Raw genomic sequence first — 104289 nt, 5'->3', positions numbered from 1 at the left:
GTTCCCATCAGCCATCGCATCAAGAAATGCGCCTGGAACGACGACTATCTCATCAATGCCATCACTCATATGCGATAGCCCTGCCACGAGTGGGGAGATCGGCAGTTCGCGCTCCGGCCGTTAAACTTTCCCGACCTCGAAAATTGGCGAAAGCGGCGGTGACATCCAATCTCCCTCCTTGTGGGGGAGATGGCCGGCAGGCCAGAGGGGGCGCGCAGGAACGCGACGTGCGATACGTAGCGTCTATGCCGCCGCACTCCCCTGCCCGGCCCCGTCCCGAAACCACCCGAGCCCGGCTTCCGTTCCGCCCTTCGGCTTGTACTCCGCCCCGACCCAGCCGGGGTACCCGATCCTGTCGATGTGCTTGTATAAAAAAGGAAAATTGATCTCGCCCGTCCCCGGCTCATGACGGCCAGGATTGTCCGCAAGCTGGATATGCGCGATGCGGTTGAGGTTTGCCTCGATGGTACGGGCGAGATCCCCCTCCATGATCTGCATGTGATAGATGTCGTATTGCAGGAACAGGTTCTTCGAGCCGACGCGGTCGATCAGCGCCAGCGCCTGGTCCGAGTAATTCAGGAAGAAGCCCGGGATATCGCGGGTGTTGATCGGCTCGATCAGCAGCCGGATGCCGGCCTGCTCCAGCTTTTCCGCCGCGAAAGCCAGATTTTCGGCGAAGACGTCTTCCAGCACGGAGCGATCGACGCCCTGCGGCGCGATGCCGGCGAGGCAATTGACCTGCTCGCAACCCAGCGCGTGCGCGTAGGTGACGACCTTGGCAATGCCTTGCCGGAACTCCGGGATGCGGTCCGGCAGGATCGCGATGCCGCGCTCGCCCTTGGCCCAGTCACCGGCAGGCAGGTTGAACAGGACCTGCGTCAACCCGTTCTGCTTCAACCTTGCCGCAACGACATCCGGCGCATGGTCATAGGGACCGATATACTCGACACCCCTAAAGCCCGCTCGGGCGGCGGCATCGAAGCGGTCGAGGAAGTCGTGCTCGCCAAAGAGCATCGAAAGATTGGCTGAAAACCGTGGCATGGCAGTAATTCCTCATAAAACAGCTAGTCGAGCATGACGATCGCCGTCGGCGCGTCTTCGTGATGCTCGGCAAGCTCCTCGAACTCGGTGATCTTGTCGATTTCGGTGCCCATCGAAACGTTGGTGACGCGCTCGAGGATGAATTCGAGCACAACCGGAACCTGGTGCTCGTTCATCAGGCGCTGCGCCTCCTCGAAGGCACCGGCGAATTCCTCCGGCTTGCGCACCCTGACGGCCTTGCAGCCCATCGCCTCGGCGACAGCGACGTGGTCGACGCCGTAGCCAGCTTCGGCATCGCCCTGTCGATTGACGTTCTCGAAGGCCAGGCTGACTTCGAAATCCATCGAAAACCCGCGCTGCGCCTGGCGGATCAGGCCGAGATAGGCATTGTTCACGACGACATGGATGTAGGGCAGTCTGTGCTGCGCGCCGGCTGCCAGTTCCTCGATCATGAACTGGAAATCATAATCGCCGGAAAGTGCGACAATGGTACGGTCCGGATCGGCGGCGCGAACGCCGAGCGCCGCCGGCAATGTCCAGCCGAGCGGCCCGGCCTGGCCGCAATTGATCCAGTTGCGCGGCTTGTAGACATGCAGGAACTGCGCCCCGGCGATCTGCGACAGGCCGATCGTGGTGACGTAGGTGGTGTCGCGGCCGAACGCCTTGTTCATCTCCTCGTAGATGCGCTGCGGCTTCAGCGGCACCTGGTCGAAATGCGTCTTGCGCTTCATCGTCTTCTTGCGCTGCCGGCATTCGCCGGCCCAGCCCGACCAGTCGCGCAATTTCCCGGCCGTCCTCCATTCGGTGGCGACGTCGAGCAGCATTTTAAGCGCCGCACCGGCGTCCGAGACGACGCCAAGGTCCGGCGCGAAGACGCGGCCGATCTGCGTCGGTTCGATATCGACGTGGATGAATTTCTTGCCCTTGGTGTAGACGTCGACCGAACCGGTGTGGCGGTTGGCCCAGCGGTTGCCGATGCCTAATACGAAATCGGCTTCGAGCATCGTCGCATTGCCGTAGCGGTGCGAGGTCTGCAGCCCGCACATGCCAGCCATCAGGCGGTGGTCGTCGGGGATCGCGCCCCAGCCCATCAGCGTCGGAATGACAGGCACGCCGGTGACTTCGGCGAATTCGATCAACAGGTCCGACGCATCGGCGTTGATGATGCCGCCACCGGCGACGATCAGCGGCTTGTCGGCCGCATTGAGCATTTTCAGGGCCTTCTCCGCCTGAGCGCGCGACATTGCCGGCTTGAACGGCACCAGCGGCTCATAAGCATCGATGTCGAACTCGATCTCAGCCAGTTGCACATCGACCGGCAGATCAACGAGAACCGGCCCCGGCCGCGACGAGCGCATCAGATGGAACGCCTTCTGCAACGCCATCGGCACCAGATAGGGTTCCATGACGGTAACAGCCCATTTGGCGACGGGCGCGGCGATGGCGGCGATGTCGACAGCCTGGAAATCCTCTTTGTTGAGGCGAGCCCGCGGCGCCTGCCCGGTGATGCAGAGGATCGGGATGGAATCGGCAGCGGCCGAATAGAGGCCGGTGATCATGTCGGTGCCGGCGGGACCCGAAGTGCCGATGCACAGACCGATATTGCCCGATCTGGCGCGGGTAAATCCTTCGGCCATATGCGAAGCCGCCTCGACGTGCCGCGCAAGGATGTGGCGGATACTGCCCCTCGCCTTCAGCGCCGAATAAAGCGGGTTGATCGCAGCACCCGGCACGCCGAAGGCACAGGAAATGCCTTCTTTTTCGAGGACGAGAACCGCTGCGTCGACTGCGCGCATCTTGGCCATGTCAGCCTCCACGGAATTGTTGATGGCCGATGATGCCAGTGCGCCGACTATTTTTCAATTTTTTCAGAATATTTTTTCATTTCTAGAGAGCGGCTCTTGTGAATTGAATTGATTGGCCTTTCTGTTTTCCATGAATTCGCTTCGCAAATCGATGAAAAACTTTTTCATTGCTTGCTTGGGCGAACAGGGGAAGAATGGATCCATGGAAACCACCGAAAAACGCCAGCGCGGCCGGCCGCGCGCCTTCAACGGACCGTCCGAGGCCGCTTCGGTGCAGTCGCTGGACCGGGCGCTTCGCATCCTGGCAATCGTGGCCGACGGCAGTGGCCTGTCGCTGAGCGAGATCGCCGCCAGCTCCAGTCTGCCGGCATCCACCGCCTACCGCATGCTGACGACGCTGGAGAACCATGGCATGGTCGAGTTCGACGGCACCGACCAGCTGTGGTCGATCGGCGTCGAGACCTATCGCATGGGCGCGGCGTTCCTGCGCCGCCGCAAGCTGGTCGATCGCGCCCGCATCGTCATGCAGGAATTGATGGAGAAGACCGGCGAGACCGCCAATCTCGGTGTCGCCGAGGACGATTGCGTCGTCTTCGTCAGCCAGGTCGAGACGCACCAGGCGATCCGCGCCTTCTTCCGGCCGGGCACGCGCAGTTCTTTCCACGCCTCGGGCATCGGCAAGGCGGTGCTGGCGCATCTCGAGCCGGAGCGCGTCGCCACTATCCTGCGCCGGGCCGGGCTGGAGCGCTTCACTGAAAACACGCTGTCCGACATCTCGGCTCTCGCCCGCGACCTGGTGACGATCAAGCTGCGCGGCTGGTCAGTAGACGACGAGGAGCGGCATCCGGGCATGCGCTGCGTTGCCGCCGCCATCTTCAACGAGTTCGGCGAGCCGATTGGCGGCGTTTCAGTCTCCGGGCCGACGGTGCGGGTCACGCCGGAACGGCTGGCCGAGATCGGCCCGTTGGTGCGCGATGCAGCTGCGGAGGTGACGAGGATGATCGGCGGCCTGCCGACACCTCCCGGCCTTGGCAGCGAACCGAGCGCATGGCAGCGCTGACCAGCGCCGAATGGTGCGACATCTGCCAGGATGGCCAGAGCTAGGCCCCGGGCACCGCGCTCTTGGTCGATAGGTCGTAGAAATCAAGCAGCATCGCCAGCCCAACTCCGCAGGCGGTGAAGATGAGGCCGGCAATGAAGATGCGATTGGCGCGTTCATAAACGCGCCGTTGTAGACACGTTATGTCGAGCAGCAACCGCAGCGCTCGTATCTGCAGGGCAATGCCGATCAAAATCGGCACGACGGCGGCCAGGTGATAGATTTCCCATGGTATCGGGTTGGCGGCCCAATGCGTGATGAAGCCCAGCGAGAACGCCAGCAGGATGCCGACGGTGGTGATTGTGCCGTTGCGGAAAATCGTCTCGATCGGCTCTTCGTTCGGATCGTGCTCGCCCAAGCGCCCTCTCCCTGTTTCGGCTCGGCAGTAGATTGCTGTTCGGCTTGTAGATTAGGCTGCTGGGAAACCCCTGTACATCGGCAAGAGCCGAACGGCGGGATAAGGCAGTTTTCAGTGTTGGCGATTGGCGAAAGCCGTGCGGCAATCCAATCTCCCCCCTTGCGGGGGAGATGTCCGGCAGGACAGAGGGGGGTGCGAAGGATCGCAAATTTTCGATTTAGCCCATTCCGAACGTCTTGAGGGGGAGGCTCCGATTGCCTGGCAAGTAGTGCGGGGCAGCACCCCCCTCTGCCCTGCCGGGCATCTCCCCCGCAAGGGGGGAGATTGGCAGTTTCGTCGACGGCGCCCAATTCAAAAATGATGAGCTATGCCGACATTGGCAGTCGACCATTCGAATAGGAACTCAGACATACAGAAAAAGGGGCGGTGGGATGCCCCTTCTTCCGGTTGCCTGAAACGGTCACCTCCTCTCAAAACGGGCGGTAGTGGCTCTCAAAGGTGGCAGCGATGGCGATAACCGTCGTACCCGACATAGGTGTCCGAGTACGGGTCGTAGCTCTGGTAGCGATTGAGGCAGCGCCGGACATGCCAGGAGCCGCCGTCTTCCTCGATATAGACGGTGCGCGGCTGGGCGAGCGCGCTGCCGAGCAGGAAGCCGCCGACACCTGCAGCAATGCCGATGCCGGGTGCTTGTTGTAGTGCTTGTGATGGGCGGCCGAAGGCTGAACCGTACCAACCAGCATGGCGGCGGCGACGGTGGTGGCGACGAGGCCGGAAACGATGGTGCGTTTGAACATGACGATCTCCTTGTTGTGAGAGGCGACCCACCGCCTCTTGACCGTCAGTCGTCGCAACAAGGAAAAAGGTTCGAAGATCTTTTTGGATTTTTTCTCGAAGGGAGAAATCGCCCGGCCTGATGCGTCGGCCGCGACCACGAACAGTCGCCGGTCGACAGTTCACCGGAACAATCGGCAGACCTCAGCCCATGCCGGTGATATGGCGAAGCCAGAAGGCGAGCGCGATGAAGCCGATGATGGTGGTGACGCCGGTCCAGTCGATATTGGCGCGCTTCAGATCCCTGACGAGCTTCACCAGGAGAACCCAGGCCACGACGACGAGCGGGAGAATGATGACAAACCTGATCATGCGACAGCCTCGCTGATGCGATTGCACCTTCGGTCAATATAGGAAGCGAATTGGCCGTTTTCAGGACGCCCTGGCGGCAGAACCGGCGCGGTCGCGGCAGCCGAAAACGGAGTTTTGTCTTTACTGGCGCAGCAAATATGCTAACCCGAGCGCCGTGCCCTTGTAGCTCAGCTGGTAGAGCAGCGGTTTTGTAAACCGAAGGTCGGCGGTTCGATTCCGTCCGGGGGCACCAGTGCGGTCTTGAGACCTCGGGGGCGCTTGATATCTGCTCGTCCCCGATATCCACAGGCCGGGGCCGTCAGATCGGTAGCACATCAGCTTCAACGCATATATTCCCTAGCGGAAACCATAGTTCCCTAGCGGAAAACCTAGGAGTCTTCGTTGGAGCAGAAACGCACGACCGCCCCCTTCATCAACGGTATGTTTGGCGGCCTTATCGTCTTCGCCTTCGCGCTTGGTTTCCGTTTCCTGATAAGTCCCGATCCCGATCCAGCATCAAGAGCAACGACAAGCCTTTCCGTACTGGCCTTTGCGATTTGTTTCGGCGCGGCTTTCCTCCGCGAGCATCGACGCCAGATTGCCGCCGCCAGAGAATATCTAAGCCGCCCAAGATCGTATTAGGGCGTAAGTGTCGGGACCGTCCTCGTCGGGTCACCAGAAACTTCCGTGAAATCGCTGGCAAAATCTATCGCCAGACAACGAGTTAGCATCTCGTATCTGGAGACGCTGAGCTCGGGCGTGTCGCCGCCGTTGCAGAGCCGTCGTTTCGGCCCGCTCTCCCGGCCTCGGCCATCTCGTACCATTCGATTAAATTGCCCCTGTGTATATTAGCACTCGCTCAATTAAGCGCGCCGACAATGTCGGTGCGGCGGGCCAAAAACCAAAGGGTGTTGTCATGCGAAGCGATTTCGCCGCGGCGCGCGAGCTTTTGGAGTGCGCACAAAACCGCCTCTGCGGCGCGGATGAAACGAGCCGACGCGTCAACGAGGCCCTCGACGCGCTGATTGAAGAAATAGCCATCGCGGAATTCCGCAAGGCGCCACTGACGGTCGTGCCGTTTCCGCGAGCGCGGCCACCTAAGCATATTCGGTAGAGCGTCGTGCCTGTGTTAACGAGGCCGGCGCTCGCGATCGCCTGTAACCGTTGAAGCACCAGGCCTTCAACGTATAGTTGGCGGCACTGATGCTATGAAACCACGAGCTGATCCATGTCACGCTGTGGAGATGTCTACGAGAACAAGGTGACCGGCGAATATGCCGTCATCCTGCGTGGCACAGAAGACCGCGGCCAGGGACCTGGCATCGCCCATCTGACCGCTCGGCCGGGGGCCGCAGTGGTGGGCGAGCACTTCCACCCGAACCTGACGGAACGGTTTACCGTCCTCGGCGGCCGGCTCGACGCTTGCATCGCCGGAAAGACTTTGTCTCTGGGGCCTGGCCAATCCGCCGCGATCGAAGCAGGCGTCGCACATGATTGGTGGAACAGCAGCAAAACCGAAGAAGCGCATGTCCTGGTCGAAGTCGACCGGGCACCAGGTGCGGATGATATCGACCCGAACCGTTTCGAGCTGCTGATTGGCATGCTCTTCGGCCTGGCCAATGCCGGCAAGGTGGACAAAAAAGGCAGGCCTTCGCCGCTTCAGGCGGTGGTCATCGCCAGGGAATTTGCCGACGTTATCGTCTTCACGCACCCGCCACCTGCGATTCAGCGAGTGGCGCTGGGGATCCTGGCGCCACTCGGCCATCTGCTCGGCTATCGCGCGATCGACCCCGGCTATTGCAAGCCGCACGGGCACGTCACGCCGGCGCCCGAAGCCCTCGCTCGGGCAGGTCTTTCGGCTGGGTGACTGCAGTCAAACCCCAATCGCCGCCACCAATATCCTATTCTGCCGCCGTATCGCAGTGCGCAGTTCGGCCATCCTCGCCTCCTCGCGCTTCACGAACTCGATGAACATCATGTTCATGTTGTTGAACACCAGTTCGCCGAGCGCCGTCCCGTCGATGTCGCGGCGCACCAGGCCGAGCGCCTGCAGGCGGGCGATCAGCGCACGGATCTGCTCGGTCAGTGCCCGGTCGAGCGCGGTATAGGCCTGGCCGAACGGGCTGTCGGGCAGTTGCGTCGAGATCGCCATCGCCTGTCGCCACATCTCCTTGCTGAGATAATGCAGCGAATGCTCGATATAGATGCCGAGCAGTGTGTCCAGCGCGTCGCCGACATTGGCCGGCGGGTTGGCCACCACGCCGCGCCCGGCATTGAGCACTTCGTTGACCTCCATCGAAACGATGGCGCCGAGGATGTCGCCCTTGTTCTGGTAATAATTGTAGATCGTGCCGACCGAGACTTCAGCCTGCGCGGCAATCGTCTCGATCTTGGCGCCTTCATAACCGGCATCGCGGAAAAGCGCCGCCGCCGCCTCGATGATGCGGCGGTGCCGATCCGCCTTCTGCCTTGCCCGCAATCCGCTCATAGCGGCTGTTTGCCACAAAAACAGAATTGACTCAATTTTAGAATTGGTTCAATTTTTTGCCACAAGCCAAAAAAGGCAAGGGAGAACACTCGATGTCCATCAATCCAAAGACCCCCAATCCAACTACCAGGAATACAATTTCGGTTCTGAAGAGCCATCTCCACAGCGCATGTGCCGCGGCGGCACTGCTGCTGGCGACGGGCAGCCTCGCTCAGGCGCAGGACCTCAACGCGCTGATCTGGTGCGATCACGCCGATCCGGCGCTGTTGCAGCCTTTCGAGGAGGCCAACGGCGTCAGGGTCAATGTCAAGGAGTTCGAAGGCACCGGCGCTGGCCTGGCGATCGTCGAACAATCGCAGCCCGGCGATTGGGACGTGATGGTGATCGACAGCATCGACATACCGCGCGGCGTCGAAAAAGGCCTGTTCGAGCCACTGCCGGAAGACAAGCTGCCGCTGGCCGACCTGTTTCCGCAGGTGAAGATGGATAGCTCCACCGTGGTCGACGGCAAGCGCTACGGCATCACCGAAAAGTTCGGGTACAACACGATCGGCTACAACAAGACCAAAGTCGACCCGGCCGACATGCAGTCGATGGCGGCGCTGACCGGCGATAAATACAAAGGCAAGATCGCCATCTACGACTATTACCTGCCGGTCATCGGCATGGCCGCCCTGGCGATCGGCAAGAAGACGGCGGAACTGACCGAAGCCGACCTTCCCGCCATCAAGGAACAGCTGCTCAAAATGAAGGCCAATGCCAAGCTGGTCGGCGAAGTGACCGCCAGCCAGACAGCGCTGGCGACCGGCGATGTCGACATACTGGTCGGAGGTGGCGAATGGGTGACGGCGGGGCTGGCCAAGGAAAACCCGGCGCTCGACTTCTCGATCCCGAAGGAAGGCGCCGTGCTGTGGTCGCAGTCGCTGGCAATGTTCAAGGATTCCAAGAACAAGAACCTGGCACTTAAATTCATCCAGTACATTATGAGCCCCGAAGGCCAGGCGCGGCTCGCCACCTCGTCCTGCTATTGGGGCATGCCGGCCAACACCAAAGCGGCGCTGAGCGACGAGCAGAAGAAGATCCTGCGCTTCGACGAGCAGCCGGAATTCCTCGCCCGCGCGCAATCCTATCCGGCGCCGAATGCCGATCTCGACAAGAAAATGCAGGACGTCTGGACCGAAATGCTGCAGGCGCAATGACCGGCTGCCGGTCGTGAACTCCGCCAACAGCGGGCGTGCCCTACCCTGGGCGCTGGTCACGCCGGCGCTCGGCTGGACGCTGCTGTTCTTCGTGCTGCCCTTCGTCGCTATGGCGGTATCCAGCCTGACGGCGCATGAAGGCGGCGGCTTCACGCTGTCCAACTACAGCCAGTTCTTTGCCAATCCGTCCTACTGGCAGGCGATGGTGAATTCGCTGCAGGTCACGGCCATCGTCACCGTGATCTCGGTGCTGCTTGCCTATCCCTTCGCCTGGATCCTGGCCGAGCAGGTGCCGGAGCGCTGGCAGCGGCTGGCGTTAATGCTGGCGGTGCTGCCGTTCTGGACCTCCTATGTCGTGCGCTCCTATTCGTGGCTGCTGGTGCTGGCGCAGAACGGCGTCGTCAACCATGCGTTGACCGGCTCCGGCCTGTTCAGCGAACCGCTGCAGCTCGCCAATACGCGGCTAGCGACCGTCACCGGCTTCGTGCATTTCTTCGTCATGCTGTTGACGCTGACGATCTTCGCCAATCTGAAGCAGCTCAGCCCCAGCTACCGCAAGGCCGCAGCCGACCTCGGCGCCGGGCCGATCCGGACATTCCTGCATGTCGTTCTGCCGCTGACGCTGCCTGGCATCATGGTCGGCGCCTTCCTCACCTTTGTGCTGTGCATCGGCGACTACATCACACCGCAGATCCTCGGCGGCAACAATGAGCTGTTGATGCCGCAGCTGGTCATGATGCAGATCGGCCGGCGCGGCGACTTTCCGCTCGCCTCGGCGCTGTCGATCATCCTGATGGCGGTCGTCACCGTTGCCTATCTCGCCTGCGCCCGCTGGCTGAAGATCGAGCGGGCTTGACCATGCGCGCTCTCATCCGCCTCGTCTCCGGCCTTTACGCCATCGCCATCTACGGCTTCATCTTCCTGCCGGTGGTTGTGCTGATACTGTTTTCGCTGCAGGCGACGTCGTTTCCGATCCCGCCCTTCACCGGGCCGTCGCTGCGCTGGTACGAGGCCGTGCTCGCCGATACGCGGCTCACCTCGGCGCTGGTCAACTCGCTGCTGGTTGCCGTCCTCTCTTCGGCTGTCGCCGTCACGCTCGGCTTTCTCTCGGCCTGGGGTTTTGCACGCTTCGCCTTGCCGGGCTCGGGCCTGATGCGTGGACTGATCACGCTGCCACTGACCGTCAGCTATCTCATCATCGGCATGGGGCTGCTGGTGCTGTTCAACTGGGCCGGCGTGCCGAAGTCGCTTCTTGCCGCCGGCATCGGCCATGTCGTGATCAACCTGCCGCTGTGCTTTGCCATCGTCTACAGTCAGATGGGCGACCACCAGATCAATATCGAGCGCGCCGCGCGCGACCTCGGCGCGCCCGAATGGAAGGTGCTGCTGCTGATCACCGTGCCTGTGATGGCGCCGGCGATCTTCGCCGGTTTCTTCCTGTCGATGACCTTCTCCTGGGACGAATTCGTCATCTCGTTCCTGTTGACGCGCTTCGACACGACGCTGCCTGTCGAGATCTGGAACCTGCTGCGCTCCGGTCTCAATCCCAAGACCAACGCCGTCGGCTCGCTGGTCTTCGCCGTCTCCATCGTGTTGGTGGTATTGTTCGAGCTGATGCTGTTGCGGAGGAAGCCGGCATGACGGCGCCACTGGTCGATATAAGCTCTGTCTCGCATCGCTTCGGCCAGCACATTGTGCTGAAGAACGTCTCGCTGACGATCGAGCCGGGCAGCTACACGATCCTGCTTGGGCCGTCCGGCTCCGGCAAGACGACGCTTTTGTCCATTCTCGGCGGCTTCGTCATGCCGAGCGAAGGCAAGGTGCTGATCCGCGGCGAGGACTGCACCGCAGTACCACCGGCGAAGCGGCCGACGACGACCGTGTTCCAGGACTATGCGCTGTTCCCACATATGAGCGTCGGCAGCAATGTCGGCTTCGGGCTGCGCATGCAGGGTGTCAATGGCGCAACCCGGGCAGCAAGGGCGCACGAGGCGCTGGCGCTGGTTGGCCTCGCCACCGCCTTCGACAAGAAGCCGCACCAGCTTTCCGGCGGGCAGCGGCAGCGCGTGGCACTGGCGCGCGCCCTGGTGGTCGAGCCGGCGGTGCTCCTGCTCGACGAGCCGCTCGGTGCGCTCGACCTCAAATTGCGCCGGCAGATGCAGGACGAGTTGAAGGCGATCCAGAAGCGTGTCGGCACCGCCTTCATCCACGTCACCCACGACCAGGAAGAGGCGATGGCGCTGGCCGACCATTGCGTGGTGATGAATGACGGGCGCATCGAGGATGAAGGACCGCCCGAGCGCGTCTATGCACGGCCGGCGACGCGCTTTTCCGCGACCTTCATGGGCGAAAGCACGCTGATTTCCGGAACAGTGACCGAGGCGAAGAGCGGCAAAATCACCGTCACCACGAAGCTTGGGTCGCTCTCGCTGGCTGGCACATTGCCGGCCGGCTCGACGGTTGCGCTGGCCGTCCGGCCTGAGCATCTTGTCCTCGGCGCTGCCAGCGGCCCTGTAGCGCTTGGCATGGCCAAGGTCAGCGACGTCGTCTTCCAGGGTAGCTTCAAGCGCGTGCTGGGAACCTCCACGACCGACCCGGCGCTGCACTTCATCGCCAAGGTCCCCTCCGCATCGACCGTCCAGCCGGGCGACGTTGTCGCCGTATCGTGCGATGCTGGCGACGTCATCCTGCTTGCGGACTGAACATGAGCACGCTTCCAATCATCGACGCCGGCCACTGGTACGAAAGCATCCGCATGGGCGATGGCGTGACGCTGATCCACGAGCCGTGGATCAAGCCGTTCTTCCGCTGCAACATCTGGCATGTGCGCGGCCGCGACCGCGACCTGCTGTTCGACACCGGCCTCGGCCATTTCAGCCTGCGCCGCCACGTGCCGCTGGTCACGGAACGCAAGCTCACCTGCGTGGCCAGCCACACGCATTTCGACCATATCGGCTGCCATCACGAATTTCCCGACCGCTGCGTGCACTCGGCCGAGGCCGGGATCCTCGCCGACCCACGCAATGAATGGACGGTTGCCGACCGCTATGCCACCGAGGAGATGTTCGACGGCATGCCGCAAGGCTGGGATACGAAGCGCTACCGGATCCTGCCCGCACCAGCCGGCCGGTTGCTCGAACAAGGCGACATCGTCGATCTTGGCGACCGTACCTTCGAGGTCATCCACACGCCCGGCCATTCACCCGGCGGCATTGCGCTCTACGAAAACAGGACGGGCATCCTGTTTTCCGGCGACATCATCTATGACGGCCCGCTGATCGACGATGTCTATCACTCCGATATCGACGACTATGTCGAAACGCTGCTGCGCATGCGCGGTCTCGATGTCTCGGTCGTGCATGGCGGGCATTTCCCGAGCTTCGGCAAAGTCCGCTATCGCCAGCTTGTCGACGAGTATCTCGCGCAAAAGCGCCAGGCCGGCTGCCATCTGCTCGCCCGATAAGGACTACGCTATAGCGTCAAAGCGCCCTTTGCGGGCAGGGTGTGCCCGCCGCGTCGCCGCAGCGTGAGGCCGTGGGCTCGGGTCTAAAACTCTTTTCCTCCGACTGGCGCACCAGTTCCGCGAAAGCCAGGGCAAAACTTGCCAGCATCAGGAAGACGATAATCAAGCGTGCCAGCGGCAATAGATCGGCCTCGACTGGTTAGCCCCACGCCGCCCATCCACTGCCGGCTAACATGATCGATCCGGCTTTACGAGAGTTTAAGGCAGGTCTTAACCATCACATCATTTTGTCCCCCGACATGATGCGCGAGTGCGCCCTGTTTGGCCGCCATCTCAAGACACCTCCCTCCCTTTGCAGAAATGCCCGCCCATGCTAACCCGGCGCTGGCGCGACCCCGCAACCGGTCGCCACCAATCGGTCGTTGCCAATCGGTTGTCGTTGAGAGCCATGAGCAAAACCGCCAGCCGTTTCGCCTTCGTCTCATCCGGTACAGCCGACGCCAATGCAGCGCTGGAAAGCCTTTCGGCACGCTACGGCCAGGCATCCGTCGAGGATGCCGGGATCGTCGTGGCGCTCGGTGGCGACGGCTTTCTGCTACAGACCCTGCGCGAGACGATGAGCACTGGAAAGAAGGTCTACGGCATGAACCGTGGCACCATCGGTTTCCTGATGAACGAATACCGCGCCAGCGGCTTGACCGGGCGCATCGCAGCTGCGGTCGCCGAAACGATCCGTCCGCTGGAGATGCAGGCGGTGACGGCGGAGGGTGAGACGATTTCGGCGCTGGCGATCAACGAGGTCGCGCTCTGGCGCCAGTCCTACCAGACCGCCAAGATCCGCATCACCGTGGATGGGCAAGAGCGGCTGGAGGAATTGCACTGCGACGGCGTTATGATTGCGACGCCGGCCGGCTCGACCGCGTATAATCTGTCGGCGCACGGGCCGATCCTGCCGCTCGACGCTCCGCTGCTGGCGCTGACCCCGGTCAGCCCGTTTCGTCCGCGCCGCTGGCGCGGCGCGCTGCTGTCCAACAAGGCGATCGTGCGTTTCGACATTCTGGAGCCGGAAAAGCGGCCGGTGAATGCCGCCGCCGACCACACCGAGGTCAAGGCGGTGACGACGGTCACGGTGAGGGAATCGCCGACGGCGACGGCGACGCTGCTGTTCGATCCCAACCATTCGTGGAACGAGCGCATTCTCGCCGAACAGTTCCGCTACTGAGCCGGCGCAGCAGCCACTGCGCAAATTAAGCATCGCGATTAAGGTTACGACTTCACAATCGCGCCAATGCCGCCCGTTTGTGTTGACAAATCGTAGGCTTGCGCCTACCTGCAATACCAATCTTGCAGGCGCGCGGCGCTTGCCGCGACTGCTTATGTTGCGCCCCCGAACCAGCCAAAGACAGCCAAACTTGTCCTCAGACACCCAGATCGCTCAAGAAGCGTTGACCTTCGCAGACCTCGGCCTGTCACCGAAGGTCCTTTCCGCAGTTACCGATGCCGGCTACACCGAGCCGACGCCGATCCAGGCTGGTGCTATCCCGCACGCCTTGCTCGGCAAGGACGTGCTGGGCATTGCCCAGACCGGCACCGGCAAGACGGCGTCCTTCGTCCTGCCGATGCTCACCCGGCTGGAAAAGGGCCGCGCCCGCGCCCGCATGCCGCGTACGCTGATCCTCGAGCCGACGCGCGAGCTTGCCGCACAGGTCGAGGAAAACTTCGTCAAATACGGCAAGAACCACAAGCTCAACATCGCGCTGCTGATCGGCGGCGTGTCCTTCGACGAGCAGGACAAGAAGCTCGAGCGCGGCGCCGACGTGCTGATCGCGACTCCCGGCCGCCTGCTCGACCATCGCGAGCGCGGCAAGCTCCTGCTCAATGGCGTCGAGATCCTCGTCATCGACGAGGCCGACCGCATGCTCGACATGGGCTTCATCCCCGACATCGAGCGCATCTGCGAGATGATCCCGTTCACCAGGCAGACGCTGTTCTTCTCAGCGACGATGCCGCCGGAGATCACCAAGCTCACCGAGAAGTTCCTGCACGCGCCGGTGCGCGTCGAAGTGTCGAAGGCTGCATCGGCCGCCACCAACATCATCCAGCGGCTGGTGAAATCCGGGCCAAAGCCTTGGGACAAGCGCGAGACGCTGCGCAATCTGATGAAGGCCGAGGATGCCGAGCTGAAGAACGCCATCATCTTCTGCAACCGCAAGGTCGAGGTGTCGGAGCTGTTCCGCTCGCTGCTGAAATATGATTTCGACGCCGGCGCCCTGCACGGCGACATGGACCAGCGCGCGCGCATGCAGATGCTGGCCAATTTCCGTGACGGCAAGCTGCGCTATCTCGTTGCTTCGGACGTCGCGGCGCGCGGCCTCGACATTCCCGACGTCAGCCATGTCTTCAACTACGACGTGCCGATCCACGCCGAGGATTATGTCCACCGCATCGGCCGTACCGGCCGCGCCGGACGCTCCGGCAAATCCTTCACCATCGCGACCAAATCGGACACCAAATACATCGACGCCATCGAACGGCTGATCGGCACCAAGATCGAGTGGCATGACGGCGACCTGTCGACGGTCGTCGTTAGCGAAGGCGGCGAGGATGAGGCCCCCCGCCGTGGCCGTGGTGCGCCACGCCGCGCCGGGCGCAAGGACGACGCCAAGGACAGGGGCGAGCGCAAGCCGCGTGAACGCCACGCCAAACGTGGCGAGGAAACGGCGCCGGAAGCGGTGAGCGAGGAACAGCCGGTCGTGGCCGAAGCCGCGGTCGCCGACATCGGCGAGCGGCGTACCCGCAAAGAGGCGATCCGCTCGGAAAACAGCGAGCGCCAAGCTTCACCTGAACGGAAGGCTTCGCCCGATCGCAGCGAGCGGCGCGCGCCGGAACGCGGCGATACCAGGCCACAGCGCGAGCGCCCTGCCCGTCAGCGCCAGGAAGACAATGACGCGACCGTGGGCTTCGGCGACGACATGCCGGCCTTCATGCGGATCGTCGCCAAGGTCTGATACCACAGCGCTCGCGCGTCCCGCCGACGCGCGAAGCACGAAGCTGGCATAAGACGGCCTCGCCTCACGCTGAGATGGCGTTAGTCCGGCAGGCCCGCCTTGCGAAGGCCTTCGATGTACCTGCTGCGATCGTCCGGTCGATAAAACGGCGGCAGCACCTCGGCAAGATTCGAAAGCCGCAGCGAGGGATCGAGCTCGCAGACCCGGGCCATCATCTGCTGCGCTTCCGACAGGCGCCCCGCAAGGGCATGACTCGCCGCCACTACACGCATCGCGCTCACGTAGTTCGGTTGGTATCGCAGCGACTTTCCCGCCCAAGTGGCGGCGTCATCGTAGTGGCCGGCACAAAAATGAGCGAGCCCGGTGTTGAATTGCCAAGCGAACAGGCGTGGATCCAATGGGCTTAGGCGCATGGCAAGCGCGGCGTGCTCGACGGCCTTGCCTGGCTCGCCAAAGCAAGCCCTGACCCAGCTGCTTAGGCCCCACGCGGCCGCTAGATTCGGGTTGAGAACGAGCGCGCGATCGATGCAAGCCGCACTGTCGTCAAGGTCGCCACCTACGTAGCCGAGCACGTATCCACCGAAGGAAAGCGCAATCGCATCGTCCCTTCCGAGTTCGACCGCTCTCCTGGCCAGTCGAGTAGCCTCGGCATTCTCTTTCGCGCGGTCGACCATCCAGCCGTTGCTTTTTCGGGTAGCGTAGCACCGCGCCGCCCGCGCATAGGCTGCGGCAAACTCGGGGTCACCGTCGATCGCCTTCATGAAGAGGCGCAAGGCATCGTCAATGGCCGACCTACTAGTGATCGTCCGGTCAAAGGCCGCCAGCCCGCGGAGATAGTAGTCATAGGCGTCGAGGCTTTCAGTCGGTTTGCGTTTGGCACGCTCGATCTCAGCCTCCTCCATTTTCGGTGTGATTGCGCCGACAATGCTCGAGGCGACCTGGTCCTGCAGATCGAAGACTTCGGCGAGCGCTCCGTCAAAACGGTCGGCCCAGAGATAGGCCCCTGTCGAGGTGTCGATGAGCTGCCCGGCGATGCGCAGGCGGTCGCCAGCCCGGCGAACACTTCCCTCGACCACATAGCGCACGCCCAGCTCACGCCCGACCTGCTCTATGTCTACGGACCGTCCCCTGTAGGTGAAGCTCGAATTCCGTGCGACTACGAACAGGTGACGAAAGTGAGCCAAGGCCGTGACAATGTCTTCCACCATACCGTCGGCAAAATATTCCTGCTCCATATCACCGCTTAGATTCTGAAACGGCAGCACCGCTATCGATGGGTGGTCGTCGCGCCTCGTCGGGGCCGCCAGAACCTGCGCCAGTGATGCGACGCCGGAGCTTGGCTCCGGCCGCGGACGTTCAGGTCGTTCACGGGACTGCAGAGAAGCCGCCAGCGAGCTTGTCCGCTCCTCAGGCTCTGCATCCAGATGTTTTTTCAAAGCTGCCCGACACAGCTCGAACTGGCGTAAGGCGGCGTTTTCGTGACCTCGATGAGCGTGGATGCGGATCAGCGCCCGATGGGCCGCCTCCGCCGTCGGATCCGGGGCGAGCAATCTCTCCGCGAGCCCTTCGCAGGCCGTCTCTTCCGCTGAGCCGGGTGCGGGCAGCGCCAGGCTCAGCCGATCGACCAACTGCAGCGCTTTGCGCTGATACTTGCTCAGATAAGGTCTGAACCACTCGTCCAGTTCGTCAGGAATGGCTTGCCCGGCAAGCAGCTCACCGCGGTACAGATCGGCGGCGAAGGCGAGATCAGTGGTCCGGCCCTCCTCCAGCTTCCGGTCGAAGATCGAGATGTCCGCCTCATCCGGACCGGCAATAAGCGCGACGGTTTCCTGATCCCCATCGATGTAGACGGTGGCATCCGAGCTGGCGGGGAACGTGCGCCTGATGTCGACCAGCGCCTGACGCAAACTATTGCGGGCCTGCCCATTGCTTCGCCCCGGCCAAAAGGCTTCGGAAAGCTGCTCGCGACGATGGCCGCGGCGGCCTGCGAGAACCAGAGCAGCAAAAAGAAGCGAAGTCTTGCGTGTGGCGAACCGGACGGGCCGGCGCTCCGGGGAAGTAACCTCCAGGCCACCAAGCAACCGGATGCGCACAAATCGTCTCCAGACTTTGACCGCGGCGACAGAATAGCATCTCGGTGGATCGATTTAACACCGATTTAACGGCGGATCATCGGACTCCTCCCAATTGTTCACACACAGCCGAACAGCCCGAAAACACCTGCGTGGCACGCTCCCATCCGCAAACTCGAAATGGGAGACAAAACAATGGCTCACACGGAAACTCGCGCCGCCCGCGGCATGTCCAAACGCTTGCTTGGGTCTGGCTTGAAAAGCGCAGCAATGATGATCGCTGCATTCACGAGATGGCGGCGGACCGCCGCAAGACGCAGGGCACTGGCAGATTTGACGATCGATCAGCTGAACGACATCGGTCATTTGGAGGTCCATCAACCAGCACCCGACGCCGTCAAGGCAGTTCTGATCACGAACTTGATATCGATGAGGTAAGATCGGCGCTCAGTTTGGTTTGGGCCCTAAAGGTTCCTGAGCTCCAGGCGAGATGCCAACAGGTCCAGAAAAGCGCGTACTTTGGCCGAGGACGACCTGCCTTCCGGCCACACGGCGTGTATCGGCACCGGCACCGGCTCGAATTCGGTCAGAACCAGTTCCAGGCGGCCATCGTCCACCAGGTGTTTTACCTGCCAAAGCGGGGAGTAGCCCAGACCCAAGCCGTGAACCGCGGCTGCATAGATCGATATCATCAAATTGGACCGGAAGGTGCCCGCGACCTTCACCGGCCGGGGCTTGCCTTCAATCTGAAACATCCATTCGCCCGGGCGGCCGTCAACAGTTCGTACGATGCATTCATGCTCACGCAATTCAAGCGGATGGGCCGGTCGGCCGCGTTGTCGAAAGTAGGCAGGTGCGCCGAACACGACGCGCCGCAACGCCCCCAGCCGCTTCGCCCGTAGACTGGAATCCGGCAAATCGCCGATCCGGACCGCCAGATCGAGACCCACGGCATCCAGATCGACAAATTCATCGGAAAGCTGGAGGTCAACCTCAACCTGGGGATATGTCCGCATATAGTCGGCGATGACCGGCATCAGGAAATCCGGGCCGAACAGAACCGGGGCACTCACACGCAGGATGCCGGACGGCTCGGATCGTCGGTTGGCCGCCTGAAGCCTGGCTTCGTTTATTTCCTCGATGGCGGGCTTGATGCGTTGGAAAAAGGCCGCACCGGCTTCGCTCGGCGTCGAGCGGCGCGTCGTCCTGTGCAGAAGCTCGACCCCGATGGATTCCTCCAATGTCGCCAAAGACCGACTGACCGACTGCAGTGAGCGGTTCAGCCGGCGTGCGGCAGCCGTCAGGCTGCCATGCTCGACAATGGCAATGAAGGCTTCGAAATCATCTATCCGGCTCATCGCGTATTTCTCCCGAAAATCGGGATAAACTATCGCCACATCGATCAATTGTAACGCAGTTCGCTAGATTTTATCTTCCCTGCACAGGCCGAAAGGCAGACTCGAGGGAAGGAGATCGTCATGCGAACACCCAGTCCAACCGTCCTGGTCGTAGGCGCCGCAGGCCGCGTTGCCGGTTTGGTGGTGCCTGAACTCGTCCGCCGCAATGCCAGGGTTAGAGCGCTTGTTCGTGACGCCGCGGCTGCCGAAAAAGCCCGGAAAGCCGGGGCATCCGAGATCGCGATCGGTGATCTGCGCAACCATCAAAGCCTTGAACAGGCCGTCGAAGGTGTCGACGGTGTCTTCCACATCGGGCCGGCCTTTGCTCCCGACGAAGCCGCCATGGGGGTTGCCATGGTTGAGGCAGCGGCGCGAGCAGGCGTTCGGAAATTCGTCTTCTCATCTGTGATCCAGCCCACCAATACGAGGCTGGAAAACCATGCAAGCAAGGTACCGGTCGAAGCTGCCCTCTATTCGACGAACATGGAATACACCATTCTGCACCCGGCCAATTTCATGCAAAATATCGCGGCGGCCTGGCCGTCCGTCGTCGAGCATGGCGTTTTCGCCGAGCCGTTTCCAAAGACGGCGAAGCTGGCCCGCGTCGACTATCGCGACGTGGCTGAAGTGGCAGCGATCGCACTGACCGAAACGCGTTTGTCCTATGCGACCCTCGAGCTGTGCGCCGACGGTATGCACAGCCGCGAAGAGGTCGTTGCCATGATCAGCGAGGCGCTTGGCCGGCCGGTTTCAGCAGGCGAGCCGACATTTCAGGACTGGGCGGCGAAAGCCCGCCTTCCCTATACCGACCGGCAGTTGCAGATGCTGGCCAAAGTACACAGCCACTACGCCAAATACGGCCTCGGCGGGAACAGCCTGGCGTTGCGCGCCGCGCTTGGCCGCGAGCCGCGTTCGCTGCGAAGCTTCATTCGGGAATTGGCGCTGCCGGTGGCACATGCCGCCTGATCGTCCTCACAATAACGCTTACGCACACTTTCTGATTAGGAGATTTCGATGCAAGCATCACCGGACCGAGCCTTCAAATTGAGAAAGCTGCCGCCCTCCTACGGCGCGGTGGTGATGCCGTTGGTTCTTTCGATTCTGATGTCCTCGATTGTCTCGGCGGTTTCGACGGCAATCGGCGCAGGCTGGACGGACGGGTTTATTGCGGCCTGGAGCTATGCATGGGGCGCTTCATGGCTTGTTGCGTTTCCCAGCCTGCTGATTGTGCTTCCGATCGTGCGCCGGATCGTTGCCGCGATTGTCGATCAGCCGGCCCGGTCCTGATATCACAAACGCAGCGCGCCGGCGGCCGGCGGTCCGGCATAACCATTAGAGCGGCCCCGTACGGAGCCGCTCTCGGTTCATGCGCTTGCCTCAGGTGAGCGGCGACAGCTGGATCTCGACGCGGCGGTTCTGAGCCCGGCCGGCAGCGGTCGCGTTGGAGGCGATCGGACGCGTCTTGCCGAAGCCGGTGACGGCGAAGCGGCGGGAATCGACGCCCTGCCCGGACAGATAGTTGGCGACCGCCAGGGCGCGGCGCTGCGACAGGTCGAAATTGTGCTCGTCGCCGCCGGTCGAGTCGGTGTGGCCGAACACGTCGACGGTGGTCTGCCGGAACTTTTTCAGCACAAGGGCAACCGAATTCAGCACCGGATAGAACCCAGCCTTCACCGCATCCTGGTCGACGTTGAAAGTGATGTCGGACGGCATGTTGAGGATGATCTGGTCGCCGGTGCGGGTGACGCTGACGCCGGTGCCCTCAAGCTGCCGGCGCAGTTCGGCCTCGTTCTGGTCCATGGTGGCGCCGATGGCGCCGCCGGCAAGCGCACCGATGCCGGCGCCGATCAGCGCGTTGCGGCGGTCGTTGCCGCCGGCAAGCATACCGAGCCCGGCACCCGCCAGCGCTCCCAGACCGGCGCCGGCAGCGGTGTTGGAAACCTTCTGCTCCCCGGTGTAGGGATCGGTGGTGCATGCGCTCACAAGCACAGCCGTCGCCACGACGGCGAGCACAATCTTTTTCATATGGTGGTCCCTCTCCATTCCACGGCCGCGCAACGGCGCACCGCATCAGCCCTTCCAGCGACTTGTAACATGAAATGCGGCGAAAAGCGGACCAGCAAAAGCCGCTGCCGCGGCTTTCCCCGGCTCAATTCCATACCCCTGCAGCGGCTCGCGCGACCACCGCAATTCGACCGGCTACCAGAGATTCTTGCCGTCGATGACCACCACTTCGACCTTGTCGAGATCGAAATCGTCGAACAGCCGCGAATTCACACTGATCTTCGGATTGTCGAAATTCGGCTCGCCTGTCGACCAGTCCGGCGTCTCGGTGAAGGTGCCGCAGCCGCAGGTGGCGCAAAAACTGTGTTTTATGGTTTTCGATCCCCACTGGTAGAACGAAACATTCTCCGGCGGGCTGGTAAGCCTGAATTGCGATGGCGTGTAATAGGCCCACAACGAACCGCGTTTCGAACAGAAGGAACAGGTGCATCGCGTCACAGTCTGCGGCGCTTGCGAAACCTCGAACGTGGTCGCCTTGCAGTGGCAGCTTGCCTTGATGGTCATGGATTAGTCCCTCACAATGCCCGCCGCCCCTACGGCAAGGCACCATAAAGAAACGCTCCTGACAACTCTCCGTCAGCAGATCTGTCGTCTGCAATGCGCAGTTTCAAAAGTGTTGTAACCCAATCGAGGGCGTGTCGATCCCAAAAACCCTGCACACCCTCGGGTCAAGCCCAAGGGCAAGCTTTTGGGGGCGACATGCATCAATAGGACGATGGCGGCACGAACAGACAGATGGTCTTTCCGTCATTGGCGCCGGCGACCGAGCACCAGTGATATGCGCCGTCGGGCGAATTCTTGATGCGCTTGTCGCTATAGGCCACGACTTCGCCTGTCCCCTTGATGACATAGCCTTCGGGGCGCTCGCCGATAGATATCGGCGCAACCTCGCGGCAGTCATAGCCCGAGCAGCAGGAGAACGGATAGCTCCAGCCTTGCGGCATCGCCGCGGTCGGCTTGGCATCATGCGCCAGAGCAGGCGCCGCGAATGGCATCGCGGCAGCTATCAAAACCACTGCCGCGACAAGGGAATTCAGAAATCGGCGCGCCGTGTGAACGGCATGGGCCGGTCTGGTTGTAAGAGCAGGCATGGGCGCAGTTCCTATCAACGGTTGTCAAGCATCTCGCTTGCCCGTTCCCGGAACGTGTCTTCCCAGTGGCCGGATCGTCAGGTCGCAGATACGCCGCGCCCGGCCATAAATGCTTTTTTCCTCCCCAGCGCTTGGATGCTGGGCTGATTCCTTGGTCGGCGCAAGGAATTGCTGTCGCAAACCGAACGCCGACCTCTGCGGCCGGAACCAGCCTGCCGGCCGGGTTGACGAGACTGGTACGATCACCCCCGGCAGCGAGGGTTGCCAATAACGGAATTCGGCTCGCAGTGGTTCCGGGCTCGGCACCGGCAGGCTCGAAGCATTCGCGTCAAAAGCGGAAATCGATTTTGGAAATTCCGATGAAAAACAAAGTTGTAGAACGACAGGTAAGTTCAAGTTGAGAACTCGTCACTCTCGCGCCGTGGCCGTAACTCTCGCGTGATGGACTGAAATTGCCGGGTTGGTGCCCGCCTTCAGTCGATGTCGGCCACCGTTTCTCCGGCGCCACCCTCGATGCGCTGCGATAGCGAGGCCTCCATGAAATCGTCGAGGTCGCCGTCGAGCACGCTCGACGGGCTGGTGCTCTCGACGCCGGTGCGCAGATCTTTCACCAGCTGATAGGGCTGCAGCACGTAGGACCGTATCTGGTGGCCCCAGCCAATATCGCTCTTCGACGCTTCGGTGGCGTTCGCCACCGCTTCGCGTTTCTTCAGCTCTTCCTCGTAAAGCCGCGAGCGCAGCATTTCCCAGGCCTTGGCCTTGTTCTTGTGCTGGGAGCGCTCCGCCTGGCAGGCAACCGCGATGCCGGTGGCGAGATGGGTGATGCGGACCGCCGAATCGGTGGTGTTGACATGCTGGCCGCCCGATCCCGAAGAACGATACGTGTCGATACGGACGTCAGATTCGGAAACGTCGATGTCGATCGTATCGTCGATGACGGGATAGACCCAGACGCTGGCGAAGGAGGTGTGGCGGCGCGCATTGCTGTCATAGGGCGAAATACGCACGAGACGATGCACGCCGGATTCCGTCTTCAGCCAGCCATAGGCGTTGTGGCCCTTGATCAGCAGCGTGGCTGACTTGATGCCGGCCTCTTCGCCGTCATGCACTTCCAGCACCTCGACCTTGAAGCGGCGGCGCTCGGCCCAGCGCGTATACATGCGCAGAAGCATCGAGGCCCAGTCCTGGCTTTCGGTGCCGCCGGCGCCGGCATGGACTTCCAGATAGCTATCGTTGGCGTCCGCCTCGCCCGACAGCAGCGTTTCGATCTGGCGCGCCTTGGCCTCGCCGCGCATCGAGCGGATCGCCGCCTCGGCCTCCGCGACGACGCCCTCGTCGCCCTCTTCCTCGCCAAGCTCGATCAGGCCGATATTGTCTTCCAGAGCCTGGGTGACGCCTTTGACCGCGGCAATGCCTTCCTCGAGGCCCTGACGCTCGCGCATCAGCTTTTGCGCTTCCAACGGCTCGTTCCAGAGGCTCGAATCCTCGGCGCGGACATTCAGGTACTCAAGCCGCTTTATGGCCTGGTCCCAGTCAAAGATGCCTCCTCAGCAGGGTGATCGCCTGCCTGATCTCGTCGACAATATTTTGCGTTTCCGCGCGCATGGCTGGCTGTTCTGTCCTGTTGCTGAATGGCGGTTTGGTGGCGCGATACATAGGGACGGCAATGTCCCCTGTAAAGCACCGGCCCCTGTAAAGCGGGATGGGCCGGCTCGACCATGATCGTCAAGCCGGCCCGACCGGATGTAACGATTGTCAGTAGAGCCCGCCGCCGCCCGACTGGATAGCCTGGTTGGCCTGCGGCGACAGCGCCCCGCCGGTGGCGTTGGAGCCGTCCGCACCCATGCCGATCACCCAATAGCTGTCGGCGGGACCGGTACCCGGCTTGAAGGCTTCGATGATGGTTCCGGCGTCACCCTCGTTGGCCCGCATGCCGGTCTTGCGATTGATCGCAATCAGCTTCATGCCTTCGGGAACCTTGAAGTCGACATTGGGCGTGCCGTCCAGCGCTACGCGCATGAAATCCTTGAAGATCGGCGCAGCAAGGCCGCCGCCGGTCGCGCCCTTGCCAAGACCTTTCGGCTGATCGTAGCCCATATAAAGGCCGACAACGAGGTTCGGCGTATAGCCGATGAACCAGGCGTCCTTTTCGTCATTGGTCGTTCCGGTCTTGCCGGCGATGTGACGGCTGAGTTCGTTGATGGTGGCGCCGGTACCGCGTTGAACGACGCCCTCCATCATCGATGTGATCTGGTAGGCGGTCATCGGATCGAGCACCTGCTCGGAATTGTCGACCAACTCCGGCTCTGGCTGGTTCTGCCATTCTGCGGCGTTGCAGTTTGAGCAGCCGCGTTCGTCCTGCCTAAAGACGGTCTTGCCGTAGCGGTCCTGGATGCGGTCGATCAGCGACGGCTTGATCGACTTGCCGCCATTGGCCATGATCGAATAGGCCGATACCATGCGCATCACCGTCGTCTCGCCGGAACCCAGCGCCATCGGCAGATACGGCGCGAGATGGTCGTAGACGCCGAAACGCTCGGCATACTCCACGACCAGTTTCATGCCCATGTCGTTGGCAAGCCGCACCGTCATCAGATTGCGCGATTTCTCGATGCCGGAGCGCAAGGTCGCCGGACCGGCCACCGTTCCGTCGTAATTCTTGGGCGTCCAGGTCGTGTTGCCGCTCTGGATGGTGATCGGCCCGTCCATGATCACAGAGGCGGGCGTATAGCCATTGTCGAGGGCGGCCGAATAGACGATCGGCTTGAACGACGACCCCGGCTGGCGCATGGCCTGCGTCGCCCGGTTGAACTCCGACTGCGCATAGGAGAAACCGCCGACCATGGCCAGGACGCGTCCGGTATGCGGATCCATGGCGATCAGGCCGCCTTCCACTTCGGGAACCTGGCGCAAGCTGTAGCTGTTGTCCGAGCCGTCGTTCCTCTGCACGAAAATCACGTCGCCCGGCTTCAGCACGTCGGCCGGCGACTTCGCCTTGACGGTTTTGCCGTCGACCACGTGGCGCATGGCGAAGCTCATGTCTTCCTTGCTGACGGTGCCTTCGAGGCGGTCCTTGACGATTTCGCCGGAGATCTGGCGCGTCGGCTGCAGGCCGATGGACAGGCCGGTGGCCGAGCTATCGAGCACGACGGCAAGCGACCATTCCGGCACGTCCTCCAGTCGCTTGACGTTGCCCAGCGGCACGCCCCAGTCGCCGGAAACATCGATGCTCGTGACCGGCCCGCGGTAGCCGCGCAGCGTATCGAACTTCATGAGACCGTTCTGCATGGCCTTGCGGGCAATCAACTGCATCTTCGGATCGAGCGTGGTACGGACGGAAAGGCCGCCCTCGTAGAGCGCATTCTCGCCGTAGCGCGCGATGATCTGGCGACGCACTTCCTCGGTGAAATATTCCCCGGCGAAGAGATAGTTGCCGGTGCGGCGCGGCGTGACGCCGAGCGGCTCGGCCTTGGCCTTCTCGCCTTCTTCATGGGTGACGTAACCGTTCTCGACCATCTGGTCGATGACCCAGTTGCGGCGCTCCAAGGCGCGATCGGCATGCTTGAAGGGATGATAGTTGTTCGGCCCCTTCGGCAGAGAGGCAAGATAGGCAGCCTCGGCCACGGTGAGCTCGTTCACCGATTTGTCGAAATAGGTGAGCGCAGCACCGGCGACGCCATAGGCACCGAAACCGAAGAAAATCTCGTTGAGATAGAGCTCGAGAATGCGATCCTTCGAATAGGCCTGCTCGATGCGGAAGGCGAGGATCATCTCCTTGATCTTGCGCTCGTAGGTCTGGTCTGAAGACAACAGGAAGTTCTTCGCCACCTGCTGGGTGATGGTCGAGGCGCCGACCTGGCGCTTTCCCGAGCCAAGATTCTGCAGGTTGACGACAATGGCGCGGCCAAGGCCGGTCACGTCGATGCCGGGATGATTGTAAAAGTTCTTGTCCTCGGCCGACAGGAAGGCCGCCTTGACTCGATCCGGGATCGCCTGAATCGGCAGATAAAGCCGCCGCTCACGCGCATATTCGGCCATCAGCGCGCCATCCGACGCGTGGATGCGGGTCGTCACCGGCGGCTCGTATTTGGCCAGCACCTCGTAATCGGGCAGGTCCTTCGACAAATGGCCGATATAGATCGCCACGCCCGCCGCGACCAAAAGGGCCAGCGTCGTGCCGATGCCGAAGAAATAGCCAATGAGACGAATCATACCCGCTCCAGTCCTTGGTTCGGGAATTTCCTAAACGAAGCCGCCCTTCGCGCAAGCTTTCGGGACGATCCCAACCCGTAATCGCAAAAGCCATGTCGCGACCATGTGGGCAAAATACGGCAGCGTGGAATTTCGGTTTCGAATGCCGGAAATAAAAGCACAGGGTGTTGTCGCCGTGCAACGCTGCCTCAGGTTGTGGGCGCCGGCGGCATTTCAGCCTCCGGCCCCCGTTCCGCTCTTGGCCGAAGCAAACAGTGCAACGGCGTTGGTTATGCTTTGGGTCGCCTTGTTGCGCCAATCGGCGCTGAGCAACTGCGCTTCGTCCTTGGCGTTCGACAGATAGCCGAGTTCGACCAGCACGGACGGAACGTCCGGCGCCTTCAGCACCTTGAAGCCGGCAGAACGCTGCGGGTTGTTGATCAGGCCGACGCTGGTGGAAAGCTGGCCGACAAGAGTGTGCGCGAAGCTCATCGAAAAATTATGCGTCTCGCGGCGGATCAGGTCGATCAGGATATCGGTCACTTCCTTGCTGTCGTCCTTGATCTCCATGCCGGCGAACTGGTCGGAAAGATTTTCACGGTCGGCAAGCGCCTGTGCCTCGGGATCGGAAGCCTTGTCGGACACGGTGTAGACGGTTGCGCCGCGAATGCCCTTGAGGCTGATCGTGTCGGCATGGATCGAGATGAGCAGGTCGGCCTCATGCTGGCGAGCAATGCGCACGCGATCGTCGAGCCGCAGGAACTCGTCCGTTTCGCGCGTCAGGAACACGTCATATTTGCCGCTGGCGGTGAGCTTGTCGCGCAGTTCCATGGCAAAGGCGAGCGTCACGTTCTTCTCGACAGTGCCGTTCAGGCCCTCGGCACCACCGTCGATGCCGCCGTGGCCGGGATCGACGACGACGGTGAAACGATGGCCCGGATTGGAGACCGGCCCGGTACCGACCCTGCCAGCCTTGTCGGCAGAGACTGTCGAGCCGGTGGTCAGCGCCTGATTGGCGAGCGCTGCATCGAATTCCCGCTGCGACGCCGCCGACATGTCGATGGCGATGCGGTAGCCACTGCCGTCATCGTTCTTCAGCACGTCGAGATTGTCGACGGCGAACGGTCCCTTGCCGGTGAGAATCAGCCGCGATTTTCCCTCGCCGAGTCCGCCGTAACGCACGGCGCGGACAAGGCCGCGCGGCTTCACATCCTTGGCATTTAGGGCGAATCTCGTGGCCGGCAGATCGATGACCAGACGATTGGGGCCGCGCAGCAGGAACCATTTGATGTCGGGATCGCGGTCGAAATTGATGACGATGCGCATCTTGGTGGCATCGCCGGCCATCTTGTAGCTTGTGGCGCCGATCGGTACGTCGGCAGCACGCGAAAGTGGCGGAAAGACTAGGCAAGCCAGGATCAGCGGCAGCAGGCAGGCGGTGCGGAACAACCAGCCTCCATGATGACGGCCCTTGTCTGCGAAGCCTGCCAGTCCCATCTTTCTACCAGTCGCTCCTGTTTGGCGTCATGCCCGATCGTTCGTCAAAGTGCCCTATTGCTTGTCAAAGTGCCGGCAGGCCGCGAACTCGATTAACGATTGGTATCCAGAGAAGGTTAACCAAGCCTTTTCATGGAAGGCTTGGAACCTGGGCTTCCGTTGCGGAACGGCTTTTTGCCGGCGTCGGGAATCGGGGTTGCCTTCCAACCCGCCAAATCATAAAAGCGATGGTGGATCACTGCAATCCTGGAACCGTCCTCCTCCGCAGCTTCCTGCTACAGGTCAGACGCAAGACGGCTCCTTTCGCTTCAGGCGAAGAAGGCATCGGTGATCGCGACGATTTTCGCAGGCGTGCTCCCGTGGCGGGGGAATCGCCTGCGTGAGCAAAACGGCCGGGATTGTCCCGTGCCGGCTCTGTATGAGCAAACAAGCTGGTCCGGTTTTTCCCGGGCTTTGGTTCAAAAGGTTCTGCTGGTTACGATGGCTTCAAGCGCAATCATGGAAAGGTCCGCAACAAACCGCGCCACTACGGCTGCGGGCGGCACCGCCATGGCGCTCAGGCAGCGGCCGGCGGACGTTCAATTGTCCGGCACCCATGTTCCAGGTCCACGGCAGCGGGCATTGCCCCGCAAGCTGCGGCCGACGGCTGCCGGGGGGAAACGAAATAATGCCCAACAAAATGCTGATAGACGCCTCCCACCCGGAGGAAACACGCGTTGTCGTCGTTCGCGGTAACCGTATTGAAGAATTCGACTTTGAATCCCAGGACAAGAAGCAGCTCAAAGGAAACATCTATCTCGCCCGCGTAACGCGCGTCGAACCTTCCCTCCAGGCAGCCTTCGTCGAATATGGCGGCAACCGTCACGGTTTCCTCGCCTTCAGTGAAATACACCCCGACTATTACCAGATTCCGGTCGCCGACCGTCAGGCGCTGCTGCGTGCGGAAGCACAGGAAGCCCAGGACGAAGAGGACGAGGAAGCCGCCGAGGGCGACGACCGCCAGAGCCGCGACCGCGGCAAGCGCGGACGCCGGCGTGGCGGCAAGAGCCGCGACCGCGGCGAGCACAGGCGCGAGGCAGGCGCGTCCGACGGTGAGAATGGCGAGAGCGGCGAAGATGCCGTCGCAGAGAACCTGGATGCCGCTGCCGACGGCGGCGACACCATGTCCGATACTGTCGGACAGAGCGAGGATGCCGCCGGACAGAGTGATGAAGTCGCCGATAGCGGCGAGACCGAGCCGTCCGAAGGCGGATCCAGTTCCATCGCTGCCAGCGTCGACGCCGACGTAATCTCGGAAGCCGTCCCGCAAGTAGAGACAAGGGAGGTCGAGACAGGCGGGGCCGAGACGAGCGGCGAAGCGACGTCCGAAGACAATGATCGCGGCATGCTGGAGGAGGTGCAATCCTCGCATTCGGACGATCACGAGGTCGAATCGGTCGGCGCCGAAGACGCGCTAGAAGAAGTGCGCAACCGCCGCAAGCCGGTGCGCCGCCAGTACAAGATCCAGGAAGTGATCAAGCGCCGGCAGATCCTGCTGGTGCAGGTCGTCAAGGAAGAGCGCGGCAACAAGGGTGCAGCGCTGACCACCTACCTGTCGCTGGCCGGCCGCTATTCGGTGCTGATGCCGAACACGGCGCGCGGCGGCGGCATTTCGCGCAAGATCACCAATGCGCAGGACCGCAAGCGGCTGAAGGAAGTGGTCGCCGATCTCGAAGTGCCGCAAGGCATGGGCGTCATCCTGCGTACGGCCGGCGAAAGCCGCACCAAGGCAGAGATCAAGCGCGACTACGAATATTTGATGCGGCTTTGGGAAAATGTCCGCAATCTGACGCTTCAATCCACGGCCCCTGCCCTGGTTTATGAGGAAGGCAGCCTGATCAAGCGGTCGGTGCGCGACCTCTACAACAAGGATATCGACGAGATCCTGGTTTCCGGCGAAGAAGGCTACCGCGAGGCCAAGGATTTCATGCGCATGCTGATGCCGAGCCACGCCAAGGTGGTACAGCCGTTCCGCGACACGACGCCGATCTTTGTGCGCAACGGCATCGAAGCACAGCTCGACCGCATGCTGCAGCCGCAGGTGACGCTGAAGAGCGGCGGCTACATCATCATCAACCAGACGGAAGCGCTGGTCGCCATCGACGTCAATTCGGGCCGTTCCACCAAGGAGCACTCGATCGAGGACACCGCGCTTCACACCAATCTGGAAGCCGCCGAGGAAGTCGCCCGGCAATTGAGGCTACGCGATCTCGCCGGCCTGATCGTCATCGACTTCATCGACATGGAGGAGAACCGCAACAACCGCTCCGTCGAGAAGCGGCTGAAGGATCACCTCAAGAACGACCGCGCCCGCATCCAGGTCGGCCGCATCTCGCATTTCGGGCTGATGGAAATGTCGCGTCAGCGCATCCGTGCCAGCGTGCTGGAATCGACGATGAAGCCTTGCCCGCATTGCGGCGGCACCGGCCATGTGCGCTCCGATTCGTCGGTTGCGCTGATGGTGGTGCGGGCAATCGAGGAATTCCTGCTCAAGGATTCGCGCAGCCACATCACGGTGCGGACGCCGGCAGCGACCGCGCTCTATGTGCTCAATCACAAGCGCGGCACGCTGGTGGAATTCGAGCACCGCTTCGGCGTGACCATCACCATCGAAGCCGATGACACGGTCGGTGCACAACACTATGCCATCTTCCGCGGCGCGCTGGCCGAAAAGCCGGAAGGCTTTGTCGAGGCCCGCACGTTCCCGGCCTATGTCGAGCCGGAAGAACTCGAGGACGAGATCGTCATCGAGGAGGAAGAGGAGGCACCGGTGCAGGCTGAGCAGCCACGCCCTGCCCAGCAGCCGCAGCAGCCAAGGTCCGGCGAGGACGGCGAAGGCCGCGATCGCAAGCGCCGCAAGCGCCGCAGACGGCGCGGCGGCAAGGATCGCGAACACGGGGATCGCGAACACGGGGATCGCGAACACGGGGATCGTGAACACGGGGATCGTGAACAGGCCGCTGCCGGGGAAGGTGCTTCCGTTTCGGCGCCGACGGACGACGCCCTCGTAGCCGCCGCCGAGCAAGGCGCCGAAGCGGAACGTGAAGCGCCGGCCGGGGTTGCCGAAACTGCGGAAGCGGCGGACGACGGTCACGGCAAGAAGCGCCGGCGCGGCAAGCGCGGCGGCAAGCGCAATCGCCGTGAAGACGGTGAGGACGGCGTCGAAGCCAGCGCCGGCGAGCCGGCCGGCATGACAGAAGGTGCCGTATCGGAAGCAGAGCCGGTGACTGGCGAGCCGGAAGGTGCGCCGCCTGCCGAAGAGCTTGCGGTGCGTGCTCCGGCGAACGACGACACGCCGAGCGCCGAAAAGCCGAAGAAGCCGCGCCGTGCCGCCAAGCCGAAGAAGGCCGCGGCGGAAGCAGTTGCCGAGATTGCGGGCGCCGAGACATCGGCCGCCGAAGCCGCGGCGGTGGCTTCCGGCGAGACCGCTGCGCCGGTTCGGCAGGAGACCGAAGTGGCGGCTGGCAAGGAAACGCCGAAAGCCCGGCCGTCGCGGCGCAAACCCGCACCGGTGGATGCTCCGGTCGTGCCGGTCGTCTCCTCGATCGTCCCCGACGAGGCAAAGACCGAGGAAGCAAAGGCCGAGGACAAGCCGAAGCGTGCCGGCTGGTGGCAGCGGAAGGGCTTTTTCTAAGCTTTTCCGTGTATTAGCCAGACTTTCTGATTAAAAGAATCCCGCGCTGCCGACTGGCTGCGCGGGATTTCTTCGTGCCAATTCCAGGCGACAGGCACTATGGCGCGAAGATCGACCAGTTCATCATCTTCGCCAGTTTCTCCAGCGCGATCGAGCCCAGCCTGGAATTGCCATTGGCATTGAGGCCAGGCGACCACACCGCAAGCGAGGCGACGCCCGGCACGATCCCCAATATGCCGCCGCCAACGCCGCTCTTGCCGGGAATGCCGACACGGAAAGCGAAGTCGCCGGAGCCGTCATAATGGCCGCAGGTCAGCATCATCGCGCCGATGCGGCGGGCGCGCTCGGCCGAGACGACGGAATGCCCGGTCGCCGGATTGTTGCCGCCATTGGCGAGAAAGCGCCCGGCCAGGGCGAGTTGCCGGCAGCTCATGGCGATCGCGCAATGGTGGAAATAAACGCCCAGCGCCAGTTCCGGCGCGTGATTGAGATTACCGAACGATTTCATGTAATTGGCAAGCGCAAAATTGCGAAAGCCGGTGGCACGTTCGGACGCCGCGACCTCGCGATCGATGATGATCGTGTCGTCATCGGCCAGGAACTGGATGAAGCGCAGGATCTCGCCGATCGCCTCGCGCGGCTGATGGCCGGCAAGCAGGATGTCTGAAACGACGATGGCGCCGGCATTGATGAACGGATTGCGCGGAATGCCGTTCTCGTGCTCGAGCTGGACGATCGAGTTGAACGGATTGCCCGACGGTTCGCGTCCGACCCGTTGCCATAGCGCGTCGCCGACATTGCCGAGCGCCAGCGTCAGCGTGAATACCTTTGAGATGCTCTGGATCGAAAATGCCTCGTCGGCGTCGCCCGCGGTCAGCACGCGGCCGTCATTGGTCACCGCGGCAATGCCGAATTTTTTCGGGTCGATCTTGCTCAGCTGCGGAATATAGCTGGCAACGTCGCCGCGATCGGCACGCTCCGCCATTTCGGCGGCAACCTCGCGCAGTGCCTGTTCAAGCTGGGGCGCCTGTCCAAGTTGGGGCGCCTGTCCGCGTTGCGGCGCCTGTTCAAGCTCCGGCATCGTCGTCCCCGCTACTTCAGCCAGCGTTCGATACGCGCCATCGCCTCGACCATGTCGTCGTGGCTGCCGGCGTAGGAAAAGCGCATCGTGCGATGGCCCTGCAGCGGATCGAAATCGCGGCCGGGCGTCGCCGCCACATGCGCCTCGGCAAGCATCCTGCGCGCAAACGCCATGCTGTCGTTGGTGTGCCGGGTGACGTCGCAGAAGGCGTAGAAGGCGCCGTCCATGGGCGCAGCAAGCGCAAAGCCGAGGTCCGGCAGGCGTTGCATCAAGAGCTCGCGGTTCCAGGCGTAACGCGCCTTCACCGCCTCCAGCTCTTCTGTCGCCTTGAACGCTTCGATCGCGGCAATCTGGGACAGTTCGGGCGGCGAGATGTAGAGGCTCTGGGCGATGCGCTCGATCGGCCGCACCAAATCCTGCGGCAGCACCATCCAGCCGATGCGCCAGCCGGTCATGCAATAATATTTCGAGAAGGAATTGATCACCGTCACGTCCGCGCCGAAAGACAGCGCAGTCGTGTCGGGCGCCGCATAGGCCAGCCGGTGGTAGATCTCGTCTGAGATCACGGCGATGCCAAGCTCGCGCGCCGTCTCGACCAGCGCCTCGAGATCGCCGGCGGGAATGACCGCGCCGGTCGGATTGGCCGGGCTGGCGAACAGCACGCCTTTCAGCGGTTTTTCGCGGTGCGCGGCTTTCAGGTGCTCGGCATGAAGATAGGCGGCGCCGCCGAGCTCGATCTCGGCGATGTCGATGCCGAGCGCAGCCATGATGTTGCGATAGGCCGGATAGCCCGGCGCGGCGATGGCGACGCGGTCGCCCGGATCGAACATCGCCAGGAAGGCAAGGTTGAAGGCAGCCGACGATCCGGTGGTAACGGCTACCCGCTCGGGCGGCACGTCAAGCCCGTAATGCTCGCCATAATGGGCCGCGATTGCCTTGCGCAGGCCGGCGAGGCCCAGCGCGTCGGTATAGCCGATGCGGCCTGCTTTCAAGGCGCTCGCCGCCGCTTCGCGAACCCCGGCCGGTGCCGGGTCGGACGGCTGGCCGACTGCCATGGAAACGACCGGCACGCCCTTGGCCTTCAGCCGATTCGCCTCGGCCAGGATGTCCATGGCGTGGAACGGCTCGACGGCGCCGCGGCGCGAAAGCGAAACAACCATTTTTCAATCCACCACACTTGTCCGCACGTGCCGGCCATGCAGGCCGCGCCGCACAAATGCCCGATTGATGTGGGGATCACAAGTTCGGTAAGTTTTAAGGTGCCGACTTTTCATCCTTCGCCCGCTCGTCTACCAGTGGACCTGCCATGTTAAGCCGACCCAGATCGACGATCGCCAGGACAGCGCGCGCCTTCGCGACGCTTTCGCTTGCCGCGGTGCTAGCCATGGCTGGCTCGGTCAACGCGTTTGCGCAGAATGTGCCGGTGGTGCGCGATGCCGAGATCGAGGCGCTGGTGCGGGATTACGCACGGCCGATCTTCAAAGCGGCCGGCTTATCGGGCGACGCCATCAACATCGTGCTGGTCAACGACCAGAGCTTCAACGCCTTTGTTGCTGGCCGCCGCATGTTCATCAACACCGGCGCGCTGATGACAGCCGAAACGCCCAACGAGATCATCGGGGTCATCGCCCACGAGGCCGGCCATATCGCCGGCGGACACCAGCAAAAGTTGCGCGAACAGCTCGAGCGCGCCAAGACGATGGCAATCCTGGCGACGCTGCTTGGCGCCGGCGCCATGGTGGCCGGCGCCACCAGCAATAGCCGCGGCCTCGCTGGGGCCGGCATGGGCGTGATGGCCGGCGGCGGCGAGATGGCGCAACGCAGTATCCTCGCCTATCAGCGCACCGAAGAGATGACCGCCGACCGCTCGGCAATCGCTTATCTCAATGCTACCGGCCAGTCCGGCGTGGGCATGCTGAAGACGTTCAGCCGTTTCCAGAATGCATTGTCGCTCTCGGGCGCCCAAGTCGATCCCTACAAGATCAGCCATCCGATGCCGCAGGAGCGTATCGCCAATCTCGAAGTGCTGGTGAAGCAGAGCCCTTACCTCGACAAGGTCGACCCACCGACACTGCAGCAGCGCCACGACATGATGCGCATCAAGATCGCCGCCTATATGCAAGGACAGGCCGCGGCGTCGCGATTGATACGCAAGAACCCCGGCAGTCTCGCCTCGCGCTATGGCGACGCGCAGATGACCTATCTCTTCGGCAATCTGGCCTCGGCGCTCACCAAGACCAACGCACTGATCAAGGAACAGCCGAAAAATCCCTATTTCCAGGAATTGCGCGGCGACATCCTGATGAAGGCGAACAGGCCGAAGGATGCGGCGGACGCCTATGCCAGGTCGGTCAGCCTCGATCCGGCGCGATCCGGGCTGCTGCCGGTCTCGTACGGCCAGGCGCTGATGGCTATCGGCACGCCGGATTCGCTGAAGAAGGCGGTGGCGCAGATCAACACGGGCCTCGGGCGGGATCGCGAAAACGCCGCCGGATACCGCTATCTGGCACAGGCCTATGGCGAACTCGGCAACATCCCGGCGGCCGAGCTTGCAACCGCCGAAGGGCATTTCTATTCCGGCGACTACAAGAATGCGAAGATCTTCGCCATGCGGGCGCAGCAGAGCATGAAGCGGGGCGAGCCGGGCTGGCTTCGCGCGCAGGACATTATAAACTACGCACCATCAGGTAAGAAGAAGTGAACCTTTCGGACGCACGCTGCGACACAGCCGAACCGAGCGGACCCGAACACAGGCTAGAGGATCGAGGATCATGACCAAGGCAATTCTGCTGGGCACTACCGGAGTGGCAGCCGCCCTCGCCATGCTGGCGTTCGGCTTCGTCGCCGGAAGTCCGCAGACGGCGAAGGCCGGCACGGCGCAGCTTGTCCAGACGGCGTCCTCGGAAACCAAGCTCGACCGCACCGAAGTCGAAGGCATCGTCCGCGACTATCTGCTGAAGAACCCGGAAGTGCTTCTGGAAGCCCAGCAGGCGCTCGAGGCCAAGCAGAAGGAAGAACAGCGCGTCGCCAGTCTCGGCGTCATCAAAGACGCCAAGGACCAGATTTTCAACTCCGCCTTCGACGGCGTTGTCGGCAATCCGAACGGCAAGGTCACCATCGTCGAGTTCTACGATTACAATTGCGGTTACTGCAAACGCGCCATCGATGACATGCGCGCGCTGACCAAGGCCGATCCGGACCTGCGTTTCGTGCTCAAGGAATTCCCGATCCTCGGCCCTGATTCGCAGAAGGCGAGCGTCGTCTCGATGGCCTTCCACTTGATGAAGCCGGAGAAATACGGCGAATTCCACAACGCGCTGCTCGGCGGCCAGGGGCGCGCCACCGAGGCGGCGGCAATCAAGGTGGCGCTGTCGCTCGGCGCCGACGAGGCGGCGCTGCGCGAAAAGATGAAGGACCCGAGCATCACTGAGGCCTTCTCCAAGACCTATGATCTTGCCACCAAGCTCGCCATCACCGGAACGCCGTCCTATGTCGTCGGCAACGAGGTTGTGTTCGGCGCGCTCGGCCAGGAAGTGCTGGCCGAAAAGATCGAGGCGGCGAAGGCCGCACTCTGATTAGCGTTCGGGTTTCGATCAGGCTGCGGGTTTCCGGCGCGGGCCGTTTTCCGGCTGTTGTGGACGGCGAAAGAACGCACTTGCGCTCTTTTCGCCAGCGTCTATGCCCATTATAGAGGGTCCGGCGCGCCGGCTTAGCCGCGCCGGGAAAGGTCGGCATTTTTTGAAAACGGTTTTCGTCCTGAACGGCCCCAATCTCAACGCGCTCGGCAAGCGCGAGCCGGGCATCTATGGCGGCAAGACGCTTGCGGCGATCGCCGACGACTGCAAGCAGGCGGGTGCCGCACTTGGGCTGGAGATCGATTTCCGCCAGTCGAACCATGAGGGCGACCTCGTCGACTGGATCCACGAGGCCGCCGAGAAGGCCGCCGCAATCGTCATCAATCCAGGCGCCTACGGCCACACCTCGATCGCCATTCACGATGCCATCCGCGCCGTCGCGCCGCTGCCGGTCGCTGAGGTGCATCTCTCCAACATCCACGCGCGGGAACCATTCCGCCACGTCTCCATGGTCGCGCCGGTCGCTGTCGGCATGATCTGCGGGTTCGGGCCGCTCGGCTACACGCTGGCGCTGCAGGCGCTGGCTGCACGCCTATGACCGGCCAACAAACAGAAGGCTCGAAAATGTCGATAAAGAAGAACGGTGTTGACCAGCAGCTGATCCGCGACCTGGCGGGCATACTGAACGACACCAACCTCACTGAGATCGAGGTCGAGCTGGGCGATCTGAAGGTGCGCGTCTCGCGGCAGGCGCCGGCCGTCCATGCGATCGCCGCAGCGCCGCCAGCCTATGCCCCGGCAGCAGCGCAGCCTGCGGCAGCGGCCGCGCCGGCGACGCCCGACGTGTCGAAGAACGCCGTCGCCTCGCCAATGGTCGGCACCGCCTATCTGGCACCGTCGCCCGACGCCAAGCCGTTCATCGAAATCGGCCAGAAGGTCAAGGAAGGCCAGACGCTGCTGATCATCGAGGCGATGAAGACGATGAACCAGATCCCCTCGCCGCGCGCCGGCATGGTGACGGCGATCCTGTTCGAAGATGCGCAGCCGGTCGAATACGGCATGCCGCTCGTCGTGATCGAGTAGAGCCGGGAACAGGCGAAAGATGTTCCAGAAAATCCTCATCGCCAATCGCGGCGAAATTGCCCTCAGGGTGCTGCGCGCCTGCAAGGAGCTTGGCATCCAGACGGTGGTGGTGCATTCGACCGCCGACGCCGACGCCATGCATGTGCGTCTCGCCGACGAGAGCGTCTGCATCGGCCCGCCGCCGTCGCGCGACTCCTATCTCAACATCCACCAGATCGTCGCCGCCTGCGAGATCACCGGTGCCGACGCGGTGCATCCCGGCTACGGTTTTTTGTCGGAGAATGCCAAGTTCGCCGACATCCTCGCCGCGCACAACATCACCTTCATCGGCCCGACCGGCGACCATATCCGCATCATGGGCGACAAGATCGAGGCCAAGCGCACCGCAAAGCGCCTCGGCATTCCCGTGGTACCCGGCTCCGACGGCGCGGTCACCGAGGAAAAGGAGGCCAAGCGCATTGCCGCCGAGATCGGCTACCCCGTGATCATCAAGGCGTCGGCCGGCGGCGGCGGGCGCGGCATGAAAGTGGCGCATAGCGAGGCCGACCTCGAGGTGGCGCTGCAGACGGCACGCTCGGAGGCGGGCGCCGCCTTCGGCGACGACGCCGTCTATATCGAGAAGTATCTGCAGAAGCCGCGCCATATCGAAGTGCAGGTGTTCGGCGACGGCGCCGGGCGCGGCGTGCATTTCGGCGAGCGCGACTGCTCGCTGCAGCGCCGCCACCAGAAGGTCTGGGAAGAAGCGCCCTCGCCGGCGCTCAATGCCGAGGAGCGCGCACATATTGGCGGCGTCTGCGCCAAGGCGATCGCCGATCTCGGCTATTCCGGCGCCGGCACCATCGAATTCCTTTATGAGAACGGCGAGTTCTATTTCATCGAGATGAACACGCGCCTGCAGGTCGAACATCCGGTGACCGAGGCGATTACCGGCATCGACCTCGTGCACGAGCAGATCCGCGTCGCCTCGGGCGGCGGGCTTTCGGTGCGCCAGGAAGATATCCGCTTCCACGGCCATGCTATCGAATGCCGCATCAATGCCGAGGATCCGCGCACCTTCACCCCCTCGCCGGGCACCATCACCCACTTCCACACGCCAGGCGGCCTCGGCATCCGCGTCGATTCCGGCGTCTATTCCGGCTACAAGATCCCGCCCTACTACGACAGCCTGATCGGCAAGCTGATCGTGCACGGCCGCAACCGCGTCGAGTGCATGATGCGGCTGCGACGCGCGCTCGATGAATTCGTGGTCGACGGCATCAAGACCACGCTGCCGCTGTTTCGCGACCTCGTCGGCAACGCCGACATCGCCAATGGCGACTACGACATCCACTGGCTGGAAAAATATCTGGCCAAAGGCGAGTGACACAGGGGCGACGCGATGACCCGCCCCTACGCACCCGGCTATCGCATCCCGACCGACCTGTTGCTCAAAGCCTATGCCTCCGGCGTCTTCCCGATGGCCGAAAATGCCAATGACCCCGAGGTGTTCTGGGTGCGGCCGGAGACGCGCGGCATCATTCCGCTCGACGGTTTCCACATCCCGAAGAGCCTGAGGAAGACGATCCGCAAGGATCTGTTCGAATTCCGCATCGATTTCGATTTCGAGGCGACGATCGACGCCTGCGCCGAAAGACGCGAGGAACGGCGGTCGACCTGGATCAACGCACCAATCCGCGAAGCCTATGTCGAGCTGCATCGGATGGGCCATTGCCATTCGGTCGAGGCCTGGCACGACGACCGGCTGGTCGGCGGGCTCTACGGGGTGTCGCTCGGCCGGGTGTTCTTCGGCGAGAGCATGTTTGCCAGGGAGACCGACGCCTCGAAGGCCTGTCTGGTTCATCTGGTCGAGCGCCTGAAGGCGCGCGGCTTTGCGCTGCTCGATACGCAGTTCACGACCGAGCATCTCAAACGTTTCGGCGCAATCGACGTGCCACGTGGCAAGTACGAGAAGATGCTGGCCGAGGCGCTAAAGGGCGAGGCTGTGTTTTTTCCGTGATCTAGAACGGTTCATCGTTTCACGGAAACGCCGAACCGGTCTATTTTGTGTTTTGACGCAATTCCGCACGGAAAACCGTTCACACTTTTCCTGGAATTGCTCTACCGGCCGGTCAGCCCTTGGTCGCCGTCACCAGCGGTGTCTGTGCATGGAACATCATCTTCCAGCCATTGACGCGGTGGACATAGCCGGTACTGACCAGTGCTGCATAGGCTTCGCCATTTTGCCGGGTCGCACGCGCCTCGTAGGTCAGCATGACGATGTCGCTGCCGGGCTCGATGATGCCCTTGAGGTCGATGTCGAGCTCGCGCCAGCGCTTCGGCTCCGTCGCGGTTTTGGCCAGATCGGCGTTGCTCATCACCCGCGCCATCTGCGGGAAGGCCACCAGGCATTCGGTGTCGGCGTTGGCCTTGAAATAGTCGGCGTCGCCGGTCCAGAATCCCTTTTCGATGTCGAGAAGCTCGCTTTTGTTGGCCATCATCATGGCAACCTCCTCCCTAGAGAGGCCCCAACGCTCAGGCAACAAGGCGGTTCCGCAAGACGCGGCGTATCTATCCGCCGCGCTGACAGGTTCTAGTTGGTTTTGGGGGCAGCGGGCGCCGGCACGTCGGACTTCTGCTTGCAGCCCTTCAGCCAGATATCATAGACGGCGTGCTCGACGGCGTTGATCCCGGGGCTTTCGGCAAACATCCAGCCGGTGAAGATACGGCGGATTTTCCGGTCGAGCGTGATCTCGTCGACCTCGACGAACGAATCCGTCTTCGGCTCTTCGTTTTCGGGCCGCGAATAGCAGATGCGCGGCGTCACCTGCAAAGCGCCGAATTGCACCGTCTCGTCGATATAGACGTCGAAAGTGATGATGCGACCGGTGATCTTGTCGATACCGGCGAATTCAGCGACGGGATTGGTGATGCGCTCGGATACTGCCGGTGCTGCAGGCGCCACCGACGCGTCCGGCGCAGGCGGCGCCAACTCCTGCGCAGCAGCAAGCGCCACCATAGAAGCGAGAACGACCGCGGTTAATCCGCCCGTCAAAATTCGGCTGAACATGCTCATGCAAGGTCCGGTGGTTTGCGCCCGGGTGATTCTCTTAACGCCAAGGCTAGTTGCTGCTGTCGGATCAGCAAACAGCTAAACAGCAATTGTGGCGACAAAGGACCGCGCCCGTGGGGACACGGTGCCTGTGGGAACCGCGCGCGTGTCGCGGCGATCGATCACGAACCGGGCGTCCAGGCGTCGTAGTCGCCCGTCACCTGCGGACGATGCTGGTTGGTCAGCACCGAGCCCTTCGGGCGATAGGCTGCGGGGCTGCCGGTGAGGTTCGGCACATGCGGCTTTTGCCAGTCGCGGGGCTTGTAGTCTTCCGTTGGCGGCGCAACGTCGACACGGTGATGGATCCAGCCATGCCAGCCGGGCGGAATCGCCGAGGCTTCCGAATAGTCGCGGTAGATGACCCAGCGGCGGGTGCGGCCTTCCGAATCGACGCCGCCCTCGTAGTAGACGTTGCCGACCTCGTCCTGCCCGACCATCTTGCCGTGCCGCCAGGTGTGGAAGCGCGTTCCCAGCGTCTGGCTGTTCCACCAGGTGAAAAACTGCAGAAGGAAAGTTTTCATCCAAATCCTCGTGGCAAGTCCTTGTAGCAAGTCCTCGCGGCGCCTGTTCCTGCTTATGGCGTCACGGCATTGCGAAGGCAAGGGTCTTGCCGCAACCGACGAGCAAATGGCTGGCGGGCAAACTATACGTTCATGCGATCCTCGCGTCCGCGCGAAGCAGATGAAATGGGTTGTTGGCAACCTTACGCAGCGTTATTCTAGGAATGATGCTTCGTCGCCTCAAGGGCGGCAAATGAGAGGGGCTCATGTCATCGCTGGCGGGCACGGCCGGTCGCGCATTGCCGCAGGTCGTTGAGGCGATCTACGATTCGATTGCCGACGTCGGCCGCTGGCAAGCGACACTCGAGGCCATCTGCAGCCTGGCGGAAGGCCAGCTTGCCATGCTCGCCGTCATCGACACGATCAGCAGTTCCGCGCGGTTTTCGGTGTCTTGCGGCGATCCCGCAGTTCTTGAGCCGTTGAAGCATGACTACGGCTCGCAAGTGCCGTTCTATGCGGCGGTTCCCAAGATGGAGATCGACGTGCCGTTCACTGTCGATTCGATCTACGCCCTGCAAGGTCCGGATACGCGACAGAGATGGCTCGAAAGCCGCATCGTGCGCGAATGGGTGCAACCCAACCGGCTGGACGATTTCTTCTGGGTGGCGTTGATGAAGCGGCCGATCCGGATCGGCACGCTGATGGTGGTTACCGACAAGGACAGGCGCCAGATTTCCAGCGAGGACCTCGAGCTTGTCTGCCTGCTGGCGCCGCATGTGCGGCGCGCGGTGACCATCGGCGACCTGTTCGAGGCGGAGCGGCGCAAGGCCGAAATCTTCCGTTCCATCATCGAAAGCCTTGACCATCCCGTGCTGATCGTCGCCGAAGACATGACCATCATCTTCGCCAACCCGACAGCCGAAGCGCTGCTCGCCGAAAACATCTCGGTCGCTTGCGTGCGCGGACAGCTTTCCTTCACCTATGCCAACGCCAATGCCGCGATCGGCCGTGCCGTCCAGCTCGGCACGCGCGACGAATTCGCGCTCGGACCTTGCGGCATCAACATTCCGCTGGCCAAGACGGCCGTTCCGGCGGTGGCCCATGTGATGCCGCTGGCGCGGCGTGAAATCTCGGCGCGTATCTCGCAGCGCGCCGCCGCGGCTATCTTCATCGCCGCGGCCGGTTCGGCACCAATCCCGGCGCTGGACGCCATTGCGGCGCTGTTCGGACTGACCGCGGCAGAAAGGCGCGTCGCCGGTCATGTTGCCGCCGGCCTGACGCGAAAGGAAATCGCCGCGGCCGGCGGCGTCTCGGACGGCACCGTCAAGTCGCAGCTGGCGACGATCTTCGACAAGACCGGTACCGGCGATCAGCGCGAGCTCGAACTCTTGATGCGCGAATTGTCGCCGCCGTTGCGCTCCAGTTGATTTGCGCAGATCCCCCGGACCGGCCGTGGTCCAAAAGGCTCGGCCGGTAAGTTTTCCAAGCCTTTAAGAACATCATCCGCAAAATCTGCAAAACGAAACCGGCATCGTTGCAATTCGGCCAAAATCATGGTGCGGTCGTTCGCGGTCCAGAAACGCGGCACTATGCTCGGCTGGAAAGAAAATGGTTTCTGGCGCGGATCTCGATCTTTGATACCGACATCTACCGAGCGGCTGCTCCCCTACCTTTTCCTGCTTGGGCTGATCGTCATCGCGGTCGCTTTCCGGCCACTGCTGCCCGTCGACGAAACGCGATATCTCAGCGTCACCTGGGAAATGTATCTGAGCGGACAGATCTTCGTCCCGACGATGAATTTCGCGCCCTATCTGCAGAAGCCGCCGCTGCTGTTTTGGCTTATCGACCTTGTCTGGACCGTTTTCGGCGCCAGCCGGCCGGCGGCGATGCTGGTCATCTTCGCCGCCTCCTCACTCGTCATCTGGCTGACGACGGCTTTGGCAAGGACCCTGTTTCCCGGCCGCGACGACATCGCACGGCGCGTCCCCTGGCTGGTCGTCGGAAGCAGCGTGTTCGTCATCTATTCGACGCTGATCCTGTTCGACCTGTTGCTGACGGTCTTCGTGCTCGCCGCGCTGTTGTCGTTGATTGCCTTTGCCCGGAGCGGCGACCGCTGGCAGGCCGTTCTGGCCGGGTTGTTCATCGGCATGGGCGTGCTGACGAAAGGCCCGGTGGTGCTCATCCATATCGGCGCGCCCATCCTGTTCTACCCGTTCTGGCGCGACCGGCGGGCGGGACTGGCGACACCGAACTTCCTCGTTGGAGTGGGCCTGGCAGTGCTCGCCGCGCTAATTCCGGTGGCGATCTGGCTGGTGCCGGCGACCATCCTGACAAAGGGCAGTTTCGTCTATGATCTGGTCTGGAACCAATCGGCGGGGCGCGTCACCGGCAATTTGCGCAATTCGCACGGCCGGCCGTTCTACTTCTATCTGCTGCTGCTGCCGGTCATGTTCATGCCGTGGATTTTTATACCCGAGGTATGGCGATTGAAGCTGCGCACGCGGATACGCAGCCTGATCGAGACGAAGTCGCCCGATCTGCGCGCCTTGCGCTTACTGTCGTTCTCGTTCGTTGCCGTGTTGCTGGCGTTCAGCGCGATATCCGGCAAGCAGCCCCACTATGTCGTGCCGATGTTGCCGTTCGTGACCATCCTGTTCGGGTATTTCATGGCGGAGATCCCGCTCGCCAGGCTGAAAAGCTCGGCCGTCGTCATGCTTGTCATTTTCGGCATCGGCCATGCGGTGGCATCGGCAACCGCGTTCAAACGCTATGACCTGACGCCGCTCGCCAACTTCGTCGACGAGCGAAAGGATGCGGACTGGGCCGTGGCTTTCGACTATCAAGGCGAAGTCGGCTTCCTGGCCCGGTTGCAAAAGCCATTCGAAACCACCGACAAACCGGAAGAATGGCTTGGCTCGCATCCCAGCGGCTATGTCATCGACAAGGTTTCCAAGGATCCCGGCACCGCAGGGCAAATCGCGTTCCGGCTTCGCGTCGAACGCGGCTATCTCGTCGTGCTGAAGGGACAGCATTGACGATCGTTGCCGGTTTGCCAATTCATCTCCCGCACGGGAGATGAAGGCGTTGCTGCTCCGTGGTTCCATCGCTCGATTGAACCGGGAGGTATTCATGCGCAAGCTCATCTCGACGACGCTTTTTGTCTTATCGCTCGCTGTGGCCGGCGTTGCTGCCGATCCGGCATGGAGCTTCAAATGTCAGTCCGGTACGATCGGGCAAGGCAGTTGCTCCTGCTCCGGGACCGCCGACTGCACCGACATGCGGCATTCGAAAATGTGCAAGGGCGACCTGAATTGCGGTTCGGGCAAATGCTCGTGCACGGCCGCGTTGGTAGTCGACCCAGGTCCGAAAACCCCCAAGCCCAAGGTCGTCGCGCCGAAGGCGACGACCAAAGGCGTCGTGAAGCAGTAGCCATCCAAGCCGAAAGGACGGCGGCCCGACGTCGCTAGGCCCGCCCGATGTTTTCGCGGTTCATCCCCCGTGCGGGCGATGAACCGCCAGCGGACAAATGCTGCTGTCTAGCCGGAGGGTGGTTTCCAACGACAGAGCGAGGATACCATGTTGAAAACCTGCACGATGCTGTTCTTCGGTCTGATGGCGGCCACCGCGGCCGCCCAGCCGCCGCCTTCGGGGCCGCCGGTTGCCAGTGCGGCACTTGCCCCATGCAACCCCACACAATCGAACAGGCCCTGCAAAGCCGAACTCGGCGTGTTCCTGATCACCAATACCGTCCGCAACCTGGCGCAGGCCAAGGTCGACGCCACCAACGCACAGCTAGCCGCCCAGGGACGATCATCGCGCGCATCGATCGAATCGCTGAAGCAATGGCGGCCGTCGCGCTTTGCGACGCAGATGCTGAACCAGCCGAACAGCTGGTTTGTCAAAGTTCCCTATATCCTCACCATCAAGGTCTCGATCCCGCTGACGTCCGACCGTCACATCGGCATTCCCATAGACGTCAACGTCTTCTGCAGCCGCTGGCAGACCGATTCCAGCCAGGTCATCATCCGCTCGCAACCCGGCCCGGCGAGCTTCGAAGGCGGCAACATCCTCGAAGATGTTTTCAACATCGGCAACTACATCGATGCCCAGGTACGCAGCTCGTTTTCGGCACCCCTGCCGGTGACGACGCCGGTTCCGAATTCGAAATGCTCGGCAATCGACGGGTCCGATGCCGGCACGCAAGCCACCGGCGACGATCTCATCTTCTGGACGGTGCCGCGACGCAACCTGATTGTGACGGACGCCATAGCCAAGCCGACGGTTGAAGTGACCTTCGACAGCCTCACGCGTCTGGCGGCCCGCGACTTCCACAACAATGTGGTCTATGCGGAATCCGAGGCCATTAACCTCAATGTCTACGCCAATGAGGACGGCCTTCAGAAGGCGCTGACGATGCGCGAAGGCGACGTGGCTGCGCTGAACCTTCCCGCACTCAGGCTCGACGCGCGAAAATACGATTCGCTGGTCGTCATCGGCAATGTCGACCAGCCGCCGAACGATCCCAGAGACAGCGCCTTCGCGGTAGCGGCCAAGAGTGCGGGATTCGGTGCCGGTTCCAAGATCATGCAGATCCCGAAGTGGTATTCGAGGCCTCCGGACCAGTTCAATCACAAGCCTACATGGATCAGAGTTCCGGGCTACGAGCTGCACTATACGGTGCGCTATCTCAACAGCGGCGGGCTGGCCGTCGACGGTGGAGCCAGTGCGGTCCGGCCACCAAAAGTCGCCGTTCCGATAAAGACGCTCATCAAGCCGAAAATGCCCTGACGCGGTCGCTCGCGGATGACGGCTGCGGTTCGGACCGCTGCCCCCATCCCCCGCGCGGCAGATGCGGCAGCGCCGGCTTCATGGCCTGATCCTGCGGGAACAAACGCGCCGCTTCGCCACGAGCGAGCGGCGCCATCGATGGAGACAAACGATGCTGCACCTTCCCCACACCATGCCCGCCGCCCGGATCATTGCGGCAATCTCACTGCTTGCTTTCCCGAACTTCCTGCCGCCGGTCACGAGCCCGGCGAACGCGCTGCCGGTCAGCCAATCCTGCCGGATCACCACCTACTACAAGACGGCGGCGAAGGCGACGGAGGTTGGCGTGCGCTCGACGTGCCAGGGCGTCAAAAAATGGGGCGTCACCTCGAAATATTACGAGGTCGAAAAAATCGAAGCCGCTACGCCGCCGCACACGTCGGGCGGCGGCGGCAGCCTGCCGTGCGAGTTTCTCGCCGCCGGCTGCTCCAACCTGCCTGTGAAACGCAACTGAGCGTCAGGCGAACGAGCTAGCCGATCGCCTTCTCCAAAACCAGCGCCGGCAACCCTGTGGCGCCGCCGCAATCGGCCGTGTCGCCGGCGGGCAAGAACCCTCTCGAGCGGTAGAAGGCGATGGCCGGGGCATTTGCTTCCTCGACCTCGACGCGTAGCGTTCGGGCCTCCGGAAAGCTGGCCTCAATCTCGTCCAGCAGCGCCTGGCCGATGCCTTGCCTCTGCCAGGCCGGATGCACGTAAAGCTGGTTCAGCATGACGATCCTGGCATCCGTGGTGGCGGCGGCGAAAGCCATGCCGCCGATGCTTTTGCCGTCGTCGGCGACTAGGAACTCCGAGTTCGGCCGCGTCAGCCGTGCTTTGAGCGCGGCGATCGAATGCCATTCATCGGTGATTTCGGTAACCCGCGCCGCGCCGTAGATGGCGTCATAGGTGGCATGCCATGTCTCGATCAGCAATGCGCGCACCGCCGCCAGATCGCGCTCGCCGGCGGTGCGGACGAACATCCTACTCGATCCCGAGCTTGGCCTTGACCAGCTCGTTGACCGCCTGCGGATTGGCCTTGCCGCCGGTCGCCTTCATCACCTGGCCGACGAACCAGCCGGCCATGGTCGGCTTGGCACGCGCCTGCTCGACCTTGTCCGGGTTGGCCGCGATCACCTCGTCCACCGCCCTTTCGATGGCGCCGGTGTCGGTGACCTGCTTCATGCCACGGCTTTCGACCAGCTGACGCGGATCGCCGCCCTCGTTCCAGACGATTTCGAACAGATCCTTGGCGATCTTGCCGGAGATGGTGCCTTCCTTGATCAGGTCGATGACGGCACCAAGCTGGTCGGGCGAAACAGGAGCGTTTTCAATATCCTTGCCGGCCTTGTTCAAGGCCCCCAGGAGGTCGTTGATGACCCAGTTGGCGGCGAGCTTGCCGTCGCGCCCGGCCGCCACCTTCTCGAAATAATCGGCGACCGCCTTTTCCGATACCAGGATCGAGGCATCGTAGGTCGACAGGCCAAGCGAAGCGATCAGCCGAGCCTTCTTGGCGTCGGGAAGTTCCGGCAGGTCCTTTGCCAACTCGTCGACATAGGCCTGGTCGAATTCCAGCGGCAGAAGATCGGGATCCGGGAAATAGCGGTAGTCATGCGCTTCTTCCTTGGAGCGCATCGAGCGCGTCTCACCCTTGTTGGGGTCGAACAGCCGCGTTTCCTGCTCGATCCTGCCGCCGTCCTCGAGGATGGCAATCTGGCGGCGCGCCTCATAGTCGATGGCCTGGCCGATGAAGCGGATCGAGTTGACGTTCTTGATCTCGCAGCGCGTGCCGAATTCGCCGCCGGGCCGGCGCACCGAGACGTTGACGTCGGCCCGCAACGAGCCTTCGTCCATATTGCCGTCGCACGTGCCGAGATAGCGCACGATGGTGCGCAGCTTGGTGACATACGCCTTGGCTTCATCGGCGGAGCGCATATCCGGCTTGGAGACGATCTCCATCAGCGCCACGCCGGAGCGGTTGAGATCGACATAGGACATTGTCGCATGCTGGTCGTGCATCGACTTGCCGGCATCCTGCTCCAGGTGCAGGCGCTCGATGCCGATCTCGATGTCCTCGAATTCGCCCTGCCGGTCCGGGCCGACCGAGACGATCACCTTGCCCTCGCCGACGATCGGCTGCTTGAACTGCGAGATCTGGTAGCCCTGCGGCAGATCGGGATAGAAATAGTTTTTCCTGTCGAAGACCGATTTGTGGTTGATCTCAGCCTTCAGGCCCAACCCGGTACGGATCGCCTGCTTGACGCATTCCTCGTTGATGACCGGCAGCATGCCGGGCATCGCCGCGTCGACCAGGCTGACATTGGCATTGGGCGCGGCGCCGAAAATGGTCGACGCGCCGGAAAACAGCTTTGCCTGCGAGGTCACCTGCGCATGGACCTCGAGGCCGATGATGATCTCCCAGTCGCCGGTGGCGCCGGGAACCAGGCGCTTGGCGTCGGGCGTGCGGGTATCGATGAGGGTCATAGTGGCCTGCATAGTGGAATTGCGGATATGCGAGAACGCATATTTTGATGTGCAACTTCGCTAGTGCAAACCGCCAAGAGAGACAAGCGCAAAGCCGCGGGCGCCGACGCGGCACAGGCCCGCACCTGCCGCGATGGACTGCTATAGCAGCTTGAAAAAATTCAATGGCCGGCAACCCGGCCGCCCTCACCTATGCCGTGGCGATATAGGCCCTGATTTCCTCGGCCTCGCGCTCGACATCCTCGATGCGCCGCTTGACCACGTCGCCGATCGACACGATGCCGTCGAGCAGCCCGTTCTTTTCCACCGGCAGATGGCGGAAGCGGCCCTTGGTCATGATCTCCATGACCTCGTTGACGGTGTGGTTCTCATTGCAGATCTTCACCTTGGGCGTCATCGCCGAGCGGATGGCAAGGTCGAGCGCCGCCGCCCCCTCCTTGGCGAGAACCCGCACCACATCGCGCTCGGAAAGAATGCCGACGATCTTGTGATCGCCGTTGGTGATGACCAGCGCGCCGATCCTGTGTTCGGAAAGCATGCGGATGGCTTCGCTGAGCTTTTCGTTCGGCCCGAGCGTCACCACGTCGTGGCCTTTTGCCTCGAGAATTGCCTTAACAGTCATGGCGTCCTCCTCTGCATTTCCTGCCGGCTCCTGCCTTGGCCGGCTTTCCCTAGTATGAACATGGTGCGCCGCGATCGGTTTCATTTCAAGTGCGGAGGTCTCAGGTGTCCGGCTCGTCCGCCTGTTGCAGCGCCTGCTCTCGCCGATCAAAGAACCGCAGGCCGAAGAAGCCGGCAAGAAAGCCGCCAATATGGGCTTCCCAGGCGATCTGGCCGTCAATGCCGGGCGCCAGGCCGAAGAGGCCGGTCGCCAGGTTGATCACCATCCACATGGCGAGAAAGGTGACGACGCCGCGCGAGCGCAGCACCGCCGCCATCGGCAAAGGCTGGCCGGCGAAGGCGGCCTTGCCCGACGAGCGGTCGATGCGGAAGCCATAGCGCGCCGCCGCACCCATCATGCCGGAAATCGCGCCGGAGGCGCCGACCAGCGGCGCTTCGCCAAGCGGATGCATGGCCCAGAACAGCGCCACCGCCGCCAGTCCGGTCGCGGCGAAGAACAGGCTGAAGCGCAACGCGCCGAAGCGGTTGGCCAGCGGTGAGCCGAAGGCCGCGAGCCACACCATGTTGATGGCAAGATGGGCAAAACCGCCATGCAGAAAGGCATAGGTAAAAGGGCTTGAAAACGCGAAGAAATCCAGGTCGAAGCGGCCGGAATAGCGGATCGGCACAAAGGCTGCCCGGACAAGCAGTTCGAAGTCCTGGTCGTCGGTCAGCCAATAGACCCGGATCAGATGGACGGCGACGCAGATGCCGATCACCGCCAGCACCACGGGCGGCAGGTTGAACACCGGTTCACGGCGTTGCTCCGGTTCGCGGGCGGCAGGCCCACTCTCGCCCTGCTCGATCTCCGGTGGGCTTTCTGGGTCGCTCATATGGCTTGCACTCAGTCGCTGGATTGGACTTCGCGAGCATGTAGATCACGGCCAACCGAATCACAAACGGCGAATCAGCAGCTCCGAATCAAAAAAGGAAGCCGTCCAAGGTTTCCCTTGAACGGCTGGTCGAGCCCCCTTGCTCCCCCTGAACTCTTGACTGAAGTGCTGCCGATCGTCGCAAAACGACCGCTTCTGGAGTGGTTTTGGTGTGCCACAGGCCTGGCCAGCGCGCAACGTAAACCAGTTGTTAACCTTAACCGCCCCGACCCGTGAACAAGTATTAACGATGCTGGCACGCATCCTGCTCCGCAACGCATGTAGGTCTTCGGAGGGCGCCCTTCTGTTCACCGATGGGACATCAGAAGACAGAATGCGCGGAGCAGCATTAGCATGAACCAGACCGGATCGATCACGCTGTTCCATTATTGGAACCGATTGCGTGACGGACGCCCTGCCCCGAAACGCTCGGAAGTCGAACCGGCCGACATCAAGTCGCTGCTGGCCGACACGTTCATCCTGGAAAAGGACACGCGCGGCGAAGCAGTGTTCCGGCTCGCCGGCACCAGGCTCTGCGCGGCCTATGGCCGCGAACTCAAGGGGTTTTCATTCCCTTCGCTGTGGCGCGAGAAGGACCAGCGGCTGATTTCGAAGCTGACCGATGGCGTCTTCGACCTGAAATCGGTGGTGCTCATCACCTATGAGGGTTTCAGCCGCAACGGCCGTTCCAACAGGTTCGAGCTGCTCGCACTGCCGCTCGACGGCGGTGTCGAGAGTCCGCGTTGCCTCGGTGTGATAAGCGCCGTTGAAAAGCCCTTCTGGCTGGGTGCCGACCCGGTTCTCGACGCGTTGATCGATTCGATCCGTGTCGTCGATCCCGACAAGGAGCCGATGTTCCTGAAGAACCGGCCGGCGATAGAGGTTCCCTCGCTCGCCCCATCGGAATTCGACCCGCCCGAGACGATTTCGGCGCTCGGCCAGGCCCGCCGCATCCGTCACCTGGTCGTCTTCGACGGCGGACGCGAGGAATGATGCCCAAAGCTTAAAGCAACAGCGCCGGGCTTTCCCCTTTGTTAACCTGCTTTGTTGTAGTTTTCCGCTGAAATTCCCCGCATCCATGCGCGGAATGCCGAAGGGGTATGGCAGTCATGAGGTCAGCGGCGGTCGACCATGCGCCGTCCCAAGCTGAAAGGCGTAACTTTCAGCGCGTCCGCGTGAAGATTTACGGACGCTTCATGCTGGAAGACCGCACCGAACATCCCTGCCAGGTGGTCGACATGTCGCCCGGCAACGTTTCACTGCGCACCGAGCGTGCCGGCCTGCCGGGTGAAAAGGTCATTGCCTATATCGATCACATCGGCCGAATCGAGGGCGTCATCACCCGCACTTTGCAGGATGGCTTTGCGATGACCGTCATCGCGTCGGACCGCAAGAGGGACAAGCTCGCCGCGCAACTGACCTGGCTTGCCAACAAGCACGAGCTCGACCTGCCGGAAGACCGCCGCCATGAACGCGTGGCACCGCGCAACCCGACGAGCGTGCTGCAACTTGCTGACGGACGGCAGTACCAGTGCCGCATCATCGATCTGTCGCTGTCGGGCGCCGCGATCGAGATCGACGTCAAGCCGGCCATCGGCGTCCAGGTAACGCTGGGCACCATGCGCGGCCAGGTGGTGCGCCATTTCGAAGATGGCGTCGCCATCGAGTTCGCCGTCATCCAGCGGCCGGAAACGCTCGACACCGAATTCAGCTCGCCGCGCGGCTGACGCGAAAGTTTTAGCACCATCGCGAAGGATCGCTATCCTAGCTGTTCGAACGGTGCGACGAAGCATGGGAATGCACCCGGCTAGAATCCTTAAATAATTCTATACTCAATTGCATCCAATTTTATGTTTATTCTACTGGCGTTTTACTTAATGTCTACTTCGCGCTTTTGCGTCAAATAAATCCAGCCGTGTCATTGTCTCCTCAAACGGGGAGACTGAATAATGAAAAAGACGAGGGGCAAGCTGTTGCTGGCGGCAATAGCGATGCAGCTTTTCGGCTGGGGGACTGCAAACGCGGCGGAGCCGGCCTTCATGCACACCGGCGGTCGCACCACGCAGCCGGTCGGTCACTACGAATTGTGCCAGCAGCTTCCGCAGGAATGCAATCAGAGGACGCCGAACCGGGCACCGGTCGAGCTCACCCGCAAGCTGTGGGCAACGATCGTCAAGATCAACAATTCGGTCAACAGCAAAGTGGCGCCGCGCACCGACATGGAAATGTGGGGCAAGGAAGAAGTCTGGTCGTTTCCCAAAGGCTTCGGCGACTGCGAGGACTATGCGCTGGAAAAGCGCCGCGAACTGATGAGCATGGGCGTGCCGGCCGGCGATCTGCTGATGACGGTGGTGCGCCAGCGCAACGGCGACGGCCATGCGGTGCTGACCGTGCGCACCAGCCTTGGAGAGTTCATCCTCGACAATCTCCAGCCCAAGGTGCTGTCCTGGACCAAGACCAGTTACACCTACCTGAAGCGCCAGTCCGACCGCAATTCCGGCGCCTGGGTAACGATCAACGACGGCCGCTCCGACGCGGTCGCCAGCGTCCGCTGAGGACGCGACGGAAAACCCGGTCGAGTCCCCACCCTCCCCGTCCCCAACGACCGGGTTTAGGAGCCGGCCCCGTCCCCGGGCCGGCTCCACCATTTCTGGGCTTGCGATAGGCGGCCTTCACTGCCTGGCGCTAGACCTTCTTCAGCCCCGCCCTGAACCGCCTCCCATTGGCGACATAATGCGCGGCCGAGGCGCGTAGCCTCGCGATTGCTGTCTCGTCGAGCGTCCTGACGACGCGCGCGGGCGAGCCGACGATCAGCGAATTGTCGGGGAATTGCTTGCCTTCGGTGACCAGTGCACCAGCCCCGACCAGCGAGTTGTTACCGATCTTCGCGCCGTTCAGCACGATGGCGCCCATGCCGATCAGGCTGTTGTCGCCGATCGTGCAGCCATGCAGCAAGGCACGGTGGCCGATCGTGCAGCCTTGGCCGACGGTTAGCGGAAAGCCGGCGTCGGTGTGCATGATGGTATGCTCCTGCACGTTGGTGTCGGCGCCGATGACGATCGGCTCGTCGTAGCCGCGGGCTAGTACGCCGAACCAGAAGCCGGCGTTGCGGCCGATCCTGATATTGCCGATCAGCGTGGCGTCGGGCGCGATCCAGTTGCTGTCGGCGTCCTCGAAGGTGGGCGCTTTTCCGTCAATCGCGTAGATCGGCATCGCTGTCTCCAGATTGTCTCACACCGACAAGGTGCCAGACCCTAGAAGCGAAGCCGCCCACGACGCAATGGCGATCACCACCATGCCCAGCGCCAGCGCCCAGACGGTCGCCGTACAGCCGCAGGAGATCAGCCCCAGCACCGAGATGCGACGCTCGCGCCAGGCGTCCAGCGCCTCGTTGACGAACATCAGCGGCCCGGCGCAAGCCGTCGCGGCGAGCGAGCGCAGCATGTGCTTCGACGATACATAGGGCTGGACGAAGGCAAGCTTGCGGCCGGCGACCAGTTCCATCGCCGATCCGGCCAGGCCGCAAGCCGTCAGCCCAGCCATAAAACTGAATATGATTTGTTCGACCGGGCTCATCTTTACCCTCCGTTTACCATGAAATCGCACAGTCGCCTGCAAAGCTGCGTAGCAAGAGCCGTGCCGCGCCGAGTGTGCCGTTCAGGCACACCGATGGGACGGCAACGAGGATCGCGATGAAGCAGGCAGCCGCCACAGAGGGCCCGCAACTCAGCGTCGTCGATTCGACGCTGATGAAGCGGGTGTTTTATGCGTTCGCGACGCTGGCGCTGCTTTCGGTGGCGATCAGCCTTGGCGGCAAATGGTTCGGCCGCTCGATCGCCATGGCCGGGTACACCGACGACACCACGGTCCACAAGGTCGTCATCGGCAACAACATCATCGCCGTGCCGGCCAATGTCATTCGCTTTGCCCAGGCCCGGCGCGACGGCATCGCCTCGCGGCTCGACCTCTATTTGCGCTATCCCGAGCTGGACGGCTACAGCGAGGTTGCCCGCAACGACTTCAACCACACCGGACCCAGCAAGGACATCATTTTCCTGTCGTTCGAGCCGCAGATGATGTCGCGCGACATGAGCGGCCGCTTTGCGCCGATCTACAGCGCGCTGATCGCCAAGCCGGGTACGCCCGGCCCTGGCGGCACCACACTTTACGCTTTCAGCGAAAAATCAGGCTATCTCAACGAAGTGCTGGCGGTCGCAAACCGCCCCGGCAAGGATCCGTTCGTTGCCCGCTGCCTGAGCGGCCCGAGCGCGGACGAATCGCTGGCGCCCTGCGAACGCGACATCCTGGTCGGCGACAATCTCAGCCTTACCTACCGCTTCCCCCGGGAATTCCTGGGCGACTGGCAGGCGCTCGACGCGGCGATTTCTGGCGAGGCAGCGCGCGTGCTGAAGACAGGGCGGTAGGGCTTGATCCTTCGACCGACCCTGAAGGGCTGTGGGCTGGAGCCCCGCCAATCGGGCTACCAATCTCCAGGGTTTGCGATTGGCTGTAGGCCCACCACGCCTTCGTCATCCTAGGGCGGAGCAGGAGCGAAGCGACGTCGCGGAGACCCTAGGATCCATGCCGTTACGCCAGTCGAAGAATGCAGCGGCTCAGAACGGTGCTTGCATCCGCAACAATGCCTACTACCCTTCAGCCATGACGGGCTATGCCTACATGACTGCAAGCCAGAAGCGCGGCACGATCTACATCGGTGTCACCAACGACCTCGGCCGCCGCATGCCGGAGCACAAATCTGGCGAAGGCTCGCGCTGCACCAGCCGCTACGGCGTACAGCGTCTGGTCTGGTACGAGGACCATTTCGACATTCGCGACGCCATCCAGCGCGAGAAGTCGCTGAAGCGCTGGCCACGCCGGTGGAAGATCGAGCTGATCGAGAAGACCAATCCAGAGTGGTTCGAACTTTTTCGCGGGACTGGTTGGTAGAGGACGCCCAGCCGGTGCCAAGAAGCATTCGATTCTGGTCAGAGCGGAGCACTGCCGCGAGGTAACGGCATGGCTCCCAGGGTCTGCGCCGCGTCGCTTCGCTCCTTGCTCCGCCCTGGGATGACGAAGGGAGGGATGCTCCAGCCAGTCTCCGAGGTTTGCGCTCCGCCATCAGGCGGTCCCGCCTGCAACAAGCAGGTCCGGCCAGCACCAAATTCCCGGCTCAGGCCAGATCGATATCGAGGATCGCCATCGAGAAATTATAGTCGCCGTCGTCCTCGTCCTTGAAGACGATGCCGAGGAACTCGTCGCCGACATAGACCTCGGCCGAATCTTCCTTGCGCGGCCGCGCCTTCACTTCGAGTTTGGGGTTCTGGAAGGTGCGTTTGAAATAGGCGTCCAGCTTTCTGATTTCGTCCGGCTTCAACAGTCTTCTCCGATCGTCGCTTGCTCAAGTGCGTCGCGTCTGAAGAGATCGATGCGACGCGCTTTAAATCTTGCTTCATGCATGTCGCTATCCCAAAACAGCTGGGCACTATTGGGCGACATGCATTGGTGAGCGCGCTTCTGGCACGTCGACAATGGCCATGTAAAGGCAAGCCGGCATAGAGGGCAGGAATTCAGCCCCCTGCTCGAGCGCTCAGATGTCGAAGCTGACGACGTGGTCCATCGTCTGCGACGGCAACAGCTGGTCCATCTGCCGCGAAGGCTGGTCGCAGCCGGTCTCGCCGACGACGCGGGCCGGCACGCCGGCAACCGTCTTGTTGTGCGGCACCGGCGACAGCACCACCGAGCCGGCCGCGATCTTGGAGCAATGGCCGATCTCGATGTTGCCGAGGATCTTGGCGCCGGCGCCAATCAGCACGCCATAGCGGATCTTGGGATGACGGTCGCCGCCGGCCTTGCCGGTGCCGCCCAGCGTGACGCCGTGCAGGATCGACACGTCGTCCTCGATCACCGCCGTCTGGCCGACGACGAGGCCGGTGGCGTGGTCGAGGAAGATGCCCTTGCCGATGCGGGCGGCCGGATTGATGTCGGTCTGGAACACCGAGGACGATCGGCTCTGCAAATACAGCGCGAAATCCTGGCGGCCCTGGTTCCACAGCCAATGCGCCAGCCGGTGCGTCTGGATGGCATGAAAACCCTTGAAGTAGAGCACCGGCATGATGAAGCGGTCGCAGGCCGGATCGCGGTCGTAATAGGCCTGGATGTCGACGCGCACCGTCGTCGACCAGTCCTTGTCGTCGGCCGCCATCGCCTTGAATGTCTGGCGGATGAGGTCGGAGCCGATGTCCTGGTGAGCGAGGCGCTCGGCCAACCGGTGGATAACCGCTTCTTCCAGGTTTTCCTGATTGAGGATGGTCGAATAGAGGAACGCCGCCAGCAGCGGATCGCGGTTGACCGCTTCCATTGCTTCATCGCGGATCGAACGCCAGATCGGATCTACCGGCTGCACCCTGGTGGGACGGGAAATCGTAACGCTGTTCATCTGATGTCTCCGGCCATCCAATGTCTCAGGCCATCCAATGTCTCGGCTTGGCGGCTTGCCTATTCTCCGGCCGCACCTATAAGCCAGATCATAGCACGGGTGAACTCAATTTTCCTTAGTGCTTCGTCAAATGGATTTGGTTGGCGGAATTTCAAGCAGCCATGGAAAACGCAACCTTGATGGACGAGACCCTGAAGCGCGAGCTTTCCGCGCTGTATGACGCCGCGGATCGCCACTACCACGACCTTGGCCACATCGAGGCGATGCTGGCGCTAGCCAACGATTACAAGGCATTGCTGCATGATCCTGAAGCAGTCGAAGCGGCGATCTGGTTCCACGACGCGATCTACGACGGCCGCGCCAAGGACAATGAGGCGAGGAGTGCCACACTTGCCGAGACAAAGCTCGCCGGCCGCGCCGATGCACAACGCATCCGTCGCATCGCGGCGATGATCACTGCCACCGCCGGCCACGAATTGCCGTCCCTTGGCGACCAGCATTCCGTTCGTGACGCGGCGCTGTTCCTCGACATGGACCTGGCGATCCTGGGTGCTGCGCCTGACGTGTTCGACGCTTACGAACAGGCGGTTCGCCGCGAATATCAGTGGGTCGATGAGCCGATGTGGCGGGCCGGCCGTGCCGCTGTCCTAAAGGGCTTCCTCGCGCGTCCGCATATCTTCCATAGCGAGGAATTCCGCCGGCGCTTCGAAACCCAGGCCCGGCAAAACATGGCGCGCTCGCTCAGGGCGCTTGGCGATAACCTCAGCCCAGACAAATCCTAATCCGGAAACGTCTCCATGCGCTGCGCATAGGCCTTGAAACCGGCTCGCCCGTAGACAGATCGCGCGCCCGGATGATCGTGAGTGTCGGTGTGCAGCCAGACCCTTTCAGGTTCATGCGACCAGACGGCGCGCAGCGCCCGGTCGAGCAGGTATGGCCCAAGCTTGCGGCCCTGAAGAGCCGGAACGACCCCGAAATGGGCCAATTCGATAACCGGCTCGCCGACGCCCGTGAATTCGCATAGGCCGGCTGCTTCGCCGTCGACGCGCAGGACATGGATATGCGTCGACGGGCTGGCGAGAAGGCGCTCAAGGTCGCCCAAGGGCATGCGCAGCCGCTGATCCCATTGCACAGGTTCGCCAACGGCGCGGTAGAGGCTGATGTAATCAGCGACGCCAAGCGTTTCGCGCATCACCGCCGCGCCCGGTGCGGGTGCGGCAAAGCCGCCGCCGGACGGCGGCTCGGTCATCTCCAGATAGGTGACGACAAGATCGACCATGGCAACTCGCGCAGATTTGAAGCTGAGGGGTCGCGTCGGTCGCTTGCCTGCCGGAGGCTTGTCGAGATCAGGTGAATGCGCCAAAAGTCGATGCCATTGCCCACAGCATGAACCCCCCGGCCGCAAGCGACGCGCCATTGACCACGATGCCAGCCAGGCCGAGCACACGATTGTCGTCTGGGCGCCCCACGGCCATCAAGCCGAAGACCACGCCGATAAGATGTGCCAAAGGGCCGGCCATAAAAAATACCGCAGCGAAGAAGCCCGTCGCACTGTTCTGGAGCAGTGGGGAGGCGTCGCTCGGCATTGCTATCAACGCGGTGATCGCAATCGCCCCTGTCGCCAATGCGGCCAGCGCTAGAACAACGGACCATTCGCCGAACCTGCTTTTCGCAACGACGCCCGGCAAAGCGGCGTCGCTTCTTCCCCATTGTGCCATCGTACCCCCCCCTGCCCTCGTTCAGCGCGTGGCGGGTTTGAACCGATCCACAAGTCGCGCTTATTTACTGCTGTATCGTTGCAAAACCGCTAAGAACCCAGCTTCAGGCCCTATGGCCGCTTTGGGAGCCGTCCATCAAAGCGGATGCTCCCCATAAAACTCCAGCACACGCTGCTTGAAGGATTTGTCGCCGACCGCCAGCATGTGGTCGCGGCCTTCGATATGAAATGCCCTGGCGTTCGGCATCAAGGCAGCGAGTTCATCCGGCGAGCCGCCGATGTCGTCCTTGGTTCCCACCGCAATCAAGGTCGGCTGGGCAATGCGGGCAATGTCGGCCTCGCTCAGCAATTCGCGCGACGTGGCGATGCAGGCGGCGAGCGCCCGGCGATCGCTGCGGGTCTGGTCGGCGAAGGCGCGGAACGAGCGGCCGCGCGGGTCGCTGGTGCCTGCGGGATCCTCGGCCAAGAGGGCGTCGGCTATCGGATCCCAGTCGCCGACGCCGTCGACCATGCCGATGCCGAGACCGCCGAAGACCAGCGTCGCCACCTTGTCCGGCTCGGAGAGCGCCAGGAAGGCCGATATGCGCGCGCCCATCGAATAACCCATGACATGGGCGCGTTCGATGCCGAGATGGTTCAAAAGCGCTGCCGCGTCGGACGCCATTTTTGCCGGCGTGTAGTCTGCTTCGTCATAGCTTTTCGACGACGAGCCATGGCCGCGATTGTCGAAGGCGATCGCACGGTAGCCGGCATCGTTCAGCGTCTTGAACCAGCCGGGCGACACCCAGTTGACGTAGTGGCTCGACGCAAAGCCGTGGATCATCAGCACCGGATCGCCCTGCCCCGATGCTGGCTGGCGGTCAAGGAAAGCAAGCTCGAAACCGTCATGGGAGAAGAACTGCATCGGCCGAAGATCCTGCCCGTTCAGTCGGAATCGACATTCGGCGCATCGCCCTTGTCGGGCGGCGGCATGGCTGGCCCCGCCGCCGTGCCGATGGCCGGATGGCGCAGCAGGTCGCCGTCCTTGATGCCCTTTTTGGCGGCGGTTCCTGCCTTGAGCTCGAGCACGAAGCGCACCGGTTCGTCCGGCGAGATGATCGCCTCCGACTGCGGCTCGCCTTGCTTGATCGCCCGGATCCGGCCGTCCTGGCCGACGAAGATCAGGTCGAGCCGCAGCGGCGTGTTCTTCATCCAGAAACTCACATCCTGCGGCGCACCGAAGACGAACAGCATTCCGTGATTGTCGGCCATGTGGCGGCGGAACATCAGGCCGGCCTCGCGCTCGGCGGGCGTGTCGGCGATTTCGACGGAAAAAGAACGCTCGCCGGCCTTCGTCACCGCGACCAGCGGCGCCGGGTCGACCGGAAGGATCATCGCCTTGCCGTCGGCCGAACTCGGTTGCTGAAAATAGAAGAAGGCGCTTGTGGCGACGATGAGGAAAATCCCGGCGCAGAGCGCCGTCAGCCGGTTCCTGTGAGCCATATGAAATCCTCGGCCGGAACTAATGCGAGACCGGCAAGGTACCCATATCGGGGTGAATTTCGGCAGCCATAAGGCCTTTGTCGCCGCGTCCGAAGCGGACCAGCACCACCTGGCCCGGACGGAGTTCGGTGATGCCGTAGCGGCGCAGCGTCTCCATGTGGACGAAAATGTCCTCGGTGCCCTCGCCCCGGGTCAGAAAGCCGAACCCCTTGGTGCGGTTGAACCATTTCACCAGCGCCCGTTCGAGGCCGCTTTCCGGCGTCACCGCGACATGGGTGCGCTGCTCCTGCAGCTCTGCCGGATGCACCGCCGTGGTGACATCCATCGAGAGCACGCGGAAAGCCTGCAGCCCGCGCTCGCCCTGCTTGACCAGGCAGACAACGCGGGCGCCTTCCAGGGCGGTCTGAAAACCGTCCTTTCGAAGGCATGTCACATGGAGGAGGATGTCGCCCGAAGAACCATCATCGGGAAGGATGAAACCGTAGCCCTTGGCCACGTCGAACCATTTGATGGCGCCGGCGATTTCGACGAGATCGGCCGTATCGGCGCTCTCGTCCCGCTTCAACGCATCGCTACCGGCCCCGTCCCGCCCCATGAAAGAGGCCTTTTCCCCCATAAGAACGCCCCCTTTTTTCAAGAAACACCGCAACTGATTCTTGACGCCAGATTAACACCGCGGCTTCCGGTGTGTGCAAGACCTGACGTGCCTTTTTTCACGGTTCCATACAGGAATAGCGGATTTGTCGTTTGCCGGCGCCGGCAAGCGTGGCCAATTGCCCTTTGGCCGGGCCGCCCCTATGTTGCGCCGCAACGCAACATACGGAGGAAATCCATGCGCTATCTGCATACCATGGTCCGCGTCGCCGACATCGATGCTTCGCTCGATTTCTACTGCAACAAGCTTGGCCTGAAGGAAGTGCGCCGCCACGAAAGCGAGCAGGGCCGCTACACGCTGATCTTCCTCGCCGCGCCCCAAGACGAGCAAAGCGGCATCAGCGAGAAAGCGCCGCTGGTCGAGCTGACCTACAATTGGGATCCGGAAGACTACAAGGGCGGCCGCAATTTCGGCCATCTCGCCTATGAGGTCGACGACATCTACGCCACCTGCCAGCGGCTGATGGACAATGGCGTCACCATCAACCGGCCGCCGCGCGACGGCAACATGGCGTTCGTCAAATCGCCGGACGGCATCTCGATCGAGCTGTTGCAGAAAGGCCCGGCAAAGCCGAAGGCCGAGCCCTGGGCGTCGATGCCGAACACCGGAAGCTGGTAACCGATCACGCCATCTTGAGCGGACGTCGCCTGGCCCTGGTTCGGTTTCGCGTCCGCATTCCCAAGGAGAATTCATTCATGCCGACCAGCCATGTCGACGTCGCCACCGAACATGCCAGCCGCTATCTGCAGCAGCTGTGCAAACATTGGGCGCACAAATTCCCGGTCGAATTCGACCCGAACCACGGCAGCATCGATCTGACGCTCGGCCGCACTATTCTCGATGCCGACCCGACGGCGCTGCATATTGCGGTGACGACCGACGAGGCCGCCTCGCTCGAGCGCCTGGAAACGGTCGTCGCCGACCACATCAAGCGCTTCGCCTTCCGCGAAGAGCTGGCATTCGACTGGAAACGCGCTCCGGCCGCGTAGACGACCTATCAACCGCCGGCCTTGGCCATCTCCAGCAGCATCAGCACGGTGCGCCAATTGCGCGCCGTGCCGGGCACCTTCAGAACGCGCGGGATGAGATTGGCAAAGACCGATTTGCCGAGCCCGTCGGGCGCATGCAGGTAAAGCACGTCGCCCTTGATCTCGAAGCGTTCGGGCCCAGTGCATTTTTCCGCCAGCCGGGCGAACTCGTCGGCGGTCGGCTGGCGCTCCAGCGCATAGGCGTGCAGCTTGGTCGGCTCGCCCGCGACTTCCGGATAGGGATTTTCCGCCGCCAGCCGCTCGAGCCAGCCGAGATCGCGCACCATGATGCGCGAGTGGAATCTCCATTTCTTTTCGAATTCCGCTTCCAACCGCCTGGTCAGCATCGCCGCATCGCCATCTGGCGACCGGAAGACGGCGTTGCCGCTCTGCACATAGGTGGCGATATCTGAGAAACCGAGCTCCTCGAAGAATGACCTGAGTTCTGCCATTTTGACGATGCGATTGCCGCCGACGTTGATGCCGGAAAACAGCGCGACAAAAACCTTTCCCTGAGTGCTCGGAAGATCGTTGCCGCTCATATGATGAACCCGGCGAGCGTCTCGTTGTCGGTAATGTCCTGATAGTGGACGCTCTCGGCGTCGAAATTCGCCTTGAGCAGGTCGAAATTGCGGCGGTCCTTGGTTTCGATGCCGATCAGCACCGAACCGAAATTGCGCGCCGATTTCTTCAGATATTCGAAGCGGGCGATGTCGTCGTCGGGGCCAAGCAATTCGAGGAAATCGCGCAGCGCGCCGGGCCGCTGCGGAAAACGGATGATGAAGTATTTCTTCAAGCCCTCGAAGCGCAGCGCCCGTTCCTTCACATCCGGCAGCCGCTCGAAATCGAAATTGCCGCCGGACACGACGGCAACGATGGTCTTGCCCCTGATTTCCTTTTTGGGAAAATCTTTCAGCGCGTCGATCGCCAGCGCGCCGGCCGGCTCCAGCACGACGCCTTCGACATTGAGCATTTCGATCATGGTCGCGCAGAGCCGATTTTCCGGAATCAGCCGCACTGCGTCGGCGGCAAACTCCCTGAGGTGGCGCAGCGGCTCGCGGCCGATCTCGGCCACCGCCGCGCCGTCGACGAAATTGTCGACCTTGGCGAGCTTGACCCGCTTTCCGGCGGCGAGGCTCTCGCTCAGGCTCGGGGCGCCAGCCGGCTCGCAAAAGACGAAGCGTGTTTCACGCTGCTGGTCGGCGAAATAATGGGTGACGCCGGCGGCCAGGCCACCGCCGCCGACGGGCAGCATGACGATATCAGCCATGCGTGCGCCGGGCATCTGGCCTGATATCTCATAGGCGACGGTCGCTTGCCCTTCGATGATGTCCTTGTGGTCGAAAGGCGGCACCATGTGTGCGCCGGCAGTTTCGGTGAATTCGAGTGCGGCGCGATAGCAGTCGTCGAAGAAATCGCCGACCAGCCTGATCTCGACGAATTCGCCGCCGAACAGCCGCGTCTTGTCGATCTTCTGCTGCGGCGTCGTCACCGGCATGAAGACGACGCCCTTTTTGCCGAAATGACGGCAGACGAAGGCAAAGCCCTGCGCATGATTGCCGGCCGAAGCGCAGACAAACAGCTCGGCATTGTTGCCGGCGGCGAGCGACTTGCGGAAGAAGTTGAAGGCGCCGCGGATCTTGTAGGAGCGCACCGGCGTCAGGTCCTCGCGCTTCAGCAGCACCCGCGCGCCGGTCTTCTTCGACAGGTAGTCGTTTTCCTGCAGCGGCGTTTCCGGAAAGATCTCGCGGATCGCGGCAGCGGCGGCAGCGACGCGAGAGGAGAAACTGGTCATGGCAAGAGCACCCCACAGGCTAGCCGAATTCGGTCCCGCTATTGCATATCCGGCCTCGCGAAGCCATTGTCCGGCCACCCGAAAGGGTGTTCCCAAAACCTCGTTGGCCGTTAGGAGCGTCTGTTCATGCCTGTCGCATCGGTGGCCCGGAAAACCGTGTCGCTGCCGGAGTTCGGCGAGCCGACGGTGATGCCGCTGGTTACGCGCGCCACCTATGAGGCCCGCATCGCGGCACTGGTCGCGCGCGGCGGGTTCGATGCATTGGTCGTCTATGGCGACCGCGAACATGCGGCCAATGTCGCCTATCTCTGCGGCTACGATCCGCGCTTCGAGGAGACGCTGCTGGTCATCGTTCCCGGCAAGTCGCCGAAACTGCTGGTCGGCAATGAGGGCTGGGGCTATGCCGAAATCTGCGACGGGCCGTACGAGCGCGTGCTCTACCAGACGTTTTCGCTGCCGGCGCAGCCGCGCGACCGCTCGCAAGCGCTGGCCGACATCCTCGTCGATTGCGGCCTGAAGGCCGGCCAGCGCATCGGCGCCATCGGCTGGAAGCCGTTCGGCCCCGGCGATGCCGGTTTTGGCGAAACGACGCTCGACCTGCCGTCCTTCATCGCCGACACCTTGCGCAGCCTTGCCGGCGACAAGAATGCCGTAACGGGGGGCGTGATCGTCAACGCGGCGAACCTTTTGATGAACCCTGCCGACGGCCTGCGCGCCATCAACGAGGCCGACCAGCTGGCCGCATTCGAATTCGCCGCGACCTATTCCTCGCAAGGCCTGCGCAATGTCCTGCAAGGCATCGAACCCGGCATGACCGAATTGCAGGCGGCGCGGCTGATGGGCATCAACGGCCTGCCGCAATGCTGTCATCCGATGCTGTCGGCCGGCAGGCGTGCGGCCTATGGCCTGCCGAGCCCGCGTCTTGACGTCATCGAGCGCGGCGACCCCATCACCATGGCCTACGGCATCCAGGGCTCGCTCAACGCCCGCGCCGGTTTTCTGGTCGAGGACGCGGCCGAGCTTCCAAGGGGCATCCAGGACTATGTCGAGAAGCTGGTCGCGCCCTATTTCTGTGCCGTCGTCGACTGGTACGAGACGGTCGGCATCGGCGTTCCCGGCGGCGCGTTGTGGCAAGCGGTGCACGATCGCATCGGCGCTCCGTTCTTTGGCGTGTCGCTCAATCCCGGCCATCTCATCCATATCGACGAATGGATGCATTCGCCGATATTTTCCGGCTCCGACATCAGATTGAAGTCGGGCATGGCCTTCCAGGTCGACATCATCCCGGCGACCGGCACCGATTATTTCACCACCAACATCGAGGACGGCATCGCGCTGGCTGACGAGGCGCTGCGCGAAGAGATCGCCGCGCGCTATCCCGAAGCCTGGCACCGCATCGAGGCGCGCCGCGCCTTCATGACCGACGTGCTCGGCATAAGGCTGAAGCCGGAAGTGCTGCCCTTTTCCAACATTCCGGCCTTCCTGCCGCCGTTCTGGCTTTCGCGCAACAGTGCGATGGCAGTCGAGCGGCGCTGAGCGCATTTCGGCGCCTGCGACTTACTTCCGCCGCACTTCGGCTGTCCGGGAGATGCGGCGGAGGTGGATGGGCCTTTGGTTAGGCCGGAGTGGAATTGCTTAAGTGCCCTTGAAGACGATTTGCATCATTGTCCTTGCCGCGCTGCTCGCCGGCTGCGGCGGCCGCCAAACCGAGGAACTGCTCGGCAGCGCCATGATGGCGGTGCCGGTGACGGAAATCGCCGGCAACCACTCGATCTTCATCGCCACCACGCGCAAGCGCTCCGACGATCCCAACAAGGTCTTCGACGGCGAGCGCTCGGCGACGCTGAACTATGCCCGCGTCAACGTCACCGTGCCCGGCATCCACAAGACAGGCCAGATCGAGCGGCGCTCGCGCGGCAAGTCGGACGATCCGGCCAAATACTTCATGGCTTCCGAGGTCGTCGGTTACGACACCCAGCCGAAATTCTCCAGCGCGCTCAGCGCCGACATCGCGGCGCGCGGCGGCCGCGTCATGGTCTTCGTCCACGGCTACAACACCGGCTTCGACGCCGCCGTCTATCGCGTCACCCAGATCACCCATGATTCCGGCTATCCGGGCACGCCAGTGCTGTTTTCCTGGGCGTCGGGCGCCAAGACCACCGACTATGTCTACGACAAGGAAAGCGCCAGCGTTGCCCGCGACCAGCTGGAAGTGACGCTGAGAATGCTGGCGCAGACCGGCGCGCGGCGCATCGACATCGTCGCCCATTCGCTGGGGACCTGGGTCACCATGGAGGCGCTGCGCCAGCTCGCCATCACCGGCGACCGCGATCTCGGCGGCAAGCTCGGCGACGTCGTGCTGGCCTCGCCCGACATCGACGTCGACGTGTTCAAGAGCCAGATGCGCCGCTACGGCAAGCCGAACAAGCCGTTCATCCTGCTGCTCTCCGACGACGACCGGGCGCTGCGGCTGTCCGGCCTGATCGCCGGCGCGCGGCCGCGGGTCGGCGACTACAAGGACGCCGCCGACCTCGCCAGCTATGGCGTGTCGGTCGTCGATCTCTCCAGCGTCAAGGGCGCCGACCGCTTCAATCACACCAAATTCGCCGACAACCCGGAATTGGTGCAGTTGATCGGCCAGAAGCTGCGCGAGGATGACGGGTTTGCCAGCGACCGCGAGGTGACCGACCGCATCGCCTCGGTCGGACAATAGCTGCATTGCGCGGCAGTGATTGTTGACCATGCCGCACCATCGGAACAGTTTGAACTGGACCGTGCCGGCCTCTGCCTCTATCGAATAGGCCAAGACGTCTCCGGCTCGACGTCGCCTTTGCGGGAGCCCGCGTGACCGTGCCTTCGAAGATCTTTCTCGTCGTTGCGTTCGCGCTCGCGCTGGCAGGCTGCGCCGGCCAGAACACGCATGATCTGCTTAACAAGACGACGATCACGGTGCCTGCTGCCGATATCGCGGCGACGCATAAGATCTTCGTCGCCACAACCCGGCAAAAGGCAACAAAGGAGCCCCGGCAGGTGTTCGACGGCGACCGCTCGCCGACCACCAGCTTTGCCAGCGTCGAGGTGACCGTTCCCAAGGTCCACCAGGTCGGCGCCATCGAACGGGTCAAGGGCTCGGCCAACAGCAATCCGGCGAAGGATTTCACGGCGACCGGCGTCACCTTCTACGAAGGCGCGCCGCAATTCGCCAAGGCGGTCGGCGCCGACATCGCCATGCGCGGCGACCGCGCGCTGGTTTTCGTGCACGGCTTCAACAACGGCTTCGACGACGGCATCTACCGGCTGACGCAGATCGCGCACGACACCAAATACCCGGGCACCCCGGTGCTGTTTTCGTGGGCGTCGAGCGGCAAGACGACCGGCTACATCTACGACAAGGAAAGCGCCAACGCGGCGCGCGACGATCTCGAAGCGACGCTGCGCATGCTCGCCAAGAGCCGCGCCAAGAGCATCGACATCATTGCCCATTCGATGGGGACCTGGGTGACCATGGAAGCGTTGCGCCAGCTTGCCATCACCGGCGACCGCGACCTCGGCGGCAAGCTCGGCTACGTCATCCTGGCCTCACCCGACATCGACGTCGACGTGTTCAAGAAGCAGATGATCCGCTACGGCAAGCCAGACAAGCCGTTCGCCGTGCTGCTTTCGGGCGACGACCGGGCGCTCAGGCTGTCGACCCTGATCTCCGGCGACAAGCCGCGCGTCGGCGACTATGGCGATGCAGCCGACCTCGCCAGCTATGGCGTCTCGGTGGTCGACCTGACCAAGACCAAGGGCGGCGACCGGCTGAACCACGCCAAATTCGCCGACAACCCGTTCCTGGTGCAGTTGCTCGGCGACCGCCTGCGCGCCCCGGCCGGCCTCGCCTCCGAAGAGACCGCGCCGGCCCAGCTCGACAATCTCGGACAGGGCCTCGGCAAGGCCGTCGGATCGGTCGCCGAGATCGTCATCACCACGCCGTTCAAGGTGCTGACCATCGCCACCGGCGGGTGAAGCGGCGCGCGGGCGGCATTCAGACGAATAGATCAACCTTCTGGAACGTCGTCACGTCGATCAGGCCGACGTCGGAAATCCTGAGCTCGGGGATGACGACCAGCGCCAGCAGCGAGTGCTGCATGTAGGCGTTGTTGAGTGAGCAGCCCATCTGGCGCATGGCGTCGCTGAGTTTGTCCGCCTTGGCGGCGACGATTTCCGCCCGCTCGTTCGACATCAGCCCGGCGATCGGCATTTCGACCAGCGCCAGCTCCTTGCCGTTGGAAAACAGCACGACGCCGCCGCCGACCTCGCCCAGCCGGTTCACGGCCAGAGCCATGTCCTGCTTGTTGGTGCCGACGACGATGATGTGGTGGGCATCGTGCGCCACGCTGGAGGCCATGGCGCAGTCGCCGATATAGCCGAAGCCGGAGACGAAGGCGTTGGTGACGCCGCCCGTGCCCTTGTGGCGCTCGACCAGCGCGATCTGGCAGACATCGTTGCGGCGGTCCATGGCGACCAGCCCGTCCTCCACCGCAAGATCGGCCTCCAGCGCCCGCGTCGGCGCCTGGTTCTCGATGACGCCGATGACGCGCACCCGCACCTCGTTGGCGCCCTTGGGTGCCGCGATGTCGAAATCGCCGGCTTTGAGCTTCTTGCCGAGCTTGACGGTGTTCTTCGCCGTCCGCGGATAATTATAGGCCGGAATGTCGACTTCGAGCTTGCCGCCCTTGGCCAGCCTGACGCCGCGGCCATAGACTTCGTCGATGGTCATTTCGGCCAGGTCGGAGACGATCAGCAGATCGGCGAGCCGTCCAGGTGCGATCGAGCCGATCTCGCGTTCCAGCCGGAAATGCTGGGCGGTGTTGAGCGTCGCCATCTGGATCGCCGTCACCGGCTTCAGCCCTTGGCTGATGGCGTGGCGCACGACCCGGTCCATATGGCCTTCATGCACGAGGGTACCGGAATGGCTGTCGTCGGTGCACAGGATGAAGTTGCGCGGGTCGAGCCCGCTCTCCGTCACCGCCTTGATCTGCGAGGCGACGTCATACCAGGCCGAGCCCAGCCGCAGCATTGCCTTCATGCCCTGGCGGACGCGGGCGATGGCATCCTCGGCGCGCGTGCCTTCGTGATCGTCCTCGGGGCCGCCGGCGACATAGCCGTGGAACGGCAGGCCGAGATCGCGCGAGGCATAGTGCCCGCCGACGGTCTTGCCGGCCCTCACCGTCGCGGCGATCTCGCCCGACATCACCGGATCATTGGCGGCGACGCCGGGGAAATTCATCACCTCGCCGAGCCCGATAATGTTTTCCCAGGTCATCGCCTCGGCAACGTCGGCGACGGTCAGCTCGGCGCCGGCATGCTCCAGCCCCGGCGCCGACGGCACGCAGGACGGCATCTGCACATGCACGTTGACCGGCATGGCGACCGCCTCGTCATGCATCAGCCGCACGCCCGGCAGGCCGAGCACATTGGCGATCTCGTGCGGATCGATGAACATCGAGGTGGTGCCATGCGGGATCACCGCGCGGCAGAATTCCGTCACCGTCACCATGCCGCTCTCGACATGCATATGCGCGTCGCAAAGTCCCGGCACCAGATAGCGGCCGCCGGCATCGACCACCTTGGTGCCCTGGCCGATGGCATGGCCGGCATTCGGCCCGCAATAGGCGAAGCGGCCGCCGGCAATGGCGATGTCGGTGCCGGCGATGATCTCGCCCGAATGGACGTTGACCCAGCGCCCGTTGCGGATGACGAGATCGGCGGGTTTGCGGCCCATGGCGACATCGACCAGATGCGTCGCCATCTCGGCCCAGGGTTTTGGTTTCGTCGCACTGGCGGTCTTCGGCATCAACAGGCTCCTCTTTGCCCGACTGTGCCAAGCCGCGAGGATTTTGACCAGCGAGGAAGTAAGCGCCGACGGCGAAGTTGCAGATCTCCCCCCTTGAGGGGGAGATGTCGCCGAAGGCGACAGAGGGGGTCGGGACATCCTGACGCGAACCTTTACCGCGAACAAAACAGGCTGGCGCGCGACGACCCCCTCTGGCCTACCCTCTTTGCCACAACTTGCCATCTCCCCCACAAGGAGGGAGATCGATGCGCCATGGCTTTCGCCAATCGCCAAGGGCATTTTGCGTCGGCCGCAGCAACTTTGTTCTTGCTTTGTGCCGGCAGCTATGCTACTAATTTGGGTATGGTGCTAATTGGCTCCAACGACCCGCCTCCCGAGGCGGGTTTTTTGTTTTGGCGCCATTCATCGCAAAATGGCCCAAGCAGACGATTCCGTTGCGGCCAATCAGCTTTTTGCCGCGTTAGCGGATCTTACTGAATCGACGGTCGCGGAGTTTGACGCACTCCATCGTTCGAGCCTTCAGCCGGTTCAATCAATTCGATCCCGAACTGTCACTTCTTGCTCGGATCGTCTGCCGGGTTGACGTAGGTGATCTTGAATGGCCCCTCGCCATGAACCTGGATGATCGTATCGCTTGTCGTCCAGGCGAAGTGATTCATTGCGGCCGGTGCGACGCCGAAGCCGCCAGCAGTCAGTTCGACGCCTTTCGCCTCGTCGAGCTTATCGCCCATTCCGATATGGAAGTTGCCGGAAAGCACCGTTATGTATTCCGCGGTGGGATGACTATGTGCGGCAATTTTGTAGCCGGCGGGTGTCTTCAACCGCAGCACAAAGGCGCCGTCCTTTGAGGGATCTCCAGAGACAACAGCCATTTCCGCGCCAGCGGGAATGACAGCAGGAGCAGGACCCCATTTGATATCTGCGGCGTTCATCGGCATCTCATCGGCAAACAGAGGCGCCGTCCCAACAAGCAGCAGTGCCAGAGCAGAGGCAAGCTTGAGCATGACAATCTCTCCAGTGGTTGTAGAGGACGGCGTCGAGTAGCGGGTCGAGTAGCGGCGCGCCGATCCACTTGCCACTTCGAGCCTACCAGGGCAGAGCGCCCGAACGCATCCTGCGAACGGGGGACGCGCATTCGCGGTAGCCGCGGAAGCTGCCGCTAAAAACATTTCCAGGTGAAACGATTTTGTTTGTATCTCTGTAGGTGATGGCCTCGCTAGCTTCGAGTGCCAGATTTGTCGACGGCAGAAGACGGCTTGACGGCCTTTGGCTGCCGGCTGAAAAGGGCTGGCCTGCGGACGTGGCGGAATTGGTAGACGCAAGGGACTTAAAATCCCTCGATCTCTGATCGTACGGGTTCGATTCCCGTCGTCCGCACCAAACCAACCCTAAACGTGACTGCATTTTTGCTAACAGAGGATACCCTCCATAGTAGACAAAGGTACTGGATGAGAGCAGTTTAGCGGGCAATCTTCGGGGGGAGAGTCGTGACCGCAGAAATTTGCGTAATGAATAGATTGGCGGTCGTTCTAGCAGCTGATAGCGCGACCACTGTGACATATTGGGGCGAAAACGGCCGCGAAGAACGTTACTTCAAGGGCGCCAACAAAATATTCCAGCTGTCAAACAGTCACCCTGTCGGAGTGATGATCTTTGATTCTGCCGATCTTCTCAAAGTGCCGTGGGAAGTTGTTATCAAGGATTTTCGGCGGTATCTAGGTGATAAATCGTTCAACTCGGTCGCTGAATATGCAACTGAGTTCTTTTCATATATCGATGGGAACAATACAATGTTCCCTGCTTCTGTGCAGCACGAGGCATTTCTCGAAGCAGTTCGCTCGGCCATTTTCACGATGCTAGTCGTGCCCTCGCATAATTCAAAAATTCCGGAAGATCAAAAGAAAGCGGTTCAAGACGCGGTTGCCGCGAAAGAAAATGAGCTTGCGGGCGTCAACATATTGCCATGCATCGACGAGAAAAATCTCGAAGAGGCCATAATTTCTGTTCGCGACGAGATGATAGCGTACGTAAGAGATTTGATTTCTACATTCAAATTGCCGGAAGTTGATGACCTTGAGAAGCTTATTACCGTTGCGGTGACAGATGTCTTCAAACAGCCTCAGGATCACATGAGCACTGCTGGCTTGGTCTTCGCTGGTTTCGGCGATCGCAACGTATTTCCGTCGATGGCGCCATACACGTCATTCGGAATGCTCGCCGGTCACCACGTCCACCTGGCCGGTGAAAGCATCAACATTGACCACGAGTTGCCCGCCTGGATGGAGCCGTTTGCGCAACGAAACATGGCTGACACTTTCTCGGCGGGCGTCAGTAGAGACGTCTACTCGTCCACAATGGGTGCTGTAGTTGAAGGGCTTGCGTCATTTATTGATGAACTTGGAAAGGCGGTTGGCTTCGATCCGGCCAAAATTGCAAACCTCGGCGATCTTATAGGCCAAGCACGGAAAGCGATCAGTGACGCTGTCATGGACCGCGCTCGAAAGGAGCACGCTATTCCGATGCGTCGGATCCTTGGGGCATTGCCGGTCGACGAACTCGCAGAATTGGCTGAAACCTTAATCAATCTTCAATCGTTGAAGGAAAAGGTGACGAAGCCCTCGGCATCTGTCGGCGGTCCTGTTGATGTGGCCGTGATTACGAGGTCAGAGGGTCTGGTGTGGATCAAGCGCAAGCATTACTTTGATCCTGCCATAAATTCGCGTTACATGGCTCGCCAGCAAGCGACCTAACGGTGATTCCGACGGGAGTGCGCAGACATGAAGGCAAAGGACACTGGACAGAGCATGAAGGACAAGAGAAGCGAAGGCGCAAAAAGAATTCTCGAGCAAGTCGCTACAGACCGTTTTTCGAAAGATACCGAGCAAGCGTATCGCGATTTTGTCGACAGCATAAATCGCTCAAAAGACGCCGATATGGAGCGCGCACTGACGCTGCGCTAACGATCTCAAATTGCAACGGCAGGATTCCAGTGCCCGCCTGACATCCACCACCCATCACCTCCCAATCGGGTTCAGCTTCAAATGCTGGATCAAAATAATCGTCTTGGCGTCGAGGATCCGACCGTCGTGGATGCCGGCCAGCGCCTCGTCGAGCGGCATTTCCAAAACTTCGATGTCCTCGCCTTCGTCGTGGGCGCCGCCGCCGTCGGAAATGCGGTCGGCGGGCGAGTAGCGGGCGACGAAGAACCAGAGCCGCTCGGTCACGCTGCCGGGGCTCATGTAGGGTGAAAACAGCCGCTGCACGTCCTTCAGGCGGTAGCCGAGTTCTTCCTCGGCCTCCTTGCGGATGCAGGTTTCGGGATCGTCTTCGTCGAGCAGGCCGGCACAGGCCTCGATCAGCGGATCCTTGTGGCCGGTGACGTAGGCCGGATAGCGGAACTGCCGCACCAGAAGCACCGTCGAACGCTCCGGATCGAAAGGCAGGATCACCGCGCCGTCGCCGCGATCGTAGGTCTGGCGGGTGTGCGTTTCCCATTTGCCGTCGCGCCGGCGGTAGTCGAAGACGGTCTTTTTCAAAACCGCCCATTCGTCGGAAAGGACTTCCTCCGAGCGGATGCGAATGCGATCTTCCATGGTGGACTCCCTGCTGCCGCGGCAAGGCGTAGCCGCGAACGCCCGTTCGTGCAATCCGGCCAGCTATTGGTCCAGAGCACCGTTTCACCGTCTCGTGTCTGGCGCTGGCACAATCGGCTGCCTAAATAGCGGCAACCCTTCGCGGAGTTTTTTATGACCTCATCGCTTTTCCAGCCGATCACCCTCGACGGCCTGACCTTCCCCAACCGCATTGCCGTTGCGCCGATGTGCCAGTATTCGGCCGACGACGGCTCGGCCAGCGATTGGCACCTCTATCACTGGATGAACCTGGCAATGTCGGGTGCCGGCATGGTCACCGTCGAGATGACCGAGGTCGAACGGCGCGGCCGCATCTCGCATGGCTGTCTGGGCCTCTATTCCGAGGACAATGAGGCGGCGGCGCGACGCACGCTGGATGCAGCCAAGCGTGTCGCCGCGCCGGGCACGAAATTCGGCACGCAGCTTGCCCATGCCGGCCGCAAGGCCTCCAACCGGAAACCCTGGGAAGGCGGCGGCCCGCTGCACGCCGATCAGGATCCGTGGCCGATCGTGTCGGCCTCGGCAATCGCCTACGACACCGGCTGGCAGGTGCCGCGGGCGCTGGAGGACGACGAGATCCTGCAAATCATCGAACGCTTCGCCGAAGCAGCCCGGCGTGCCGAGCGCGCCGGCTTCGACTTCATCGAGCTGCATGCCGCGCATGGCTATCTGATCTTCCAGTTCCTGTCGCCGCTCTCCAACCGGCGCACCGACCGCTGGGGCGGCTCGCTGGAAAACCGCATGCGTTTCGCCGTCGAAATCGCCAAGGCGGTGAAGCAGGCGGTGCCCAGACTGATGCTGGGCGCGCGTCTGTCGATCAAGGAATGGGTCGATGGCGGCTTCGACGTCGAGGATGCGATCGAAGTGGCAAAAGCGCTGAAGGAAGTCGGCGTCGCCTATCTCTGCTGCTCGAGCGGCGGCAATTCGCCGTTGCAGAAGCTGCCGTCCGGACCCGGCTACCAGGTTCATCTGGCCGAAGCGGTGCGCAAGGGCGCCGGCATCGCGACGCGGGCCGTGGGCCTGATCGACGATCCGAAACAGGCCGAGGCGATCGTCGCCGACGGGCGCGCCGACATGGTGGCGCTGGCGCGCGCCTTCCTTGCCGATCCGCGCTGGGGCTGGCGCGCCGCGGCCACCTTCGGCGAAAAAATCCACCCGGCGCCGCAGCTTGCCCGCTCGGTGACGACGATGCAGCATTGGATGAAGGCGGCGAACTGACGGGGCGGGTTCTCACCTCGCTGGACAGGGAACCATAGCTTCGCTTTGATCCTCTGCCGGTGTAAAGTGGCGAGGGCCGCGGCTGGGCGCGGCAGGTTGGGGGAGCAGAGACATGTCGTTCAGGGGGATTTCCATTGCGGCTGCTGCCGCGGTTTTGGCCGGGCTGTCGTTTGCCACATCGACGCCGGCCGGGGCGCAATATTGCGAAGGCACGGTGCACGGTCTTTCCAGGCACTACAATCTGGCAACGGGAAGCGGCTTTCTCGCCGTTCGGGCCCGGCCGAACTCGTCGTCGCGCATGATCGGGCAATTGTTCAACGGCGACCAAACCGAGATCTTTGACCGTCGCGGAAACTGGTACCAGGTCGATTTCGGCGGCCGCGCCGGCTGGGCGAATGCGCGCTGGCTGCGCAACGACTGCGGCTATTGAGGTATTTTCGCCTGAGCTAAAATAGCTGTTGCAACCAAATCGGCCGCTCCGCGTTGGCGGCGATGATGGACAGCAAGCCATTTGAAAAGCCGGTCGTGGTCGAACTCGGCCATGTCGGCAAATATCGGCATATCCGCAGCGCCCAGGAGGCGGCGGAGTGCCTGATGACGGTCTGGCCACTCAATCGCGGGCCGCGTCATCGTGATGCCCTCGACACTTGCCTAAAAGTGCTGGAAGGTTATCGTTCGACGGCCGATGCACGCCGGGCACTGATCGAAGCCGCCAGGGAATCGGACGTGCTGGTTACGGACGACAGGCTGCCAAACGACAGACTGGCCGACGATAGGCTGCATTGAGGCAACGGGCTTTCAACCGGAGGGTTTCATGGCGAAACTGACCTACAAGATCGTCGAGCATGACGGAGGCTGGGCCTACAAGGTCGGCTCGACATTCTCCGAAACGTTCCCCACCCATCAGGACGCGTTGCGCGCCGCCGAGATCGCTTCCGCCGAACAGCAGGTCGCCGGCAACACCGACGGCATCCAGTACGAGGACGCCGACGGCAAATGGCACGACGAGCTCGCCGACGGCCGCGACCGGCCGCAGACCGAGGTTTCGGATTAGGGTGTGTCGATATCCAGGTGATGCCGGCGTGCTTTACAGGTCGGTTTGGTAGCGCTACCGTCTCACATCGCGCGTGACCGGGGAGGAGCCTGGGCGCTGTCGCGGGCCAGGCAAGAAAGCGGTTTCCTTCGAAGTCGTTGCAGGAATCAGTCGGGAGGAGATCGATGGCGTCTGTCGCAATCGGCGATGTCTACAAGTCATTTGGGACCGTCGAGGTCCTGCACGGGGTCAGCGTCGATATAAACGACGGCGAGTTCGTCACGTTGGTCGGTCCTTCGGGTTGCGGAAAGTCGACCCTGCTCAGGATGATCGCCGGCCTGGAAAAGATCTCGCGCGGCCAGATCGCGATCGGCAAACGTATCGTCAACAACGTTGCGCCAAAAGAGCGCGACGTCGCCATGGTTTTCCAGAACTATGCGCTCTACCCACATATGACGGTCGCCGAGAACATGGCGTTCTCGCTGATGCTCAAGGGCGTTCCCAAGACGGAGAGCGATGCCGGCGTGCGGCGCGCGGCCGAAATCCTGGGACTGGTGCCGCTGCTCGACCGGTATCCGCGCCAGCTTTCCGGCGGCCAGCGCCAGCGCGTCGCCATGGGCCGCGCGATCGTGCGCGATCCGCAGGTCTTCCTGTTCGACGAGCCGCTCTCCAATCTCGATGCCAAGCTCCGGGTGCAGATGCGCGCCGAGATCAAGGAACTGCACCAGCGCCTGAAGACGACGACGGTTTACGTCACCCACGACCAGATCGAGGCGATGACCATGGCCGACAAGATCGTCGTCATGCACGACGGTATCGTCGAGCAGATCGGGCCGCCGCTCGAACTCTACGACCGGCCGAACAATCTTTTTGTCGCCAGCTTCATCGGCTCGCCCGCCATGAACATGCTGAGGGGCGAGATCGTAAGCGACGGCTCGCCGTCGTTTCGCGGCGCCGGAGGGATTTCGGTCCCGTTGGCCTCGGCACTTTCCATCGGCAATGGTGAGCCGGTCGTGCTGGGGATACGGCCCGAGCATTTGCGGCTATCCGACAATCAGGGCATTCCGGTCACTGTCGTGGTGGTCGAGCCGACAGGGTCCGAAGTGCAGCTCATCGGCCGAACCGCCGGCGGCGAGGAGATCGTCGCCAATTTCCGGGAACGGCATTCCTTCACGCCGGGCGAAACCATCTGGCTTACGGCCGAGCCTGGCCTCATCCATCTCTTTCACGGCAAAACCGGACAGCGGTTCGAAACACCCATCAAGCAGTAGGACGGCACGGACAATAAGCAGGAGGAAGCGAGCATGAAATTCACCAGACGCGACGTGATCCGCACCACCGCCGGCGCTGCGGCGGGAGCCTTGGGAAGCCGGCTCATCGGCTCTCCCGCCTTTGCCCAGGAGGGATTGAAGTACAAGCCCGAGGACGGCGCCAAGCTCAGGCTGCTGCGCTGGTCGCCCTTCGTGCAGGGCGACGAGGATCAATGGCTGGCCAACACCAAGCGCTTCACCGAAGCGACCGGTGTCGAGGTCCGCGTCGACAAGGAAAGCTGGGAGGACATCCGTCCCAAGGCAGCGGTCGCCGCCAATGTCGGCTCCGGCCCGGACTTGATGTTGGTCTGGTTCGACGACCCGCATCAATATCCCGACAAGCTGCATGACGTGACGGAACTGGGCGAATATCTCGGCTCGAAATATGGCGGCTGGCACGATGGACCGAAGCAATATGCGACACGGCAAGGCAAATTCCTCGGCCTGCCGCTGGCCACCATCGGCAATGCCATCGTCTATCGTGAAAGCTGGGTGAAGGAGGCCGGCTTCTCCGAATTTCCGAAGGACACGGCAGGCTTGCTCGAGCTTTGCAAGGCATTGCAGGCGAAGGGACACCCGGCCGGCTTCACGCATGGCCACGGCGTCGGCGACGGCAACAACTACGCCCACTGGCTGCTATGGAGCCATGGCGGCCAGATGGTCGACGAGAGCGGCAAGGTGACGATCAACAGCCCCGAGACGCTGAAGGCGATCGAATACGCGCAACAGCTCTACAAGACCTTCATTCCCGGTACCGAAAGCTGGCTCGACGTCAACAACAACCGCGCCTACCTGGCCGGCGAATTGAGCGTGATCGCCAATGGCATTTCCGCCTACAACACCGCCAAGATCAACAAGGACAAGGATCCGAAACTGACCGAAATCGCCAAGGACACGCGCACGACCAACCTGCCGATCGGTCCTGTCGGGAAATCCGTCGAGCTGTTCCAGGTGACCACGGCCGTGATCTTCGACTACACGCCCTACCCCAATGCGGCCAAAGCCTATCTGCAGTTCATGTTCGAGGAACAGCAAATGTCGCAGTGGATCACGTCCTCGGCGGGCTATTGCTGCCAGACGCTCAAAGCCTTCGACAACAACCCGGTGTGGACGGCCGATCCGAACAATGCCGCCTACGCCAAGGCCTCGGCGACGCTGCGGCCCAACGGCTATGCCGGCCCGCTCGGCTATGCTTCGGCGGCGACCATGGCCGACTATGTGCTGGTCGACATGTTCGCCAAGGCGGTGACAGGCCAGGCGACGCCGCAAGAAGCGATGGCAGAAGCCGAGAAGCGCGCAAACCGCTACTATCGCGTTTGAGCGGATTCAGCCGGGCAGCCATGCTGCCCGGCTTCGAATCGCGCATGGCCGCCTGGCCGATCAATGAGACTTAGAGGAGCCGACCCATGGCCGTGACCTCCGCTGCCGCTCAGCCACCCCGGTCGACGCTGTCGCGCATTTTGACGTTCGTGTCTGAAAGTCATAACGCGCTTGGCTTCGGCTTCATGCTGCCGGCGGCGGCGCTGCTGCTGGTCTTCCTAACCTATCCGCTCGGGCTCGGCGTCTGGCTCGGCTTCACCGATGCCCGCATCGGCCGCCCCGGCATCTTCATCGGCATCGAGAACTACGAATATCTGTGGGATGACGCCGTCTTCTGGCTCTCCGTCTTCAACACCTTGCTCTACACGATCAGCGCCTCGATCCTGAAGTTTGCGCTAGGCCTCTGGCTGGCGCTTATCCTCAACCAGAACCTGCCGCTCAAGTCGTTCTTCCGCGCGATCGTCCTGCTGCCCTGGGTGGTGCCGACGGTGCTGTCGGCCATCGCCTTCTGGTGGATCTACGATTCGCAGTTCTCGATCCTGTCCTGGGCGCTTATGGAAATGGGCCTGATCGACCATCGCATCAACTTCCTCGGCGATCCGGAGAATGCGCGCGCTTCGGTCATCGCCGCCAATGTCTGGCGCGGCATTCCTTTCGTGGCGATCACGCTGCTTGCCGGCCTGCAGACGATTCCGCAGTCGCTCTACGAGGCCGCCACGCTCGACGGCGCCAGCCGCTGGCAATTGTTCCGCTATGTGACGCTGCCGCTGCTGACGCCGATCATCGCCATAACCATGACGTTTTCGGTGCTGTTCACCTTCACCGATTTCCAGCTGATCTATGTGCTGACGCGCGGCGGGCCGGTGAACGCCACCCATCTGATGGCGACGCTGTCGTTCCAGCGCGGCATTTCCGGAGGCCAGCTTGGCGAAGGCGCCGCGATCGCAGTCGCCATGATCCCGTTCCTGCTGGCGGCGATCCTGTTCAGCTACTTTGGCCTGCAACGCCGCAAATGGCAGCAGGGCGGCGGAGATTGACATGACCGCGATCGAAACGAGCAAACGCCCCGAACTCGACGAAGGCGGCATGGGCTACCTGCAGAGTGTGCCGCGCCGCGTGGTGACGGTTTACCTGCCGTTGCTGATATTCGTCATCGTGCTGTTGTTTCCGTTCTACTGGATGACGATCACGGCGGTTAAGCCCAACCTCGAGATGACCGACTACGCCAATTTCAATCCATTCTGGGTGGTGCATCCGACGCTCGAGCATATCCGCTATCTTCTCTTCGAGACGTCCTATCCGGGCTGGCTGCTCAACACGATCATCATCTCGACCGCCGCCACTTTCCTGTCGCTGCTGGCAGCAGTGTTCGCTGCCTATGCGATCGAACGCTTGCGGTTCTCCGGGGCGCGGCAGGTCGGCCTCGCGGTGTTCCTGGCCTATCTCGTGCCGCCGTCGATCCTGTTCATTCCGCTGTCGGTGATGGTGTTCAACCTTGGGCTTTACGACACGCCCTTCGCGCTCATCCTCACCTATCCGACCTTCCTGATCCCGTTCTGCACATGGCTGCTGATGGGTTACTTCCGCTCGATCCCGTTCGAGCTGGAGGAATGCGCGCTGATCGACGGGGCGAGCCGCTGGAAGATCCTCACCAAGATCGTGCTGCCGCTGTCGGTGCCGGGCCTGATTTCCGCGGGCATCTTCGCATTCACGCTGTCATGGAACGAGTTCATCTACGCCTTGACCTTCATCCAGTCGTCCGAAAACAAGACTGTGCCGGTCGGCGTGCTCACCGAACTGGTGCGCTCGGACGTCTATGAATGGGGGGCGCTGATGGCGGGAGCGCTGATCGGCTCGCTGCCGGTGGTGGTGCTCTATTCGTTCTTTGTCGAGCACTATGTTTCCTCGATGACCGGAGCCGTGAAGGAATAAGTTCGGAGGTATTCCCGGCGGCCGGGATGTCCCGAGGCACCCTGCCGGCCGAGGCTGCGGCGGGCTGCACACCTTTGCGTGAGGTTCCGGGAGCGTGTCAGCTGCTGGTGTCGGACTTCGGCGCAAATGCGCGGTCGGCAATGCGTTCGATGAAAGCGACGACCCGTTCCGGCCCGACGAATTGTGGCATATGGCCAAGCCCCTCGACCGGCTCGAAATCGAGCCCGCTGATCTTTTCCATCAGCGGCCAGCCATGGATATCGATGGCCAGCACGACGTCGGAAGCACCAAACAGAATGCCAGCCGGCATGGTGATCTCGCGATAGCGTTGCTCGATACGGCCAAGGTCGTGCTCGATGGCCACGACATCGGTCGACGTTGCATAGAAATGGCTTGGCCTGAGCCCGCACCAGCCGCCGCCCTCGACCATATAGTCGGCCGGCGTCGCCTGCGGCGCGAAAATGAAGGCCAGCGTGCGTTCTGCGTATCTGAGAGCCGCCGGGATCGCCACCGTGTGAGCCATGATCCGGCGCCGCAGCGGCGACTGAATGTATAACGGGCCGAACTTCTCGCGCGCGTCCGGCTCCAGATGGGTCAGCGGCGCCAGCAAGGCGATACCGGAAACCGCCTCGGGATGCTCGACAGCCAGCGTCAGCGCGATGGCGCCACCCAGCGAATGGCCGACGATCAGCGGCTTTTGCAGTCCAAGCGCCTCGATAAAATGCCGCACGATCTCGGCCTGCTCGGGTAGCCGCCCGCTGGCGCCCCTGGCCCGCACCGAATAGCCGGAACCCGGACGGTCGAGCGCGATCAGCCGATAGTTCGGGCCGAACCGTCCGAACAGCGTGTGGCGGAATTGATGAAGCTGCGCGCCAAGGCCGTGCAGGAAGACGATCGGCCGCCCCTCGCCCATCTCGAAATAATGGATGCGATTGCCGTCGATCTCGATGAATTTACCGCTGGCCGGCACCAGCCTTTCGGCTTTCGCCGCAATCCGCAGCGTCGCCAGCACAGGATAAGCTGCCACGACGAGCGCCAGCAGAAACAGCGCGCCGGGCAGCCATAGAAGAATCGATACCGGCATGTTCTTGCTCATGGCCCAAACCGGCGCAGCATCACCCGCCGAAGGTTCCACTGCAAGGGAGGTGGCACAGGTGGATCCGTCGTTTGGCGGCATTGCCGCCGGCCGTTCGCCGCGCTATCTCAGGCGACCCGTTGCCGGAGCCTGCCATGACCGAAATCGTCACCGCCGCCATGCTCGTCATCGGCGACGAGATTCTGTCCGGCCGCACCAAGGACAAGAACATCGGCCACCTCGCCGACATCATGACGGCGATCGGCATCGACCTGAAGGAAGTGCGCATCGTTGCGGACGAGGAAGACGAGATCGTCGCTGCGGTGAATGCGCTGCGCACCCGCTACAGCTATGTCTTCACCACCGGCGGCATCGGGCCGACGCATGACGACATCACCGCCGATTCCATCGCCAAGGCCTTCGGCGTGCCGTGCGAATACGACGCCAGGGCCTACGCCCTGCTGGAGGCAAGCTATGCTGCCCGCGGCATCGAATACACCGAAGCGCGCAAGCGCATGGCGCGGATGCCGCGCGGGGCAGACCACATCGACAACCCGGTGTCGGTTGCGCCGGGCTTTCGCATCGGCAACGTCCATGTCATGGCCGGCGTGCCGGCGATTTTCCAGGCGATGCTCGACAATGTCGTGCCGACATTACGGGCCGGCACCAAAATGCTGTCGGCAACCGTGGAATGTCCGTTCGGTGAAGGCCTGATCGGCGGCCCGCTGGGCGACATCCAGAAGGCGCATCCGGATACGATCATCGGCTCCTACCCGAAATATGGCGATGGCAAATTCTGGACGGAACTGGTGGTGCGCGCCCGCAGCCAGCAGGCGCTGGACTCCGCGCGCGCCGACGTAGAGGTTATGGTGGCGGGCCTGACCAAGGCAAGCAAGGTGGGCTGATCGGCAGGCGTGACGGAACCAAGCATCGCGCCGTGACGTTTGTCACGAGTGGGATCGCCGAAAAACTGAGGGATTGCCCATGCGCTTCAAGACCATTGTCGCCATATTGCAGAATGAACAGGACGCCGAGCGCGTTCTCGACTGCGCGATCCCGCTGGCCAGCCGGTTCCAGAGCCATCTGATCGGCATTCATGCCGAGGCGCTGCCCGTGCCCTACACCTCGGCCACCGGCTTTCCGGACACCGAGTTCCTGCAGGTTTCGGCCGACATGAACCGGGAGCGCGCCGAGAAGTTGCAGGCCGCCTTTCACAAACGCGTCGAGAATTCCGGCCTGTCGTTCGAGTGGCGCAGCCTCGAGAGTTTTTCCGGCGACAGTGCGCTGACCGGTATCTCGACCGTTCGCACCGCGGATCTGATCATCGCCGCGCAGCGCGAATCGAGCGGCGATCCGAGCGCCGACGTCGACACGCTGGTCTACGATGCCGGCCGGCCGGTGCTGGTGGTGCCGCATTCGGGTCCGCTGGTCACCAGCTTCAAGCACGTGCTGCTCGCCTGGAACGGCAGCAAGGAGGCCGCACGCGCGGCCTTCGATGCCCTGCCCTTCATCATCGAGGCCGAGAAGACGGACATCGTCGTCATCGACCCGCCGGATACGCTCGAAGAGGCGCCGGAAACGGCCGGCGCCGAGATCGCCGCCTCGCTGTCCAGGCACGGCGCGACCGTCAGCGTCTCGGTGCTGAGGTCCGGCGGCGCCTCGGTCGACGACATCATCCAGACCAGGGTCGCCGAATCGGGCGCGGACCTGCTCGTGCTCGGCGCCTACAGCCATTCCTGGCTGCGCCAGCTGCTGTTCGGCGGGGTGACGCGAACGGTGCTGCGCACCGCGCCGGTGGCGGCTTTCCTGTCGCGGTAAGTTCATAGAGATCACGGGTTGGACAATCGCTTTGCCGCGCCCTTGCCAAGGCCAAGCCTTTCCAGTTAATTCCGCCCGCATTCCATAGTGTCTGCGCGCGATGCGCGCTTTGCGGAGTGCGCGAAATATGTCCCTGCCCGAAAAAGCCTTCCCGGTCTCCTGGGACCAGTTCCACCGCGATGCGCGCGCGCTCGCCTGGCGGCTTGCCGGCGCCAACAAGGGGCAATGGAAGGCGATCGTCTGCATCACGCGCGGCGGCCTGGTTCCGGCCGCCATTATTTCGCGCGAGCTTGGCATCCGCATCATCGAGACGGTCTGCGTCGCGTCCTACCACGATTATACCAGCCAGGGGCAGTTGCAGGTGCTGAAGGAGGTCACGCCGGCGCTGCTCGCCGATGACGGGGCTGGCGTGCTGATCATCGACGACCTCACCGACACCGGCAAGACGGCCGGCATCGTGCGCGCGATGATGCCCAAGGCGCATTTCGCTACCGTCTACGCCAAGCCGAAAGGCAGGCCGCTGGTCGACACCTTCGTCACCGAGGTCAGCCAGGACACCTGGATCTATTTTCCCTGGGACATGGGCTTCACCTACCAGAAGCCGATCGCCGACGACCACGCCGGCTGATTCGCGGCACCGCCGCTCATTGCAACCAGCCCGCCCAAGGCATCATCCGCAGCCGAGAAATGCCGACTTGATGCTCGCGCGGCCGCCCCATTTGGGCGAGACCGGCGCAAATCGGCAGAATCTCGCTGGTCCATGAAACATTTTTTACTTTTATTGCTTATAATTAGCCGTAAGATTCATGAGACGGCAAATGATTCTGGAAGCTGGGGCAAGCTTCTCCGATGTTGACGAGGCCAACGACGCACAACCATCTGGCCGAAAGGGTCCAGCGACTCTTCGGCGCGGTGCCGTCCCGCCTGCAGGTTGCAGCGTTGCCCTGGCGCGATAGCGGGGACGGCGTCGAAATCATGCTGATCACCAGCCGCGATACCGGCCGCTGGGTGCTTCCCAAAGGCTGGCCGGAAGCGAAGGAGCCGCTTTGCGAGGCGGCGGCGCGCGAAGCCGGCGAGGAGGCCGGGCTGCGCGGCACGATCTCGCATCACGAGGCCGGCCGCTATTTCTACGCCAAGGTGCTGGATTCCGGCGAGGAAGTGCCGTGCGAGGTTCTGGTGTTCCCGCTGCAGGTCGACAAGGTCGCCGACCGGTGGAAGGAAAAGCGGGCACGCACCCGCAAGTGGGTCAGCGCCGCCGAGGCTGTGGGCATGGTGCATGAACCGGACCTTCGCCAGATCATCGCCCATTTCTGCGCCGATCCACGCCGGTTCTCCTGAGCCCGAGCGGCGCATAGCCGCGGTCAGGTGCCGCGAACGCCATCGCCGAAGCACCTCCGCGCGGCGCCGAACCTTCCTCGCTGCGCTCCGCTTCTATCCCCGTTATCCACATATGTGACACACAAGATGTTGGGGTCATAAAAGCTACGCAAACGAATCCTTGACGGCGCAAAACGAGTCGCCTTTTATAGGCCATGCGCTCCTGTTGAGAGTGCGACCGGAAAAGTTTCGAGGCCGGTCTTTTTCCCGGAATATGTGCGTTTTGATCCGCATTCCCGCCTGTTTACGAGGCCGGCGAAGGCGTGGGATTTTGAAGCCTGGGGGCGAAAGGGGAGGATTGTCGGACTTGAATAAATTGTCTGTTAATACTATATTTAGTGTTTGCAGGTAGGTTCGACGCTAGATAATGTGAATTTCCCTCGACCGAGGGCGTTACAAAAAGTTTTCAGTTTTGAGGGACCCACAGGGTCCGTGAGCGCGTTGGACAGCAGCCTCGCAAGAGGTTCGACCAGCAGGGCGACGGAGACTGTGACGATGAGAGCCGGCGGTTTTCGAACGCCGGCAGACGGCGGCCATGCGCGTTTCATCAAGAGGGCAGAAATCCTCTGGGAAAAGCGCTATATGTAGACAAAAGGGACCGGACCAATGCGCATCGAGCGTCGTTTCACCAAGCCAGGGCAATCAGCTTACGCGGAGATCGAGTTCCGCAAGGCGCTTTCCGAGATCAAGAATCCGGATGGCTCGGTGGTGTTCCGCTTGGACAACATCGACGTGCCGGCGCAGTTCTCCCAGGTTGCCGCCGATATCCTGGCGCAGAAATATTTCCGCAAGGCGGGCGTTCCCGCACGGCTGAAGAAGGTCGAGGAGACGCAAGTCCCCTCCTTCCTGTGGCGCTCGGTCGCCGACGAGGCGGAACTGGCCAAGCTGCCGGAAGCCGAGCGCTACGGTTCCGAGACCGACGCCCGCCAGGTCTTCGACCGGCTTGCCGGTACCTGGACCTATTGGGGCTGGAAGGGCGGCTACTTCAAGTCGGAGGAAGACGCGCGCGCCTTCCGCGACGAGCTCGCCTATATGCTGGCCACCCAGCGCGTCGCGCCGAATTCGCCGCAATGGTTCAACACCGGCCTGCACTGGGCCTATGGCATCGACGGCCCGAGCCAGGGCCATTTCTATGTCGACCCGTTCACCGGCAAGCTGACCAAGTCGAAGTCTTCCTACGAGCATCCGCAGCCGCATGCCTGCTTCATCCAGGGCGTGCAGGACGACCTCGTCAACGAGGGCGGCATCATGGATTTGTGGGTGCGTGAGGCGCGCCTGTTCAAATACGGCTCCGGCACCGGCTCCAACTTCTCGTTCCTGCGCGGCGAAGGCGAAAAGCTGTCGGGCGGCGGCCGCTCGTCGGGGCTGATGAGCTTCCTCAAGATCGGCGACCGTGCCGCCGGCGCCATCAAGTCGGGCGGCACGACGCGTCGCGCCGCGAAAATGGTCATCGTCGACGCCGATCATCCCGATATCGAGGAATTCATCGACTGGAAGGTCAATGAGGAGCAGAAGGTCGCCTCGCTAGTCACCGGCTCGAAGATCGTCAAGAAGCACCTCGAAGCGATCATGAAGGCCTGCATCAACTGTGAAGGCAATGGCGACGATTGCTTCGACCCGGCGGTCAACACCGCGCTGAAGCGCGAGATCAAGGCGGCCAAGAAGGACGCGGTGCCGGAGAACTACATTTACCGCGTCATCCAGTTCGCCAAGCAGGGCTACACCTCGATGTCGTTCAAGACCTACGACACCGACTGGGATTCGGATGCCTATCTCACCGTTTCCGGCCAGAACTCCAACAATTCGGTGTCGCTGAAGGACGATTTCCTGCGCGCCGTCGAGCAGGACGGCGACTGGCATCTCACCGCCCGCAAGGACGGGAAGGTGCTGAAAACGCTGAAGGCGCGCGATCTCTGGGAAAAGATCGGCTATGCCGCCTGGGCGTCGGCCGATCCGGGCCTGCATTTCAACACGACGATGAACGACTGGCACACCTGCGCCTCGGCCGGTGCGATCCGGGCGTCCAATCCGTGCTCGGAATATATGTTCCTCGACGACACCGCCTGCAATCTGGCCTCGATCAACCTTCTGCCCTATCGCAACGCCGACGGCACCATCGACATCGCCGCCTACGAGCACACGGTGCGGCTGTGGACCATGGTGCTGGAAATCTCCGTCATGATGGCGCAGTTCCCGTCGAAGGAGATCGCCAAGCTTTCCTACGAGTACCGCACGCTCGGCCTCGGCTACGCCAATATCGGCGGCCTGCTGATGACCTCGGGCATTCCCTATGATTCCGACGAGGGCCGCGCCATCTGCGCCGCCCTCACCGCGATCATGACCGGCACCGCCTATGCCACTTCGGCTGAAATGGCCGCCGAGCTCGGCGCCTTCCCCGACTACGACCGCAATGCGCAGAACATGCTGCGCGTCATGCGCAACCACCGCCGTGCTGCCTATGGCGACAGGGACGGCTACGAGAAGCTCGCCGTCAACCCGGTGCCGCTGGTCGCCTCGGATCTCAGGCAGCAAGAGCTTGCCGACCATGCCAAGGCCGCCTGGGACCGCGCCATCGAGCTTGGCGAGGAGCATGGCTACCGCAACGCGCAGGCAACGGTGATCGCCCCGACCGGCACGATTGGCCTGGTGATGGATTGCGATACCACCGGCATCGAGCCCGACTTCGCGCTGGTAAAATTCAAGAAGCTCGCCGGCGGCGGCTATTTCAAGATCATCAACCGTGCGGTTCCGGAAGCGTTGCGCACGCTTGGCTATTCCGAGAGCCAGATCGCCGAGATCGAGGCCTATGCCGTCGGCCATGGCAATCTCAACCAGGCGCCTGCCATTAACCCCGGCTCGCTCAAGGCAAAAGGCTTCACCGACGACAAGATCGCGGCGCTCAATGCGGCGCTGAAGTCGGCCTTCGACATCAAGTTCGTCTTCAACCAGTGGACGCTGGGCGCCGAATGGGTGAAGGAGAATTTTGGCTTCACCGATGAGCAGCTCAACGATTTCTCGTTCGAGATGCTGCCGGCGCTTGGCTTTTCGAAGAAGGACATCGAGGCCGCCAACATCCATGTCTGCGGGGCGATGACGCTGGAAGGCGCGCCGTTCCTGAAGGCCGAGCACCTGCCGGTGTTCGACTGCGCCAGCCCGTGCGGCAAGATCGGCAAGCGTTCGCTGTCGATCAACAGCCACATCATGATGATGGCGGCGGCGCAGCCCTTCATCTCCGGCGCCATTTCCAAGACCATCAACATGCCGAACGACGCGACGGTGGAAGACGCCAAGGGCGCCTACATGCTGTCGTGGAAGCTGGCGCTGAAGGCCAACGCGCTCTATCGCGACGGCTCGAAGCTGTCGCAGCCGCTCAACGCCTCGCTGCTCGCCGATGGCGAGGAGGACGAGGACGAAGCCGTCGAGCAGCTGATCGCGGCACCGGCCGCGCAGCGCGCCGTTCAGGTGACCGAGAAGATCGTCGAGCGCGTCGTCGAGCGTCTCTACCGCGACCGCGAGAAACTGCCGAACCGCCGCAAGGGCTATACCCAGAAGGCGGTCGTCGGCGGCCACAAGGTCTATCTCAGGACCGGCGAGTTCGACGACGGCCGTATCGGCGAGATCTTCATCGACATGCACAAGGAAGGTGCGGCCTTCCGGGCGATGATGAACAACTTCGCCATCGCCATCTCGCTCGGCCTGCAATATGGCGTGCCGCTCGACGAATATGTCGAGGCCTTCACCTTCACCAAGTTCGAGCCGGCCGGCATGGTGCAGGGCAACGACGCGATCAAGAACGCCACGTCGATCCTCGACTACGTGTTCCGCGAACTGGCTGTCTCCTATCTCGGCCGCCACGATCTCGCCCATGTCGACCAGTCGGATTTCGACAAGACTGCACTCGGACGCGGCATCAACGAAGGCAAGGCGACGCCCTTCTCCAAGGGTCTCACCCGCGGTGCCTCGCCGGTCAAGCTGGTGTCGGGCATGGGTGCGGAGCCCAAGGGCTTTGCCGGCGCGGGCTCCGGAACTCCGTCCCGTACCGCCCCAACCGCCTTCTCCGGCTCCAACGTGCTGACGTTGAAGCCGGCCAGCGACGAAGCCATCGCCTACAAGCGCGACTACGAGGAGCGCGCCAGGGAACTGGTCGAGGACATCGTCTACGCGGAAGCGTCTGATCCGACGGAGCTGTTCACCGACGAGGCGGCGAAAGAAGCAGCCGAAGCCAAAGCGCTCGCCGCCAACCGGCGCCAGCAATCGCTGATGCAGGGCTACACCGGCAACGAATGCTCGGAATGCCATAACTTCACGATGGTGCGGAACGGGACGTGCGAGAAGTGCGATACTTGTGGGGCTACGAGCGGGTGTAGCTGACCTCGAAATTCTAACTCGTTGGACTTACAAGCCGGGCATAAACATGCCCGGCTTTTCTATTTCAGCAATTCGGAATAGATTGAAATGTTGGAAGATTGGGGGGAAATATGCGTGTACTAGGAATTGAGTTTAATGCCAGTTTCTTGAATTACGTCCTCTTGGACGTCGGCGAAGAAAATACAGAAATCCTAACCGTTAACAGACTGACCCTTGCTGCTACTCGATCAAAAGACGCCCTGAAGGCTTTCCAGGCAGCAGTACAGTCGATGTATAACGTTACCAAACCAGACCGAGTGGCTATTAAAACGAAACCGGAGAGGGGTGCCATGAGCGCCGGAGCTGCTTCTCTCAAAATGGAAGGAATTGCGTTGGCGAACGCTCCCTGCGAAGTAGAGTTCGTTTCTGCTCAAAAAATTGCAAAGCTCGAAATCTCTCCCCGCCTCGTCAAGAAATACTTAGAGCCTGCCTACAAGGCAGCTGCCTCACATAAACAGAAATAGAAATTTAATGTATCCCGAAGAGGTTGCAGCGGCACTTGAGCAACTTCAGGCTCACTACCGAGACATTGAAGCGCATCCGGAAGGATCCAACGGCTACGTATTCTTTGCCGTCAATCGAGTGACTGCAGTACCGGTAGCTATAAAATTCTATTTCGGTGCACCAGGAGAACGAAGACACGACGAACCAAACCTCTTGGCTCAGATACAATCTCCAAATGTCATTCCGATACATAACGCCCAAAATATATCCGACGAGTGGGCTTTCTTTGTAACACCACGCCATGTGGGCGGTACGCTCGACGCAGTGATCCAATCTCGTCCATCCGCGCATCGTGCAATTGATATTGCTTCCGGCATCTGCAACGGCGCGAGTGCTATTCACGCCAACGGCTTGATCCACCGAGATCTAAAACCCGCCAACATCGTGTCGGACGGCGGTATTCCGCTAATAGCCGACTTCGGAAGCGTCAGGCGGCTGGCCGAGGGAGAAGCAGACCTGCCGGCGTCCGGACACAGCGCCCTCTATCGTCCGCCCGAATCTTTCGAAACTGGAAGATACAGCTTGCTGGGCGACATTTATCAGATTGGGTTGGTGACTTACCAGCTTCTCGGCGGCAACCTTCCGTACGATCCAATGGCATACTTCAACAAGAAAGATTTTAAGGAATACGTTGAGCTCTCGGACGATTTTCAGAAGTCGCAGTTCCAGGACGGCGTGATCCATCGCCGAGCGGCATCAAGGGAACTCATGGACTTGAGAACCCTCCCACCGTGGGTACGGGGTATCGCAAAAAATGCCCTTCGTTCGATGACTCATCCCAACGTCAGCCAGCGGCTCAAGAATGCCGCTGATGTCGCGGCGGTCCTCACTCGCGTACGAGCCGACACGCTCGATTGGCAATGGGCCGATAATGTTGCAAGGCTTGAGCTTGCAGACCGCATCATAGAACTCCGGCGTACCGCCAATGGGCTTTATGAACCGCTGCAAGCGAAGGAAGGCCTGTTTCGGCGCATACCGTCGACGCCCAATGCGCCGCTTGGTGCATTGGTTGCCCAGGTAGTCTGATCAGCTTGGAGCCGACCGCCCTTACTCCGCCTCCGCCACCATCTGCCGTCCGCCAGTCCAGTCGCGCCACGCCCTCTCGTCGCCGTGGAAGACGTTGAGGTCGATGCGGCCTCTCACGCCGTGCGACAGGCCGGAGCCGGAATATTGCCAGAACAGCCATTTGCGGCCGGGATAGACTTTTGACGGGTGCGCCGCCACGGCGCGCAGCCAGAATGGATAATCGGGGAAGGCGCCGCGCAGGTTGTCGCGGTAGAAGTCGGGGGCGGTGTAGATGATCGGGCGCTGGCCGTAGTAGCGCTCGAGCTTGTCCATGAACACCTGCATCTTCTCCAGCACCTTTTGCCGCGACGGGCGGCGCTTGCAGCTGGATTCGCCGTTCCACTCGACGTCGATCACCGGCGGCAGCGCGCCCTCGACCCTCGGCACGTTGCGGATGAACCAGTCGGCCTGCTCGCCGGCGGTGCGGCACCAATAGAAGAAGTGGTACGCGCCGCGCTTGAGGCCGGCGGCGTCGGCATTGCGCCAGTTCCTGGTGAACATCGGGTCGAGATGGTCGCCGCCGTCGGTGGCCTTGATGTAGGCGAAATTGGCGCCCTGGGCGCGCAGCTTTCCCCAGTTCACATTGCCCTGCCAGCGCGAAACGTCGACGCCGTGGACGGCGAGGCGTCTGGGCGATGATGCCTTGCCGAAATTGATCGGCTTGGCATCGCGAAAACCGTAGCGCGTGACCGGCTCGGCAAGCATCGCTGGTGCTGCGCGTGTCGGCCGCTTCGGCGGCGATACCAGGGCAATTGGTTCGGCCGGCGGTTCGATGCTTTGGTCGGGCGCCGCCAAAGCAACCGGCTGCTCGTCCTGCTCCTGTTGCGCGAAGGCGGGCGCGGCGTCAGCTATCGCTGCCGAGGCGATCGGCGCGGGTGGCCGCACAACCGAGCTGGTGGTCTCGCTGGACGGCACTTGCAGCGCATCGACGCTGGAGGTCGACGTGCAGCCGGCAAGGCACAGCGCTGCGATCGAGAAGATGACGACGCCTGATAACCGCATCTGGACCTGTACGCAAAACACAACAGACCGAAGGCAGGACAACGCCGCCGGACAAACCAAGCTGGATTCCTAACAAGAAACTACCAACAAAGTTTGAATCGAATTGTTAGGGCTCTCGTCGAGACGTCGGCGGGACGGAGGCGCGCTATCCCTCCAACGTTTGGCCATGTCGCTGCCTCCGCTTGACAACTCATGGCATGAGATTAGTCTCTACTAATCTTACGGTGTAAGGCACTACTTGGGAGGAAGTTATGCAGCCCGCCGCCCTGTCAGAATTGCAGCCCTTAGTCACGCCGGAGCCACGCTCGCCCGCCATCGGGATCGACGAGATATCCGGCGATCTCAGCCGCGTCATCGAACGCGCTGAGGTCGATGCCTGGCTCGATCTCTATCGCGCCGCCCCGGCAGACTTTGCCGCAAGGCAAGGCCTAGCCATCGCCGAAGAGGGCGATCTCGTCTGGACCACCTGCACGACGATCCCGTTCATCCATTTCAACTGCGTCAAGAACCTTGGTGTCGATAGCGCGGCCACCGAGAGCCGGCTCGATACGCTTCTGAGGCATTATCGCGACGCCGGCATTCTGCGGCCCTGGTTCTACACCAACCCACACACCGAGCCCGCGACGCTCAGCTGCTGGCTCGAGGCGCGCGGCCTGCAGCGTCAGGGAGGCTGGGAACGCATCTTTCGCGACGCCACGCCGTTGCCAGCGGAGCCGCTTTTCCCGACGGAGGATGTCTCGGTCGAGCGGGTGACGCCGGCAACGGCAAGGGAATGGGCTGGGTTCATCGACAGCCAATACCGGTTGCCGACCTCACCGTGGTTACTGGCGCTGGCCGGCCGGCGCGGCTGGCGCCATTACATGCTGCGGCGGGACGGCGCGGTGGCGGCGGTGCGCTCGATGTTCATCGGCGCCGACGGCATGGCCTGGAGCGGCATCGACGCGCCGGTGCCCGGCATCATGGCGCCGAGCTTCGATCTCGATGCAATGCTCGGCGAAGCGATGGTGCGCGACGGACTTGCGGCCGGTGCAAAACTGTTCGTGGCCGATATCGAGGCGCCGCAAGCCGAACGCGACGGGCCGGCCTATCGCAACTATGCACGTCTCGGCTTCAAACTCGCTTATTTCCGCAGCCATTACAGTTATTTGCCGGCAAATTCCGGCTAACCGCTTCAAGACCCTAGCCGCACAGCCACAGCTTGTGGCAGGTCGTGGCCATCAGGTGGGCCGGCGGTACAAAACGATCGTTGACCGCCACATCATCGTCCGCCCGGCGGACCTTTTCTTCGAGCAGCGTGCGAAGTTCTGCCGGTTGCACGCGGTCGCGCTCCATCACCAGCTTGATCATCGGATCGCTCAAGAGTTCGTCCAGGGTGTTGATGCTGTCGTTCATTCCGTCGCCTCCTCGACTGCCGCCCGCACGCAATAGATAGGCAGCAATGATGGCCCGCCAATGACGCTTTGCCGGCTATCTCGTGTCGCTTTGGATTAAATTTTGTCCAGATTTCACCTCAAACCGGAGGTGGCGCGCCTTCATATTGCGGCAGGCCGTCGTCGATCTGCACCCAGGGCTGCTTCGAGGCGGTCCAGATATGCATCTCGGGCCTGAACACTGAGGGGTCATCGAGCGAGCCGGTGGTGACGCCGATGATGCCGGCGGAATCGCGCCGGGAAAACATCGTCGTGCCGCAGCGCGGGCAAAAGCCGCGCTTGAGATCGGGCGAGGAATTCACCATCGCCAGCGGTCCGTCGACCGTCACATCGTCGATACGGAACAGCATGCGCGCGTTGAAGGCGGCACCCAGCGCCTTCTGGCACAACCGGCAATGGCAGACGCGCTCATTGATCGGTGCTGCCTCGGCGCGGTAGCGCACCGCGCCGCACAAACACCCGCCCTGATACCCAGCCATCGCCCGTTTCCCTGCCTGTGAGGATAGGCGGCATACCTATCGATAGGCGCGGTAGCGTCAATTGAAAAGCTTTGATGGCGCCATCTATAGCTGTGATGCGACCGATACACGACTGGCCGATGCGCCGCGCCAAGGCCTCATTGACGAAATGCCGGCCGTCTCGCGGGAGACGGCCGGCAGACAATTGACTGCGTGTCAGTTCGTTTCGTTGACGACTTCGTCCCAGGTCTTGACCTTGGTCTCGCCATTGAGGAACGGCAGCGCGGCAGCTGTGAGCTCCGGCGCGAAGAACACATCGTAGTGGGTGCGGTTCGGCACGATCGCCAGGCGGTTCTGCGACAGGTTCTCGCGCATCCAGCCGGCGTCCTTCAATCCGCCGCCGAGCCTCTGGTAGAATTTGATCTCGTGCTCGGGCCGGTACATGTCGCTGTCGCCGAACACCAGCATCACCGGCATTTTCAGCTTCGGCACGTCGGCGGAATAATCGTAGTCCTTGCGCATATAGGCGCCAAGTTGATCGAGGAGTTTCGGAAAATCCTCCGGATGCGGCGCAACGGCGACGTAGGATTTGTACATCGGCGTGTCCTTCATCATGTCAGCCATCGCCGCGCCGACCTGTGCCTGCTGGCCACGCATCTCGGCATAGAAGCCGTCCGCGGCGTAGGGGGTCGAGACCAGCACCAGCCGGCGCACCGCCTCGGGATGCTGCACGGCCATGCGGAAGGCGACGCCGCCACCCAGCGAATAACCCATGACGTCGACCTTGTCGTAGCCGAGCGCCTTGACGATCGCCGCCATGTCGTCGCCCATCGCCTCCAGGCTGAGCGGCCGGTCGCCGAGTGCGGTGCGGCCATGGCCCTGCAGGTCGACGCCGATGACGGTGCGGTTTTCGGTAAGCTTCGGCAGGATCGGCGCGAACATATCCGTCGTGCCGAGCCCGCCATGCAGCAGAAGCAGCGGCTCGCCCTTACCATAGACGGCGTAATAATAGTTCAAACCGTTGATCGGCAGCAGGCCGGATTTTTCCGGCTTCGGCAATGTTGCGGTTGCGGTCGTCATGGCGGGCTTGGCCTCCTCAGCGTTGATGGTGCCCGGCGCCGCAAACAGCGCGGCGGCCGAAGCGAAAATGGCGAAAAATATCGATCTGGACATGTCAGTCTCCCTCTCCCGTTTGCATCAAAGTCGCTTTGCGACTTCCTCGAGCTGTTCGGCGCACTGGCCCCAGCCCTCGTGAAAACCCATTTTCTCGTGCTGTTCGCGGTCGGCGACCGACCAATGCGCAACCCGGGCGACGTAGCGGGTCTTGCCCGTGCCCTCGTCCTCGAGTGTCACAATGCCGGTCATGAACGGTTTGGCGGAAGGCTCCCACGCCTTGGTATAGGCATCGGTGAAGACGAGCTTCCTGCCCGGCACGACTTCGAGGAAGACGCCGGGGTTCGCAAACTCGTTGCCGTCGGGACCGGCCATGACGACCAGGCTGGTGCCGCCGGCGCGAACGTCCATCTCAGCGCGCGGCGTCGTCCACGGCTTCGGCGCAAACCATTGCGTCAACAGCTTCGGCTCGGTCCAGCAGCGATAGACGTTCTCGCGCGGTGCATCGATGATGCGGGCGAGAACCAGCTCGCGGTCGGAGTTGGGGGCGATGTCGAGCTTGGTGGTCATGGTGTTTCCTCACATGTCGGGTTTGGCTTTCGTGTCTAGGACGAACCGACAAGACGCAAGCCGACACGGTCCACGAGAAAAAATCCGCGGAACCGGAGATTCGAACGACGGAACCGAGTGGCTTCAGTGGCGCTTGGCTTGCACCAGATAGGCGTCGATCTCAGTCTCGCCGAGCCACTTGGCCGCTTCGAGCCGATGCAGGCCTTCGACCAGGATATGGCGCTTGCCGTCATGGCGCACCTGGATCGGCGTATTCATGCCGTTTTCCAGAATGTCCTCGGCAAGATGGCGGACGGTCTCGGGATGCAGCGTCTTCTTGCGCGCGGTCGGCACGTAAATGTCGTTGACCCTAACCTTTTGCACTCTCAGCATATCGGCTCCCGTGGCGGACAAGGCCGCGTTTTGTGAGATAGTCTGTTTGTCCGGCAAGGCCAAGGGAGCAGCCCGGCGATGACTGGCCCGATCGTTTCCAATTGACGCTTGGCCGGCGGATGGCCGAAATGGCGGCCTTCGACCTTAGCGGTGTCCATGAACCATCTGCCGACCGAGTTTCCCGATTTCGGACTGACGCCGGAGCAGCGACGCCAGGCGGTGCGCAGCCATTACTGGGAATGGCCGGGTATGGATGGCGGGCGCGGCGAAATCTGGTGCTACAGCGACCGTTTTTCCTACCACCCCGGCGAGATGGTGGCGCTGCATGTCAGCTCGACGGCCGCCAGTTTCGGCATCGCGATCGTCCGCGACGGCGGTACGGAAACGACGATATTCGAAAGGACCGGGATCGCGGCGCGCTGGCAGGATACGCCTGATCAGTGTTCGGTCGAGGGCTGCGGCTGGGAAGCATCGTTCGAATTTTGCATCGGCGACGACTGGCCGTCCGGCGCCTATCGCGTCACGCTTGAAGCCGACGCTCGCGACGGCAAGCCGATCCGCTACCACCATCTTTTCATCGTCGCGCCGCAGCCCGGCAAGAAGCTTGGTCGCGTGCTGCAGGTCGCGGCCACCGGCACCTGGCTCGCCTACAACACATGGGGCGGTTCCAACCATTACGAAGGCATCACCGGGCCAGGCCGCGACCAGTATGCACGAATAGTGTCGACGCAGCGGCCTTGGTGCCGCGGCTTCGTCGTGCTGCCCAGGGACGCGCCGCGCGTGCCGCTCGAAGTCGCCGTGCCGCCGAAAACCGTGCCGCGCTATCCGCATATGGAATGGGCGTTTGCCACCGGCCATTCGAAGAAATACGCCTCGTCCGGCTGGGCAAGCTATGACAGCCATTTCTTCCGCTTCGCCGAGCGTGCCGGCTACGCCGTCGATCTTGCCAGCCAGCACGATCTGCATTTTTCGCCCGACATTCTCGACGGCTACGACTGCGTCGTCTTCGTCGGCCACGACGAATACTGGACCTGGGAGATGCGCGATGCGGTCGACACCTATGTCGAGCGCGGCGGCCAAGCGGCGCGCTTCGCCGGCAATTTCATGTGGCAGACCAGGCTGGAGGACGAAGGCCGCCGGCAGGTCTGCTACAAATACCGCGCTCGCGCAGAGGACCCGGCCTATCGCGGCGGCGATATAAGGCGCGCCACCAATTCCTGGGAAGCGCCGGAAATCGGCCGGCCGGGTGCGGCGACCTTCGGCCTCAACGCGACAAGAGGCGTCTATGCGGGCTGGGGCGGCTGCGCGCCGCGCGGCGTACGCGGCTTTCCGGTCTACCGGCCTGAGCATTGGGCGTTTGCCGGCACCGGCATCTACTATGGCGACCTGCTCGGCGCCGACAGCCATGTCTATGGCTACGAGGTCGACGGGCTCGATTTCGAGATCCGCGGCGGCCTGCCCTACCCCACGCCCGACAGCGGCGCACCGGACGGCCTGCAGGTGCTCGCGGTCGGCATGGCTGCCCAGGTCGAGGAAAGCGCCGACATTCCGTTCGAGGACCAGTTCCTCGGCGACGAGGACGGTCGCTTCACCGCCGAAACGCTGTTCGGCGAGGCAAGCGACGCCAATCTCGACAAGGTCAAACGCGGCAACGGCATGATCGTCAATTTCCCGCGCGGCAAGGGCGAGGTGTTTCACGCAGGAAGCTGCGAATGGGTCGCCGGCCTGCTAAGGCAGGACGCGATGGTCGAGCGCGTCACCAGAAATGTCCTCGACCGCTATCTTGGAAAGCCATGACATGCTGAAGCCCCCTGTCCCGGAAGCCCGCGAAGCCTCGCATCTGTTTTATCTGTCCAGCCTGCGTCGGCCGCTGATCGACCGCGCCGAAGGCATCTACATGTGGACGCAGGATGGCCGCCGCTTCATCGACGGATCGAGCGGGCCGATGGTCGCCAATATCGGCCACTCCAACCGCAACGTGCTCGACGCGATGAAACGGCAGATGGACCGCGCCACCTTCGCCTACCGCCTGCATTTCGAGAACGAACCGGCCGAGGAGCTCGCGCGGCAACTGGCGGCCAAACTCCCCGAGGGCCTGGACCGCATCTTTTTCGTCTCCGGCGGCTCGGAGGCAACGGAATCCTGCGTCAAGCTGGCGCGGCAATGGGCGGTCGCCACCGGCCAGCCCAGCCGCTGGAAGGTGATCACGCGTTTTCCGTCCTATCATGGCGGCACGCTGGGTGCGCTCGCCGTCACCGGCGACGATACGCTGGCCGAAACATTTGCGCCGATGATGCAAGTGATGCCGACCGTGCCGGCGCCCATCGCCTGGCGCGACCGCGACAATCTTTCGATGGAACAGCGCGGCATCCGCTATGCCGACATGCTGGAGGAGAAGATTCTCGCCGAGGGGCCGGACAGCGTGCTCGCCTTCATCATGGAGCCGGTCGGCGGCGCTGCCACGGCAGCACTGGTGGCGCCGGACAGCTACTATCCGCGCATCCGCGAGATCTGCGATCGCTACGGCATCCTGCTCATCCATGACGAGGTGATGAGCGGCGCCGGTCGCACCGGAAAATTCCTCGGCGGCGACCACTGGAACTGCAAGCCCGACATCGTTGCGCTGTCGAAGGGGCTGGGCTCGGGCTACGCGCCGCTCGGCGCGCTGGCGGCACCTATGCGGCTGGTGCAGCCATTGCTCGCATCGGGCGGCTTCCAGCATGGCCATACCTATGCCGGCAACCCGCTCGCCTGCGCCGCCGGGCTCGCCGTGCTCGGCGAGATGGACCGTCTCGGCCTGATCGCCAATGCGGCCGATATGGGCAAGCTTTTGATGGACGAGCTGAAGGGATTGGCGAAGCGGTTTCCGTTCATCGCCGACGTCCGCGGCAAGGGCCTGCTCACAGGTGCCGAAATGGTCGCCGACCCAGATACGCTGAGGCCGATCGAGCCGGCAAAGAAGGCCACCCAGCGGCTGCTCGACCTCGCCTATGAGCGCGGACTGATCATCTACGGACGCAAGGTCAAGGGCGGCGTCGACGGCGACAATTTCATGGTCGCGCCGCCGATGATCGTCACCGCCGCGCAGATCGGCGAGATCGTAGCCATCATCGGCGACTCGCTCGAAGTGCTGGCCGGTGAACTCGACCTGCCGGTCGAAGGCTGAGGGGCGAACCATGGCGCCGCGAAAAATCGTTATCACCTGCGCCGTCACCGGGTCGGTGCACACACCATCGATGTCGCCGCATCTGCCGGTGACGCCGGACCAGATCGCCGCCGACGCGATCGCCGCCGCCGAAGCCGGTGCCTCGATCCTGCATCTTCACGCCCGCGACCCCAAGGATGGAAGGCCGACCGCCGACCCCGAGGTGTTCATGCAGTTCCTGCCGCGCATCAAGCAGGCGACCGACGCAGTGATCAACATCACCACCGGTGGCTCCTCGCTGATGACGCTCGACCAGCGGTTGGCCGCCCCGCTCAGGGCGGAGCCGGAAATGTGCTCGCTCAACATGGGCTCGATGAATTTTGCGCTGTTCCCCATGCTCGAGCGGCCGCGGGAGTGGCAGCACGAATGGGAGCCGAAGCTGCTCGAGGCGACCCGCGACACGATCTTCAAGAACACCTTTGCCGACATGGAGACGGTGCTTGAGAAGCTTGGGCGTGGTTGCGGCACGCGCTTTGAATTCGAGTGCTACGATGTCGGCCACCTCTACTCGCTGGCGCATTTCCGCGACCGCGGGCTGGTGTCGGGACCGCTGTTCATCCAGTTCGTGTTCGGCATCCTCGGTGGCATCGGCGCCGATCCCGAAAACCTGATCCACATGAAGCGCATCGCCGACAAACTGTTCGGCGACAGCTACCAGTTTTCGGTGCTGGCCGCCGGACGCCATCAGATGCCGATGATCTCGATTGCGGCGGCGATGGGCGGCAATGTCCGCGTCGGGCTGGAGGACAGCCTCTACGACGGGCGCCAACTGGCCAAGTCCAATGCCGACCAGGTCCGCCGTATCCGCAGCGTGCTCGACGGGCTGTCGCTGGACGTCGCGACGCCGGCCGAGGCGCGGCAGATGCTGGCGCTCAAGGGCGGCGACCGTGTGGCGTTCTGATGGTTGCGCTCCGGCACACCCCCCTCTGGCCTGCCGGCCATCTCTCCCTCAAGGGGAGAGATCGGCAGCTTCGATCTCGCTGCCCACCCTGCAACGTTGGTGAATGGCGAAACCCGGCGCGACATCCAATCTCCCCCCTTGAGGGGGAGATGTCCGGCAGGACAGAGGGGGGTGCCTGGGCGCCCTGCCTGCCGTGAGTACGCCATCCACAAACGTGCTTATCCGCCCCGGCCGGGTGGAGGACGTCGAAACCATCCACGCCGCACTCCTACGGCTCGGCGCGCATGTCGGCGCACATCAGGAGATCACCTCGACAGCTGCGGATCTCCGCACCTATGGCTTTGGCGAAAAGCCTGCCTTCTCGACCTTGATCGCCGAAGTCGGCGGCGAATTTGCCGGGCTTTGCCTGCATTTTCCGATCTTCTCGACATGGATGGGACGAGCCGGCGTCTATGTGCAGGACCTCTACGTCGAGGACCGGTTTCGCGGCCGCAGGATCGGCGAGCGCCTGCTGCGCCGGGTGGCGGCGCAGTGCCGGAAGGCAGGCGGCGTCTATCTCAGGCTGTCCGTCGATACCGACAACGAGACCGCCAAGGCTTTTTACGAACGGTTGGGCATTGCCTGGTCGAGCTACGAGCAGGTGCAGAAGATCGTCGGCGACGCCTTTTTCGCCTTCGCCGATGCACCGGAGGAGCCAACATGAAAGCCTTCTATGCCGAAGAACAGAAGCGCCACGACCCGAAGGCGTTCCTCTCAAGCGGCGCGCCGCAGCCCAATCCGGAAAAGCCGGAACGGGTCGAGCGATTGCTAGCCGGCGCAAAGGCTGCCGGCTGCACGATCGAACGGCCGCGGGATCACGGGCTCGGCCCGATTGCGGCGGTGCATACGCCCGAATATCTCGATTTCCTCCAGCATATCTTCGCGCGCTGGCAGCGCATCGAGGGTGCCTCTGCCGAGGTCATTCCCAACATCCATCCGATCGCGCGGCACGGCTCCTATCCTGCCTCGGCAGTCGGCCAGGCCGGCTACCACATGGCCGACACCGCCTGCCCGATCTCCGGCGAGACGTGGCAGAGCGCACTGTGGAGCGCCTGGAGCGCGGTTGAAGCAGCCGAGGCGGTGATGTCGGGCGTGCCTTCAGCCTATGCGCTCTGCCGTCCGCCCGGCCATCACGCCTTTGCCGAGGTCGCCGGCGGCTTCTGCTTCATCAACAATTCGGCGGTCGCCGCACGGGTTCTGCGCAAGCAAGCGGCGCGGGTGGCGATCCTCGACGTCGACCTGCATCACGGCAATGGCACGCAGGGCATCTTCTATGCCCGGCCGGACGTGCTCACCGTGTCGCTGCATGCCGACCCGGTGCGCTTCTATCCGTTTTTCTGGGGCCATGCCGACGAGCGCGGCGAAGGCGCCGGCCTCGGCTACAATCTCAACCTGCCGCTGCCGCGCAAATCCGGCGACGCCGCATTCCTCGAAGCACTGGACGTGGCTTTCCAGCGTATCCGCGCCTTTGCGCCAGAAGCGCTGGTGGTGGCGCTCGGCCTCGACGCCTTCGAGGGCGATCCGTTCGGTGGGCTGTCGGTGAGCACGCCCGGTTTCTCGCGCATTGGCGAGGCCATCGCCGGTCTCGGCCTATCGACAGTCATCGTCCAGGAAGGCGGCTATCTCTGCGACGAGCTCGGCGACAATCTCACCGCCTTCCTCACCGGTTTTGGCGGCGCCCACAAGCGATGATCGGCCCGCGAGGCGCGCTCAGGATCGTTCCTGCCTCAGCATGGCGACAACGCGGTGCACACTCTCCAGCGTCTCGTCGATCTCGGCTGAAGTGTTGTAATGAGCGATGCCTATGCGCACGACGCCCTGGTCGGCCGGAATGCCGAGCTGGTGCACAATCTCCCAGGCGTAGTTGTGGCCGGACCATAGGAAGATGTTTTCCGCATTCATCTGCCGCACGATCGCCTCCGGCACGATGCCTTGGACGGTGAAGGACACCGTCGGCACGCGCTCATTGATCCGCTTCGGATCGGTGATGCCGTGGATGGTCAGGCCGGCAATATCCGACAGACCGTCGATCAGCCGTTGCGCCAGCGGGTTCTCGTAAGCGATCGACAATTCGAAGGCCTTGGTTATTTTCTGGCGGCGCGATGCTTGATCGCCGGCCGCCGCGCCCAGCTCGGCAAGATAATCGACCGCCGCCGACAGGCCGGCCATCAATTCAATTTGCGGCGTGCCGAGCTCGAAGCGCTCCGGCAAGGCATTGGACGAGCAACGGCATTTGTACGGCTTCAGCGCATCGACGACGTCCAGCCTGCCCCACAAAATTCCCATATGTGGGCCGAAGAACTTGTAGGCCGAGCAGATCAGGAAATCACAGCCGAGATTTTGGACGTCGATCAGGCCATGCGGGGCGAACTGCACGGCATCAACGTAGACCAACGCACCGGCCTGCCTGGCAGTGCGGGTCAACGCCTTCACCCGGTTGATCGACCCCGGTGAGATTGCTGGCGTAGTTGAGCGCGATGAGCCGCGTCCTCTCGGAAAGCAGCGCGGCGAGCGCCGCCTCCTCGATCTGCCAGCTCTGCTGGTCGAAAGGTAGCCAGCGCACGACAAGGCCAAGGTCTTCAGCCAGTTGCAGCCAGGGTGAGATGTTGCCCTCATGGTCCATGCGGGTGAGGATGATCTCGTCGCCGGGTTTCATCGTACGGCCAAGCGTTCGCGACATGTGGTAGGTCAACGTCGTCATGTTGGCGCCGATGATGATTTCCCGCGGACTTGCCGCGCCAAGGAAATCCGCCATCGCCAGATGGGCCTCGTCGACGATGTCTTGTGCCGCGATGGTGGTCTCGAAGAAGCCGCCGAGATTGGCATTGGTGGTCAGCAGGCAGCGTGACACCGCGTCCGCCACCGCCTGCGGCACCTGCGTGCCGGCAGGATTGTCGAGATAGATGCGCCTGCGGCCCTTGTCGGTCAGCGACAAGGCCGGAAATTTTGCGCGCACCGCGTCGATCCGGAAGTCCATGGCTGTTCCCCTCCCCTTATGATCATCGGACGATCACGTCTCGACGCCTCACGGGCACGGATTGCCGACGCGCTGGTGGATCGCATCGACGGCTTTCTGCATGTCCTCGGTCCAGACCACGTTGGCGGAAGAGAGCGCCATTTCGAGTTGCGAAATGGTGGTGGCACCGATGATGTTCGAAGTGACCAAGGGCCGGTTCGAGACATAGGCATTGGCAAACAGGGCCGGCTCCATGCCGAAGGTGCGCGCCAACCGGTTGTATTCGAGCTGCACTTCGGCAGCATTCGGCGTCTCGTAGCGCTGGCCGCGGTTGAACAACTGCGAGCGCGAGCCCTGCGGCCGCGCGCCATGATCGTATTTGCCGGTCAAATAGCCTTGCGCCAGCGGCGAATAGGCAAGCAGCGACACCTGCTCGCGCTCGCAGACTTCGGCAAGGTTCACCTCGAAGGTGCGGTTGACGAAATTATAGGCGTTCTGCAACGAGACGACGCGCGGGCCGAGGCCCTTGTCGGCTTCGGCAATGAAACGCATGACGCCCCAGGAATTCTCGTTCGACAGGCCGAAGTGGCGGATCTTGCCGGCCTTCACCAGCTCGTCGAACACACCAAGCGTCTCGGCGATCGGCGTCTCGCCCTCCGGCACGCCGGCGGCATCGGAGCGTCGCGGCACGGCGCCGATGCGGTTCGGATTGGCGCCCCACGGTACGTCGCGTTCCGGCCAATGGATCTGGTAGAGATCGATGTAATCGGTGTTGAGCCTGGCGAGTGACTTATCAATAGCGTCGAAGATGTCGGCGCGCACCAGCTTCGACGGGCGGTCGCCGCGAAACCAGGTGTTGGCGGTGCGGCCAACCACTTTCGAGGCGATGATCACCTGGCCGCGATTGCGCTTCTCCTTCATCCAGTTGCCGATGATTGTCTCGGTGCGGCCCTGCGTCTCGGCCTTGGGCGGGATCGGATAGAGTTCGGCGGTGTCGATGAAATTGACGCCGCGCGCAAACGCCAAATCCATCTGAGCGTGACCGTCCGCCTCGGTGTTCTGCTGGCCCCAGGTCATCGAGCCGAGGCAGATCTGCGACACGAAAAGATCGGTCTGGCCGAGGCGGCGTTTGTGCATGGAGGTTCTCCGGCGGGAATTTTGCGCGGCTGCGCGAGGAGGAAGCAATAGCATACAGGAAAGCGCCGGCCGCTTCCAAGCCCGCCGCCGGCAGGCCAGGCGACTTTCCCAGGATGCCGGCGAACGGGGTTTATCCCCACGGCCAATAAAAAGCCGGACTGCATGTGCATGCAGTCCGGAAGTTCGCCAGGAATGGCGAGGAAAAACCGGCCAAATGCCGGCACTGACGCATACGGTCGAAGTGCCGCAGAAGTTTCGCCGGACCAGCCGAATTATGTCAAAAAAGATCGGGGCAGCATGGCTGCCATGCGAATGCTGCACTGCACAATCGTCATGATCCGCCTATATTGAAGGCCGCGGAGGTTTCAATAGAGGGGCTTGAATCATGGGATTCTTCACTGAAATGTTCGCCCGTCCGCGTCCGCGGGAACAGCTGCGCTATCGCGCGGCACTGGCGCTACTCCATTCGATGAGCAATGCCGATCGCGCCGATATCGGGGTCAAGCCGGCCGATTTCCCACGCATCGCCCGGGAAATGTCCTTGCGCTAAACAGTGCACCGCGAGATATCCCGGCGCGGCCGGGATATCTCCTGAGCGAATCTCAACGCAATCCGAGGAAGATCGACTTGCCCAATGGCACGCCGTTGTGGCGCAGGATGTCATAGGCAGTGGTCAGGTGGAAATAGAAATTGGGCATGGCGGCATGCAACAGATACTGCATTCCTGGCATCGAAACCTCGCGTCCCGCAAGCCTCAGTTCGACCATCCTGTCATCTGAACCATCGAATTCGGCCGCCGAAAATGTCGCGAGATGAGCCAATGTCTTGCTAAGGCGGGCCTGCAGATCGGCGAAGCTCGCCTCATTGTCCTCGTATTTTGGCACCTCACGCCCGGCCAGCCGCGACGGCGCGCCCTTGGCGTGATCGGTGGCAATCTGTACCTGCCTGGTCAGGGCGAACATGTCCGGCGCCAGCCTCGCCGTGAGATACACCTGCGGATCGATCTTCCGGTCAGCCGCATTTTGCTCGGCAATGCTCAGGACGTTGGCCAGTGCCTTCAGCCTCGCCGAAAATACCGGCACGGATGCTTCATACATTGATATGGTCACAAGAAATCTCCACGCGGCCCGACTGCCGACGGCGAGAGGTAGCGCTTTCGCACGCGATTGTTCAAGCGTCACCACGTCGCCGCAATCGATATGATAGGATTTTTCATCGAGTGGAGGTTCCCGATGAGACGCGCCCTTTTCGCAACGGCCGCTTTTATCTCTCTTGCCGGCCAATCGGCGCTCGCCGCAGACGCGCCTTATATCGACGACAGGTCGAATGCCGAAGCGGTCATCCGGTCGCTTTATAGTGCCATCAGCCGGCACGAATTCGCGCGCGCCTGGGACTATTTCGGCGACACCAAGCCGGCCAAGGATTTCAACTCCTTCGTCAAAGGCTATGACGGCACCGACACGGTCGACGTAAAAACCGGTGGTGTGTCCGAAGACGGTGCTGCCGGCAGTATCTACTACAGCGTTCCGGTCGCCATCCGGGCGACAGCCAAGGACGGCAGCGAAAATGTCTTTGCCGGCTGCTATACGCTGCGCCAGATCAACGCCTCGATCCAGGAACCGCCATTTCGCTCGATCTTCATCGACAAGGGTGCGCTGAAACCGTCAAAGGCCGATTTCGAGGATGCCGTGCCGGCAAGCTGCGGCGAAGGACCGCCGCCGCCGAAGAAGGACGCAGCGCTTGAGC

Annotated in this window: 107 protein-coding genes, 2 tRNA genes and 1 pseudogene (1 of these 110 cut by a window edge); 63 read left to right on the top strand and 47 right to left on the bottom strand. The window is 62.4% G+C overall.

From position 1 onward, the window contains the following. Window positions 1-243: 243 nt before the first annotated feature. Together hyi and gcl are read right to left on the bottom strand one after the other, a co-directional pair. Window positions 244-1041, bottom strand: coding sequence for a hydroxypyruvate isomerase (gene hyi, locus NKI50_RS19955; protein WP_352484572.1), 798 nt, complete (start codon window positions 1039-1041; stop codon window positions 244-246). Window positions 1042-1064: 23 nt separating this feature from the next. Further along, on the bottom strand, window positions 1065-2846 hold the full coding sequence (gcl, locus tag NKI50_RS19950; RefSeq protein ID WP_352496178.1) for a glyoxylate carboligase: 1782 nt from the start codon (window positions 2844-2846) through the stop codon (window positions 1065-1067). 202 nt (window positions 2847-3048) lie between these two features. Between gcl and bhcR the strand changes: the two genes are divergently transcribed. After that, window positions 3049-3906: an HTH-type transcriptional regulator BhcR gene (bhcR, locus tag NKI50_RS19945; protein WP_352484570.1), complete on the top strand. Its 858-nt coding sequence runs from the start codon at window positions 3049-3051 to the stop codon at window positions 3904-3906. Window positions 3907-3946: 40 nt separating this feature from the next. On the opposite strand, the gene NKI50_RS19940 is transcribed toward bhcR, so the two are convergent. The 3 genes from NKI50_RS19940 to NKI50_RS19930 all read right to left on the bottom strand — a co-directional run bounded on the left by NKI50_RS19940 (window position 3947) and on the right by NKI50_RS19930 (window position 5449). Further along, the gene (locus tag NKI50_RS19940) at window positions 3947-4303 is read right to left on the bottom strand and encodes a hypothetical protein (protein WP_023717507.1); all 357 of its coding nucleotides are present in this window, start codon (window positions 4301-4303) and stop codon (window positions 3947-3949) included. A 492-nt stretch (window positions 4304-4795) separates the two neighbouring features. After that, entirely contained in the window at window positions 4796-5131 is a 336-nt protein-coding gene (locus NKI50_RS19935; protein WP_352717382.1) for a BA14K family protein, read from the bottom strand. Window positions 5132-5281: 150 nt separating this feature from the next. After that, window positions 5282-5449 carry a hypothetical protein gene (locus NKI50_RS19930; protein ID WP_023717505.1) on the bottom strand — a complete coding sequence of 56 codons (168 nt, stop codon included), beginning with the start codon at window positions 5447-5449 and terminating at the stop codon, window positions 5282-5284. A 156-nt stretch (window positions 5450-5605) separates the two neighbouring features. Here NKI50_RS19930 and NKI50_RS19925 point away from each other — a divergent pair. From NKI50_RS19925 to NKI50_RS19910, 4 genes are all read left to right on the top strand, one after another. Beyond that, window positions 5606-5681 (top strand) — tRNA-Thr (locus tag NKI50_RS19925). Window positions 5682-5830: 149 nt separating this feature from the next. Next, complete coding sequence (locus NKI50_RS19920) at window positions 5831-6070, top strand: hypothetical protein (RefSeq protein ID WP_031193539.1); 240 nt, start codon at window positions 5831-5833, stop codon at window positions 6068-6070. Between the two features lie 274 nt (window positions 6071-6344). After that, window positions 6345-6542, top strand: coding sequence for a hypothetical protein (locus NKI50_RS19915; protein ID WP_352496180.1), 198 nt, complete (start codon window positions 6345-6347; stop codon window positions 6540-6542). 114 nt (window positions 6543-6656) lie between these two features. Next, window positions 6657-7295 carry a cupin domain-containing protein gene (locus NKI50_RS19910; protein ID WP_352643523.1) on the top strand — a complete coding sequence of 213 codons (639 nt, stop codon included), beginning with the start codon at window positions 6657-6659 and terminating at the stop codon, window positions 7293-7295. Between the two features lie 6 nt (window positions 7296-7301). Here NKI50_RS19910 and NKI50_RS19905 read toward each other — a convergent pair whose 3' ends face one another. Then, window positions 7302-7916 (bottom strand): TetR/AcrR family transcriptional regulator, encoded by a 615-nt coding sequence (locus NKI50_RS19905; RefSeq protein ID WP_352643520.1) that lies wholly within the window; start codon window positions 7914-7916, stop codon window positions 7302-7304. 92 nt (window positions 7917-8008) lie between these two features. On the opposite strand from NKI50_RS19905, the gene NKI50_RS19900 reads away from it, so the two are divergent. The 7 genes from NKI50_RS19900 (at window position 8009) to NKI50_RS19870 (ending at window position 15586) form a co-directional block, all read left to right on the top strand. Next, complete coding sequence (locus tag NKI50_RS19900; protein ID WP_352717376.1) at window positions 8009-9115, top strand: polyamine ABC transporter substrate-binding protein; 1107 nt, start codon at window positions 8009-8011, stop codon at window positions 9113-9115. 13 nt (window positions 9116-9128) lie between these two features. Further along, entirely contained in the window at window positions 9129-9971 is an 843-nt protein-coding gene (locus tag NKI50_RS19895) for an ABC transporter permease (protein WP_502897692.1), read from the top strand. Window positions 9972-9973: 2 nt separating this feature from the next. Further along, entirely contained in the window at window positions 9974-10756 is a 783-nt protein-coding gene (locus NKI50_RS19890; RefSeq protein ID WP_023717499.1) for an ABC transporter permease, read from the top strand. Next, on the top strand, window positions 10753-11817 hold the full coding sequence (locus NKI50_RS19885; RefSeq protein ID WP_352643516.1) for an ABC transporter ATP-binding protein: 1065 nt from the start codon (window positions 10753-10755) through the stop codon (window positions 11815-11817). Before NKI50_RS19890 ends, NKI50_RS19885 begins: the two co-directional genes overlap by 4 nt. Before the next feature lie 2 nt (window positions 11818-11819). Beyond that, window positions 11820-12578 carry an MBL fold metallo-hydrolase gene (locus NKI50_RS19880; protein ID WP_352643514.1) on the top strand — a complete coding sequence of 253 codons (759 nt, stop codon included), beginning with the start codon at window positions 11820-11822 and terminating at the stop codon, window positions 12576-12578. A 448-nt stretch (window positions 12579-13026) separates the two neighbouring features. After that, complete coding sequence (locus NKI50_RS19875; protein ID WP_352492517.1) at window positions 13027-13800, top strand: NAD kinase; 774 nt, start codon at window positions 13027-13029, stop codon at window positions 13798-13800. A gap of 190 nt (window positions 13801-13990) precedes the next feature. Then, complete coding sequence (locus tag NKI50_RS19870; RefSeq protein WP_031193535.1) at window positions 13991-15586, top strand: DEAD/DEAH box helicase; 1596 nt, start codon at window positions 13991-13993, stop codon at window positions 15584-15586. Between the two features lie 80 nt (window positions 15587-15666). Here NKI50_RS19870 and NKI50_RS19865 read toward each other — a convergent pair whose 3' ends face one another. Next, window positions 15667-17679 carry a BTAD domain-containing putative transcriptional regulator gene (locus NKI50_RS19865; RefSeq protein ID WP_352717372.1) on the bottom strand — a complete coding sequence of 671 codons (2013 nt, stop codon included), beginning with the start codon at window positions 17677-17679 and terminating at the stop codon, window positions 15667-15669. A gap of 443 nt (window positions 17680-18122) precedes the next feature. Continuing rightward, window positions 18123-19016 (bottom strand): LysR family transcriptional regulator, encoded by an 894-nt coding sequence (locus NKI50_RS19860; RefSeq protein ID WP_352717370.1) that lies wholly within the window; start codon window positions 19014-19016, stop codon window positions 18123-18125. Between the two features lie 120 nt (window positions 19017-19136). Here NKI50_RS19860 and NKI50_RS19855 point away from each other — a divergent pair, with 120 nt between their 5' ends. After that, window positions 19137-20021 (top strand): NmrA family NAD(P)-binding protein, encoded by an 885-nt coding sequence (locus tag NKI50_RS19855; protein WP_352643510.1) that lies wholly within the window; start codon window positions 19137-19139, stop codon window positions 20019-20021. Between the two features lie 48 nt (window positions 20022-20069). After that, window positions 20070-20342, top strand: coding sequence for a DUF2798 domain-containing protein (locus tag NKI50_RS19850; protein ID WP_023717491.1), 273 nt, complete (start codon window positions 20070-20072; stop codon window positions 20340-20342). A 90-nt stretch (window positions 20343-20432) separates the two neighbouring features. Here the strand turns inward: NKI50_RS19850 and NKI50_RS19845 are convergent, their stop codons facing one another. The 6 genes from NKI50_RS19845 to NKI50_RS19820 form a co-directional block, all read right to left on the bottom strand. After that, entirely contained in the window at window positions 20433-21080 is a 648-nt protein-coding gene (locus NKI50_RS19845; protein WP_023717490.1) for a YiaD family glycine zipper/OmpA-like lipoprotein, read from the bottom strand. Between the two features lie 174 nt (window positions 21081-21254). Then, window positions 21255-21623, bottom strand: a complete 369-nt coding sequence (locus NKI50_RS19840) for a GFA family protein (protein ID WP_352643508.1) — start codon at window positions 21621-21623, stop codon at window positions 21255-21257. 200 nt (window positions 21624-21823) lie between these two features. Next, entirely contained in the window at window positions 21824-22210 is a 387-nt protein-coding gene (locus NKI50_RS19835) for a hypothetical protein (protein WP_023717488.1), read from the bottom strand. A 473-nt stretch (window positions 22211-22683) separates the two neighbouring features. Next, window positions 22684-23815, bottom strand: a protein-coding gene (gene prfB, locus NKI50_RS19830; protein WP_352717368.1) for a peptide chain release factor 2 whose coding sequence is annotated in 2 segments (ribosomal slippage) — window positions 22684-23748 and window positions 23750-23815 — 1131 coding nt in all. Because the reading frame shifts where the segments join, the coding sequence is not laid out codon by codon here. Between the two features lie 150 nt (window positions 23816-23965). Continuing rightward, window positions 23966-26422 carry a penicillin-binding protein 1A gene (locus tag NKI50_RS19825; RefSeq protein ID WP_352717366.1) on the bottom strand — a complete coding sequence of 819 codons (2457 nt, stop codon included), beginning with the start codon at window positions 26420-26422 and terminating at the stop codon, window positions 23966-23968. A gap of 213 nt (window positions 26423-26635) precedes the next feature. Further along, window positions 26636-27898 carry an N-acetylmuramoyl-L-alanine amidase gene (locus NKI50_RS19820; protein WP_023717484.1) on the bottom strand — a complete coding sequence of 421 codons (1263 nt, stop codon included), beginning with the start codon at window positions 27896-27898 and terminating at the stop codon, window positions 26636-26638. Between the two features lie 667 nt (window positions 27899-28565). Here NKI50_RS19820 and NKI50_RS19815 point away from each other — a divergent pair. Then, window positions 28566-31571 (top strand): Rne/Rng family ribonuclease, encoded by a 3006-nt coding sequence (locus NKI50_RS19815; RefSeq protein ID WP_352587617.1) that lies wholly within the window; start codon window positions 28566-28568, stop codon window positions 31569-31571. A gap of 97 nt (window positions 31572-31668) precedes the next feature. Here NKI50_RS19815 and NKI50_RS19810 read toward each other — a convergent pair whose 3' ends face one another. Both NKI50_RS19810 and NKI50_RS19805 read right to left on the bottom strand, forming a co-directional pair. Continuing rightward, window positions 31669-32652: a glutaminase gene (locus NKI50_RS19810; protein WP_352484558.1), complete on the bottom strand. Its 984-nt coding sequence runs from the start codon at window positions 32650-32652 to the stop codon at window positions 31669-31671. A gap of 11 nt (window positions 32653-32663) precedes the next feature. Further along, window positions 32664-33812, bottom strand: coding sequence for a pyridoxal phosphate-dependent aminotransferase (locus NKI50_RS19805; protein ID WP_352587620.1), 1149 nt, complete (start codon window positions 33810-33812; stop codon window positions 32664-32666). Window positions 33813-33958: 146 nt separating this feature from the next. On the opposite strand from NKI50_RS19805, the gene NKI50_RS19800 reads away from it, so the two are divergent. The 6 genes from NKI50_RS19800 (at window position 33959) to aat (ending at window position 39306) form a co-directional block, all read left to right on the top strand. Continuing rightward, window positions 33959-35353, top strand: coding sequence for a M48 family metalloprotease (locus NKI50_RS19800; RefSeq protein WP_352717363.1), 1395 nt, complete (start codon window positions 33959-33961; stop codon window positions 35351-35353). A 70-nt stretch (window positions 35354-35423) separates the two neighbouring features. Beyond that, window positions 35424-36227, top strand: coding sequence for a DsbA family protein (locus tag NKI50_RS19795; RefSeq protein WP_023717479.1), 804 nt, complete (start codon window positions 35424-35426; stop codon window positions 36225-36227). Window positions 36228-36390: 163 nt separating this feature from the next. Beyond that, window positions 36391-36825, top strand: coding sequence for a type II 3-dehydroquinate dehydratase (aroQ, locus tag NKI50_RS19790; protein ID WP_352484554.1), 435 nt, complete (start codon window positions 36391-36393; stop codon window positions 36823-36825). Window positions 36826-36851: 26 nt separating this feature from the next. Continuing rightward, on the top strand, window positions 36852-37310 hold the full coding sequence (gene accB, locus NKI50_RS19785) for an acetyl-CoA carboxylase biotin carboxyl carrier protein (RefSeq protein WP_023717477.1): 459 nt from the start codon (window positions 36852-36854) through the stop codon (window positions 37308-37310). Between the two features lie 19 nt (window positions 37311-37329). Further along, the gene (gene accC / locus NKI50_RS19780; RefSeq protein WP_352484553.1) at window positions 37330-38673 is read left to right on the top strand and encodes an acetyl-CoA carboxylase biotin carboxylase subunit; all 1344 of its coding nucleotides are present in this window, start codon (window positions 37330-37332) and stop codon (window positions 38671-38673) included. Between the two features lie 15 nt (window positions 38674-38688). Continuing rightward, window positions 38689-39306 carry a leucyl/phenylalanyl-tRNA--protein transferase gene (aat, locus tag NKI50_RS19775; protein WP_023717475.1) on the top strand — a complete coding sequence of 206 codons (618 nt, stop codon included), beginning with the start codon at window positions 38689-38691 and terminating at the stop codon, window positions 39304-39306. A 112-nt stretch (window positions 39307-39418) separates the two neighbouring features. On the opposite strand, the gene NKI50_RS19770 is transcribed toward aat, so the two are convergent. The 3 genes from NKI50_RS19770 to NKI50_RS19760 form a co-directional block, all read right to left on the bottom strand. Next, a complete protein-coding gene (locus tag NKI50_RS19770) occupies window positions 39419-39787 on the bottom strand; it encodes a hypothetical protein (protein WP_023717474.1) in 369 nt (122 codons plus the stop codon). 92 nt (window positions 39788-39879) lie between these two features. Beyond that, entirely contained in the window at window positions 39880-40362 is a 483-nt protein-coding gene (locus NKI50_RS19765) for a DUF2155 domain-containing protein (RefSeq protein ID WP_352451095.1), read from the bottom strand. Between the two features lie 158 nt (window positions 40363-40520). Beyond that, the gene (locus tag NKI50_RS19760; RefSeq protein ID WP_352484551.1) at window positions 40521-40919 is read right to left on the bottom strand and encodes an NADH:ubiquinone oxidoreductase subunit NDUFA12; all 399 of its coding nucleotides are present in this window, start codon (window positions 40917-40919) and stop codon (window positions 40521-40523) included. A 245-nt stretch (window positions 40920-41164) separates the two neighbouring features. On the opposite strand from NKI50_RS19760, the gene NKI50_RS19755 reads away from it, so the two are divergent. From NKI50_RS19755 to NKI50_RS19735, 5 genes are all read left to right on the top strand, one after another. Beyond that, window positions 41165-42325 carry a helix-turn-helix transcriptional regulator gene (locus NKI50_RS19755; RefSeq protein WP_352515793.1) on the top strand — a complete coding sequence of 387 codons (1161 nt, stop codon included), beginning with the start codon at window positions 41165-41167 and terminating at the stop codon, window positions 42323-42325. Between the two features lie 207 nt (window positions 42326-42532). Then, on the top strand, window positions 42533-43933 hold the full coding sequence (locus tag NKI50_RS19750; protein WP_352496716.1) for an ArnT family glycosyltransferase: 1401 nt from the start codon (window positions 42533-42535) through the stop codon (window positions 43931-43933). Window positions 43934-44027: 94 nt separating this feature from the next. Continuing rightward, window positions 44028-44327 carry a hypothetical protein gene (locus tag NKI50_RS19745; protein WP_352496717.1) on the top strand — a complete coding sequence of 100 codons (300 nt, stop codon included), beginning with the start codon at window positions 44028-44030 and terminating at the stop codon, window positions 44325-44327. 147 nt (window positions 44328-44474) lie between these two features. After that, on the top strand, window positions 44475-45686 hold the full coding sequence (locus NKI50_RS19740) for a hypothetical protein (RefSeq protein ID WP_352515791.1): 1212 nt from the start codon (window positions 44475-44477) through the stop codon (window positions 45684-45686). A gap of 151 nt (window positions 45687-45837) precedes the next feature. Next, a complete protein-coding gene (locus NKI50_RS19735) occupies window positions 45838-46179 on the top strand; it encodes a hypothetical protein (RefSeq protein ID WP_352496719.1) in 342 nt (113 codons plus the stop codon). A 16-nt stretch (window positions 46180-46195) separates the two neighbouring features. Here NKI50_RS19735 and NKI50_RS19730 read toward each other — a convergent pair whose 3' ends face one another. From NKI50_RS19730 to NKI50_RS19715, 4 genes are all read right to left on the bottom strand, one after another. Then, window positions 46196-46684 carry a GNAT family N-acetyltransferase gene (locus NKI50_RS19730; protein WP_352496720.1) on the bottom strand — a complete coding sequence of 163 codons (489 nt, stop codon included), beginning with the start codon at window positions 46682-46684 and terminating at the stop codon, window positions 46196-46198. A gap of 1 nt (window position 46685) precedes the next feature. After that, window positions 46686-48185: an Asp-tRNA(Asn)/Glu-tRNA(Gln) amidotransferase subunit GatB gene (gene gatB, locus NKI50_RS19725; protein WP_352496721.1), complete on the bottom strand. Its 1500-nt coding sequence runs from the start codon at window positions 48183-48185 to the stop codon at window positions 46686-46688. Window positions 48186-48375: 190 nt separating this feature from the next. After that, the gene (locus tag NKI50_RS19720; protein WP_023717464.1) at window positions 48376-48807 is read right to left on the bottom strand and encodes a CBS domain-containing protein; all 432 of its coding nucleotides are present in this window, start codon (window positions 48805-48807) and stop codon (window positions 48376-48378) included. 100 nt (window positions 48808-48907) lie between these two features. Next, complete coding sequence (locus NKI50_RS19715; protein ID WP_023717463.1) at window positions 48908-49678, bottom strand: rhomboid family intramembrane serine protease; 771 nt, start codon at window positions 49676-49678, stop codon at window positions 48908-48910. Between the two features lie 393 nt (window positions 49679-50071). On the opposite strand from NKI50_RS19715, the gene NKI50_RS19710 reads away from it, so the two are divergent. From NKI50_RS19710 to NKI50_RS19700, 3 genes are all read left to right on the top strand, one after another. Next, the gene (locus NKI50_RS19710; RefSeq protein WP_352496722.1) at window positions 50072-50710 is read left to right on the top strand and encodes a PAS domain-containing protein; all 639 of its coding nucleotides are present in this window, start codon (window positions 50072-50074) and stop codon (window positions 50708-50710) included. Window positions 50711-50826: 116 nt separating this feature from the next. Continuing rightward, window positions 50827-51444 (top strand): PilZ domain-containing protein, encoded by a 618-nt coding sequence (locus NKI50_RS19705; RefSeq protein ID WP_352484542.1) that lies wholly within the window; start codon window positions 50827-50829, stop codon window positions 51442-51444. 222 nt (window positions 51445-51666) lie between these two features. Further along, entirely contained in the window at window positions 51667-52272 is a 606-nt protein-coding gene (locus NKI50_RS19700; RefSeq protein WP_352484541.1) for a transglutaminase-like cysteine peptidase, read from the top strand. Window positions 52273-52402: 130 nt separating this feature from the next. Here the strand turns inward: NKI50_RS19700 and NKI50_RS19695 are convergent, their stop codons facing one another. Together NKI50_RS19695 and NKI50_RS19690 are read right to left on the bottom strand one after the other, a co-directional pair. Further along, a complete protein-coding gene (locus NKI50_RS19695; RefSeq protein ID WP_352717361.1) occupies window positions 52403-52930 on the bottom strand; it encodes a gamma carbonic anhydrase family protein in 528 nt (175 codons plus the stop codon). A gap of 18 nt (window positions 52931-52948) precedes the next feature. After that, window positions 52949-53293 (bottom strand): DUF6949 family protein, encoded by a 345-nt coding sequence (locus tag NKI50_RS19690; RefSeq protein ID WP_352481124.1) that lies wholly within the window; start codon window positions 53291-53293, stop codon window positions 52949-52951. Between the two features lie 116 nt (window positions 53294-53409). On the opposite strand from NKI50_RS19690, the gene NKI50_RS19685 reads away from it, so the two are divergent. Then, the gene (locus tag NKI50_RS19685; protein WP_352641174.1) at window positions 53410-54141 is read left to right on the top strand and encodes a hypothetical protein; all 732 of its coding nucleotides are present in this window, start codon (window positions 53410-53412) and stop codon (window positions 54139-54141) included. Between the two features lie 235 nt (window positions 54142-54376). Next, a complete protein-coding gene (locus NKI50_RS19680) occupies window positions 54377-54664 on the top strand; it encodes a GIY-YIG nuclease family protein (protein WP_352641180.1) in 288 nt (95 codons plus the stop codon). A gap of 223 nt (window positions 54665-54887) precedes the next feature. Here the strand turns inward: NKI50_RS19680 and NKI50_RS19675 are convergent, their stop codons facing one another. Beyond that, window positions 54888-55091 (bottom strand): DUF3126 family protein, encoded by a 204-nt coding sequence (locus NKI50_RS19675; RefSeq protein WP_023674799.1) that lies wholly within the window; start codon window positions 55089-55091, stop codon window positions 54888-54890. Between the two features lie 213 nt (window positions 55092-55304). Further along, complete coding sequence (gene cysE, locus NKI50_RS19670) at window positions 55305-56153, bottom strand: serine O-acetyltransferase (protein ID WP_023717455.1); 849 nt, start codon at window positions 56151-56153, stop codon at window positions 55305-55307. Between the two features lie 161 nt (window positions 56154-56314). On the opposite strand from cysE, the gene NKI50_RS19665 reads away from it, so the two are divergent. Further along, window positions 56315-56935 (top strand): HD domain-containing protein, encoded by a 621-nt coding sequence (locus tag NKI50_RS19665; RefSeq protein ID WP_352641172.1) that lies wholly within the window; start codon window positions 56315-56317, stop codon window positions 56933-56935. Here the strand turns inward: NKI50_RS19665 and NKI50_RS19660 are convergent. The 5 genes from NKI50_RS19660 to NKI50_RS19640 form a co-directional block, all read right to left on the bottom strand. Next, on the bottom strand, window positions 56932-57432 hold the full coding sequence (locus NKI50_RS19660) for a GNAT family N-acetyltransferase (RefSeq protein WP_352717358.1): 501 nt from the start codon (window positions 57430-57432) through the stop codon (window positions 56932-56934). The genes NKI50_RS19665 and NKI50_RS19660 overlap by 4 nt on opposite strands. A gap of 67 nt (window positions 57433-57499) precedes the next feature. Further along, window positions 57500-57871 carry a hypothetical protein gene (locus NKI50_RS19655; protein ID WP_352641170.1) on the bottom strand — a complete coding sequence of 124 codons (372 nt, stop codon included), beginning with the start codon at window positions 57869-57871 and terminating at the stop codon, window positions 57500-57502. A gap of 135 nt (window positions 57872-58006) precedes the next feature. Next, a complete protein-coding gene (locus tag NKI50_RS19650) occupies window positions 58007-58774 on the bottom strand; it encodes an alpha/beta fold hydrolase (protein ID WP_352481128.1) in 768 nt (255 codons plus the stop codon). 20 nt (window positions 58775-58794) lie between these two features. Next, a complete protein-coding gene (locus tag NKI50_RS19645) occupies window positions 58795-59352 on the bottom strand; it encodes a DUF192 domain-containing protein (protein WP_352717355.1) in 558 nt (185 codons plus the stop codon). A 19-nt stretch (window positions 59353-59371) separates the two neighbouring features. Continuing rightward, a complete protein-coding gene (locus tag NKI50_RS19640; protein ID WP_502895906.1) occupies window positions 59372-59968 on the bottom strand; it encodes a cold-shock protein in 597 nt (198 codons plus the stop codon). A 216-nt stretch (window positions 59969-60184) separates the two neighbouring features. Between NKI50_RS19640 and gloA the strand changes: the two genes are divergently transcribed. Both gloA and NKI50_RS19630 read left to right on the top strand, forming a co-directional pair. Next, the gene (gene gloA, locus NKI50_RS19635) at window positions 60185-60625 is read left to right on the top strand and encodes a lactoylglutathione lyase (protein WP_352481131.1); all 441 of its coding nucleotides are present in this window, start codon (window positions 60185-60187) and stop codon (window positions 60623-60625) included. A gap of 77 nt (window positions 60626-60702) precedes the next feature. Continuing rightward, complete coding sequence (locus NKI50_RS19630; protein ID WP_352481132.1) at window positions 60703-60996, top strand: DUF2218 domain-containing protein; 294 nt, start codon at window positions 60703-60705, stop codon at window positions 60994-60996. Between the two features lie 8 nt (window positions 60997-61004). On the opposite strand, the gene NKI50_RS19625 is transcribed toward NKI50_RS19630, so the two are convergent. Both NKI50_RS19625 and ilvA read right to left on the bottom strand, forming a co-directional pair. Further along, complete coding sequence (locus tag NKI50_RS19625; protein ID WP_352641165.1) at window positions 61005-61577, bottom strand: DUF1697 domain-containing protein; 573 nt, start codon at window positions 61575-61577, stop codon at window positions 61005-61007. Next, window positions 61574-62830 carry a threonine ammonia-lyase IlvA gene (gene ilvA, locus NKI50_RS19620; RefSeq protein WP_352481133.1) on the bottom strand — a complete coding sequence of 419 codons (1257 nt, stop codon included), beginning with the start codon at window positions 62828-62830 and terminating at the stop codon, window positions 61574-61576. Before ilvA ends, NKI50_RS19625 begins: the two co-directional genes overlap by 4 nt. Before the next feature lie 126 nt (window positions 62831-62956). On the opposite strand from ilvA, the gene NKI50_RS19615 reads away from it, so the two are divergent. From NKI50_RS19615 to NKI50_RS19605, 3 genes are all read left to right on the top strand, one after another. Beyond that, window positions 62957-64366, top strand: a complete 1410-nt coding sequence (locus NKI50_RS19615; protein ID WP_352641163.1) for a hypothetical protein — start codon at window positions 62957-62959, stop codon at window positions 64364-64366. Between the two features lie 103 nt (window positions 64367-64469). Next, complete coding sequence (locus NKI50_RS19610; RefSeq protein WP_023717444.1) at window positions 64470-65543, top strand: alpha/beta hydrolase; 1074 nt, start codon at window positions 64470-64472, stop codon at window positions 65541-65543. Between the two features lie 131 nt (window positions 65544-65674). Next, window positions 65675-66838 (top strand): alpha/beta hydrolase, encoded by a 1164-nt coding sequence (locus NKI50_RS19605; protein ID WP_352495838.1) that lies wholly within the window; start codon window positions 65675-65677, stop codon window positions 66836-66838. Window positions 66839-66857: 19 nt separating this feature from the next. On the opposite strand, the gene ade is transcribed toward NKI50_RS19605, so the two are convergent. Then, window positions 66858-68669, bottom strand: coding sequence for an adenine deaminase (gene ade / locus NKI50_RS19600; protein WP_031193529.1), 1812 nt, complete (start codon window positions 68667-68669; stop codon window positions 66858-66860). 551 nt (window positions 68670-69220) lie between these two features. Further along, window positions 69221-69673: a cupin domain-containing protein gene (locus tag NKI50_RS19595; RefSeq protein ID WP_352717352.1), complete on the bottom strand. Its 453-nt coding sequence runs from the start codon at window positions 69671-69673 to the stop codon at window positions 69221-69223. A gap of 290 nt (window positions 69674-69963) precedes the next feature. On the opposite strand from NKI50_RS19595, the gene NKI50_RS19590 reads away from it, so the two are divergent. The 3 genes from NKI50_RS19590 (at window position 69964) to NKI50_RS19580 (ending at window position 71629) form a co-directional block, all read left to right on the top strand. Next, a tRNA-Leu gene (locus NKI50_RS19590) sits at window positions 69964-70049 on the top strand. Between the two features lie 107 nt (window positions 70050-70156). Continuing rightward, on the top strand, window positions 70157-71419 hold the full coding sequence (locus NKI50_RS19585) for a hypothetical protein (RefSeq protein WP_352641159.1): 1263 nt from the start codon (window positions 70157-70159) through the stop codon (window positions 71417-71419). 27 nt (window positions 71420-71446) lie between these two features. Next, a complete protein-coding gene (locus NKI50_RS19580; protein ID WP_352474057.1) occupies window positions 71447-71629 on the top strand; it encodes a hypothetical protein in 183 nt (60 codons plus the stop codon). A 54-nt stretch (window positions 71630-71683) separates the two neighbouring features. Here the strand turns inward: NKI50_RS19580 and NKI50_RS19575 are convergent, their stop codons facing one another. Beyond that, window positions 71684-72262 carry an NUDIX domain-containing protein gene (locus NKI50_RS19575; protein ID WP_352641157.1) on the bottom strand — a complete coding sequence of 193 codons (579 nt, stop codon included), beginning with the start codon at window positions 72260-72262 and terminating at the stop codon, window positions 71684-71686. Between the two features lie 153 nt (window positions 72263-72415). Between NKI50_RS19575 and NKI50_RS19570 the strand changes: the two genes are divergently transcribed. From NKI50_RS19570 to NKI50_RS19535, 8 genes are all read left to right on the top strand, one after another. Further along, window positions 72416-73519: an NADH:flavin oxidoreductase/NADH oxidase gene (locus tag NKI50_RS19570; RefSeq protein ID WP_352495830.1), complete on the top strand. Its 1104-nt coding sequence runs from the start codon at window positions 72416-72418 to the stop codon at window positions 73517-73519. 112 nt (window positions 73520-73631) lie between these two features. Continuing rightward, on the top strand, window positions 73632-73949 hold the full coding sequence (locus NKI50_RS19565; RefSeq protein WP_023717438.1) for an SH3 domain-containing protein: 318 nt from the start codon (window positions 73632-73634) through the stop codon (window positions 73947-73949). 62 nt (window positions 73950-74011) lie between these two features. After that, window positions 74012-74305, top strand: a complete 294-nt coding sequence (locus NKI50_RS19560) for a DUF982 domain-containing protein (RefSeq protein ID WP_352641155.1) — start codon at window positions 74012-74014, stop codon at window positions 74303-74305. 28 nt (window positions 74306-74333) lie between these two features. After that, the gene (locus tag NKI50_RS19555) at window positions 74334-74573 is read left to right on the top strand and encodes a DUF2188 domain-containing protein (RefSeq protein WP_023674770.1); all 240 of its coding nucleotides are present in this window, start codon (window positions 74334-74336) and stop codon (window positions 74571-74573) included. A gap of 164 nt (window positions 74574-74737) precedes the next feature. Continuing rightward, window positions 74738-75823 carry an ABC transporter ATP-binding protein gene (locus tag NKI50_RS19550; RefSeq protein WP_352495828.1) on the top strand — a complete coding sequence of 362 codons (1086 nt, stop codon included), beginning with the start codon at window positions 74738-74740 and terminating at the stop codon, window positions 75821-75823. Window positions 75824-75856: 33 nt separating this feature from the next. Next, window positions 75857-77182 carry an ABC transporter substrate-binding protein gene (locus NKI50_RS19545; RefSeq protein WP_352495827.1) on the top strand — a complete coding sequence of 442 codons (1326 nt, stop codon included), beginning with the start codon at window positions 75857-75859 and terminating at the stop codon, window positions 77180-77182. A 185-nt stretch (window positions 77183-77367) separates the two neighbouring features. Then, on the top strand, window positions 77368-78219 hold the full coding sequence (locus NKI50_RS19540; protein ID WP_502899482.1) for a carbohydrate ABC transporter permease: 852 nt from the start codon (window positions 77368-77370) through the stop codon (window positions 78217-78219). A 1-nt stretch (window position 78220) separates the two neighbouring features. Beyond that, entirely contained in the window at window positions 78221-79114 is an 894-nt protein-coding gene (locus NKI50_RS19535; RefSeq protein ID WP_352717348.1) for a carbohydrate ABC transporter permease, read from the top strand. 97 nt (window positions 79115-79211) lie between these two features. Here NKI50_RS19535 and NKI50_RS19530 read toward each other — a convergent pair whose 3' ends face one another. Then, window positions 79212-80210: an alpha/beta fold hydrolase gene (locus tag NKI50_RS19530; protein WP_352717346.1), complete on the bottom strand. Its 999-nt coding sequence runs from the start codon at window positions 80208-80210 to the stop codon at window positions 79212-79214. A 134-nt stretch (window positions 80211-80344) separates the two neighbouring features. On the opposite strand from NKI50_RS19530, the gene NKI50_RS19525 reads away from it, so the two are divergent. The 7 genes from NKI50_RS19525 to NKI50_RS19495 all read left to right on the top strand — a co-directional run bounded on the left by NKI50_RS19525 (window position 80345) and on the right by NKI50_RS19495 (window position 89321). After that, window positions 80345-81094 (top strand): competence/damage-inducible protein A, encoded by a 750-nt coding sequence (locus tag NKI50_RS19525; protein ID WP_352481143.1) that lies wholly within the window; start codon window positions 80345-80347, stop codon window positions 81092-81094. Window positions 81095-81173: 79 nt separating this feature from the next. Then, window positions 81174-82007, top strand: a complete 834-nt coding sequence (locus NKI50_RS19520) for a universal stress protein (protein WP_023717430.1) — start codon at window positions 81174-81176, stop codon at window positions 82005-82007. A gap of 127 nt (window positions 82008-82134) precedes the next feature. Further along, window positions 82135-82635 carry a xanthine phosphoribosyltransferase gene (gene gpt / locus NKI50_RS19515; RefSeq protein WP_352717344.1) on the top strand — a complete coding sequence of 167 codons (501 nt, stop codon included), beginning with the start codon at window positions 82135-82137 and terminating at the stop codon, window positions 82633-82635. Window positions 82636-82856: 221 nt separating this feature from the next. Next, the gene (locus NKI50_RS19510; protein ID WP_254817682.1) at window positions 82857-83345 is read left to right on the top strand and encodes an NUDIX hydrolase; all 489 of its coding nucleotides are present in this window, start codon (window positions 82857-82859) and stop codon (window positions 83343-83345) included. Between the two features lie 645 nt (window positions 83346-83990). Continuing rightward, window positions 83991-87755, top strand: coding sequence for a vitamin B12-dependent ribonucleotide reductase (locus tag NKI50_RS19505; protein ID WP_352641147.1), 3765 nt, complete (start codon window positions 83991-83993; stop codon window positions 87753-87755). Between the two features lie 107 nt (window positions 87756-87862). Beyond that, window positions 87863-88255, top strand: a complete 393-nt coding sequence (locus NKI50_RS19500) for a DUF3010 family protein (RefSeq protein ID WP_352641145.1) — start codon at window positions 87863-87865, stop codon at window positions 88253-88255. A gap of 7 nt (window positions 88256-88262) precedes the next feature. Then, a complete protein-coding gene (locus NKI50_RS19495) occupies window positions 88263-89321 on the top strand; it encodes a protein kinase domain-containing protein (RefSeq protein ID WP_352717341.1) in 1059 nt (352 codons plus the stop codon). A gap of 21 nt (window positions 89322-89342) precedes the next feature. On the opposite strand, the gene NKI50_RS19490 is transcribed toward NKI50_RS19495, so the two are convergent. Next, window positions 89343-90362 carry a glycoside hydrolase family 25 protein gene (locus tag NKI50_RS19490; RefSeq protein ID WP_352641141.1) on the bottom strand — a complete coding sequence of 340 codons (1020 nt, stop codon included), beginning with the start codon at window positions 90360-90362 and terminating at the stop codon, window positions 89343-89345. Window positions 90363-90613: 251 nt separating this feature from the next. Here NKI50_RS19490 and NKI50_RS19485 point away from each other — a divergent pair, with 251 nt between their 5' ends. Then, window positions 90614-91528 (top strand): hypothetical protein, encoded by a 915-nt coding sequence (locus tag NKI50_RS19485; protein WP_352641139.1) that lies wholly within the window; start codon window positions 90614-90616, stop codon window positions 91526-91528. A 13-nt stretch (window positions 91529-91541) separates the two neighbouring features. Here NKI50_RS19485 and NKI50_RS19480 read toward each other — a convergent pair whose 3' ends face one another. The 5 genes from NKI50_RS19480 to NKI50_RS19460 all read right to left on the bottom strand — a co-directional run bounded on the left by NKI50_RS19480 (window position 91542) and on the right by NKI50_RS19460 (window position 94305). After that, the gene (locus NKI50_RS19480) at window positions 91542-91754 is read right to left on the bottom strand and encodes a hypothetical protein (protein ID WP_023717422.1); all 213 of its coding nucleotides are present in this window, start codon (window positions 91752-91754) and stop codon (window positions 91542-91544) included. 118 nt (window positions 91755-91872) lie between these two features. Next, window positions 91873-92271: a GFA family protein gene (locus tag NKI50_RS19475; protein WP_023717421.1), complete on the bottom strand. Its 399-nt coding sequence runs from the start codon at window positions 92269-92271 to the stop codon at window positions 91873-91875. A gap of 195 nt (window positions 92272-92466) precedes the next feature. Next, window positions 92467-93423, bottom strand: a complete 957-nt coding sequence (locus tag NKI50_RS19470; protein WP_352641137.1) for an alpha/beta fold hydrolase — start codon at window positions 93421-93423, stop codon at window positions 92467-92469. 24 nt (window positions 93424-93447) lie between these two features. Beyond that, window positions 93448-93933, bottom strand: a complete 486-nt coding sequence (locus NKI50_RS19465; RefSeq protein WP_023717419.1) for an SRPBCC family protein — start codon at window positions 93931-93933, stop codon at window positions 93448-93450. A 123-nt stretch (window positions 93934-94056) separates the two neighbouring features. After that, window positions 94057-94305, bottom strand: coding sequence for a ParB N-terminal domain-containing protein (locus NKI50_RS19460; protein ID WP_023717418.1), 249 nt, complete (start codon window positions 94303-94305; stop codon window positions 94057-94059). A gap of 156 nt (window positions 94306-94461) precedes the next feature. On the opposite strand from NKI50_RS19460, the gene NKI50_RS19455 reads away from it, so the two are divergent. The 5 genes from NKI50_RS19455 to NKI50_RS19435 all read left to right on the top strand — a co-directional run bounded on the left by NKI50_RS19455 (window position 94462) and on the right by NKI50_RS19435 (window position 100142). Further along, window positions 94462-96102 (top strand): N,N-dimethylformamidase beta subunit family domain-containing protein, encoded by a 1641-nt coding sequence (locus tag NKI50_RS19455; RefSeq protein WP_023717417.1) that lies wholly within the window; start codon window positions 94462-94464, stop codon window positions 96100-96102. 1 nt (window position 96103) lies between these two features. After that, the gene (locus tag NKI50_RS19450; protein ID WP_352641135.1) at window positions 96104-97471 is read left to right on the top strand and encodes an aminotransferase family protein; all 1368 of its coding nucleotides are present in this window, start codon (window positions 96104-96106) and stop codon (window positions 97469-97471) included. Between the two features lie 10 nt (window positions 97472-97481). Further along, window positions 97482-98411 carry a 3,5-dioxohexanoate:acetyl-CoA acetone transferase gene (gene kce / locus NKI50_RS19445; protein ID WP_352641133.1) on the top strand — a complete coding sequence of 310 codons (930 nt, stop codon included), beginning with the start codon at window positions 97482-97484 and terminating at the stop codon, window positions 98409-98411. A 193-nt stretch (window positions 98412-98604) separates the two neighbouring features. Then, complete coding sequence (locus tag NKI50_RS19440) at window positions 98605-99114, top strand: GNAT family N-acetyltransferase (protein WP_031193521.1); 510 nt, start codon at window positions 98605-98607, stop codon at window positions 99112-99114. Further along, entirely contained in the window at window positions 99111-100142 is a 1032-nt protein-coding gene (locus NKI50_RS19435) for a histone deacetylase family protein (protein ID WP_023717413.1), read from the top strand. Before NKI50_RS19440 ends, NKI50_RS19435 begins: the two co-directional genes overlap by 4 nt. Window positions 100143-100160: 18 nt before the next feature. Here NKI50_RS19435 and NKI50_RS19430 read toward each other — a convergent pair. Then, window positions 100161-101427: pseudogene (locus NKI50_RS19430) on the bottom strand (cysteine desulfurase-like protein). Window positions 101428-101475: 48 nt separating this feature from the next. Continuing rightward, on the bottom strand, window positions 101476-102543 hold the full coding sequence (locus NKI50_RS19425; RefSeq protein WP_023717412.1) for an aldo/keto reductase: 1068 nt from the start codon (window positions 102541-102543) through the stop codon (window positions 101476-101478). 385 nt (window positions 102544-102928) lie between these two features. Here NKI50_RS19425 and NKI50_RS19420 point away from each other — a divergent pair, with 385 nt between their 5' ends. Further along, the gene (locus NKI50_RS19420; RefSeq protein ID WP_023674744.1) at window positions 102929-103093 is read left to right on the top strand and encodes a hypothetical protein; all 165 of its coding nucleotides are present in this window, start codon (window positions 102929-102931) and stop codon (window positions 103091-103093) included. A 52-nt stretch (window positions 103094-103145) separates the two neighbouring features. Here NKI50_RS19420 and NKI50_RS19415 read toward each other — a convergent pair whose 3' ends face one another. After that, entirely contained in the window at window positions 103146-103652 is a 507-nt protein-coding gene (locus NKI50_RS19415) for a DUF1993 domain-containing protein (protein WP_023717410.1), read from the bottom strand. A 123-nt stretch (window positions 103653-103775) separates the two neighbouring features. Here NKI50_RS19415 and NKI50_RS19410 point away from each other — a divergent pair, with 123 nt between their 5' ends. After that, window positions 103776-104289: the 5' portion of a DUF1176 domain-containing protein gene (locus NKI50_RS19410; protein WP_023717409.1), read on the top strand. The gene runs 518 nt beyond the window's last position; only the first 514 of its 1032 coding nucleotides appear in the window; its start codon is at window positions 103776-103778; the stop codon falls past the right edge of the window.

Origin of the sequence: Mesorhizobium sp. M0563 (genome assembly GCF_040321065.1) — a bacterium.
Lineage (GTDB): Bacteria > Pseudomonadota > Alphaproteobacteria > Rhizobiales > Rhizobiaceae > Mesorhizobium.
Note: the sequence above shows the minus strand (reverse complement) of the source record. Positions and strands in the feature narration are given on the sequence as shown.

Bases quoted from the DNA above. Each gene is read 5' to 3' on its own strand.
- NKI50_RS19465 (WP_023717419.1), bottom strand. From the start codon at position 93,933: ATGACCACCAAGCTCGACATCGCCCCCAACTCCGACCGCGAGCTGGTT.
- NKI50_RS19505 (WP_352641147.1), top strand. From the start codon at position 83,991: ATGCGCATCGAGCGTCGTTTCACCAAGCCAGGGCAATCAGCTTACGCG.
- NKI50_RS19840 (WP_352643508.1), bottom strand. From the start codon at position 21,623: ATGACCATCAAGGCAAGCTGCCACTGCAAGGCGACCACGTTCGAGGTT.
- NKI50_RS19850 (WP_023717491.1), top strand. From the start codon at position 20,070: ATGCAAGCATCACCGGACCGAGCCTTCAAATTGAGAAAGCTGCCGCCC.
- NKI50_RS19880 (WP_352643514.1), top strand. From the start codon at position 11,820: ATGAGCACGCTTCCAATCATCGACGCCGGCCACTGGTACGAAAGCATC.
- gloA (WP_352481131.1), top strand. From the start codon at position 60,185: ATGCGCTATCTGCATACCATGGTCCGCGTCGCCGACATCGATGCTTCG.
- NKI50_RS19640 (WP_502895906.1), bottom strand. From the start codon at position 59,968: ATGGGGGAAAAGGCCTCTTTCATGGGGCGGGACGGGGCCGGTAGCGAT.
- accB (WP_023717477.1), top strand. From the start codon at position 36,852: ATGTCGATAAAGAAGAACGGTGTTGACCAGCAGCTGATCCGCGACCTG.
- NKI50_RS19800 (WP_352717363.1), top strand. From the start codon at position 33,959: ATGTTAAGCCGACCCAGATCGACGATCGCCAGGACAGCGCGCGCCTTC.
- NKI50_RS19510 (WP_254817682.1), top strand. From the start codon at position 82,857: ATGTTGACGAGGCCAACGACGCACAACCATCTGGCCGAAAGGGTCCAG.
- NKI50_RS19435 (WP_023717413.1), top strand. From the start codon at position 99,111: ATGAAAGCCTTCTATGCCGAAGAACAGAAGCGCCACGACCCGAAGGCG.
- NKI50_RS19900 (WP_352717376.1), top strand. From the start codon at position 8,009: ATGTCCATCAATCCAAAGACCCCCAATCCAACTACCAGGAATACAATT.
- NKI50_RS19530 (WP_352717346.1), bottom strand. From the start codon at position 80,210: ATGAGCAAGAACATGCCGGTATCGATTCTTCTATGGCTGCCCGGCGCG.
- kce (WP_352641133.1), top strand. From the start codon at position 97,482: ATGGCGCCGCGAAAAATCGTTATCACCTGCGCCGTCACCGGGTCGGTG.
- NKI50_RS19565 (WP_023717438.1), top strand. From the start codon at position 73,632: ATGTCGTTCAGGGGGATTTCCATTGCGGCTGCTGCCGCGGTTTTGGCC.
- ade (WP_031193529.1), bottom strand. From the start codon at position 68,669: ATGCCGAAGACCGCCAGTGCGACGAAACCAAAACCCTGGGCCGAGATG.
- NKI50_RS19545 (WP_352495827.1), top strand. From the start codon at position 75,857: ATGAAATTCACCAGACGCGACGTGATCCGCACCACCGCCGGCGCTGCG.
- NKI50_RS19700 (WP_352484541.1), top strand. From the start codon at position 51,667: ATGAAAAAGACGAGGGGCAAGCTGTTGCTGGCGGCAATAGCGATGCAG.
- NKI50_RS19705 (WP_352484542.1), top strand. From the start codon at position 50,827: ATGAGGTCAGCGGCGGTCGACCATGCGCCGTCCCAAGCTGAAAGGCGT.
- NKI50_RS19450 (WP_352641135.1), top strand. From the start codon at position 96,104: ATGCTGAAGCCCCCTGTCCCGGAAGCCCGCGAAGCCTCGCATCTGTTT.
- NKI50_RS19755 (WP_352515793.1), top strand. From the start codon at position 41,165: ATGTCATCGCTGGCGGGCACGGCCGGTCGCGCATTGCCGCAGGTCGTT.
- NKI50_RS19885 (WP_352643516.1), top strand. From the start codon at position 10,753: ATGACGGCGCCACTGGTCGATATAAGCTCTGTCTCGCATCGCTTCGGC.
- NKI50_RS19500 (WP_352641145.1), top strand. From the start codon at position 87,863: ATGCGTGTACTAGGAATTGAGTTTAATGCCAGTTTCTTGAATTACGTC.
- NKI50_RS19795 (WP_023717479.1), top strand. From the start codon at position 35,424: ATGACCAAGGCAATTCTGCTGGGCACTACCGGAGTGGCAGCCGCCCTC.
- NKI50_RS19860 (WP_352717370.1), bottom strand. From the start codon at position 19,016: ATGAGCCGGATAGATGATTTCGAAGCCTTCATTGCCATTGTCGAGCAT.
- NKI50_RS19570 (WP_352495830.1), top strand. From the start codon at position 72,416: ATGACCTCATCGCTTTTCCAGCCGATCACCCTCGACGGCCTGACCTTC.
- NKI50_RS19665 (WP_352641172.1), top strand. From the start codon at position 56,315: ATGGAAAACGCAACCTTGATGGACGAGACCCTGAAGCGCGAGCTTTCC.
- NKI50_RS19660 (WP_352717358.1), bottom strand. From the start codon at position 57,432: ATGGTCGATCTTGTCGTCACCTATCTGGAGATGACCGAGCCGCCGTCC.
- NKI50_RS19695 (WP_352717361.1), bottom strand. From the start codon at position 52,930: ATGCCGATCTACGCGATTGACGGAAAAGCGCCCACCTTCGAGGACGCC.
- NKI50_RS19595 (WP_352717352.1), bottom strand. From the start codon at position 69,673: ATGCTCAAGCTTGCCTCTGCTCTGGCACTGCTGCTTGTTGGGACGGCG.
- NKI50_RS19575 (WP_352641157.1), bottom strand. From the start codon at position 72,262: ATGGAAGATCGCATTCGCATCCGCTCGGAGGAAGTCCTTTCCGACGAA.
- NKI50_RS19875 (WP_352492517.1), top strand. From the start codon at position 13,027: ATGAGCAAAACCGCCAGCCGTTTCGCCTTCGTCTCATCCGGTACAGCC.
- NKI50_RS19485 (WP_352641139.1), top strand. From the start codon at position 90,614: ATGCAGCCCGCCGCCCTGTCAGAATTGCAGCCCTTAGTCACGCCGGAG.
- NKI50_RS19730 (WP_352496720.1), bottom strand. From the start codon at position 46,684: ATGTTCGTCCGCACCGCCGGCGAGCGCGATCTGGCGGCGGTGCGCGCA.
- gatB (WP_352496721.1), bottom strand. From the start codon at position 48,185: ATGACCCTCATCGATACCCGCACGCCCGACGCCAAGCGCCTGGTTCCC.
- NKI50_RS19460 (WP_023717418.1), bottom strand. From the start codon at position 94,305: ATGCTGAGAGTGCAAAAGGTTAGGGTCAACGACATTTACGTGCCGACC.
- NKI50_RS19525 (WP_352481143.1), top strand. From the start codon at position 80,345: ATGACCGAAATCGTCACCGCCGCCATGCTCGTCATCGGCGACGAGATT.
- NKI50_RS19845 (WP_023717490.1), bottom strand. From the start codon at position 21,080: ATGAAAAAGATTGTGCTCGCCGTCGTGGCGACGGCTGTGCTTGTGAGC.
- gpt (WP_352717344.1), top strand. From the start codon at position 82,135: ATGTCCCTGCCCGAAAAAGCCTTCCCGGTCTCCTGGGACCAGTTCCAC.
- NKI50_RS19765 (WP_352451095.1), bottom strand. From the start codon at position 40,362: ATGAGCATGTTCAGCCGAATTTTGACGGGCGGATTAACCGCGGTCGTT.
- NKI50_RS19810 (WP_352484558.1), bottom strand. From the start codon at position 32,652: ATGCCGGAGCTTGAACAGGCGCCGCAACGCGGACAGGCGCCCCAACTT.
- NKI50_RS19710 (WP_352496722.1), top strand. From the start codon at position 50,072: ATGAACCAGACCGGATCGATCACGCTGTTCCATTATTGGAACCGATTG.
- NKI50_RS19455 (WP_023717417.1), top strand. From the start codon at position 94,462: ATGAACCATCTGCCGACCGAGTTTCCCGATTTCGGACTGACGCCGGAG.
- NKI50_RS19625 (WP_352641165.1), bottom strand. From the start codon at position 61,577: ATGAGCGGCAACGATCTTCCGAGCACTCAGGGAAAGGTTTTTGTCGCG.
- NKI50_RS19740 (WP_352515791.1), top strand. From the start codon at position 44,475: ATGTTGAAAACCTGCACGATGCTGTTCTTCGGTCTGATGGCGGCCACC.
- NKI50_RS19690 (WP_352481124.1), bottom strand. From the start codon at position 53,293: ATGAGCCCGGTCGAACAAATCATATTCAGTTTTATGGCTGGGCTGACG.
- NKI50_RS19615 (WP_352641163.1), top strand. From the start codon at position 62,957: ATGCCTGTCGCATCGGTGGCCCGGAAAACCGTGTCGCTGCCGGAGTTC.
- NKI50_RS19560 (WP_352641155.1), top strand. From the start codon at position 74,012: ATGATGGACAGCAAGCCATTTGAAAAGCCGGTCGTGGTCGAACTCGGC.
- NKI50_RS19475 (WP_023717421.1), bottom strand. From the start codon at position 92,271: ATGGCTGGGTATCAGGGCGGGTGTTTGTGCGGCGCGGTGCGCTACCGC.
- NKI50_RS19835 (WP_023717488.1), bottom strand. From the start codon at position 22,210: ATGCCTGCTCTTACAACCAGACCGGCCCATGCCGTTCACACGGCGCGC.
- NKI50_RS19760 (WP_352484551.1), bottom strand. From the start codon at position 40,919: ATGAAAACTTTCCTTCTGCAGTTTTTCACCTGGTGGAACAGCCAGACG.
- NKI50_RS19550 (WP_352495828.1), top strand. From the start codon at position 74,738: ATGGCGTCTGTCGCAATCGGCGATGTCTACAAGTCATTTGGGACCGTC.
- NKI50_RS19580 (WP_352474057.1), top strand. From the start codon at position 71,447: ATGAAGGCAAAGGACACTGGACAGAGCATGAAGGACAAGAGAAGCGAA.
- hyi (WP_352484572.1), bottom strand. From the start codon at position 1,041: ATGCCACGGTTTTCAGCCAATCTTTCGATGCTCTTTGGCGAGCACGAC.
- NKI50_RS19820 (WP_023717484.1), bottom strand. From the start codon at position 27,898: ATGGGACTGGCAGGCTTCGCAGACAAGGGCCGTCATCATGGAGGCTGG.
- NKI50_RS19535 (WP_352717348.1), top strand. From the start codon at position 78,221: ATGACCGCGATCGAAACGAGCAAACGCCCCGAACTCGACGAAGGCGGC.
- NKI50_RS19480 (WP_023717422.1), bottom strand. From the start codon at position 91,754: ATGAACGACAGCATCAACACCCTGGACGAACTCTTGAGCGATCCGATG.
- NKI50_RS19715 (WP_023717463.1), bottom strand. From the start codon at position 49,678: ATGAGCGACCCAGAAAGCCCACCGGAGATCGAGCAGGGCGAGAGTGGG.
- NKI50_RS19555 (WP_023674770.1), top strand. From the start codon at position 74,334: ATGGCGAAACTGACCTACAAGATCGTCGAGCATGACGGAGGCTGGGCC.
- NKI50_RS19735 (WP_352496719.1), top strand. From the start codon at position 45,838: ATGCTGCACCTTCCCCACACCATGCCCGCCGCCCGGATCATTGCGGCA.
- gcl (WP_352496178.1), bottom strand. From the start codon at position 2,846: ATGGCCAAGATGCGCGCAGTCGACGCAGCGGTTCTCGTCCTCGAAAAA.
- NKI50_RS19890 (WP_023717499.1), top strand. From the start codon at position 9,974: ATGCGCGCTCTCATCCGCCTCGTCTCCGGCCTTTACGCCATCGCCATC.
- NKI50_RS19650 (WP_352481128.1), bottom strand. From the start codon at position 58,774: ATGCAGTTCTTCTCCCATGACGGTTTCGAGCTTGCTTTCCTTGACCGC.
- NKI50_RS19630 (WP_352481132.1), top strand. From the start codon at position 60,703: ATGCCGACCAGCCATGTCGACGTCGCCACCGAACATGCCAGCCGCTAT.
- aat (WP_023717475.1), top strand. From the start codon at position 38,689: ATGACCCGCCCCTACGCACCCGGCTATCGCATCCCGACCGACCTGTTG.
- NKI50_RS19815 (WP_352587617.1), top strand. From the start codon at position 28,566: ATGCCCAACAAAATGCTGATAGACGCCTCCCACCCGGAGGAAACACGC.
- NKI50_RS19495 (WP_352717341.1), top strand. From the start codon at position 88,263: ATGTATCCCGAAGAGGTTGCAGCGGCACTTGAGCAACTTCAGGCTCAC.
- cysE (WP_023717455.1), bottom strand. From the start codon at position 56,153: ATGAACAGCGTTACGATTTCCCGTCCCACCAGGGTGCAGCCGGTAGAT.
- NKI50_RS19855 (WP_352643510.1), top strand. From the start codon at position 19,137: ATGCGAACACCCAGTCCAACCGTCCTGGTCGTAGGCGCCGCAGGCCGC.
- accC (WP_352484553.1), top strand. From the start codon at position 37,330: ATGTTCCAGAAAATCCTCATCGCCAATCGCGGCGAAATTGCCCTCAGG.
- NKI50_RS19420 (WP_023674744.1), top strand. From the start codon at position 102,929: ATGGGATTCTTCACTGAAATGTTCGCCCGTCCGCGTCCGCGGGAACAG.
- NKI50_RS19520 (WP_023717430.1), top strand. From the start codon at position 81,174: ATGCGCTTCAAGACCATTGTCGCCATATTGCAGAATGAACAGGACGCC.
- NKI50_RS19470 (WP_352641137.1), bottom strand. From the start codon at position 93,423: ATGTCCAGATCGATATTTTTCGCCATTTTCGCTTCGGCCGCCGCGCTG.
- NKI50_RS19825 (WP_352717366.1), bottom strand. From the start codon at position 26,422: ATGATTCGTCTCATTGGCTATTTCTTCGGCATCGGCACGACGCTGGCC.
- bhcR (WP_352484570.1), top strand. From the start codon at position 3,049: ATGGAAACCACCGAAAAACGCCAGCGCGGCCGGCCGCGCGCCTTCAAC.
- NKI50_RS19425 (WP_023717412.1), bottom strand. From the start codon at position 102,543: ATGCACAAACGCCGCCTCGGCCAGACCGATCTTTTCGTGTCGCAGATC.
- NKI50_RS19915 (WP_352496180.1), top strand. From the start codon at position 6,345: ATGCGAAGCGATTTCGCCGCGGCGCGCGAGCTTTTGGAGTGCGCACAA.
- NKI50_RS19720 (WP_023717464.1), bottom strand. From the start codon at position 48,807: ATGACTGTTAAGGCAATTCTCGAGGCAAAAGGCCACGACGTGGTGACG.
- NKI50_RS19490 (WP_352641141.1), bottom strand. From the start codon at position 90,362: ATGCGGTTATCAGGCGTCGTCATCTTCTCGATCGCAGCGCTGTGCCTT.
- ilvA (WP_352481133.1), bottom strand. From the start codon at position 62,830: ATGACCAGTTTCTCCTCTCGCGTCGCTGCCGCCGCTGCCGCGATCCGC.
- NKI50_RS19930 (WP_023717505.1), bottom strand. From the start codon at position 5,449: ATGATCAGGTTTGTCATCATTCTCCCGCTCGTCGTCGTGGCCTGGGTT.
- NKI50_RS19805 (WP_352587620.1), bottom strand. From the start codon at position 33,812: ATGGTTGTTTCGCTTTCGCGCCGCGGCGCCGTCGAGCCGTTCCACGCC.
- NKI50_RS19685 (WP_352641174.1), top strand. From the start codon at position 53,410: ATGAAGCAGGCAGCCGCCACAGAGGGCCCGCAACTCAGCGTCGTCGAT.
- NKI50_RS19540 (WP_502899482.1), top strand. From the start codon at position 77,368: ATGCTGCCGGCGGCGGCGCTGCTGCTGGTCTTCCTAACCTATCCGCTC.
- NKI50_RS19645 (WP_352717355.1), bottom strand. From the start codon at position 59,352: ATGGCTCACAGGAACCGGCTGACGGCGCTCTGCGCCGGGATTTTCCTC.
- NKI50_RS19680 (WP_352641180.1), top strand. From the start codon at position 54,377: ATGACGGGCTATGCCTACATGACTGCAAGCCAGAAGCGCGGCACGATC.
- NKI50_RS19745 (WP_352496717.1), top strand. From the start codon at position 44,028: ATGCGCAAGCTCATCTCGACGACGCTTTTTGTCTTATCGCTCGCTGTG.
- NKI50_RS19910 (WP_352643523.1), top strand. From the start codon at position 6,657: ATGTCACGCTGTGGAGATGTCTACGAGAACAAGGTGACCGGCGAATAT.
- NKI50_RS19905 (WP_352643520.1), bottom strand. From the start codon at position 7,916: ATGAGCGGATTGCGGGCAAGGCAGAAGGCGGATCGGCACCGCCGCATC.
- NKI50_RS19770 (WP_023717474.1), bottom strand. From the start codon at position 39,787: ATGATGGCCAACAAAAGCGAGCTTCTCGACATCGAAAAGGGATTCTGG.
- NKI50_RS19655 (WP_352641170.1), bottom strand. From the start codon at position 57,871: ATGGCACAATGGGGAAGAAGCGACGCCGCTTTGCCGGGCGTCGTTGCG.